This is a genomic window from uncultured Castellaniella sp., from assembly GCF_937988725.1.
GTDB lineage: Bacteria > Pseudomonadota > Gammaproteobacteria > Burkholderiales > Burkholderiaceae_B > Castellaniella.
Genome location: NZ_CALKHS010000001.1, coordinates 171,927 through 284,015 on the forward strand (window position 1 = coordinate 171,927; position 112,089 = coordinate 284,015).

Consider the following 112,089-nt stretch of genomic DNA (forward strand, 5'->3'; position numbering starts at 1 on the left):
AGTCCTGGCTGCCCACGGTGCCGCCGGCGCCCAGCACGATCTTGGTGGGGTCCTGCTTGAAGGCGCCCATCAGGTCCTTCAGGCTTTTGTAGGGGGAGTCGTCGCGCACCACGGCCACGCCGTAGTCCGAACCGACGGCGGCCAGCCAGCGCACGTCGTTGACGCTGTAGCGGCCGAATTTCTTCTGCGCCAGGTTCAGCAGCGAACCGCCGGAGAACGCCACGATGGAATTGGGATCGTCGGGCTTCTGCGCGATCACGTGGTTGTAGGCCACGGCGCCGATTCCGCCGGGCATGTAGACGATGCGCATCGGGTCGCTCAGGGCGCCGGAGGCCTTCAGGCCTTCCTGGGCCAGACGACAGGTCAGGTCAAAGCCGCCGCCGGGGTTGGCCGGGGCGATGCATTCGGGTTTCGTCGGGGCGGCCGAAGCGGCCAGACCCAGCGACAGCAGCGTGCCGCCCAGCAGCAGCGATAGGGATCGGGGAGTCATGAAGGGAGTCTCCTGGTGATGGAAAAAGCCTGGTGCGAATGTCAGCGGTGACCAGGTACCCTCGCACCTTAAGCAGCGCAGGCTTTCCAAAAGCTTTCAAAATGCTGCGATCTCGGGATAACCCTAGTGGGAACGCCTCGATTCGACCGGCAGGGATTCAGTGTTAACACTCGCTGTTCAGATGCCACCGTTGGTGACACACTTTCACACAAAGCGGCCTCGGGTGAGGAATCGATTGAACAGGATCCTGTCCGTCGTGGTGGTGTTGTTGCTCGCAGGGCTGGGGGCCACGCTGGGGCTGGAGTCCTGGGATCGCTCGCGCCATGACGCCGCCGTCATGACCCAGGTCGGGCAGGAACTCGACCTGCATGCCCGCCGCCTGTCGGACGACCTGTATGCCCTGCTGGCCCTGAACCAGCGGCTGGCCGACACCCTGGCCGCCGTGCCGCCGGGACGGGAAGAACGGCCCTTTGCCGCGCTGGCGATGCAGATGGTGCGCCAGCGGGCCGACATCCGCAGCGTCGTCTATGTCGACCGGCTGAAGATCACCCAGGTCCATCCCGTCGCCGGCAATGAGAACGTGATCGGCATGGATTACAGCCTGCACCCGGAATTCATGGCCAAGATCCGGCAGATGATCCAGCAGCGGCTGCCGGTCATCGACGGCAGCGCCCGGCTGGTGCAGACCGGCAGGCCGGGCCTGATCGTGCGCACGCCGCTCTTTCTGGACGGCCCCCCGGGCAGTCCGCCCGCCTACCGGGGCATGGCGGCCCTGACGGTCGATCTGGACAGAACCTTGGCGCAGGTGGGCCTGCAGGGTCCGGACGCCATGTTCGATCTGGCGATCCGCACGCGGCCGGTGGCGGATCAGCCTCCCCAGTTCCTGTACGGCGATGCGGGCCTGTTCGATCAGGCGCATGCCCAGGCGCGGATTTCCCTGCCCGACGGCGCCTGGACGCTGGCCGCCGTCCCTCGGCCGGACCTGGCTTACGACGGGGCGCGGCTCTGGCTCGTCCGGGGCGTGGGCGGCGGCCTGACCCTGGGGGCGGTGCTGCTCTTCCTGTACCGCTGCCACGTGCGGGCCGTGCGGCGGCAGGGCCAGAAGCCGGAAGCGGGACTGATGTCGCTGCGCATGCTTCTGCTGCTGGCGACCCTGATCCCCCTGCCGCTGATCGTCGGGCTGGCGGGCTGGCTGGTCTTCACCGCCTCCATCCAGACCGTGCAGCGCATGGAGCAGCAGCGGGTGGAGGAACTGGCCGGCCAGTTGCGGGGCAAGGTCGCGGCTTTCTTCGAAGTCCCCCGCGCCGCCGCCACCTTCAATGTCCGGCAGCTGCAGGATGGCCTGCTGTCGCTGGACGAGCGGACCCCCTTGCTGCACAGCTTCCTGCTGCAGCTGCGCCAGCAGCCCTTGCTGACGTATCTGTCCGTGGGCACCGTCGACGGCGGCTATCTGGCCGCCAGCCGCCCGCCCCATGAACCCGGGCAGAGCCTGCGGATCCTGGAAGCCGACCAGGCGGATGGCGGCGTGCTGCATCTCTTCCGGGTGGACGATGCCAATCGCCGCAGCACCCGGCTGCCGGCGGGCAATGCCCATTTCGATCCCCGCGCGCGCCCCTGGTTCAAGGCCGCCGTCGAGGCCGGCGCCCTGCACTGGTACATGGCGTATCAATACGACGTCCAGGCGCGTGACGGCGGCTACGACGACATGGGCATGGGGATGTCCGTGCCCCTGTACGACGACCGGCATCAATTGCTGGGCGTGCTGGCCGCCGACGTGGCCCTGACGCAGATCAGCCGGTTCCTGGCGGCGGAAATGGGCGGCCTGGGCGGCATCTCCTTCCTGATGGAGCCCGATGGCCGCCTGCTGGCCAGTTCGGGGGGCGAGCCGATCTACGCCCAGCGCGACGGTCGGGCGCTGCGGGTGCGGGCCGTCGAGAGTCCGCAGCCCATGATCCAGCAGCTGGGCGCGGCCGTCCAGGAATCGGAGCGGCCGTTCGGACACCGGCGGATCACCGCGCAGGACCAGCGCTACCAGACCTACTGGCAGTCCATCCAGCTGCCCAACGGGCCTGTGCTGACCCTGGCGCTGGCCCTGCCGGAAAGCCGCTACGCGGTGCCGGTGGAACAATCCATCCAGCGCGTCGGGCTGCTCATCCTGGGATTCTGGGTGCTGGGGCTGATGGCGGCGTCGCTGGCGGCCTGGTGGCTGTCGCGGCCGCTGCGCTCTCTGATGCACTGGGCCCGGTGCCTGGCCGACGGTCAGTGGCAGCCCCCGCCGCGCGTGCACAGTCCCGTCAGGGAAGTCGTGCTGCTGGTGCGGACCCTGGGCAGCATGGCCGACCGGCTGCGCAGCCACCATCAGGCGCTGGAACAGCAGGTGGCCGAGCGCACCCGGGCCCTGGTGCTGGTCAACCAGCAGCTGACGGAACTCTCCGTCACGGACGGCCTGACCGGGGTGGCCAACCGCCGCCACTTCGACGAGGTGCTGGCGCAGGAATGGCAGCGGGCCCGTCGCGGCGGCTTCCCCGTCAGCCTTCTGATGATCGACGTGGACTGGTTCAAACGCTACAACGACGCCTACGGGCATCAGGCGGGGGATGCCATCCTGCGGCAGGTGGCGCAGGTGCTGCGCCAGACCTTCCGCCGTCCCGGCGACCTGGTGGCGCGGTACGGCGGCGAGGAATTCGCCGTCATCCTGTCGGAAACGGAACGGGACGCGGCGTGCCGGATGGCCCGTCAGGTCTGCGATCGCATCGCCGGGCTGGGCCTGCCCCATGCGCATGGCCTGGGCGGCTGCGTGACGGTCAGCATCGGGGTGGCCAGCCTGGATGGCGGCGGCCAGTACACGGCCGCCTGGCTGATCGGCCAGGCCGACGGCGCCCTGTACCGGGCCAAGGCGGCCGGCCGCAACCGGGTGGAATGCGAGGCCTATTCCAGCCTGGCGCCGCAAACGGGGCCGTGATTCCGCATCAGGCGGCCGGGGCGGGGAAGACCAGGGACACCTCGCAGCCCTGCCCGGGGGACCGGATGCTCAGCGAACCCCCGTGGCGCTGCATGATGGTGTGCGCGATGGCCAGCCCCAGGCCTGCGCCATGGCTGTGCTTGCCGGCCTGGCCGCGGCGGAAGCGCCGTCCGGCCTTGCGGATGTCGGCGTCGGACATGCCGGGCCCCGTGTCGTGGACGCTCAGCACGGTCTGCCCGGGCGCGCGCAGGATGCGCAGGGTGATGGCGCCGCCCGCCGGCGTGTATTTGATGGCGTTGTCCATCAGGTTGACCACGGCCTCTCGCAGCAGCCATTCGATGCCCGGCACGACCGCGTTCAGTTCCGCGCCTTCCAGCGCGATGGACTGCTGTTTCTGCCGGGCCAGGCTGTAGAGCTGGCGGATCACGTCCTGGGCCAGCGGCGTCAGGTCTACGGGCCGCAGGGTGTCGCTCCGGTCGTCGGCTTCCCGGGCGCGCGCCAGCGCCAGCAGCTGGGCCGCCGTGCGCTGGGCCTGGACCAGCCCCTGGCGCATGGCCAGCAGGGCGGTGCGGGCTTCGGCGGGGTCGGATTCCCGCAGCGCATAGTCCAGCTGGGTGTTCAGGACGGCCAGCGGCGTGCGCAGCTGGTGCGAGGCATCGTCCAGGAACTGGCGCTGCCGCCGGGCCTGCCGCGCGTGGCGAGCGACGTGCTGGTTCACGGCGCGCACCAGCGGCTGGACTTCGCGGGGCAGCTCCGGAGCCTGGATCGGGCTCAGGTCGTCGGCCTTGCGGCCCTTCAGGTTGCGGTACAGGCGCGTCAGGGGCCGCAATCCGATCAGCACGCCCAGGAAGATCAGGCCGGAGGACGCCAGCACTTCGATCACGTCGCGCGCGATGCTGCGCAGCATGATGTCGCGGATCACGCTGTCGCGGCCGCTGCGGTCCTCGCCCACCATGACGACGACCCGCCCCTGCTTCTGTCCGTACAGCGGCGGCGTCATGGGACGGGCCAGCGCGGCGATGCGGATCGGCGTGCCCAGGTAGTCGCGGTCGTAGAACACCGGGACGCCCGACTGCAGGCGCTGATCGGGCAGGGGCAGTTCCTGGTTGCCGATGTCCGCCAGCCTGTCCTCGGTCAGGATGCGGTAGTACACCGCGTTGTTGGCCGTCAGTTCGAAGAATTCCAGCATCAGGTAGGGCAGCTCCACCGACAGGCCGCCGCTTTCCGTGGAGATGTTGTGGTCGATGGCCCGCAGGGCGCCGACCAGCGAACGGTCGTAGGCCAGGTCGATCTGGTTGTGCAGCTGGTGGCTGGAATACCAGAGCGCGATGCTCAGCACGGCCACCTGGGCCGGGATCAGGATCCACAGCAGCAGCGCCCGCAGGCTGTGCGACCGGGGCTCAGCCGAGGCCATGGTCGACGGGTTCCAGGCAATAGCCCATGCCGCGCAGCGTGACGATCTGCGCCCCGGTGTCGCTCAGCTTCTTGCGCAGCCGGTGCACCAGGACCTCTATGGCTTCCAGATTGATGCTGGTGTCGTCCGGGCTGATGCGGTCCAGGATCTGCTGTTTGGTCACGGGCTCGCCGGCTTTCTGCATCAGCACTTTCAGGGCGGCGTATTCGCGCGGCGACAGGGCCAGGGGGACGTCGCGGTGCAGGAAGCGCTGGCTGCCGATGTCCAGCACCAGGTCGCCCAGCATCCAGCGGGGATGCTCGCGGCCGCGGCTGCGGCGGATCAGGGCGTTCAGCCGGGCTTCGAGTTCCTCGATGGCGAAGGGCTTCTGCATGAAGTCGTCGGCGCCTTCGTGCAGGGATCCGATGCGTTCGGCCATGGCGTCGCGCGCCGTCAGCACCAGCACGGGGCAGCGGTCGTCGCGGCTGCGCAGGCGGCGCAGGAATTCATGGCCGTTCATGCCCGGCAGGCCCAGGTCCAGCACGATGGCGTCGAATTCCTCGACCGCCAGGCGGCGTTCGGCCAGTTCGGCGTCGTCGGCCCAGTCGACCATGAAGCCGCCGTGCCGCGCCAGGCTGCGGGACAGCCAGTCGGCTAGTTCCGATTCGTCTTCGATGAGCAGGATGCGCATGGTGTCGATGATAGGTCGCGGCGGCGGCTTTGCCCAGTGTCCTGTCCGGCCGCTTCGCGCAGGGCGTCAGCGGGGCTCCAGCGCGTGTTTCAGCCAGGCGCCGGTGTGGCTGTCGGGGGCGGCGGCGACGGCTTCGGGCGTGCCCTGGGCCACGATCCTTCCGCCGCCCGCGCCGCCTTCCGGGCCCAGGTCCACCACCCAGTCGGCGGTCTTGATCACGTCCAGGTTGTGTTCGATCACCAGCACCGTGCTGCCGGCCTGCACCAGTTGCTGCAGCACGTCCAGCAGCACCGCGATGTCGTGGAAATGCAGGCCGGTGGTGGGCTCGTCCAGCACGTACAGCGTGCGATCCGAGCCGCGCCGCGACAGTTCCTGGGACAGCTTGATGCGTTGGGCCTCGCCGCCCGACAGGGTGGTGGCGCTTTGCCCCAGGCGGATGTAGGACAGGCCCACGTCCATTAGGGTCTGCAGCTTGCGGGCCACCACGGGCACGGCGGCGAACAGGTCCAGCGCCTGGGCCACGGTCAGGTCCAGGATGTCGCTGATGGTGTGGCCCCGGTAGCGGATGTCCAGGGTTTCCCGGTTGTAGCGCAGCCCCTGGCAGACCTCGCAGGGCACGTACATGTCGGGCAGGAAGTGCATTTCCACCCGCACCATGCCGTCGCCCTGGCAAGCCTCGCAGCGCCCGCCCTTCACGTTGAAGGAAAAGCGCCCGGCGTCGTAGCCGCGCAGGCGGGCCTCGGGCACGCCGGCGAACAGTTCGCGGATCGGCGTGAACAGGCCCGTGTAGGTGGCCGGGTTGCTGCGCGGCGTGCGGCCGATGGGGTTCTGGTCGATGCTGATGATCTTGTCGAAGTGCTCCAGGCCCTCCAGGCGGTCGAAGGGCGCGGGCGAGGTCTGGGCGCGGTGCAGGCGCTGGCTCATGGCCGCCACCAGCGTGTCGTTGATCAGGGTCGACTTGCCCGATCCCGACACCCCCGTCACGCAGGTGAAGCGCCCGGCCGGAATGGCCAGGTCCACGCCCTGCAGGTTGTGGCCGCGGCAGCCCAGGGCGCGCAGCCAGTGCTGGTCCGGATGGTCGGGCGTGACCGGGCGGCGCGCGGGGATGGCGATGCGCTGGGCGCCCGACAGGTACTGGCCGGTCAGCGACTGCGGCTGGGCGGCGATGTCCTGCGGCGAACCCTGGGCGACCACGTGGCCGCCCTGTTCGCCGGCGCCCGGCCCCATGTCCAGCACATGGTCGGCGGCGCGGATCATGTCCTCGTCGTGTTCCACCACGATCACGCTGTTGCCCAGGTCGCGCAGCTGCTGCAGGGTGTCGATCAGGCGCCGGTTGTCGCGCTGGTGCAGCCCGATCGACGGTTCATCCAGCACGTACATCACCCCCGTCAGGCCCGATCCGATCTGGCTGGCCAGGCGGATGCGCTGGGCCTCGCCGCCCGACAGCGTGTCGGCGCTGCGGTCCAGCGACAGGTAGCCCAGGCCGACGTTGTCCAGGAAGTCCAGGCGGGCGCGGATTTCGTGGACGATGCGTTCGGCGACCTCGCGCCGCGCGCCGCCCAGGTCCGAATCCTGGAACCAGCGCCGGCAGTCGGCCAGCGACAGGGCCTCGATCTCGTAGATGGCCCGCCCGCGCCGTTGGCCGGGGCCGGGGTCGTCGCCGATCAGCACGTGGCGGGCTTCCGTGCACAGTCGCGCCCCGTGGCAGTCCGGGCAGTCCGTGGTGTGGCGCAGCCGGCCCAGTTCCTCGCGCACGGCGTTGGAATGGGTTTCGCGCCAGCGCCGCTCCAGATTCGGGATCACGCCTTCGAAGGCATGGCGGCGGATGGCCGGGATGCCGCGTTCGCCCAGATACTGGAAGGCGATTTCCTCGGCGCCCGAGCCGTGCAGGATGTGTTCGCGGGTGGATGCGTCCAGATCCTGGAACGGCGTGTCCAGGCTGAAATGGTAGTGCTGCGCCAGGCTGGCCATCATGGCGTAGCTGAAGGCGTTGCGCCGGTCCCAGCCGTGGATGGCGCCCGCCGCCAGGCTCAGTTCGGGGAACGCCACCACGCGGGCCGGATCGAAGGAATCCACCTGGCCCAGGCCGTTGCAGGCGGGACAGGCGCCCACCGGGTTGTTGAAGCTGAACAGGCGCGGCTCCAGGTTGCCCATGCCCCGGGCGCAGACCGGACAGGCATAGGCGGCCGAAAACGCCCATTCCTCCTGGGAATCCAGGTCCAGCACCCCCGCGCGGCCCTGGGCCAGGTCCAGGGCGGTCTCGAAACTTTCGGCCAGGCGCTGGCGGCTGTCGGGGCGGGCCCGCAGGCGGTCGACCACCACGTCCAGGTTCCAGGCGCCGTCGGGCTGGGGCAGGGGGGCGCTGCCGTCGATGGGGTGGATGACGCCGTCGATGCGGGCGCGCACGAAGCCCAGGGCCTGCAGCCGCCGGCATTCGGCGGCCAGGTCGTCCTGGCGGTCGCGGGCCAGCGGGGCCAGGATGGCCAGGCGGCTGCCTTCCGGGCGGGTCAGCACCTGATCCACCATCTGGCTGACGCTTTGCGCCTGCAGCGGCAGGTCATGGTCGGGGCAGTAGGGCGTGCCGACGCGGGCGTACAGCAGGCGCAGGTAGTCGTGGATCTCGGTGATCGTGCCCACGGTCGAGCGCGGGTTGTGGCCGGCGGTCTTCTGTTCGATGGCGATGGCCGGCGACAGGCCGGTGATCACGTCCACATCGGGCTTGTCCATCATCTGCAGGAACTGCCGCGCGTAGGCCGACAGGCTTTCGACGTAGCGGCGCTGGCCTTCGGCGTACAGCGTGTCGAAGGCCAGAGACGATTTGCCCGATCCCGACAGGCCGGTGATGACGACCAGCTGGCGGCGCGGCAGATCGACCGAGATGTTTTTCAGATTGTGCGTGCGAGCACCGCGTATGCAGATGGCGTCCATGCCGGTAGGGGAGTTCAGGTTCTTCAAAGGCCAACTTGCTACTATAACGCGCAGCCTCCCTTCATTCTCATTGCGGTATGCCCTGATCATGTCGTCTCGTTCCTCCTCCCCGGGCTTGAAACTGACCGCCCTCGAACGGCGCAGCAGCGTGGCGCTGGCCACGCTGTTCGCGGCCCGCATGTTGGGCCTGTTCCTGCTGACCCCGATCTTCGCCGTGGCGGCCCGCACGCTGGCGGGCGGCGACGACCCGGTCCGCGTGGGGCTGGCCCTGGGGGCCTATGGCCTGACCCAGGCCGTGATGCAGATTCCGCTGGGCATGGCATCCGACCGCTATGGCCGGCGGCCCGTCATCGTGTTCGGCATGCTGCTGTTCGTCGTGGGCGGGATCATCTGCGCCCTGACCAACGACGTGGACTGGGTCACGGTCGGACGCGTGGTGCAGGGCCTGGGGGCCGTATCGGCCGCCATCACCGCCTGGATCGCCGACGCCACCCGGCCGGAAGTCCGCACCCGCGCCATGGCCATGGTGGGCGGCTCCATCGGCATTTCCTTCGCCCTGTCGCTGGTGCTGTCGCCCCTGCTGGTGGGCGAATTCGGCCTGTCGGGCCTGTTCTGGGCCATCAGCCTGCTGGGTTTCGCCTGCCTGCTGATCGCCATGTTCTTCGTGCCCGACGTGCCCAAGTCCGAAGCCGACATCATCCAGGCCACCCCGCGCGACGTGCTGGCCCACCGCGACCTGCTGCGCCTGAATTTCGGCGTGTTCTGCCTGCATTTCATCCTGATGGCGCTGTTCATGGTGGCGCCCGGCCTGCTGGGCCGCCTGGGCGGCTTCGATTCCGCCAGCCTGTGGCAGGTATACCTGCCGGTGATCCTGGCGTCTTTCGTGCTGATGGTGCCGGCGGTGTTCTACACCGAAACCCGCAAGGCCCATAAGCCGGCCCTGGAATGGGCCGTGCTGGGGCTGGCCATCGTGCTGGGGGCGCTTCCCTGGCTGATGGATTCCTTCGCCCTGGTGGTGGCCGCCCTGATCGGCTTCTTCGTCTGCTTCAACATCCTGGAGGCCCTGCAGCCGTCCCTGGTGTCGCGGGTGGCGCCGCCCGCCTACAAGGGCCTGGCGCTGGGCTTCTACAACACCGCGCAGTCCCTGGGGGTGTTCGCCGGCGGCGTGCTGGGCGGCATCCTGGTGCGCGCGGGCGGCCCGTCCAGGGTGTTCTGGGTCGGCGCCATGCTGGCCGCGGTCTGGCTGTATACGGCGCGCGGGTTCAAGGAAATCCGGCCGGGGCGCTGATCAGGGGCGGCCAGGCGGCGTCCGCTACCGGTACAGATGCGTCAGCGCGTGCTGTGACGGGTGGCTCCCCAGACTGGTCATGATGTCCTGGGCGGCATGCTTGAGCAGATCGGCGCATGTCTCGATGTGTTCGGGGGTGAAGCGGTCTTTGGGGCCGGATAATCCGATCGCCGCAATGACCTGCCCGGTGCCGTCGAAGATCGGGACGCCGATGCCGTGGACCTCCTCGCGCCATTCCCCCGCATTCAGCGCATAGCCCTGGCGGCGTATCCGTTCGATTTCCTCCAGCATGGCCTCGGGGCTTGTGATCGTGGATGCCGTATACGACTGCAGGTGCCGCGTGCTCCAGAGAATCGATTCGCGGCTTTTGAACGCCAGCATGGCCTTGCCGGTCGCCACGCAGTGGATGGGCGCCCTGCCGCCGATCTGGGAATAGGCGCGAATGGGGTTCGGGCTGTCGACCTTGTGCACGTAGACCACTTCATCCCTGTCCTGAATGGACAGATGGACGCTTTCGTCCGTCTGCTCGGCCAGGGATTCCATCAGATGGGCGGCGTGCAGGCGTAAATCGAGCTTGGACAGGACCGCCGACCCCAGTTCCCACAGCCGTATGGATGCGGTGTAGAAGCCGCTCTCGGGGTTCCTGATCACGTAATTGCCGTCGCTCAGCGCGCTCAGCAGCCGATGGACGTTGCTTTTGGTCAGGCTCAGCGCCCGCGCGATTTCCGTCAGCGACAAGGGCGTGGAACTGTGCGCCAGGAGCTCGATGACCTGCAGCCCCTTGATCAAAGTATTGTTCATGTTGTTTCACAATATAGAACAGTTGTGTCTTATTTTAGAACGACTTTAAGCTGCGGGCGTGGATTTCTTACGGGTCAAGGACATCTGATGGATGAGTTGAACGAACGGGGACTGCCCCTGGCCGGTGTCAAGGTCGTTGAATTCTGTTCCGTGGCCGCGGGGCCGTTTTGCGGCATGCTGCTGGCCGATATGGGGGCGGACGTCGTCAAGGTCGAAGCGCCGGGCGGAGATTCGCTGCGGACATGGCCGCCGTTGACCGGGGGCTACAGCGAGAATTTCGCCTCCCTGAACCGGAACAAGCGTTCGGCCGTGCTGAATCTGAAGGACTCCGCCGATCTGTCTCTGGCCCGCCGGCTTGTGCTGGATGCCGACGTGGTGATCGAAAACAACCGGCCCGGCGTCATGAAGCGTCTGGGGCTCGATTTCTCCAGCTTCCGGCGGCAGAGGCCCGACCTGGTCTACTGCTCGATTTCCGCTTACGGGCAGACGGGACCCAGGGCCGACGAAGGCGGGTTCGATCTGACGATCCAGGCGGCGGCGGGCGTCATGAGCGTGACGGGCGAGCCGCAGGGCTTGCCCGCCAAGTGCGGCGTGCCGGTGTCCGATTTCGCTTCCGGACTGTATGCGGCGTTCGCCATTGCCGCCAAGCTGGCGCATGTGCGCGCCGGCGGCGACGGCGCGCACATCGACGTGTCGATGTTTGGCTGCACACTGGGAATCGCCGCCTTGCAGACCAGCGAGTATTTCGGCGCGGGCCGGGACCCCGGACGGCTGGGGTCCGCGCATCCGCGCAACGCGCCGTATCAGGCTTACCAGGCGGCGGACGGGTATTTCGCGATCGCGGCGGGCAATCACAAACTCTGGGTGGCTGTCTGCGATGCGGTCGGCCTGGCCCATCTGCCCGAGGATCCGCGCTTCCTGACGACGACGGATCGCGCCCGCCACCAGGCGGATCTCAAGGAAATCCTCGAGTCCCGCTTTCAGGAACAACCGGTCGATCACTGGATCGATGTATTCAACCGGGCCGGGGTGCCGCATGCGCGGATCAATACCTATTCCGCGGCGCTGGCCGACCCGCAGGTGGCGCACATGCAGTGGGTGCAGGCCCTGGATCTGCCCGGCGGAGCGCGAACGAAGACCTTCGTATCCCCCCTGAGGCTGGATGGCCGGGGACTGCCGGTGCGCCTGGGCCCGCCCGGCCTGGGCGAGCATACCGACAGCCTCCGCGCGGCTTTTTCCGCGAATCTGAGGGAAGCGAGATCGTGAGCGCGCTGGCGCCGTAGGCGGTGCGCCCCGGATCGAGCGAACTGCCCGGGGCTGTCCGGAAGGCCGTGATCGGGATTTGAGTGATAGGAGTGCAACAGCATGAGCAGTGCCGTTTCCGCAGAAGTTCTGTCTCGCTTGATCAACCCCGGCTCGGTGGCCGTGATCGGCGCGTCCGAGGACCAGACCAAGTTTGGCGGGCGTTTGTATCGCATGCTGCTCAAGCATGGGTATGGCGGCAGAATCTACCCGGTCAATCCCTTCCGCGAGCGCCTGTTCGACATCCCGGCCTTCCCGTCGGTGGATGCCCTGCCGCAGGCGCCGGACATGGTGGTCATGGCGGTGCCCCAGGCGAAGGTCAAGGAGCAGGTGGCGGCATGCGCCGAGCGGGGCGCGCGCTGCGGGATCGTCATCACGTCGAAGTTTTCCGACGACGGTCCCCAGGGCGCGGCCCTCGAGCGGGAGATCGTGGATATCGCCCGCTCGAAGGGCATGCGCCTGATCGGACCCAACTGCCTGGGCCTGGTCAGCCCCGCCAACCGGCTGGTCATGTGCTCGTCGCCCGCCATGGACGTCGATCGTCTCATCGAAAGCCCGATCGGTTTCATCAGTCAGAGCGGGGCATTGATGGCCACGCTCTTTGACCGGATGCATGCCCAGGGGGTTGGCTTCAGCCACTGCATTTCGGTGGGCAACCAGGCGGATCTGGAACTGTGCGATTTCGTGGAAATGCTGATCCACGACCCCAGGACGCGCGTCATCTGCACCTACATCGAGGGCATCAAGTCTCCGGACAGGTTCGTGGATCTCGCGCGCCGGGCTCGCGAGGCCGGAAAGCCCTGGCTGGCGGTCAAGGCCGGCCGCACCGCGGCGGGCGGCAAGGCGACGTTTTCCCATACGGCCAGCATGGCGGGGGATTATGCCGCGCTGCAGGCGGTCTGCGCGCGCGACAACATCATCCTCATGGAAGACCCTGCCGCCATGCTTCTCCTGGCGCATGCCATGGAGAGCCGCCCCGGCCGCACCGTGGACCGGGTGGCCATCGTGACGCCGTCGGGCGGCGGCGGCGCGCTGGCGGCGGACCGGCTGTGCGAATCGGGGATTCCGCTGGCGGATTTCACGCCGCGCACTCAGGCCGCCTTCGCGGAATTCTATTCGGCGGGACAGGCCCAGAACCCCGTCGACATGGGGGGACGCAAATACGAGGCGGGTGAAAATTCCGTGGACGTCGCCGAGCGGACCGTTCAGGTCGTCCTGGCGGACGAGGGCGTGGACGCGGGGCTGGTGGCGCTGACCACGGCGCCGATGCTCGGATCCGTCACCGAAGCCCTGGTCAAGGGGGCCGAGTCGAGCGCGAAGCCGCTGCTGTTCGTGGTCCACCCGGGACGGGCCGCGCAGCCGTCGCGCGAATTCCTGCGCAGTCGGCGAGTGCCGTACACCGACGCCCTGTCCGAGGCCGTCGAGGCCCTGGCCGCGTGGCGCCGCTGGTCCGCGTTCCAGCCGGGGCAGGCGGCGCTGCGGCCGGGCGGTTGCGGCCCGTTCGAATCCGCATCGGGCGTGCGCAATGAACACGAGAGCAAGCGTGTCCTGGCCGAGGCCGGCATTCCGGTGAACCGCGAAGTGATCGCGGCGGACGAGGACGAGGCGGTGCTCCGCGCATCCGAGGTGGGTTTCCCGTTGGCGGCCAAGGTCATTTCACCCATGATCGTGCACAAGTCCGACGTCGGAGGCGTGCTGCTGGGCGTGCGCGACGCGGCGGCGCTGGGCGCCGGCCTGCGGGACATGCGCGAACGCATCGCGCGGTCCATGCCGCAGGCGGAGATACAGGGTTTTTCGCTGCAGTCCATGGAAACCGGGGAACTGGAACTGATCCTCGGCGCGCGGCGGGATCCGCAGTTCGGCGCGCAGGTGCTGATCGGCGGCGGCGGGGTGCTGGTGGAGCTGCTGAAGGACTTCGCGGTTCTGCCCGCGCCGGTCGATCCGGCAACCGTCTTGCGCGCCTTGCGCGCCTTGAAGATCGCCCCTTTGCTGGAAGCCTACAGGGGCCGCGCGGCGCTGGACGTGGACGCCGTGGCGGATGCCGTGGTGCGCCTGAGCTGGCTTGCCCATGACTGGCGCGCGACGGATTTCGAGATCGAGATCAACCCGCTCAAGGTGCGCCTGGCGGGCCAGGGGTGCGTGGCGGTCGATGCCCGCGCCCGGAAGAGCTGACGATGAACGGAACCACGAGGTGAATCCATGAGTGTCGTACTGACGGAGCAGCATGGCCTGGTCACTGTGTTGACCATCAACCGGCCGGACCGGCGCAATGCCATCTGCAAGGACACGGCATTGGCGCTGCAGCAGGCATTGGCCGATTTCGACGACTCCGGGCAGCGGGTGGCCGTCATCACCGGATCCGGCGACGAAGCGTTCTCCGCGGGGGCCGACGTCAACAATCTGCCGGAACTCTGGCGGTGCATCCCCGGCGTGGGGGTGGTGACGGACAAGCCCATCATCGCCGCGACGGCGGGCTGGGTCGTGGGCGGCGCCATGGTGATGCACATGATGTGCGATCTGGCGGTGGCCGCGGAGAACACGCGCTTCTCGTATCCGGAAGGAAAGATGGGGTTCACCGGCGGCATGATCGCCGGGCTGGCCGCCCGCGTCCCCCACAAGATCGCCATGGAATTCATCCTGCGCGGCAAGCCCATGAACGCCCGGCGGGCCTATGAAGTCGGGCTGGTGAACGAGGTCGTGCCGGTCGGGCGGCAGGTCGACGCCGCGCTTGCCATGGCGCAGGAGCTGGCGGCGATGGCCCCCCTGGTGCTGCGCACCATCAAGCGGTTCGTCCGGGATGACGTGCTGCCGCGGGGCCCGTCGGAGCGGATGGCGCTCACCCTGTCGCAGCTGGGGGCGATCCAGAGCAGCCGGGACATCGAGGAAGGCCGCCGCGCCTTCCGTGAAAAACGAGCGCCCGGCTTCGAAGGGCGATGAATGCCATCCGTGAATGCGGGTGGCTGGCGGGAATTGTTAACGGATCCGCCTCCTGCAAGGGCGGGCAGGCGCGACCCTCGGTCGAGGAAAGGAGATGTGTCATGAGCAGTGAACAGGGACGGGTGTCCCGGGATATCGAAAGTCTGGTGCATCCATACACCAATCTGGAGGCGCACCTGCACAAAGGGCCCTTGATCATGGAGCGGGGCGAAGGCGTCTACGTGTTCGACGACCAGGGCCGCCGTTACCTGGAAGGGATGTCCGGCCTGTGGTGCGCTTCCCTGGGGTTCTCGGAGCCGCGCCTGGTGGAGGCGGCGACGAAACAGCTGTCGAAGCTGCCCTATTACCAGCTGTTCAATTCGCGATCCCACGGGCCGGCGATCGATTTGTCGGAGAAACTGCTGTCGATCGCCCCCAGGTCCTTGGGAAAGGTTCTCTATGCCAATTCCGGCTCCGAGGCCAACGACGCCGCCGTCAAGCTCGTCTGGTTCTACAACAATGCCATGGGGCGGCCTGAAAAGAAGAAGATCATCTCCCGCTGGCGCGCCTACCACGGCGTGACGGTCGCCGCCGCGAGCCTGACCGGGCTGCCCGCGAATCACCAGGATTTCGACCTGCCGATCGACCGGATCCTGCATACGGACTGCCCCAGCTACTATCACGAGGCGCTGCCGGGTGAAACGGAGGCGCAGTTCACCCGCCGCATCGTGGGCAATCTGGAATCCCTGATTCTGCGCGAAGGGCCGGACACGATCGCCGCCTTCATCGCCGAGCCGGTCAATGGCTCGGGCGGCGTGATCGTCCCGCCGCAGGGCTATTTCGAACAGGTGCAGGCCTTGCTGAAAAAGCACGACATCCTGTTCATCGTCGATGAGGTGATCTGCGGCTTCGGGCGGACGGGCGAGATGTTCGGCTGCGATACCTTCAATCTCGAGCCCGACATCATGACCGTGGCCAAGGCCCTGTCGGCCTCTTACCTGCCGATTTCGGCCACCCTGGTCAGCCAGAAGCTCTATGACAAGGTCGTCGAGCGGACCAAGGAGCTGGGGGTGTTCGCTCATGGCGTGACGTATTCGGGCCACCCGGTGTGCGCCGCCGTCGCCCTGGAAACGCTGAAGATCTACGAAGAGCGGGATATCGTCGGCCACGTCCGCGCGGTGGCGCCCCACTTCCAGCATCGCCTGCGATCCCTCGCGAGCCATCCGCTGGTGGGCGAGGCGCGAGGCGTCGGATTGATCGGAGCCCTGGAGATCACGCAGGACAAGGCGTCCAAAACCCCCTTCGATGCCCGGAACAACATCGCGGCGCTCGTTCAGAACAAGGCCGTCGAGCGCGGCGTGCTGGTGCGCGGCATCCGCAATGCCGTGGCGATCAGCCCGCCGCTGATCATCACGAAGGAGCAGATCGACGAACTGTTCGACGGGATCGCCCATGGGCTCGACGAGGCCCTCGTCGTGGCGCGCCAGGCGGAGCTGGTCCAATGAGCGGGGGCGATCGGGGGAAGGCGCCGGCCGTGATCGAGCTGTTCATCGACGGCCATTGGAGGCCCGCGGGCGATGGATCCGTTCGCGATGTCGTGGACCCCGCCAGCGGGCGGGTCGCGGGGCGCGTGGCCCGGGCGACCCTGCGGGACCTGGACGATGCGCTGGCAAGCGCGCAGCGCGGCTTCGAGCAATGGAAACAGGTGGCGGCCAGGGATCGCGCGGATGTGCTGCGCCGCGCCGCCGTCCTGGTCCGGGAACGCGCGCCGGAGATCGCCGCCACGATCTCCCGTGAAATCGGCAAGCCTGTCGCCGAGGCGGAACAGGAAGTGCGCAACTGCGCCGACGCGTTCGACTGGTGCGCCGAGGAAGGGCGCCGCGCCTACGGCCGCATGATCCCCGCCCGGCAGCGGGATGTCACCCAGATCGTGCTGCGCGAGCCCATCGGTCCGGTGGCGGCGTTCAGTCCCTGGAATTTTCCGGCGTCGCAGGCCGCCAAGAAACTCGGCGCGGCGATCGCCGTGGGCTGCTCGATCATCCTCAAGGGGCCCGAAGAAGCGCCGGGCGGCAGCGCCGCGCTGGTTCAGGCCCTGAAGGACGCGGGTCTGCCCGCGGGGGTGGCGAATCTCGTGTTCGGCGATCCGCCGATGATCTCCGATCATCTGATTCCGTCTCCCGTGGTCCGCAAGGTCTCGTTCACGGGGTCCGTTCCCGTGGGCAAGGCGCTGGCCCAGCTGGCGGGCAGGCACATGAAGCCTTGCACCCTGGAACTTGGGGGCCATGCGCCGGTGCTGGTGTTCGACGATGCGGACCCGGGCGAGGTGGCGCGCTCGGTGGCCGCCGCCAAGTTTCGCAATGCGGGGCAGGTCTGCATTTCACCGACCCGGCTGTTCGTGCAGCGGGGCGTCTACGACCGTTTCGCCGCCGAGTTCGCGCGGGCCGCCGATGCGATCGTCGTGGGGCGGGGCGATCGGCCGGACGTGCGGATGGGGCCCCTGTCGAGCGGCCGCCGCGTCGACGCTGTGCAATCCCTGGTTGACGACGCCATCCAGAGGGGCGCGACGGTGCTGGCGGGCGGCGCCCGCATCGACGGGCCGGGGGTTTTCTTCCGGCCCACCGTGCTGGCCGATGTGCCCGCCGATGCGCGGATCTGGCATGAAGAGCCGTTCGGGCCGGTAGCGATCCTGGACGCGTTCGAGACGGTCGAAGAGGCGTTGGCAAAGGCGAACGACACGGCCTACGGCCTGGCTTCCTATGCCTTCACCCGGTCCGCGGACCGGATCGCCAGCGTGACGGCGGGCATGCAGGCCGGCATGCTGGCGATCAATCATTTTGCGCTGGGCGTGGCGGAAGCGCCTTTCGGCGGAATCAAGGATAGCGGGTATGGCCGCGAGGGAGGGGTCGAGGGACTGGAGGCTTATACGGTGACGAAGTTTGTGACACAGCGCGCGGTCGCCTAGATGCCGGCGCTCATTAAACACAGGAGAGAGACATGAATGTAATGCGTTGGAAGCAAGCGCTTGGCGCCGCCGTCGCGGCGGCCGTGCTCGGCGGCGCCGGTCCGGCACTGGCCGCCACCCCGGCCGACACCCTGGTCATGGCGCGCAAGATCGACGACATCAAGTCGCTGGATCCCGCCGAGGTGTTCGAATGGGGCAGCGGCGAGATCATCAACAACCTGTATGTGCGTCTCATGACCTATGATCCGCACGATTTCAGCAAGCTCGTGGGCGGCGCCGTGGCGTCCTGGCAGGTCTCCGACGACGGCCTCACCTATGAACTGAAGATCCGCAAAGGCCTGAAGTTCCAGTCCGGCCGCCCCCTGACGGCGCGGGATGCCGAATACTCCCTGCGGCGCGTCATCCACCTGGCCAAGACCCCGGTGTTCATCTTTCAGCAACTGGGCTGGAACAAGGACAACGTGGCCGAGATGGTGCGGGCGCTCGACGACGAAACGCTGGTGCTGAAAGTCGCGAAGCCGTATTCCCCGTCCCTGGTCATGAGCTGCCTGTCGGCGGGGGTGGCCTCGGTGGTGGACAGCGAGGAGGTCAGGAAGCACGAGCAGGACGGAGACTACGGCTACAACTGGCTCAAGACCCGTTCGGCCGGCGCGGGCGCCTATCGGCTGACGACCTGGAAACCCAAGGATGCCGTCGTGATGGAGTCCAATCCCGACTTCTACCTGGGTCCTCCGGCGCTCAAGCGCTTCATCGTGCGCCACATCCCCGAGCCCTCCGCCCAGCGGCTGTTGCTGCAGGCCGGCGACGTGGACATCGCCCGCGACCTGGGACCGGACCAGATCAAGGCGTCGCGCTCGAACCCGGATCTGCGCGTCGACGTGTTCAAGAAGGTGAACACCTATTACGTCGGTCTGAACACGAAAAACGAGATCCTGGCCAACCCCAAGGTCTGGGAAGCCTTTCGCTGGCTGATCGATTACGAGGGCATGGCCAACTCGTTCCTGGACGGCTATTTCGCCGTCCACCAGTCCTTCCTGACCGGCGACATGGGCCTGGAGGAGAAACCCTACCGTCTGGATGTGGAGAAGGCCAAGAAACTGCTGGCCGAGGCGGGCTATCCGAATGGCTTCTCGCTCGACTTCCTGGTGGCCAATCCGTCGCCGTTCCCGGATATCGCCCAGTCGATGCAGGCCACCTTCGCGCAGGCGGGCATCAAGCTCAATCTCGTGCTGCGCGATCAGGCCCAGGTGCTGGCGACCTACCGGTCGCGCGGCCACGAGATGGCCTTCGCCCGCTGGTCTCCGGACTACCTGGATCCGCATTCCACCGCCGAATTCTTCGTGCGCAATCCCGACAATTCGGACGCTTCGACCAACAAGTCGGCGGCCTGGCGCAATGCCTGGGACATTCCGGAGCTGTCGGCCATGACGGAAAAGGCCATGCTGGAACGGGATCCCGAGGTCCGCAAGCAGATCTACCGGGAAGAGCAGAAGGTCGTGCAGAAGGACTCGCCGATGATCATGATGTTCCAGCTGATCGAGAGCACGGTGTCCCGCAAGGACACCAGCGGCTTCACGCCCGGGCCCGGCTTCGATACGGCCGTGTTCTGGAACACGCGCAAGGTGAAGTAGCGTGATCGGGGAGCAGGTTGTGGAGTCTCCAGGAGAAAGGTGGATGCGCGTGACGAATTGGCTCAAATCGCAGTCTTTGCGAGCGGGAATCAGGACGCTGTGCGTGCAGACGTCCATGTTCGTCCTCACCATTTTCGGCCTGCTCCTCGTCACCTTCATGATCGGCCGGGTGGTCCCGGTCGATCCCGTGCTGGTGATCGTGGGCGACCGGGCGCCCGCCGAAGTCTATGCGCGCGTCTACGCCGAGCTCGGCCTGGACAAGCCCCTGTATCAGCAGTTTCTGATGTACCTGTACCAAGTGGCCCAGGGCGATTTCGGCACGTCGGTCCTGACTTCCCAGAACGTCGCCAAGGACATCGCGGCCTTTTTCCCCGCCACGATCGAACTGGCGGTCACGGGGACGCTCGTCGGCGTGCTGCTGGGCGTGCCCCTGGGCGTGTGGTCCGCGGTCAGGAAGAATTCCTTCCTGGACCAGTGCGTGCGGGTCGTCGCCCTGATCGGCTATTCGATCCCGATCTTCTGGCTGGGGCTGGTCGGGCTGCTCGTCTTCTACGCGAAACTGGACTGGGTGGCCGGCGTGGGCCGCATCGATGCGGCGTACGAATACATCATCGAGCGGGAAACCGGCTTTGTCCTCCTGGATGCGATGCTGCACGGCCAGTGGGACATCTTCCGGAATTTCCTGTCCCACCTGATACTGCCCGGCGCCTTGCTGGGCTACATGTCCATGGCATACATCATCCGCATGACGCGCTCCTTCATGCTGGAGCAGCTGGGACAGGAATATGTCGTGACGGCCCGGGTCAAGGGCCTGAGCGAGCGGCGCGTCGTCATGCATGCGTTTCGCAACGTGCTGGCGCAACTGATCACCGTCATCGCCTTGTCCTTCGCCTACCTGCTGGAAGGCGCCGTGCTGACCGAGACCGTGTTCGCCTGGCCGGGCCTGGGCCTGTACATCACCAACTCGCTGTTCGCGGCGGATATGAACGCCGTCCTGGCGGGAACGACCGTCATCGGCGCCAGCTTTGTCCTGCTCAATGCATTTTCCGATGCCCTGGGCACGGTCTTCGATCCAAGAACCCGGAGCGCGCGCACATGAAATCGTGGCTACTTGCGGATTCCCCTTCGTCTCGCCTCCAGGCCAACCTGGGGCAGCTCTATCTCCTGCTGCGCAGTTTCTTCCGCAGCCCTCTGGCGGTGATCGGGCTGTGCATCGTGTGCCTGCTGCTGCTGTGCGCCGCATTCGCGCCCTGGCTGGCGACCCAGGACCCTTACCAGCAGGCGCTGACGCAGCGGCTGCTGCCGCCCAGCGCGGATCACTGGTTCGGCACCGATCATCTGGGGCGCGACATCTGGAGCCGCGTGATCCACGGGTCGCGCACGACGCTGCTGATCATCGTGATGGTGGCCGCCATCGTGGGGCCGCTGGGGCTGGCCATCGGCATTGTGGCCGGCTATGCGGGCGGCTGGGTGGATCGCGTGCTGATGCGCATCACCGACATCTTCCTGGCGTTTCCCCGGCTGGTGCTGGCGCTGGCCTTCACCGCGGTCCTGCGGCCCAGCGTCGAGAGCGCCATCATCGCCATCGCCGTCACGTCCTGGCCGGCCTATGCGCGTCTGGCACGGGCGGAAACGCTGATGTACCGCAGCTCGGATTTCATCCAGGCCATCGAACTGCAGGGGGCCTCGCCTTTGCGGGTCCTGGTGGGGCATATCACCCCGTTGTGCCTGTCTTCGGTGATCGTGCGCCTGACGCTGGACATGGCGGGGGTGATCCTGATCGCGGCGGGACTCGGTTTTCTCGGGCTGGGGGCGCCTCCTCCGCAGGCGGAGTGGGGGGCCATGATCGCCGATGGACGCAATTATCTGCTCGACAGCTGGTGGGTGGCGACGATTCCCGGCCTGGCCATTTGCATCGTCAGTCTCGGGTTCAACATTCTGGGCGACGGCATGCGCGACGTGCTCGATCCCAAGTCGAGGTGACTCGCATGCACAAACCTTTGTTGTCTTTGCGCAATCTGAACGTCACGTTCGAAGGGCCCAGGGGGCCGGTGCATGCCATCCGGGACGTCAGCTGGTCGATGGGCGCGGAGAAAGTCGGCATCGTCGGCGAATCCGGCTCCGGCAAGACGATTTCCTCACGGGCCATTCTGGGGCTGCTGCCCGCATCGGCGCAGGTCGCCGCGGACCAGATGGAGTTCGACGGCGTCGATCTGCGGACGCTGACCGGCTCGCAGTGGCGCGAAGTGCGCGGGCGCCGCATTTCGATGGTCATGCAGGACCCGCGCTATTCGCTCAATCCCGTGATGACGGTGGGCGCGCAGATCATGGAAGCCTATCAGACGCATCATCGGGCCAGTCGGCAGGAAGCGCGGGCGCGCAGCTTCGAGATGCTGGAGGCCGTGCGCATCAAGGATCCGGAACGGGTGTTCGGCGCGTATCCGCACGAGATCAGCGGCGGCATGGGGCAGCGGGTCATGATTGCCATGATGCTCATCCCCGAACCCAGGCTGCTGATCGCGGACGAGCCGACCTCGGCCCTGGACGTGACTGTCCAGAACAAGATCCTGGAAGTCATCGACGACATGGTGTCGCGGCATCGCATGGGACTGATTTTCATCAGCCACGATCTCGATCTCGTGTCGACGTTCTGCGACCGCATTCTGATCATGTACCGCGGGCGCATCGTGGAAGAGTGCCGGGCCGATCGGCTGCACGCGGCGGAGCATCCGTATACCCGGGGGCTGCTTGCCTGCGCCCCCAGGCTGGGAGAGCGGCGGGAGCGCCTGGCGGTGCTCGACAGGCAGGAGGCATGGGAACGATGAACAATACCGATACGATGGTCGATGTGGCCAATCTGGATGTGCGCTACGGGGCGTTTCATGCCGTGCAGGACGTCTCGTTCCGGGTGGGGCGCGGCGAGAGCTTCGGCCTGGTCGGGGAATCGGGCTCCGGGAAATCGACGGTGCTCAGGGCGATGATGGGGCTGGCCCCCGGCGATGCGGCGCGGATGGAAATCGGCGGCGTCTCGATTGCGCATTCCCGGGACAAGGCCTTTTGCCGGCGGGTGCAGATGGTGTTCCAGGACCCTTATGGATCCATCCATCCCCGGCATCCCGTGGACCGCATTCTTGCCGAGCCCCTGGGCATACACAAGATCCCCGATGCGGAGAACCGCATCCTGCGGACGTTGAAGGATGTCGGGCTCGGGCCCGCCTTCCGCTTCCGCTTTCCCCATCAGCTGTCGGGCGGGCAGCGCCAGCGGGTGGCGATTGCGCGGGCCTTGATCACGGAACCCGAGGTGCTGCTGCTCGATGAGCCGACCTCGGCGCTGGACGTGTCGGTGCAGTCGGAGATCCTCAATCTGCTCGACGGTCTGCGCCGGGAGCGGGGCCTCAGCTATGTCATGGTGAGCCATAACCTGGCGGTCGTGGCGCACATGTGTTCACGGCTCGCCGTCATGAACCGGGGGCGGATCGTCGAGGAGATGACGCGGGAGGACCTGAACGCGGGGAAGGCGGGCGAACCGTACACGCGGGAACTGATCGCCGCCAGCAAGGGGTATCGGCCGGTGAAGGCGGCGGCCTGATGTCTGCGCCGCCGCGCGGCGCGGGATCGGCTCAGCCGCCCCTCAGGTCCTGTTCCACCGCGTGGCAGGCCGTCAGCCGGCCGCCCTGCATCTTCAGCTCCGGCATGACTTCGCGGCAGACCGGCATCACGCGAGGACAGCGGCTGCTGAACGGGCAGCCGGGCGGCGGATTCAGGGGGCTGGGCAGTTCGCCGGACACGCGGATGCGTTCGCCGTGGCCTTCGTGGTTCAGCCGGGGCGTGGCCGACAGCAGCGCCTGGGTGTAGGGGTGCAGCGGCCGGCCGAAGATCTGCGCCTTGTCGCCCTGTTCGACCACCCGGCCCAGGTACATCACCATGACCTCGTCGGCCAGGTGTTCCACCACGGACAGATCGTGGGAAATGAAGACGTAGGACAGGCCCAGGTCGCGCTGCAGATCCTTCATCAGGTTCAGCACCTGCGCCCGCACCGACACGTCCAGCGCCGACACGGCTTCGTCGGCCACCAGGACTTCCGGATCCAGCATCAGGCCGCGCGCGATGGCGATGCGCTGGCGCTGGCCGCCGGAAAACATGTGCGGGTAGCGGCTGTAGTGTTCCGGGCGCAGGCCCACGCGCTCCATCATGGATTGCCCGCGCGCCCGGCGCTGGGCGGCATCCAGCCCGGTATTGATCAGCAGCGGTTCTTCCAGGATGGCGCTGATGCGCTTGCGCGGATTCAGCGAGGCGTACGGGTTCTGGAAGATGATCTGGATCTTGCGGCGGCGCAGGCGGGTCAGGTCCGCGCTGGTGTGCGAGACGTCCTGGCCGCGATACAGCAACTGTCCGGCGGTGGGTGGCTCGATCATGGTCAGCACCCGGGCCAGCGTCGATTTGCCGCAGCCCGATTCGCCCACCACGGCCAGCGTCTTGCCCGCATGCAGTGAAAAGGACACGCCGTCCAGCGCCTTGACGGACCGTTTCGGCTTCAGGAAGCCGGAGTCGACGGGATAGTGGCGTTTCAGGTCGATGGCCTGCAGGACGACGTCGCCGTCGGGGGCGCTGCCGGCCGTGTCTGCGGTCGACGAAGGTTTGGTGTTCATGCGGAAATCTCGGCGGGCTGGCCGGTCGGCAAGCCCTGGTCGTCCAGTGGAGTGTGGCATTTCACCTGACGGCCTTCCGGCCCCGTCAGCGTGGGTTCCACGGCGCGGCAATGCTCGGTGGCGTAAGGGCAGCGCGGGCTGAGCAGGCAGCCCCGCGGGCGATCGTAGCGCCCCGGCACCACGCCGGGCAGCGACACCAGCCGGTCCGCGTCCTTGGAAAATTCCGGCAGGGCCCGCAGCAGCGCCTGGGTGTAGGGGTGGCGCGGCCGCTTGAAGATGTCGGCGGCCGGGCCGGATTCCACGATCTGCCCGGCGTACATCACCAGGATGCGGTCGGCCGCCTGGGCGACCAGCGCCAGGTCGTGGGTGATCAGCACCAGGCCCAGGCCCTGCTGGCGCTGCAGCGACAGCAGCAGGTCCATGATCTGCGCCTGGATGGTGACGTCCAGCGCCGTGGTGGGCTCGTCGGCGATCAGCAGGCGGGGATTGCAGGCGATGGCCATAGCGATCATCACCCGCTGGCTCATGCCGCCCGACAACTGGTGCGGATAGGCTTTCAGGCGCGAAGCCGGGTCGGGGATGCCGACCTGTTCCAGCAGTTCCAGCACGCGGGCCCGCAGCGCGCGACGCGACCCGCCCTGGTGCACGCGCAGAGCCTCGGAGATCTGGTATTCCACCGTATAACAGGGGTTCAGGCTGGTCATGGGATCCTGAAAGATCATGGATACCTTGGACCCGACGATGGCGCGGCGTTTCTTGTCCGGCAGGGACAGCAGATCCTGGCCCTCGAAGCGCAGGGCGTCGGCCTGCACGCGGCCGGGGAAATCGATCAGGCCCATCAGCGCCAGGGAACTGACCGATTTGCCCGATCCCGATTCGCCCACCAGGCCGACGACTTCGCCGGCGTCGACGTGATAGCTGATGCGGTCGACGGCCTTGAAAGGCGCTGATTCATCGCCGAAATGCACGGACAGATTGCGAACTTCCAGCATGATCCGCCCCCTCAGACTTTCAGGCGCGGGTCCAGCGCGTCGCGCAGCCCGTCACCCATCAGATTGAACGCCAGCACCGCCAGCAGAATGGCCAGGCCGGGGAAGGTCACGACCCACCAGGCGCTCTGGGCGAACTGCAGCACGTTGGCCAGCATGGTGCCCCATTCCGGGGTCGGCGGCTGGGCGCCCATGCCCAGGAAACCCAGGGCGGCCATGTCCAGGATGGCGTTGGAAAAACCCAGCGAGGCCTGCACGATCAGCGGCGCCACGCAGTTGGGCAGGATGTTGATGAACATCTGCCGCCAGGCGCCCGCGCCCACCACGCGCGAGGCGATCACGTAGTCGCGGGTCATCTCGCGCAGCACGGCCGCGCGGCTCAGGCGCACGTAGTGCGGCAGGGCCACGAAGCTGAGCGCCAGGGACGCGTTGACGATGGACGGCCCGAAGATCGCCACCAGCACCAGGGCCAGCAGCAGGCTGGGCAGCGCCAGCATGATGTCCACCAGGCGCATGATGGTGATGTCCACCACGCCGCCCGTGTAGCCCGCCAGCACGCCGAAGAAGATCCCCAGCACCAGCGACACGCTGACGACCAGGAAGCCCACCAGCAGCGACAGCCGCGCGCCGTAGATCAGGCGCGACAGGATGTCGCGGCCCACGTCGTCGGTGCCCAGGATGAACCGCCAGCTGCCGTCCGCGTGCCAGACGGGGGGCTGCAGCAGGTGTTCGCGGAACTGCGCCGCCGGATCGTGCGGCGAGATCAGGTTGGCCGCGATGGCGATGAACAGCATCAGCAGGATGTAGCACAGCCCGATCAGCGCGCCGCGATTGCGGGAAAAGTCCTGCCAGAAGGCTTTGAGCGGCCCCGGAGGCGCCGGCATGGCGGTCGTCGTCAGTTCAGTCATTTGCGCCCCCGCTGCTGGCGGATGCGCGGGTCGGCCAGGCCGTACAGGATGTCCACGCACATGTTCACCAGGATGATCAGGGTGGCCACGATCAGCACGCCGCCCTGCACGACCGGATAGTCGCGCTGTTCGAGCCCGTGGATCAGCCAGCGGCCGACCCCCGGCCAGGAAAAGATGGTTTCGGTCAGGATGGCCCCGACCATCAGCACGCCGACCTGCAGGCCGATGACGGTGATGACCGGCAGCAGGGCATTGCGCAGGGCATGCACGATCACCACGCGCAGCCGCGACAGCCCTTTGGCCCGCGCGGTGCGGATGTAGTCTTCGTTCAGCACTTCCAGCATGGACGAGCGCGTCATGCGCACGATCACCGCCAGGGGGATGGTGCCCAGCACGAAGGCCGGCAGCAGGATATGGTGCAGGGCGTCCCAGAAGTCGCCGGCCTCGCCGAACAGCAGGGTGTCGATCAGCATGAATCCGGTCAGCGGGTCGCTGGGATCCAGGAACAGCGAAGCGCTGACGCGCCCCGACACCGGCATCAGGTCCCACTGGACCGACACCAGCATGATCAGCATCAGGCCCCACCAGAACACCGGCATGGAATAGCCGGTCAAGGCGGCCGTGATCGATACGTGATCGAACCAGGACCCGCGCTTGACGGCGGCCAGCACGCCCACCGGGATGCCGATCACCAGGGCGATGAACATGGCGATGACGCTCAGTTCCAGGGTCGCCTGGAAGCGCGGCACGAATTCCGACCAGATGGCTTCGCGGGTCGTCAGGGAAGTGCCCAGGTCGCCGTGCAGCACGTTCCAGATGTAGTGGAAATACTGCGTCGCCAGGGGCTGGTCCAGGCCCAGCTGCGTCATCATGGCGGCGTGCTGTTCGGGGGACAGGCCCCGTTCGCCCGCCATGATCAGCACGGGGTCGCCGGGGATCAGGTGGATGAAGGCGAACGTCAGCAGGGTGATGCCGATGAACGTCGGAATCGCCAGCCCGACGCGTTTGAGTATGAAAGAAAGCATGGTGCAGAAAAGCCCGCTAGTGTCCCGCCGGTCGCCACGGCCTTGTCGGGCCGGTCCGGGCGCCGGAATACGGCGGCGTCCGCGCGAGGGGCGGGGAGTTGGTTCGCCCGTCCCCGGCGCGGAATGCCGGAGACGGGCCGGGGCTTACTTGCCGAGGCTGACGTGGTCGAAGATGTGCCGGCCCACGGGGGACACGGTATAACCCTTCACGTTCTTGCGCAACGGTTCGAACACGGTGGAGTGGGCGATCATGACGGCGGGCGCCTGTTCGTGCATGACGACCTGGGCCTGCTTGTACAGTTCGACCCGCTTGGCGTGGTCGGACGTGGTGCGCGCCGGCTGGATCAGTTCTTCGAAGGGCTTGTAGCACCAGCGGGAATAGTTCGAGCCTTTCTGCACGGCGGCGCAGCTGAACAGCGTGGCCAGGAAGTTGTCCGGGTCGCCGTTGTCGCCGGTCCAGCCGATCAGCATGGTCTGGTGTTCGCCGTTCTTGGTGCGCTTCAGGTATTCGCCCCATTCGTAGGACACGATCTTCGCCTTGACGCCGATCTTCGCCCAGTCGGACTGGATCATTTCGGCCATGCGCCGGGCGTTCGGATTGTAGGGGCGCTGCACGGGCATGGCCCACAGGTCGGTTTCAAAGCCGTCGGGGTAGCCGGCTTCGGCCAGCAGGGCCTTGGCCTTGGCCACGTCGTGCGGCCAGTCCTGCACGCTGTCGTTGTAGCTCCACATGGTGGGCGGCAGCAGGTTCTTCGCCGGCTGGCCGGCGCCCTGGAAGACCGCCTTGATGATGGCGGGCTTGTCGATGGCCATGGACAGGGCCTGGCGCACCTTCACGTCGGTGAAGGGTTTCTTTTCGGTGTTGAACGACAGGTAGCCCACGTTCAGGCCGGCCTGTTCCAGCAGCTGGATGTCCTTGTTCTTGCGCATGGATTCCAGGTCCGCCGGGTTGGGGTAGGGCATGGACTGGCATTCATCTTTTTGCAGCTTGGCGTAGCGCACGGAGGCGTCCGGCGTGATGGAGTACACCAGGCGGTCGACCTTGGGCTTGTCGCCCCAGTACGCGGTGTTGGCCTTGTACAGGATGCGGGCGTCTTTCTGGTAGGTGACGAATTCGAACGGCCCCGTGCCGATGGGATCGGTGTCGACCTTGGTCGGGGTCTTGGCCTTCATCATGGCGTCGGCGTATTCAGCCGACTGGATGGATGCGAAATCCATGCCCAGGTTGGCGATGAAGGGGGCTTCGGGGCGCGTCAGCACGAAGCGCACCGTGTTGTCGTCCACCTTTTCGATCTTGTCGATCAGGGTGTCCATGCCCATGCCGGCGAAGTATTGGTACGAGCCGTTGGAGACCTTGTGGTACGGATGGTTGGCGTCCTTCTGGCGCAGGAAGGAAAACAGCACGTCGTCCGCGTTGAAGTCGCGGGTGGGCTTGAACAGCTTGTTGGAGTGGAACTTCACGCCCTTGCGCAGGTGAAAGGTGTAGGTCTTGCCGTCTTCGCTGACGTCCCAGGACTGCGCCAGGCCCGGAATGACTTCGGTGGTGCCGGCCTTGAACTCGACCAGGCGGTCGAAGATCGGGTGCGTGGCGTCGTTGGTCGTGCCCGACGTGAAGAAGGCCGCGTTGAGGCCTTCGGGAGAGCCTTCGGAACAGTAGACGTAGGTGGAGGCGGCCTGTGCGGAGCCGACCGCCAGGGCCATGGAAATCAGGGACAGACCCAGTGTGCGTTTGGAGATCATCTTTTCACCTCGCATGAATGCGTGAATCTGCGAGAACATAGCATGAAACGCTGTTTGAACCGTAGTGTCCGGGCATCAAGGATTACCCGTATCCGCAACTGCGCAACTTTCTTGAAAGCGGCGCGGCTGCTGGCCGCCGGCCGTTCCGCAGGCCCTGGCGCGCGCATCGGCAACGCGGCGCGCAAGGCCGCCGCCGCGGCCGCAGGGGACGTCTTGTCGGGGTATTCCCGGCTGGGCGATAATGTCCATTTGACCCGATCCGATGGCGCGCCGGGGCGGCAAATCCCCGATAATGGCAGCCACTTCGTACTATCACAGGATTCCCACCATGGCCTCAGTCAACAAAGTCATTCTCGTCGGCAACCTGGGGCGCGACCCGGAGGTCCGCTACAGTCCCGACGGCGCCGCCATCTGCAACGTGTCCATCGCCACCACCAGCCAGTGGAAGGACAAAGCCAGCGGCGAACGCCGCGAGGAAACCGAATGGCACCGCGTGGTGTTCTACAACCGCCTGGCCGAGATCGCCGGCGAATACCTGCGCAAGGGCCGGTCCGTCTACGTGGAAGGCCGCCTGAAGACCCGCAAATGGCAGGACAAGGAAACCGGCGCCGACCGCTACAGCACTGAAATCGTCGCCGACCAGATGCAGATGCTGGGCGGCCGCGAAGGCGGCGAATCGTCCGGCGGCGATGCCGGCGGCTTTTCGCAGGCCCCCGCCCCCCGCCGCGCTCCGCAGCAACAGCGTCCCGCGGCCCCCGCCGCGGCTCCGGCCAGCAATCTGGGGGATATGGACGACGATATCCCGTTCTAAAGAACGGCCTTATCCCGCATCGCCAACCCCCTGCCATCGTTCGGGCTCGACCTTCCGCTTTTCCCCGAAACGCATGACTGCCGAGAGCAGCGCATCGATATCCTGTTCCTGGCTGCGGTGGTTGACGATCGCCACCCGGATGGCGAGATGCCCGTGGATCGTCGTTGAAGACGGCGCCGCCAGGCCGGATTCCTGTATGTCCGCGACGATTTCCTGGTTGATGCGGTCGGCGTCCGGGGTCCGGTAGCGGAAGCACACGATGTTCAATGACACCGGGGCCATCAGTTCCAGTTCCGGACGCTCCCGGATTCTGTCCGCCAGGTAAGACGCAAGGCGGCATGTCTTGGAGATGACCTGCCCGAGTTTCTCGGTGCCGTATACCTTCAGGGTGAACCAGGCCTTGAGCGCCCTGAAGCCGCGCGATAGATCCGGACCCAGATCGCAGGGCCAGGGCGACCCCGCCGCCAGGCCGCGCGTCTCGCGCCTCAGATAGGTCGCCGGGGATGCGAAGCTGCGCTGGTGCTGTTCACCGTCGCGTACGAGCACGAAACCCGCATCGTAGGGCACTTGGCCCCATTTGTGAAAGTCGAAGGCGATGGAATCCGCCTGCTCGATGCCCTTGAGCCGCGGGGCCAGATCCGGCGCCAGCATCGCCAGCGCGCCGTATGCGCCGTCCACGTGGAACCACAATCGGTTTTCCTGGGCGATGGCTGCGATAGCGGCCAGATCGTCCACTGCGCCCACGTTGACCGAGCCTGCCGTGCCGGCAACGAAAAAGGGCGTCAGGCCGTCGTCGCGGTCCTTCCGGATGGCGGCCTGCAAGGCTTGGGTATCCATTTCGAAGCGCGCATTCATGGGAATGACCCGCAGCGCATCCGATCCCAGACCTGACATTTCCATGGCTTGCGCGATGCAGCCGTGGGCGCCGGCGGACGTGTACGCGGTCAGGCGCGTGCGCGCGCCCGTCAGTCCGGCCTTGCGGCTTTCCACCCCGAGCGTCTTGGTGCGGGCGATCAGGACGCTGATGAAATTGGCCATGGAGGTCCCGGTGACGAAAATCCCGCTGGCCGTTGCCGGGAATCCGAAAAACTGCCGTACCCAGTCGACAACCTGGCGCTCGACTTGGACGGGTATCTGATTGCGGCCGCCGACATTGGCATTGAGTCCCGCGGCCAGCATTTCGGCCAGCATCCCCACCGCCGTGCCGCCCCCGTGAACCCAGCCGAAGAACCCCGGATGGGCATTGCCGACCGCGTACGGCAGGATTTCATTCATGAACGTATCGTGGGCTTGTGCGATGCTGCCAGCCCCGCTGGGCAGCGGTTCGCGGAATGCCTGATTCGCGTGGTCAGGCGCCGGCTGCCAGACGGGGCGCTCCCGGATGCCGGCTAAATAATCCACCATGTCGTCCAGCATGTGATGCCCTTGGGTTCTGAGCGCATCCCAGTCTTCAGGGTCCAGAGTATCCGAGTGTGTGTGCATCGTGACCATCCTGAGCAGGATCAGTGAAAGAAGTCGTGAGCATTGGAGGCCTCTGGAAATCCGAGGCCGGAACTTTCCATGCCTTATTGCACCGCTTCCGCGATGGATGGGTCAACGAACTGGCTGTAATCTTTCAATACCGCATTGATGCGACGGTTCGCCTTCAGGAATTCGGCCGTCTTTTTGAGTGCGTCGGCGGAGTTCTTGCGGATCCATGGCGTCTGTTCGGAAGCGGTAAGGAATTCAAAACCGCTCAGGCTTTCGGTCACCTGGGAAGGCGAGGCGCCGACCCGCTTCGCGATCGCCTTGATGGGTGCGGAATCCGCGGTCCATTTCGCCTTGTTGTCCAAATACTCCTGATTGGCGGCATTCATGGCTTTTGCGAAGGCCGCCAGTTCTTTCTTGTGGGACGCGAGGAATTTCTCGTTCGCAACCCAGGCGTTGAAGGTGGGGAACCCCCATTTCGCCACCTCGCCCGCAGAGACCAGGCGTTTGCCCGTTTTCAGGATTTCGCTTTGGACGGGGTTCCACACGAAGGCCGCATCGATATTCTTTTGCGTCCAGGCCGCGTTGATCTGCTGTGGCGGCATGCCTAGAATGTGGACGTCTTTCTCACTGATGCCCCAGTGCTTCAGCGCCCCCGTCAGCGAAAGCTGCGCGGTGGAGCCAATCGGCACGCCGATGGTTTTTCCTTTCAGATCGGCGGGTTGGGCGATGCCGGAACCATTGCGCACGATCAGTGATTCTGAACTGCCGATCAGAAAGGATATCAAGAACATCTTTATGTCCAGGCCCTGGCTGACCGCGATCGTCAGCGGGGCGGATCCCAGCTCCGAGATCTGCACGTCTCCCGACGCCATGGCGGAAATCACATCTGCGCCGGATTCGAATTTGCGCCATTCTATATCCCACCCGGTTGCCTTGGAAAACTTGCCCTGGTCGATGGCGGCCTGATAGGGCGTGGGGTCGCCGAATGTCCCTATGATGAGTTTCTCGGCATTCGCGTTGGTGAAGATGATCATTGAAAATGCGATGGCGGCGGCCTTGATCATGATGTTTTTCATGGTCTGTCTCCTGAGATATGCAGTGCGATGCCGTGTCTCACTGCGTTATTGATCCGTGATGGCTTCAATGGCCTGACGAATGATTCGTCCGATCAGTCGGCAATCCTCCAGGGTGAACGTCAGGGGGATGCGCAAATCAAACAGCTCGTGCAGCACCTGATCGGTTTGTGGCAGGGTCTGGGCATCCAGATATTTCCAGCTGAAATGGGTGCTGGTGTAGCCTTGTGGTTCCGGGGCGCCAAACCACTTCAATTCGACGCCTTGGTTCTTGCATCTGGCGACGAATGCGCTGGCTTGCTGATCGCGGATGCCCCGGATCAGAAACTGCAGTGAACTGCCTACGAAACGTTCCTTGGCGGGCCGGGCGGGCAAGTACAGGCCGGAAGCGCTTTCCAACTCCGCGGCCAGCGCTTGATAACGGGCATTCCAGCGTTGCACGCGTTCATCCAGTTCCGCCAGTTGCGGGATCAGGATGGCTGCCCGCAGGTCGTCCATGCGGCCTGAGCAATTGGGGGTTGTGAAGCGGAGATCGGCGTATGTCTGCGCCGCGGGCCCCTTGGTGTGGCGCTCGTAAAGCATGTACGAGCCCGAGAGCAGGATCGCTTTGGCCATCAGGGCCGGTTCGTTGCTGACCAGGAGGCCGCCTTCGCCCGAATTGATGTGCTTGTAGGTCTGCGTGCTGAAGCATGCCGCAATGCCGAAGGTGCCGCTGGGCTTGCCGTCCCACGATGCCCCCATCGTGTGGGCGCAATCTTCGATGAGCGATGCGCCATGGCGGGCCAGTACTGCGCACAGCGCATCCATGTCGATCAAGTGGCCCCGCATGTGCGAGATCAATACCAGCCGCGCGGATGTCGCCAGCAGCTTCCGTTCCAGGTCCGCCAAGTCCATCACGAGGTTCTCCGTGGTCTCGACGAGAATGGCTTGACCTCCCGAGGTCGCGATGGCGCCGGGGACCGGGGACAGGGTAAATGCATTGGTCAGTACCGGCTCGCCCTGTCGCACGCCGAACGCCCGCAATGCGGTCGATAATGCGTATCCGCCGGATGCGCATGCCAGGCAATACTTCGTTCCCAGGTAATTGGCGAATGCCTCTTCCAGCATCGCCGTTTCCGAGGGTTCTTCCGCGATCGTGTTGTAGCGATGCAGTCGGCCGCTGAGCATGACTTCCACCGCGCGACTGATTCCGCTTGCGGGAATCGGTTCCTGCTGAGTGAACGATTTCTGGAAAATGTCCATGATGTCCGCGTGCCTTTTCTGGTTCGGGATTCAGGAATAACGCTTTTGTTCGTACACCTCGAAATCCCATTGCGTATCCGGATAATATTTGCGCAGTCGCCAGTCGCAAGCGCGCGCATGGCCTTCCATGCCTTCCGCGCGGGAAATGCGCGATGCCACGGCGCCGAAGGTCTTGTTTGCTTCGGGCAATATCTCTTGATAGGTCTGGGTCTTCAGGAATTTTTGTACGTTCAGGCCGCCGCTGTAGCGGCTGGCGCGCCGGGTCGGCAGAATGTGATTCGTTCCCGCGCATTTGTCGCCATAGCTGACGGTGCTGCCTTCTCCGATGAACAGGGACCCGTAGTTGCGCAGGTTCTTCAACCACCAGGAAGAGTCGCTTGCAATGATCTGCAGGTGTTCGGGGGCATATTCATCGCTGATCGTCACGACCTCTTCCGGCGAGTCGCACAACACGATGACGCCGTAATCGCGCCAGGCCGCATTGACGACGTCCGCATTGGGCATGTCCGCGGCCACCTGGGGCAAGAGGCGATCCACTGCGTTTGCCAGCGATTCGTCGGTGGTAAATAGCCAGACCGGGGAGTTCATGCCGTGCTCCGCCTGCGACACCAGGTCGATCACCACAGTCATGGGGTCTGCCGTTTGGTCCGCGATGATCGCCGATTCGGTCGGGCCGGCAAATACGTCGATGCCCACTGTGCCGAACAGAATGCGTTTGGCTTCCGCGACGTACGCATTGCCGGGGCCGACGATGATGTCCGCCTCCGGGCACCCGAATAAACCGTATGCCATGGTCGCGATGGCTTGCACGCCTCCCATTTCCAGGATGACATCGGCGCCCGAAAGATCCATGGCGTATGCGGTCGCGGCATTCATGCTGGTTCCTCGCGGGGGGGAACACGCAATGATGTTCTCCACGCCTGCCGTCTTCGCCGTGGCGACGCTCATGACGGCCGATGCCATATGCGCATAGCGCCCTCCGGGCACGTAACATCCCGCCGTGGCCATGGGAATGACTCGTTGGCCCAGCCGCACGCCGGCTTCGGTTTCGATCTCGAATTCCGTCAGGCTGTCGCGCTGCGCGACTGCGAATCGGGTGACTTGCCGGTGTGCGAACTGGATGTCCTGGCGCAGGGATTCAGGCACCTGTTGAATCAGGGATGCGCGTTTTTCTTTTGAAAGCAGGAATTCCCCATCCCACCCGTCCAAGGTTCTGGCATATTCAATGACGGCTTTTTCCTTGCGCCTTTCTATATCCAGAAGCATTATTTCGACGCGATCCCGGATGGATTTTTCTTGAGATTCCGTAGTCTGGCTGGCGGCGGCCGACTTGATGTAGCGCATGATAAGTTTCCCAATGCCTGTTTTTTGAATATCTGAATGTCGGGAATCGCGGGCTGAAGAAATTCACCGGCAAGAAAATGGTACGTGTCTGTGGTTTGTCTTGGTCATACCAGATATGATCTATTCATAAGACCAGATACGATCGCTGATGTTTTCTGTGGCAGGAGCGTTATGGGAACGACGGTTCGTCGCGGGTATGCCATGTGGGCGCGTCTGTTTCGCAGTGTCCAGGCGCAATCCCCCACCTTGCAGGGACAATTGCGCGACATGTTCATGCATGCTGTGCTCGAAGGGTTCATCCTGCCGGGCGAGGCCTTGCCGTCCAGTCGCGTGCTGGCCCGTTCGCTGGGGCTTTCTCGTACGACAGTCATGCTGACCTTGCAGTCTTTGGTGGATAAGGGCGTGATCGTGGGCAAGCCCCGCAGCGGCTACTACGTCGTGAAGGATCTGTTGTCCGCGCGCCTGGAGGCAGCTTGTCGAACCGGTCAGCAGTCAGCGACAACTGGCGGGATGTGGGATGGCCGGCTGACGATGACGCCATCGCGGCAGCGCAACATAGAGAAGCCGCTTGACTGGCAGCAGTTGCCCTATCCCTTCGTCTATGGCCAATTCGATGGCAGCCTGTTTCCGGTGGCCGATTGGCGGGAATGCGCCCTGGAGGTTCTGCAACCGCGCGTGCTGCGACGGTGGGCGCCTGACCACATCGATCACGACGAAAGCTCTTTGGTCGAGCAGATCCAGCGGCGCCTGCTGCCCTCGCGCGGCATCTGGGTGGACAGGGACCAGATCCTCGTGACCAGCGGCACCCAGCAGGCGATCTTCATGCTGGGGACCTTGTTGATGGGGCCGGACACGCGGATTGGAGTGGAAAATCCGGGTTACCCGGATGCGCGCAACTGTTTCTTGTTGCGGTCCAGGCATATCAGGCCGCTCAGTGTCGATGAAGAAGGCTTGATTCCCGGTCCGGACCTGGCGCAGTGCGATTACGTCTTCGTCACGCCCAGCCACCAGTGTCCGACCACAGTCACGCTGTCGCTGAACCGACGGCAGGCGCTTTTGCAATCCGCGCAGCGACATGATTTCATCATTCTGGAAGATGATCATGAAAGCGAGCTGAACTTTTCAGGCAAGCCGACTCCCGCCCTGAAAAGCCTGGATGCGGCGCAGCGCGTCATTTACATGGGCAGCTTGTCCAAGACGCTGGCTCACGGCCTGCGGCTGGGTTTTGTGGTGGCATCGGCGGACTTGATTCGGGAATTGCGGGCGCTGCGCAGGTTGATCATGCGGCATGTTCCCACCAATAACCAGTGTGCCGCCGCCAGCTTCATTGCGCATGGCCACCACGAGGCTTACATCCATCGCTTGAATTCTGTCTATCGGTCCCGGGCTGCGGCGCTGCGAACGGCCTTGGCCGCGCATGCTCCCCAGCTGGCCCAGAGGCCGAGCCACGGGGGGTCGGCGCTCTGGGTGGAAGGCCCCGAAGGGCTGGATACTCGCGCACTCTCCCGCCGTCTCTATGCCAGAGGGGTGGTCGTCGAGCCCGGCGATGTGTTTTTTTGGGGCGCTGATCCGCCGGTCCGGTATTTGCGGCTGGGGTATTCCTCGATTCCTGAAACCAGGATTGAAAGCGGGGTGCGTATCCTGGCCGAGGAGCTATCCCAGGAACAGCCCAAGACCGGGCTGACGCATGCTCTTCCGCCGCAGGAGCTTTCTGCCGGCCCCTGACGGCGGCGGCGTTCGCGCGTGCTCGTTTTACTGTATATTTGTACAGTATCAAGATCGCTTGCCCGCCATGTCCGCCCGCCCTGTACGCCCCGAAATCATCCACCCGTCCTTGTGGCGGGCTTCGCAGCTGGCGCGGGGCGGGGCGGCGTGCGTCGATACCGGGCATGCGGCGCTGTCGGCGGAATTGCCGGGCGGGGGATGGCCTGTGGGCAGCCTGACCGAACTGTTGCTGCCTCAGCCGGGTATCGGCGAATTGCGGCTGCTGTTGCCGGTGCTGCGGCGCTTGGTTCCCTCGCCGTCCTCCGGTCAGCCGGCGGTCGCTCGCCGATCCGTGCTGTTGATCCAGCCGCCGCATGTGCTGCAGCCTTTGGCGCTGAACGGGTGGGGGGTGGATCCGGGCGGGGTCGTCCTGTTGCGGGCGGCGCGCCAGGCCGACGCCTTCTGGGCCGCCGAACAGGCGCTGCAGGCGGGCACCTGCCGGCTGGTGCTGCTCTGGGCGGGCGTCGGTTTGCCTGGGGCCGCCCAGGGGCGGGAGCGTTTGCCGGGCGAAGGCGCCGGCGCCCGGCAGGGGGGCGTCCGGCCGGGCGCCGGGGCCGCCATTCGCCCCGGGGCCTTGCGGCGCCTGAACCTGGCCGCCCAGGCCGGCTCCGCCCTGTTTTTCATGTTCCGGCCGTCCTGTGACGCGGACCAGCCTTCGCTCGCGCCGTTGCGCCTGGCCCTGGCGCCCGCGTGCGGCGGCGTGCGGGTGGCTTTCATCAAACGTCGGGGGCCACGGCGCGATGAGCTCCTGTTCGTGCCCCTGGCGCCTTCTCCTGTTTTGCTCGACCATCATGTCCGTCTGGATCGGCGTGTCTCCGCCTTCGACCCTGTTGCAGCCCGTCGCCTGCGCACTGCTGCGATTCACGCCTGACCTGGCGCTGGCGCCGGAATCCATCGTTCTGATGGATGTCACGGCCAGCCTGCGCCTGTTCGGGGGGATTCGCCGGTTGCGGGCGCAGGTGCGCCAGGTCCTGGCGGCGTTCGATGCCGCGCCGGCGAGATGCGGTGCGCCGGCCGTGGCGGCGGATGGCCGCCCGGCCGCACCCCTTGCCGCGCCGGCGTCCGCAGGGGCGGGGGCCGCCGAATCCGCCATCGTGTCGGTGGCGGCGTCCGGGCCGGCGGCCTGGATGCTGGCGCGCAGCGGGCGAGGGGGCAGCGCCCTGACGCGGCGGTCCTGGCGGCGGGCCCTGGCCCAGGTTCCCCTGGCCGTGGCGCCGCCGGCGAGGCCCTTTGCCGACTGGTTTCGCGATCTGGGCTGCGAGACCCTGGCCGACCTGCGGCGGCTGCCGCGCGTCGGCCTGAAGAAGCGCTGCGGGCCGGCCGTGCTGGACTGGCTGGACCAGCTGGCGCTCGGACATGGCGATTCGGCGACCGGCTTCATGCCTTATCGCCGGCTGGAACTGCCGCCGGAATTCGATGCCGCGTTCGAGCTGCCCGATCACATCGAACACGCGCCCGCCCTGCAATGGGCGGCGCAGCGCCTGATCCTGCAGCTGTGCGGTTGGCTGGCGGGCCGCCGGCAGGATGTCACGGCGTTCACGGTGATGCTGGCGCACGAGCGCCGCCAGCATCGGACGCCGTCCGCCGGCCGCCTGCTCGCGGACGGGCCGACAGCCTTGCCGATCACCCTGGGCGCGCCTTCGCACGACCCCGTGATCCTGATCCGCCTGGTGCAGGAACATCTTGCCCGCCTGATCCTGCCGGCTTCCGTGATTTCCGTGCGCCTGAAGGCCACCCGGTTCCAGGCCGCGCGGGGCCCCAGCCTGGATCTGTTCCCGGAACCCGGCGGGACGCCGCAGGACCATGCCCAGCTGCTGGCCTTGCTGAGCGCCCGCCTGGGGGCGGAGAACCTGCTGGCGCCGGCGCCCGTGGCCGATCATCGGCCCGAGCGGGCGGCGCGCTGGGCGCCTTTGGATCAGGCCGCATCGGGCCGTCCGGCGGCGGCGCGGGGCGGCTTCCCCGACGCCCCGCTGCCGCGCCCGGCCTGGCTGCTGGACGCCCCCATTCCCCTGGCCATGCAGGGGCCTCGCCCGTTCTACGGCACGCCGCTGCGCCTGGTCTCGCCCGCCGAGCGGCTGGATTGCGGCTGGCAGGATGGCGGCCCCGTGACGCGCGACTATTTCGTTGCCGAAGACGAGTCGGGCGTCTGCTACTGGATCTTCCGGACGCAGGACGCCGATGCCCCGGGCTGGTTCCTGCACGGGCTGTTTGGCTGATCGGTCATGGCGATCCTGCCCGACTACGCGGAGCTGCAATGCGCCAGCAATTTCTCCTTTCTGGAGGGCGCGTCCACGGCGGAGGACCTGGTCGGCCGCGCCGCGCGGCTGGGCTATTCGGCCCTGGCGATCACCGACGAGTGTTCGCTGGCCGGCGTCGTGCGGGCGCACGTGGCGGCCAAGCAGTCCGGCCTGCCGCTGATCGTCGGCGCCACGTTCCGGCTGGCGGACCCGGATGCGCTGACGATCACCGCGCTGGCCCGGGACCGGGACGGCTACGGCAACCTGTGCGAACTGATTTCCCTGGCCCGCATGCGCAGCCCCAAGGGCGAATACTGCCTGACGCGCCGGGATCTGGCTTTGCCGGACCCCCTGTCGCCCGGCCATCTGAGCGGTCTGCCCGGCTGCTGGATCATCCTGTCGCCCGAATATCCCGCCGACGAGACCGTTCTGGACGAGCAGATCCGCTGGGCCAAGGCCGCGTTCGGCGCACGGCTGCGGGTCGCGCTGACCCTGCATGCCCAGGCGCTGGACGACATCCATCGCGGGCGGGTCATGCGCGCGGCGGCCAGCCACGGCGTGCCGCTGGCGGCCACCGGATGGCCGGTGATGCATGCGCGCTCCTGCAAGCCCCTGCAGGACGTGATGACCGCCATCCGCCTGGGCAAGACCGTGCATGAATGCGGCTACGCCCTGCAGCCCAATGCCGAGCGCCATTTGCGCAGCCGCCTGCGTCTGGCCCGCCTGTATCCGGCCGAGGCGATGGCCGAAACGGTGCGCATGGCGCGGGACTGCCATTTTTCCCTGGACCAGCTGCGCTACGAATATCCCGAGGAACTTGTGCCCGCCGGCGTCAGCCCCGCCACTTGGCTGCGCCAGGAAACCCTGAAGGGCGCCCGGCGCCGGTTTCCCCAGGGCGTCCCGCCGTCAGTGCGGGAGCAGATCGAACGCGAGCTGCAGTTGATCGCGGACCTGCGCTACGAGGCCTATTTCCTGACGGTCTACGACGTCGTCCAGTATGCGCGATCCCGCGACATCCTGTGCCAGGGGCGGGGGTCGGCCGCCAACTCGACCGTCTGCTACTGCCTGGGCATCACCGAGGTCGATCCGGCTCGCTCCAGCCTGCTGTTCGAACGCTTCATCAGCCGGGAGCGCAACGAGCCGCCCGACATCGACGTGGATTTCGAGCACCAGCGCCGTGAAGAAGTCATGCAGTATCTCTACCGGAAGTACGGGCGGCACCGCGCCGCCCTGACGGCGGCGGTCGCCACGTATCGCGCGCGCGGCGCCTTGCGCGACGTGGGCAAGGCCTTGGGGGCGCCGGCGGATGTGATCGACCGCGTGGCCCGCCATTACCGGCGTTTCGACGGCCGCGTCGACCTGTGGCAGCGCCTGGCCGATGTCGGCCTGGACGTGGGGGAGGACGGCGGGACCGACGCCGGCGCGGGGTCGGGAAGCGGCGCGGGCCTGTCCGCCGAGGCGCGCCGAAACCGCCAATGGGCGGCGCTGGCCGACAGCCTGCAGGGGTATCCGCGCCACCTGTCCCAGCATTCCGGCGGCTTCGTCATCAGCCGGGGGCCGTTGACCCGCCTGGTCCCCGTGGAGAACGCCGCCATGGACGGGCGCACCGTCGTCCAATGGGATAAGGACGACATCGAGGCCCTAGGCATCCTGAAGATCGACATCCTGGCCCTGGGCATGCTGTCCATGCTGCACCGCGCCTTGAACCTGATGTCCGAACGGCACGGGCGGCCGTTCGCCCTGCCGGACATTCCGCCCGAAGATCCGCAAACCTATGCCATGCTGTCGCGGGGCGACACCATCGGCGTGTTCCAGGTCGAATCCCGAGCCCAGATGGCCATGCTGCCGCGCCTGCGTCCGCGGAATTTCTACGATCTGGTGGTCCAGATCGCCATCGTGCGCCCCGGTCCCATGCAAGGCGGCATGGTGCATCCCTATCTGCGCCGCAGGGAAAAGAAAGAGCCCGTGACCTTTCCGTCGGATGCGCTGAAGCAGGCGCTGGCGCGCACCCTGGGGGTGCCGATCTTCCAGGAACAGGTCATGCAGGTCGCCATGCTGGCCGCCGGATATTCCGCGGGCGAGGCCGATGCGCTGCGCCGCGCCATGGCGGCCTGGAAGCGCCACGGCAATATGGAGATCCACCACGACCGCCTGGTCAGCGGCATGCTGGCGCGCGGCTACGACCGGGATTTCGCCGAGGACATCTTCGCCCAGATCCGGGGCTTCGGCGAATACGGCTTCCCCGAAAGCCATGCCGCCAGTTTCGCGCTGCTGGCCTATGCCAGCGCCTGGCTGCGCTGCCATGAGCCGGCCGTATTCCTGGCGGCCCTGCTCAACAGCCAGCCCATGGGTTTCTACACTCCGGCGCAGCTGGTGCAGGACGCGCGCCGGCGCGGCGTACGGGTCCTGCCCGTGGACGTGACCGTCAGCCAGTGGGACAGCACGCTGGAAGACGCGGAGCCGCAGAGTGTGCCGGAGGATGGCGGAGGGCCGCAAGGCATGGCGCAGCTCGTCGATCCGACGCGATCCGCCGCCCCCGCCGTCCGCCTGGGCTTTTCCCGCATCGCCGGCATGCGGCCGGAGGCCGGGGACCGCATCGCGCGGGCGCGATCCCGGAAAGCCTTCGCGGACGTGGCCGATCTGGCGCATCGGGCGCAACTGGATCGCCACGACCTGCAGGCGCTGGCGCGGGCCGGCGCCTTGCGCCCGCTGGCCGGCGGCAACCGCCGCGCCGCCCTGTGGCAGGCGGCGGCCGCCGTGCCGGATCGCGATCTGCTGCGCGGCACCGCCCGGGATGACGCCGATCCCGCGCTGCCACTGCCCACGGAAGGGCAAGCCATCTCCGCCGATTACCGCGCCCTGGGCCTGACCCTGGGCCGCCATCCGGTCGCCCTGCTGCGCGATCGCTTGCAGGCCGATCACCTGCAGTCCGCCGCCCAGTTGGCGGGCCTGCGCAACCGCCAGCTGGCCCGCGCCTGCGGCCTGGTCACCGTGCGCCAGCGCCCGCAGACCGCCAAAGGCGTGGTCTTCATGACCCTGGAAGACGAGACCGGCCCCGTCAATGTCATCCTGTGGCCGGACATCTTCAAGAAATACCGGCGCGAGGCCCTGGACGCGCCCCTGCTGGCCGTCTACGGCATCTGGCAGACCGACGGCCGGGTCCACCACCTGGTCGCCAGGCGCCTGGCGGACCGCAGCGCGCTGCTGGCCCAGGCGCTGTCCGGGCTGCAGACCCCGTCCCGGGATTTTTGCTGACCCGGCGCGATTGAAAATCTTGACAGGCTCCCCTCTGCCAGCATTACTATACAGACTAGTCTATATAAATAGCCGCGCGCGATCTGCGCCAGACCGCCCCGGTATTTTCAAAGGCCATCGCCATGTCCCGTCCCTCCGCATCCCAGCCCTCGGCCCGCGACCGCATTCTCGCGTGCGCGTCCGATCTGTTCTACCGGAAGGGCATCAATCACGTGGGTATCAATGAAATCATCAGCGCCAGCGGCATCGCCCGCATGACGCTCTATCACCATTTCGCGTCCAAGAACGACGTGATCGTCGCCGTTCTGGAACGGCGCATGGCGGATCGCCGCCAGGCCATGCAGGCCGCCATGGATTCCACCCGCTCGCCGCGCGACAAGGTGATGGCCGCGTTCGGCTATCTGCGCGATCTTGTCGGCGCGGAAGCATTCCGGGGCTGCGTGTTCATCAATGCCACGGTGGAACTGGCGGACCTGAGTCATCCCGGCTCGGTACTGTCGGCGAAGCACAAGCGCCGAATGGCGGATTGCTTCGCGCATGTTGCCGAGGAGGCGGGGTGGCCGGATCCTGCGGATTTCGGCATCCAGTGCCAATTGCTGTGGGATGGGGCGATCGCGGCCGCCCAGTTGAACTACACCGATGCCGCCATCGACGCAGCCCGCCGAGCGGTCGACGTGCTGATCGCCGCGCGGGAAGCCGCGGCGCGGCACGAGCGGGACAAGATCACGGGGGCGCATCATGACTCATGACGTTCTGATGACCGCGATGCCGCCGGCCGACAGCCCCCTTGCCCCGCAGCCCGTCGACGATCCGGTCCGGGCGTGGGCGCTGTGCTGCGCGGCCGCGATCTCCGTCGGTTTCGCGCGCTTCGATTACGCCCTCATCCTGCCCGCCATGAAGACGGACCTGGCGCTGAACTACGCCCAGGCGGGGTGGCTGAACACCGTCAATGGCCTAGGCTACCTGGCCGGCGCGCTGCTGGCCATCTTCAGCGTGGGCCGTCTGGGCAACCGGCGCCTGTTCGCCTGGGGAACGCTGCTGACCGCGGCGGCGGTGCTGGGCACCGGCCTGACCCATGACCCGGCATGGCTGGCCGCATGGCGCTTCCTGGCCGGCCTGGGCGGCGCGGGCGCCTTCATCTGCGGAGGCGTGCTGGCGGGCGTGCTGGGCGCGCGGGCCATCGTGGTTTTCTTCGGCGGCGGCATCGGGCTGGGCCTGATTGCGGGGGGCGCCGTCCTTCCCTGGCTGTTCCAGGCCTACGGTCCGGAGGCCTGGCCCCAGGCCTGGCTGCTGGTCGGGGCGGTCTGCGCGCTGCTCTGCATTCCCGCGATCCGCGCCATCGGCGGCATTGCCGAACCGTCGTCCCGGCGCCCAGACGCGGGCGCGGGCGCGTCGTGGCGCGAATGCGCAGCGGTCTATGCGGCTTATTTCGTCTTCGGGCTGGGCTACATCGCCTACATGACCTTCATGATCGCCTGGGTGCGGCAGCATGGCGGCGACCCTGGCCGGCTGACGCTCCTGGTGTCGGCGATGTGGGTGGTCCTCGGGCTGTCCTGCCTGTCGGCGGCGTTCCTGGGGCGCGGCCTGCTCGCCGGCGGCAAGGACGGCCGCGTGATGTCGGCCGCCTTGCTGGTGCTGGCGCTGGGTGCGGCACTGCCTCTGGCCCTGGATGGCGTCGCGGGCATCATGGCGTCGGCCTTGCTGGTGGGCGCCAGCGTGGTGGTCGTCCCCTCGTCGGTCACGCATTTCGTCAAGGCGAACCTGCCGCAGCCCGCCTGGGGCGGCGCCATGGCCATTGCGACCAGCCTGTTTGCCGCCGGCCAGGTGGTCGGCCCCGTCGCCTGCGGGTGGCTGAGCGACCGCTATGGCTCGCTGTCCGCGGGTCTGGCAGCGTCGGCGGCGGCGCTGATGCTGGCGGCCGTGCTGGCTGCGTGGCAGCGGGCGCCGGGCGGCGCGCGGGACGGCGATGGGGCGGGGCGCGCCTTCTCTTGTCCCAGCCGTCCTCCGCAGGCATAATCTTCGTATTGTCTATACAAATACGAAGACTGAGGATCCCGCATGCCGCACACCCAGGAATCCGGCGCCCGTCCGACCGAGCGCGTCTTGTGGCAGAATCTGCGCATCGTGCCGCCGGGCTGGCAGTCCGGGCCTGTGGCGCCGTGCGATCTGGCGGTCGAGGGTTCGCGCATCTCCTGGCTGGGCGCCGCCGGCCAGGCGCCCGCCGATTTCCAAGCCGCGCAGCGACATGACCTGGGCGGCGCCCTGGTCACGCCCGGCCTGGTCGACTGCCACACCCACCTGATCCATGGCGGCCAGCGGGCCGATGAATTCGCGCTGCGCCTGGCGGGCGCCAGCTACGAGGAAATCGCCCGCCGGGGCGGGGGCATCGTGTCCAGCGTGCGCGCCACGCGGGCGGCCGACGAAGACACGCTGTTCGAGCAGGCTCTGGTGCGGTTGGACGCCCTGCGGGCCGAAGGCGTGACCGCCATCGAGATCAAGTCCGGCTATGGTCTGGATCTGGATACCGAACGCAAGATGCTGCGCGTCGCCCGTCGCCTGGGCGAGGCCCGCCCCGTCACGGTGCGCACCACTTTCCTGGGGGCGCACGCCCTGCCGCCGGAATACGCAGGCCGAGCCGACGATTACGTCGATCTGGTGTGCGACGTCATGCTGCCGATCCTGCACGAGGAAGGCCTGGTCGATGCGGTGGACGTTTTCTGCGAGGGCATCGGTTTCAGTCTGGCGCAGTCCGAGCGCGTGCTGCAGGCCGCCACGCAGCGCGGCCTGGCGGTGAAGATGCACGCCGAACAGCTGTCCTTGCTGGGTGGCGCGGCCCTGGCCGCCCGCTACGGGGCGCTGTCGGCCGACCATCTGGAATGGCTGGATGAGGCCGGCGCGCAGGCCATGCGCCGGGCCGGCATGGTGGCCGTGCTGCTGCCGGGCGCCTACTACTTCCTGCGGGACACGCGCCAGCCGCCCGTGGACCTGCTGCGCCGCCTGGGGGTGCCCATGGCCCTGGCCACCGACTGCAACCCCGGCACTTCGCCGGCCACGTCCCTGCTGCTGATGATGAACATGGCCTGCACCCTGTTCCGGCTGACGGTGGCCGAGGCCCTGGATGGCGTCACCCGCCACGCCGCCGACGCCCTGGGATGCGCGGACGTCAGCGGGCGCCTGGCCGTCGGCCATCCTGCGGACTTCGCGGTCTGGGACGTCGACAGCCCGGCGGAACTGGCCTACTGGATGGGCCTGCCGCGCTGCCGGATGTCCGTGCGTCAGGGCAGGATCGCCTTCCAGTCCGCCCGGTAGCTGCCTTCCAGCACCCGGCGGCTCACAATTCGCAGGGTTGCACAAGGCTTGATATAGCAGGTTCCCCAATCGATTGGACGGGTTCAAGATACGTCGGCGCTTTCCGAAACTTGAACCGGCTTCTCCTTGCGTGGCGCTTAAGCGGCTCTTGGGGAATTGGTATAAAATTTTATACGCGCGGTGCGTGATGGACAAAGAGATCCGCTGGGTCGGGTCGGCCTATGACGACCTCTTGGATTTTCCCATCGAAGCTCGCCGGCAAGCGGGTTTCCAACTGAGCAAGGTTCAGGCTGGCTTGGAACCGGAGGACTGGAAGCCCTTTGACGAAGCGGGTTCGGGCACGCGTGAGATCCGCATCCGGGAGGCTGGCGGTGCGTTCCGGGTGATGTACGTCGCCAAGTTCGAGGAAGCCTTGTATGTCCTGCATTGCTTCCAGAAGAAGACGCAGACGACCAGCCAGCGGGACAAGCGCATAGCCGAGGCGCGCTATCGAGCCATCGCCAACGCGAGGAAAGGCAAGCCATGAAGATCGACACTGAAATCCGCCATGTGACCAAACCGGGCGCGAATCTGTTTCTGGAACTGGGATTCCCGCCGGAGGAAGCCCGGCGGCTGTACATGGCATCGCGGCAGCAGATCAATGACAGCAGGCAGCTCAAGGAGCAGCTCATGGCGGAATTGGCGACGTGGATCGAGCAGCATCACCTGAAGCAGGCCGAAGCGGCGGAAATCCTGATGGTGTCCCGTCCGCGCGTGTCGGACGTGGTGAACAAGAAGACCGCCAAGTTCACCATTGACACGCTGGTCGAGATGTTGAGCCGCATCGGCAAACCTGTCCGATTGGCGGTTGGTCAGTAGGCAAAATGTCCGTGCGTCAGGGCAGCATCGCCTTCCAGTCCGCCCGGTAGCTGCCTTCCAGCACCCGGCGTCCGACGATATCCAGGTCGGGGGCCAGCAGGCGGTCGCGGTCGTAGAACGGCACGTCACGCCGGATCTGCCGGTGCAGGGCCTGCAGCGGGGCCGACGTCGTCAGCGGGGCGTGAAAATCGATGCCCTGGGCCGCGCACAGCAGCTCGATGCCGACGATGTGCGCCGTGTTGCGGGCCATGTCGGCCAGCCTGCGGGCGGCGAACGTCGCCATGCTGACGTGGTCTTCCTGATTCGCCGACGTGGGCAGGCTGTCCACGCTGCCCGGGTGGGCCAGCGACTTGTTTTCCGAGGCCAGGGCGGCGGCCGTCACGTGCGCGATCATGAAACCGGAATTCAGTCCCGGTTCCGGCACCAGGAACGGCGGCAGCCCCGAAATGCTGGCGTCGATCAGCAGCGCCACGCGGCGTTCGGCCAGGCCGCCGATCTCCGCGATCGCCAGCGCCAGGATGTCGGCGGCGAAGGCCACGGGTTCGGCATGGAAATTGCCGCCCGAGATCACCTGGTCCGGCTGCCCGTCGCGCCCCGGAAAGACCAGCGGGTTGTCCGTCACCGCATTGGCCTCGGTCAGCAGCGTGCGCGATGCCTGCTCCATCAGATCGTGGATGGCGCCCATCACCTGGGGCTGGCAGCGCAGGCTGTAGGGATCCTGGACCTTGTTGTCCGACACCAGGTGCGAGGCCCGGATCGCGCTGCCCGCCAGCAGGGCGCGATAGCGGCGGGCGACCTCGATCTGCCCCGGCTGGCCGCGGATTTCATGCACGCGCGGATCGAAGGGCGCATCGCTGCCCTTGGCGGCGTCCACGCTGAGCGCGCCCGCCAGCACCGCGCTGTCGAACAGGTGTTCCGCCAGGAACAGCCCGTGCAGCGCCAGGGCGGTCGACACCTGCGTGCCGTTGATCAGGGCCAGGCCTTCCTTGGCGGCCAGGTGGATCGGGGCGATGCCCGCGCGGGCCAGGGCTTCTCCGGCCGGCAGCCATTGGCCTTCGCACAGGATGCGGCCCTCGCCGAACAGCGCCAGGGTCATGTGGGACAGGGGAGCCAGGTCGCCGGAGGCGCCCACCGAGCCCTTTTCGGGGATGTGGGGGATCAGGCCGGCGTTGAAGACCTCCATCAGCGTGCGCACCACGCTGGATCGGATGCCCGAATAGCCGCGCGCCAGGCTGGCGACCTTCATCGCCATCAGCAGGCGCGCCACGCGCGGGTCCAGGGGATGGCCCACGCCCACGGAATGCGACAGGATCAGATTGCGCTGCAGGGCTTGCAACTGGTCGTCGGGGATGCGCGTCTGCGCCAGCTTGCCGAAACCCGTGTTGATGCCGTAGGCCGGATCGCCCCGGTCGATGATGGCCTGCACGACGGCGGCCGAGGCGTCCATGTCGCGCACGGCCTGTTCGGGCAGGGCCAGCCGCACCTGTCCCAGCCAGATCTGGCGCAGCGCGTCCATGTCCAGCTTCCCGGGCTGCAAGGTCAAAGTCGTCGTCATGGATATTCGCTCGAAGAAATTGGATCATCAGCACGGAGGCTGTCGGAGAAAGAACCGCGGCCGGCGCGTGCGTCTACGAAATCATCGGCAGCTTCAGGCCGAAATCCTTCGCGGTCTTGATGGCCAGATCGTAGCCCGCGTCGGCATGGCGCATCACGCCGCTGCCGCAGTCGTTGACCAGCACACGTTCCAGCCGGCGGGCGGCGGCGTCCGTGCCGTCGGCCACGATCACCATGCCGGCGTGCTGGCTGTAGCCCATGCCGACCCCGCCGCCGTGGTGCAGCGACACCCAGCTGGCGCCGCCCGCCGTGTTCAGCAGGGCGTTGAGCAGCGGCCAGTCGGACACGGCGTCCGTGCCGTCGCGCATGGCCTCGGTTTCGCGGTTGGGGCTGGCCACCGAGCCCGTGTCCAGATGGTCGCGGCCGATCACGATGGGGGCCTTCAGTTCGCCCGAGCGCACCATTTCGTTGAAGGCCAGCCCCGCGCGGTGGCGTTCGCCCAGGCCCAGCCAGCAGATGCGCGCCGGCAGGCCCTGGAAGGCGATGCGTTCGCGCGCCATGTCCAGCCACTGGATCATGTGGTGGTTGTCGGGGAACAGTTCCTTCAGCTTGCGGTCCGTTGCGTAGATGTCTTCCGGATCGCCCGATAGCGCCACCCAGCGGAAAGGCCCTTTGCCCTCGCAGAACAGCGGCCGGATGTAGGCCGGCACGAAACCGGGGAAATCGAAGGCGTCGGTGATGCCCTCGTCATGGGCCACCTGGCGGATGTTGTTGCCGTAGTCCACGGTGGGGATGCCCATGGCGTGCAGGTCCAGCATGGCCTGCACGTGGCGGGCGCAGGAACGCGCCGCCTCGGCCCGCAGGCGGGTGTGCTGGGCCGGGTCGCGCTGGGCGGCTTGCCATTGTTCCACCGTCCAGCCCGAAGGCAGGTAGCCGTGGATCAGGTCATGGGCGGAGGTCTGGTCCGTGACCAGATCGGGGCGCGGGCCGCCCGTCTGGGCGCGGCGGGCCAGTTCCGGCAGCACGTCGGCCGCATTGCCCAGCAGGCCGATGGACACGGCTTCCTTGCGGCTCGTGTGTTTGGCGATCATGGCCAGGGCCTCGTCCAGGTCGCGGGCCTGCTTGTCCAGATAGCGCGTGCGCAAGCGGAAGTCGATGTGCGACTGCTGGCATTCGATGGTCAGCGAGCAGGCTCCGGCGAAGGTCGCCGCCAGCGGCTGCGCCCCGCCCATGCCGCCCAGGCCCGCGGTCACGATCCAGCGCCCCGCGAACGAGCCGCCGAAGTGCTGGCGGCCGGCTTCCGCGAAGGTCTCGTACGTGCCCTGCACGATGCCCTGGCTGCCGATGTAGATCCAGCTGCCGGCCGTCATCTGGCCGTACATGAAGAGGCCCGCCTGGTCCAGTTCGTTGAATTTCTCCCAGGTTGCCCATTTGGGGACCAGGTTGGAATTGGCCAGCAGCACGCGCGGCGCATCCGCATGGGTCTTGAAGACCCCCACCGGCTTGCCGGACTGCACCAGCAGGGTCTCGTCTTCGCCCAGATTGCGCAGGCTTTCCAGGATGGCGTCGTAGCAGGCCCAGTTGCGCGCCGCGCGGCCGATGCCGCCATACACCACCAGATGCTTGGGGTTTTCCGCCACGGCCGGGTCCAGATTGTTCTGGATCATGCGGTAGGCCGCCTCGATCGTCCAGTTGCGGCAGTGCAATTGCGATCCCGTGGGGGCGTGGATTTCACGGCTGGCGTCGTAACGCGGATCGTCGGCTTGGGAATGGGACACGGTCTGCTCCTGTACGGGAAATATCAAGTTCGAATGTATATCTGTTTAGTGTAAATGTCTATACAAATTAAACGAGCATGCCGGCGGCCATGCCTGGGTCGTCGGGCCTCAGACGTCCACGATCCGGCCCGGGTTCAGCCGCGCCTGCGGGTCCAGCAGCCGTCGGATATTCGCCATCAGCTCGCGTTCCGGCGCGCTGCGGCTGTGATGCAGAAAGGGCTTCTTGATGCGCCCGATGCCGTGTTCGGCGGAAATGCTGCCGCCCACCCGCTCGACTTCCCGGTAGACCAGGGATTCGACCGCCTCCAGATCGCCGGGCGCATAGGGGCCGGTGGACAAGTGCAGGTTGCCGTCGCCCAGATGGCCGAACAGCAGCCGCTGCGCCGTCGGCCAGCGGGACGCCAGGGCCTGCCGCGTGCGGGCGATGAAGTCCGGCAGGAGCGCCAGCGGGATGCCGATGTCGAAGGCCACGTAGGGAGCCATCGTGTGCAGGATCTCGCCGATGGTATCGCGCAGCCGCCAGAGCTGGGCGGCGTGTTCCTGGCTCTGAGGCAGGATCGCATCCAGCACCGTGCCGTCGTCCAGGCAGGATTCCAGGAACGCGTGCAGATCGGCCTGGGCGCGATCGACGGCGGCCTCGTCGCCGTTCGCGGCGTCGCCCGGTTGCGGATGCGCGGAGGCTTCCCGGTCCGCGAACGATTCCACTTCCAGCAGCACGCAGATCGGATAGGCTCCGTCGAAAGGCTCCGCCCGCCGCGTCACCGTGGCGGCCGCCTGCAGGTATTCGCGCCACATCACTTCGAATGAGGACAAGGTCGCCAGGCGCCCTCGGGCGGCCTTCAGCAGCGCCGTCAACTGATCGAAATCGGCCAGTCCCACCAGGGCGCTGTGACGCCGCTCGGGCTTGGGAAACAGCCGCAGCACCGCCCGCGTGACGATGCCCAGCGTGCCTTCCGTGCCGATGAACAGATGCTTCAGATCCAGGCCGGTGTTGTTCTTCAGGCCCTGGTTCATCATGGTCAGCACCGTCCCGTCGGCCAGCACGACTTCCAGCCCCAGCACCAGTTCCCGCATGGTGCCGTAGCGCAGCACCCGGTTGCCGCCGACGTTGGTGGCGACGTTTCCGCCAATCTGGCAGGACGCCCGCGCCCCGCAATCCATGGGGAAATACCAGCCCTGGGCTTCGACGGCGGCGCACAGGTTCTCCAGCACCATGCCGGCCTGCACCGTCGCCGTGCCGCTGACGGCGTCCAGATGTTCGATCAGGTCCATCAGTTCCAGCGACAGCACGACGTCGCCCGCGTCCGGCACGGCGCCGCCCGCCAGGCCGGTGCGCCCGCCCTGGATCGTCAGCTTGCGGCCCTCGCGCCGGCAGGCCCGCACGATGGCGGCGACCTCGTCCGTGCCGCGCGGGCGCAGGATGCAGTACGGCGGGGCGTCGGCCTTCAGGCCGCTGTCGTCCTGCAGGTAGCGGGCGACGTCGTCGGCGCCCGGCCGCAGGCACGACAGCGTCCGCATCAGCGCTTCGATCGTGTCGGGCATGGCGGCCGCTTCCGGCGCCTTGGCCATGGCGGGGCGGGACGAAGGCTCGAGGGGCGTGACGGCGTCGTTCATGCGTGCGTCTCCGGCGCGGTTCGCATCAGCACGTCGGCCAGGGCGTCGGTGAACAGCCCCACGTTCCGGGTGTTCAGTCCCGGCAGGCAGATGCGTCCCGAGTCCAGCAGATAGACGGCGTGGCGTTCGCGCAGCATCAGGATCTGCTCGGGCCGCAGGCCCGTCAGGCTGAACATGCCCTGGTGCGCCAGCAGATAGCGGGCGGGGTAGTCGGGCGCCTTGTCGGCCAGCTGTTCCACCGCCTGGCCGCGCATGGAGCGGATGCGGGCGCGCATCGCGGCGACCTCGTCGCGCCACAGCCGGTTCAGCTCGGGATCGCCCAGGACCCGGGCGATGACCTGGGCGCCGTGCACGGGCGGGTTGGAATAGATGCGCCGCACGATGGCGATCAACTGGCCCAGCACGGCCGGCACGTGGGCCGCCTGTTCGCACACCACCGACAGCCCGCCGCAGCGTTCGCCGTAAAAGGAGAAGTTCTTGGAAAAGGAATTCGCCACCAGGTACGCCATGCCGGATTCGGCCAGCAGGCGCACGGCCAGCGCGTCTTCGTCCAGGCCCTGGCCGAATCCCTGGTAGGCCAGGTCCAGGAAGGGGATCAGGCCCCCGCGCCGCATCAGGGCGATCAGCGCGCCCCATTGCTCGGCCGTCAGGTCAGCGCCGCTGGGATTGTGGCAGCAGGGGTGCAGCAGCACGATGCTGCGGGCCGGCAGCGTCGCCAGCGCGTCCATCATCGCGTCGAAGCGCACTCCGTGGGTGGCGGGGTCGTAGTAGGGATAGCGGTGCGTGGCGATGCCCGCGCCGGAAAAGATCGCGAAATGATTGTCCCAGGCCGGGTCGCTGATCCAGACGGCGCTGTCGGGATAGGCGGCGTGCAGGAAGTCCGCGCCGACCTTCAGCGCCCCCGTGCCGCCCACGCTCTGGATCGTCGCCACCCGCTGCTCGTTCAGCGCGGGGCTGTCGGCGCCCAGCACCAGCCGCTGCACGGCCAGGCGGTAGGATTCCAGGCCCTCGATGGGCAGGTAGGTGCGCGGCCGTTCCTGTTGCGCCAGCAGGGCTTCGGCCTGCTTGACGCATTGCAGCACCGGGATGCGGCCGTCCTCGTCGTAGTACAGGCCGACCGTCAGGTCGACCTTGTCGGCGCGGGGGTCGCGGCGGCAGGCGTTGCCCAGTTCGAAGATCGGGTCGCCGGCGAAGGAAGGAATATGGGAAAACATGAGATCAGCGTCCTGTGTGATCGTCTGGCCGCGCGGGCGGCCTATTGTTCCCAGAACGCATTGCGGTCCAGGTAGTTCTGCAGGAACTGCTTCAGCCGTTCGTGCTGCACGTGGCGGAACAGTTCCGCCGGCGGCCCGCTGGCGGCGATTTTTCCCTGATCGATGAACAACACCCGGTCGGCCACCTGCGCGGCGAAGCCCATCTCGTGGGTCACGACCACCATGGTCATGCCGTCGCGCGCCAGGTCCTTCATCACCTGCAGCACCTCGCCCACCAGTTCGGGGTCCAGGGCGGACGTGGGCTCGTCGAACAGCATGATGTGGGGTTCCATCGCCAGGGCGCGGGCGATGGCCACGCGCTGCTGCTGGCCTCCCGACAGGCGGATCGGATAGCTGTCGGCCTTGTCCGCCAGGCCGACCTTGGCCAGCATGGCGCGGGCCTTCTCGTGCGCCTGGCTGCGCGGCAGTTTCTTCACCCGGATCAGGGCCTCGGCCACATTGCCCAGGGCCGTCATGTGCGGCCACAGATTGAAATGCTGGAACACCATGCCCACGTGGCGGCGCACGTCCTTGATCTCGGCGGACGTCGCCTTGCGCCGTCCCGAGTCCTGGTCAACGTAGCCCAGCAGCCGGCCCTCGATCAGCACGTCGCCGGAATCGTACTGCTCCAGGAAGGCCAGGGAACGCAGCAGCGTGCTCTTGCCGGATCCCGACGGCCCGATGATGCAGATGACCTCGGATTTGCGCACCCCCAGGGAAATGCCGTTGAGCACCTGGTTCTCGCCATAGCGTTTGGTGATGTCCCGGGTTTCGATCAGCAGGTCGCCGCCGGCGGGGGGATTCGTGGGGAGTGTCGTCATGCGGGATTCCGTCAATCAGCGCTGCAGATAGCGGCTGGCCTTCAGTTCGGCCCAGCCGCCCAGTTTCTGCGTGATGGCGACCAGGATCAGGTAGCACACGCACAGCACCAGGGTGGTTTCGACGTAGATGAATTGTTCGGAGCCGATCTGCGTCAGCACGGCCGTCAGTTCGGGCACCGTGATGATGGACAGCACGGACGTTTCCTTGCTGAGGATGATGATCATGTTGATCAGGGCCGGCGTGATGATCACCAGCATCTGCGGCAGCTGCACGCGCCAGATGGTGCTGATGCGCGACAGGCCCAGGCAGTCCGCGGCCTCGACCTGGCCGGCCGGCACCGACAGAAAGCCCGAACGGAAGATCTCGGCGAAATAGGCGCTACCGTACAGCGCCAGCGACACGATGCCCGCGTCCATCGCCGACAGCGACACGCCGAAATTCGGCCCGCCGTAGTACAGGATGAACAGCTGCACCAGGAAGGGCGTGGTGCGCAGGACCTCGATGTAGACCCGCAGCACCGCCCGCACCCAGCGGCCCGTGAACAACTGCAGCACGGCGATCACGAAACCCACCGCCATGCCCAGGGCCACGGCGCCGATCCAACTGATGATCGTGACGCCGAAACCATCCAGGATCTGGCCGCTGTATTGCGAAATCAGGGAAAAGTCCACCGACATCAGGCTCTCCCGAAGCGCTGTTCGGCGTAGTGGCCCACGATCGACAGCACGCCGTTGATCAGCATGTAGGCCAGGCCCGCGATCAGGTAGGCTTCCAGCGGCCGGAATGTGCTGGCCGCGACGTTCTGCGCCGTGCGGGTGATTTCCGCCACTCCCACGACGGAAATCAGGGCAGACGCCTTGATCAGCAGGATCATTTCATTGATCAGCGACGGCGTGGTCAGTTTCAGCGCCTGGGGGATCTCGATGCGGACCAGCGTGTGCGCGGACGACAGGCCCACCATGTGGGCGGCTTCGATCTGGCCGCGCGGGATGCCCATGAAGCCGCCGCGCAGGATCTCGCCCAGGTAGGCGCCCTCGCACAGCGAAATGGCGGCGATGGCCGCCGTCAGCGGCGACACGTTGATCCCCAGGGTGGGCAGGAAATAGTAGGCCAGCATCAGCTGCACCAGCAGCGGCACCCCGCGAAACAGGAAAGTATAGAAATTGCCGCAGCGCCGGACCCAGGCCGACGGCGACAGGCAGGCGGTCACGACCAGGATGGCGATCACGAACCCCAGCATCAGCCCGATCACGGAGACGAAGATCGTCATCTGCGAGGCCTTCATGATCAGGGGCAGGGCTTGCGTGAAAGTGCTGGCGTCAAACATGGTCGCGCTGGAGGAAGACGCGGGGCTCGGGCCCCGCCGTAGTGGGCGGCCGGCCGGCGGGCTCGCGCGCGAACCCGCCGGGCAGGGGGATCAGACGTTCGGGACGAAGTCTTCGGTGGGCACCGGCATTTCCATGCCGAACCATTTTTCCTGCAGCGCCTTCAGGCGGCCGTCCTTGTGCATGTCCAGGATGACCTTGTCGATGGCGGCGATCAGCGAATCGCTGTCGGCGCCCTTATGCCCCATGAAGGCGAAGTACACCTTCTTCCCGATGCTGGGCTGGACCACCGCGAACGTGTCGGGGCGTTCCTTCGCCGCCACGGCGATATTGGTGATCGAATGGCCCACGGCCATGATGCGCCCGTTGGCCAGATCGGCGTAGGCCTGGTTGAAGTCCACGTATTCGCGGATCTCGGGCGCCGGCTTCAGGGTTTCGGCGTAGGCCTTGGTCTGCGCCAGCTGCGACGAGCCGCGCTGGCTGCCGATGATCTTGCCCGCCACCTGTTCGGGCTTGGTGAAGTCCTTGTTCTTGGCGCTCTTCAGGAAAGCCACCGTGCCGTCGGCGATGGGCAGGGTGAAGTGGTAGCGTTCCTTGCGCGCCTTGGTGACATTCAACGGGCCACCCACCATGTCGAATTTCTTCGCATCCAGGCCCGGCAGCACGCTGGCCCAGGGCAGGTCGATGAAGCGGATCTTCACGCCCAGGGATTTGCCGACTTCGGCGAAGAATTCCTTGTTGAAGCCTTCCTGCTTGCCGTCCTTCAGGAAGTCGAAGGGCGCGAACTGCATTTCGGTGCCGATGACCAGTTCGCCGGCCTTCTGCACATCGGCCAGCTGGTCCGCCTGGGCGGGCAGGGTGAACGACGCGGCGGCCAGGCAACTGCTGGCCAGCAGCCATTTGAGTGTCGGGGTGATGCGCATGGTGTTGTCTCCTGGGTTTGCGGGACAGCGTGGACGTGCCCCCGATGCGGGAAATCATAGTGGATCTGCGCTGCATCCGGGCTTCTCGATGCCCTTTGGAAAAGTATATACATTGGCAATAGGCTGTCAATTCCAGAGTGGGGCGCTGCCCCGCGCCAGCACTGGATTAAGGGTAAATCCCAGGCGGATGGCCGCCGCTTCAGGCCGTCCGCGGAGCGCCGCCCGGCAGTCTCCGGAATGCGTGCGCCGTCCGGATTTCCTCTTGACAGGACCTAAATACGAATCGTAGACTTGCCGGAAAGTTGCATTATAAGAAACTAAGTTGCGTATTACGCAACCATAGAACCGGGAACAACACCGGTCTGCGGAGACTTCCCCATGAGCGGCACACGCAGGTTGATCGTCGGTATAAGCGGTGCGTCGGGCATCGTGCTCGGGGTGCGCATGCTGCGCGCGCTGCGCGAGTGCGCGGTCGAGACTCATCTGGTCATGACGCGCTCGGCCAAGGTGACCCTGGCGCATGAACTGACGCTCAAAGTCGCCGACATAGAAAGCCTTGCCGACCATGTCCATTCGATCGACGACATCGGCGCCGCCATATCCAGCGGGTCGTTCAAGACCGCCGGGATGGTCGTGGCGCCGTGCTCGATCCGCAGCCTGTCGGAAATCGCGACCGGGGTGACGTCCAATCTCCTGACGCGCGCGGCCGACGTGGTCCTGAAAGAGCGTCGCCGCCTGGTGTTGCTGGTGCGCGAGACTCCGCTGCATCTGGGGCACCTGCGCAGCCTGACGCAGGTCACCGAGGCCGGGGCCATCGTGATGCCGCCCGTGCCGGCCTTCTACGCGCGGCCCGGGTCGATCGAGGAAATGGTCGACCACACCGTGGGGCGGGCGCTGGATCTGTTCGATATCGACGCCGGGCTCGTCAAGCGCTGGGGCGGCGGCCGCCAGGCCTGAAAAATGGGGCGGGCGCCGCGCCGCCCGCATGTCTGTCCAGTCTGCAAACAACAGGATCGTTATGCGCAACTACATGAATCGTCTCCGCGACAAGAATGAATTGATGGAAGTGCACCGCGAGGTCGACCCGCGGCATGAATTGGCGGCGGTCACCGCGGCCGCCCACAAGGCCTGGGGCAAGCCGATCCTGTTCCACAAGGTCAAAGGCACGGCGCTGCCGGTGCTGACGAACATCTACGGATCGCGCCAGCGCCTGGCCGACATCCTCGGCATCAGTCCCGAGAATTTCTGCAAGGAGTGGAACGAACTCGCGGACATCGCCAGCACGAGAGGCAGCGAACTCGTCGCATCGAAGCCGGAGGACACGCCTTCCCTGGTCGATTGCAAACTCAGCGACCTGCCGCTGATCACCTATTCCGAAAAAGACGTGGGGCCGTATTTCACGTCCGCCATGTTCCTGGCCAAGGATCCCGAGACCGGGGTCAGGAATCTCTCGTTTCACCGCTCGATGTACGTCAGCGACCAGGAACTGCGCTGCCGCCTCGCGCCGAAACACCACCTGACGATCTATCACGAGAAGGCCGAACAGGCCGGCCAGCCGCTGGAGGCCGCCATGCTGATCGGGCCGCCTCCCGCCAGCTTCCTGACGGCCGCCGCGCCCCTGCCTTACGATGCGGATGAACTGCTGGTGGCGGCGCAGCTGTCGGGCGAGTCGATCGAAATGCGACCCTGCAAGCATATCGATCTGATGGTCCCCGCAAGCACCGAGATCGTCATCGAAGGCCGCTTCCTGCCCAACATCCGCCGGCCCGAGGGCCCCTTCGGGGAATTCATGGGCTACTACACGCCCGAAGGCAACAATGCGGTGTTCGAGGTCCTGGGCGTCACGCGTCGCAGCGACGCGATCTTCCACAGCATCCTCTGCGGATCTTCCGAGGAAGTCCTGACGCTCGAACTGTCCGTGGCCGCGAACATCTACCAGCGGATCAGCGCGGTGCTGCCTGGCATCGTCGATGTGACGTGCCATCCCTTCGTGCTTCACACCGTGGTCAAGATCCGGCAGCAGTACGAGGGTCATGCGCGGCAGGTCCTGCTGGCGGTGTTCGGCGCCGAGCCCACCTGGGCCAAGATGTGCACCGTGGTCGACGAGGACGTCGACATCTACGACATGGATGACGTCACCTGGGCGACCCTGACGCGCTCGCGCCCGGACAAGGATGTCATGATCATCCCCGAGACGCCATCCTTCTACCGGGACGAACAAAAAGATCACTGGGGGCGGCTGGGCATCGACGCGACCGTGCCGTTCCATCGCAGGGCCGAGTTCGAGCGCAAGAAGGTGCCCGGGGTCGATCGCGTCAATCTTGGCGAGTACTTTTCACAATCCTGAACAAGCAGCGGCAATACATTCCTTCAACGAGCATCAATCAATTGGGCCGAGGACGACATGAAAAAGTTGCGCTTTCTATCCGCTTTGCTGATTTCCGCCACCCTGGGGTTTGGCGCCCTGGCAGCGCCCGCCGCCGCACAGGACGCCAAGCTCAAGGAAATCACGGTTCTGACCAACTACACCTTCCATGGGCGGCATACTCCCTTTTTCGTGGGGCTGGAAAAGGGCTTTTATCGCGACGCCGGCTTCGATGCGAAGATCATGCCGGCGGCGGGCAGCGGCTTCGTCATCTCCGCCATCGAAAGCGGAAAGGCGGACTATGGCATGGCCGATGCCGGGCCGGTGGTCCAGGCCGTGGCCAAGGGCGCCAAGGTCAAGGGCTTTCTGGTCTTCATGGACAAGACGACCATGGGCTTCGCGTCGCTCGAGCCCTATCCCGATCCCGCCTCGATCAAGGGCAAGAAAGTCGCGGCGTCGCAGGCCGACAGCGCCCGGGTGATCTTTCCCATCATCCTCGGCCGGAACAATCTGGCCGACATGCCCGTCGACTGGCAGACCGCCGATTCGGGCGTGTATTCGTCCCTGCTCCTGAGCGGGCGCGTCGATCTGTTCACCGCCTCGATCGACGGCGATGTGCCGGCCCTGCAGAAACTGGCCGCGCCGCGCGGCAAGAAAGTCTATTTCTCCTCGTTCGCGGACTGGGGGTATGACGTCTACGGATACTGGATGATCGCCAGCCAGGCCAAACTGAAGGACGACCCCGCCGAAGTGCGCCGGTTCGCCGATGCGACCAGCAAGGCCGTGCAGTATTCGATCGAGCACCCCGAAGAGGCGGCGCGCATCATGGTCAAGCACAACACCACGCTGAATTACGACACCGTGCTCAGCCAGTGGGGCCAGTCGGTCAAGGCCATCGACACCGACTATACGAAAAAGAACGGTTATGGCGTCGCGACCGACGATCGCATCGAGAACACCATCGGCATCATCGGCGAAGCGCTCAAGCTCAAGACCGACGGCATCAAGCCGGGCGACGTGTTCCAGCACGTCGTGAGCAAACCATAGGGCGCGCCGATGTCTACGACAGTCAATATCAGGGACGTCAGCAAGAAATTCGGCGCGGACGTCACCGCGGTCGACAGGGTTTCGTGCGAGATCAAGGCGAACTCCTTCGTCTCCATCGTGGGGCCCAGCGGCTGCGGCAAATCGACGCTGCTGCGCATCATCGCGGGTCTGGTGTCGGCGACCGGCGGAGAGATCTCCGTGGGCGGCAAGAAAGTCGACGGGCCGATATCGGACGCGAGCATGGTGTTCCAGGGGCCGGTGCTGCTTCAGTGGCGCACCGTGCTGGAGAACATCCTGTTCGTCGCCGAAATCGGCGGCAGGAACCCCCGGGAATACCAGGCGCGCGCGCTGGAACTCATCGAACTGGCCGGCCTCAAGGGCTTCGAGAACAGCTACCCGCACCAGCTGTCGGGCGGGATGCAGCAGCGCACGTCGATCTGCCGGGCGCTGCTGCTGAACCCTTCGCTGATCCTGATGGACGAACCGTTCGGGGCCCTGGACGTCATGACCCGCGAGCGCCTGGGCTTCGAGCTGCAGGGCATCTGGAGCGCCAGCAAGAACACGGTCATCTTCGTCACGCACAGCATCACCGAAGCGGTGCTGCTGTCGGACACGATCATCGTCATGACCGCGCGGCCCGGGCGCATCCAGGACGTCATCGAGGTGGACCTGCCCCGCCCCCGGACGCTGGAAACGCTCAGGACGTCGCGGTTTCTCGAACTGTCCGCCCGCGTCCGCGAGGGCATCGGCACGCAGTGGGAAGGCTAGGAGAATCCAGACATGTTGAATGCATCCAAGACCGCGCTGGCGGTGGCGATCCTCATCCTCCTTTGGCAGTTCGGCGTGCCGCTCACGGCCGTGCCCGACTACATACTGCCTCTGCCGACGACGATATGGCAGCGCTTCACGGGGACCTTCGATCTGCAGGTCTATCACCTGGCCGTCACCGCGGGGACGACCGTGGCCGGACTGGCGATGGGCACGGCGGTGGGCATCGCGCTCGCCCTGCTGGTCGTCTACGTCGAAAGCCTCAAGTCTATCGTCCTGCCCTTTCTGGCCGCCTTCAACAGCATTCCCAAGATCGCGATCGCGCCGCTGCTGGTCGTCTGGTTCGGGCTCGGCGCGGAATCGAAGATATTGCTGGCGTTCATGCTGGCCCTGTTCCCGATCTTCGTGAATTCGCTCACCGGCCTGGGCGAAATAGAAAGCGACATCCTCGACCTCTCGAAGCTTGCCGGGGGCAACGCGCTGCGGATTTTCGTGAAAGTGCGGCTGATGCACGCCTTGCCCTATATCGCCGATGCCCTGAAAGTGGCCTTCCCGCTGGCGCTGGTCGGATCTATCGTCGGGGAGTTCATCGGAGGTAACATGGGCATCGGATACTTGGTGCTGACGGGACAGTTCAACATGGACATCCCCCTGGTATTCGCGGCGCTCCTGTCCATCACCCTGTTCACGACGCTGGGAATCTCTGCCATCGGCATCTTTGAAAACATCTTCCTCAAATGGCAGCCTTCGCGACGTGTCCGATAAAGCAGAAAAACCGGTAGAACGCGCCGACGCATCCGGCGGGGTCGGCGCCGTCAAGAAGGCGCTCATGGTGCTGGGCTGTTTTTCCGGCGCCGAGCCCCTGTTGAGCATCACCGAACTGGCGCGCCGGGTCGGCCTGCACAAGAGTTCCGTCTCGCGGATCGTGGCCACGCTCGAGGAAGCGCAATTCGTCGAACGCGATCCCGCCAGCGGCCTGGTCAGGCTGGGCGGCGGCCTGGTGGCGCTGGCCGCGCCCATCATGGAAAATTTCGGCTTGTCGGAACTGGTGCGCAACGGCCTGCAGGAACTGGCCGCGACGACCCAGGAGACCTGCAGCTTCAACATCTGGGATGGCGAGGCCGCGGTGTCGATCGAACACGTGCGCGGCCCCCATGCGGTCTCGCATTACGCGCCGCTGGGCCTGACCAAGCCGGCCTGGTGCACCGCCACCGGCAAGGTGCTGCTGGCGTTCCTGCCGGACAAGGTCATGGTGCGGATCATGGCGACGCCCTTGATCAAGTACACCGACGTGACGCTGACCGACGTCGCCGCCATCCAGGCCGAGCTCGAGACCGTGCGGGCGCAGAATTTCGCGGTCAACCGGGGCGAGTTCTATCCCGACGTCGGGGCTGTGGCCTCGGTGGTCCGGGGCAAGGGCGGCCGGATCATCGGCGCGGTCGGCATCACCGTGCCGATGTATCGCTTCACCGAAGAAAAGATCCTGTCTCTGCGGGAACCGGTCACGGCGATGGCCGAGCTGCTGAGCAAGCAGCTCAGCGCGATGTAGCCGTCGCGGACGAGGAACGAGACGCGTGAAATCCGTACTGGACGATGAACTGTACTGGCGCTTTTCCCTGGCGGTCTATCAGGGCGATGGCGTCGCCCGGAGCTGCCTGGCGCTGCAGGCGGGCATCGGCCTGGACGTCAACGTGCTGCTGATGTCGCTTCTGGCGGCGCGGTGGCATCGGCGCCCGATAGGGCGCGACGAGGTCGAGCAGGCCGAAGCGCTGGCGCAGCCGTGGCGCCAGGACGTGGTGGCGACGCTGCGCCGGGTCCGCAGTCGTCTCAAATCCGGGCCGCCGCCGGCGCCCGATCGGCGCACCGATGCGCTTCGAAACGCGGTCAAGGCCGCCGAACTGCGGGCCGAACAGATCGAGCAGCAGGCGCTGGCCGTCTGGATCGACGCCCTGGCGCCGGCCGCGGAGCAGCGCGCCGCGCGTCCGGAGGATTGCTTCGAGACGGCCGAACGGGTGGTCGATCTGTATCTTGCCCGCGCGCCGGAGCGCGGCGACACCGCCGATCTGCGGGACTGGGCGCGCGCCGTGGCCCGCGCGAGCGCCGATTACCGCGATGCGCGCCTGCCCGCGTCGTGCGGCGGATGAGCGAATCCGTCCGGGCACGCTCATCCCGGCCGGCCTATCCCAGCATTGCGCGCGCGATGATGGTGCGCTGGATCTCGGACGAACCCTCGTAGATGCGCAGGATCCTGGCATCGCGCGCGTAGCGTTCCAGCGGCATGTCGCGCGTGTAGCCGTAGCCGCCGTGGATCTGCAGGGCGCGGTCGGTGATGAAGCCGACCGCTTCAGACGCGTACAGCTTCGCCATGGCGGACTCCGTGGAGAACCGCTCGCCCAGCCCGCGCTTGTGGGTGGCTTGCAATGTCAGCGCCCAGGCGGCTTCCAGGCGCAGCTTCATGTCGGCCAGCATCCACTGGATGCCCTGTTTGTCGGCCAGCGGCTGGCCGCCGATCAGGCGCTCCCGCGACCAGGACACGGCCGCTTCCAGGGCCGCTTCCGCGATGCCCAGGCTGGTGGCGGCGACGTCCAGGCGGCTGTTGTCCAGCACCTTCATGGCGGTGCGAAATCCGCTGCCTTCCTCGCCCAGCCGCCGGCTCGCCGGCACACTGCAGTCCAGCGCGACTTCGAAGGCATGGCCGCCCCGGATGCCCATCAGCTTTTCGGGCCTGGAGACCTGCAGGCCGGGGGTGTCCTTGTCCACGACGAAGGCGCTGATGCCCCGGCTGCCGGCTTGCGGGTCGGTCTTGGCGTAGACCACGATGAAATCGGCCTCGCCGGCGTTCGAGATGAAGTGCTTGACCCCGTTCAGGCGGTACTGGTCGCCCTCGCGGCGGGCCCGCGTGCTCATGTCCGCCGGGTTGGATCCCGCCCGGGGCTCGGTCAGGGCGAAGGCGCCCAGGATGTCGCCCCGGGCCGCCCGGGGCAGGTAGTGCGCGCGCAGATCGTCGTCCGCCCCGATCAGGATCGAATCGGTGGCCAGGTAGTGGGCGCCGATCATGGACGAGGTCGCGGCGCAGCGGCGGGCGATCTCGACGATGGACAGGACCAGCGCCGTGGGGCTGACGCCCGCGCCGCCCCAGCGCTCGGGCAGGTTCATGCCCATGACGCCCAGGGCCGACAGGCCGGGCACGTGGCAGGTGGCCGATCGGGACTGTTCGTCCAGCTCGGCGGCCAGAGGAGCGATTTCGGCGGCCGCGTAGCGGCCGATGGCGGCGGCGATTTCCAGATCGTCCTCGCGGACGCCCAAACGCGGATTCATGAGGTATCTCCTGTGTCTTCGAGAGGAATTCAGCGTCCGAAGACGCCCAGGTCGCGCAATGCGGCGATCTTGTCCAGGCTCAGGCCCAGCAAGCTGTGCAGGGCTGCGTCGGTGTCGGCCCCCAGATCCGGGGCCGGGCGCGTCGGCTGGCTTTCCCAGGCGGAAAACTGGATCGGCTGGCGGGGCAGCCGCAGACCGGGCAGGCGCGGGTCGTCCGTGTCCCGCAGCAACCGGCGATGCCGCGCCTGATCGCTGTCCAGCGCCTGCCGCACCGTCCAGATCGGCGCGGCGGGGATCGCGCCCGCCTCGAAACGCTCGACCGCCTCGGAGACGGTCCGGTCGGCCGCCCAGGACTCGATGGCGGCCCGCAGCAGCGGTTCGTGCCGCGAGCGCTGTTCGTCGCTGGCGTAGCGGGGATCCTGCGCCAGGTCGTCGCGGCCGATGATCCGGGCGAACTGCGCGAACAGCTTGTTGTTCAGGATGGCCAGGACGAAATGGCCGTCCTTGGCCCGATACGCGCCGAAGGGGGCGGACAGCGGATGCCGGTTGCCCACGCGACGGGCGTCCTTGCCGGTGAACAGGTAGCGCGCCACGGCGGTGACGGTGAACGACAAGGTGGCGTCGAACATCGCGGCATCCACGTGGGTGCCCCGGCCGTCGCGGTCGCGGCCGATCAGCGCCGCCAGCGTGCCCCAGGACGCGAACAGGCCGCTGAGCACGTCGGTGATGGCTTCCCCGACCAGCGTCGGCGGTCCGTCCGGAAACCCGGTGGATTCCATGATGCCGCTCATGGCCTGGATGACGATGTCGTAGGCGGGCCGGCTTGCGGCGGGTCCGTTCTGCCCGAAGCCGGAAATGCTGGTGTAGATCAGGCGGGGGTTCAATGCGCCGAGCTGGCCGTAGCCGATGCCCAGCTTGTCCGCCACGCCGGGCCGGAAATTTTCGACGACGATGTCGACTTCCGCCGCCATCCGGTGAACTAGCGCCACCGCCTCGGGCTGCTTCAGGTCCAGCACCAGGCTTTGCTTGTTCCGGTTGACGACGCTGAAGAGCGCGCTGTGCCCGTCGCGCATCGGGCCGATCGCGCGGTAGTCGTCGCCCTGGGGAGGCTCCACCTTGATGATGTGCGCGCCCAGGTCGCCCAGCAGCGCGGTGCAAAACGGGCCGGACAGCACCCGCGTGAAATCCAGCACGCGCAGGCCGCTCAGGGGGCCAACGCCGGAATCGGTGTTTCGCAGCATCTCTGGTCTCCGTCGTGTTGGCGAGCCGCGCGCCCGTGTCGCGGGGCGGTGGCATCGGCCATCGGGCGGCGAGGTCCCTCGCCTTGCTTTGGGGACATGGTAAGAGCGCCTTTGTATAATTTAAAACATTAAAAATTAATTGATTGAATAGAATTTAATGATTCAATTTTCAATCCGGCAGCTGGAATACTTCGTCGCGGTCGCCCGGCACGGCGGCACGCTGCAGGCCGCGCGCGTCCTGAACGTGTCGCAGCCTTCGATTTCCCATGCCATCCGCGAACTCGAAGCGAGCTGGGGGGTGTCCCTGTTCGTGCGGCGGCATGCGCGCGGCCTGCAGCTGACGGCGGAAGGCGAACAGCGTTTCCGCCAGGCCATGCTCCTGCTGCGCGAAGCGCATTCCCTGGAACAGCGGACGGAACGGAGCATCCGCGGAGACCTGGCCGTGGGCTGTTTCGAAACGCTGGGGCCTTTGGTGTTTCCGGCCCTGATGAAAGCATTCCAGCGGCATCACCCGGACGTGCGGCTGCGGCCGCATGAAGGGCATATCGCCGATCTGCTGGACCGGGTGGCCGATGGTGCCCTGGAACTGGCGCTGGTCTACGACACCAGCCTGGCGGGCGGGCGGATCCGCTTGCACGACGTCGGCGCCAGCCAGCCCTATGCCGTGCTGCCGGCCGGGCATCCCCTGGCCTTGCAGCCCGACGTGTCGGTGGCGGATCTGGCGCGGCATCCCTTCATCCTGATCAATCCGCCGCATAGCCGGGAATACTTCCTGTCCCTGTTCAGCCACGCGGGAGTGCGGCCGCAGGTGGTGGCGGAAGTCGGGTCGTTCGAAATGGTCCGGGCCCTGGTGGCCAACGGGCACGGCGTTTCGATCCTGGTGACGCGCCCCGCGGGCGACCTGGCCTACGATGGCAGCCCCCTGGCGTGCCGCCCTTTGCGGGATGCGCCGCCGCCCCAGAAGATCGTGCTGGCCAGCGCGGCCGACCTGCCCCTGGGCATCGTGGCGCAGGCCTTTCTGGATCTGGCGCGCGATTATCTGTCGGGCCGGGGCATGGGCGGCGGCTAGCATCCGATATCCGGCAAAAGTCTATACTTTTCCCGGAATATTTCATCCATCCCGCTCGTCATGCCGGAGGCAGCCATGAACCCACAGCACACCGACCCGCAATCCGTCTGGCGGGGCCGCGACGATTCCGCTGAACAGGGCGATACCCGGCGCCTGTTCCAGGTCGTGCGCCACGACGACGCCTGGCGGCCCGGCGACGGTGTGCTGCTGGGTTTCGCCAGCGATGCCGGGGTGCGGCGCAATCACGGCCGGCCCGGGGCGGCGGGCGGCCCCCTGCAGGTGCGCCGCCTGCTGGCCGGGCTGCCGGCCCATGGCCTGGAGGCGCTGTGGGATGCGGGCGACGTCGTCTGCCAGGGCGACGCCCTGGAAGCCGCGCAGGCGGCCCTGGGGGCGCGGGTCGCCGCGATCCTGGACGGAGGGGCGCGCCTGGTGGTCGCCGGCGGCGGCCATGAAATCGCCTGGGGCGATTTCCAGGGCCTGCGCGATCACCTGCACGGCCCCCGGGGCCCCGGCGGATCGCTGCTGATCGTGAACCTGGACGCCCATTTCGACTTGCGCACCAGCCGTCCGGGCAGTTCGGGCACGCCGTTCGACCAGATCCTGGAAGACAGCCGCCAACGCGGCCTTCCTGTGCGCTACGCAGTGCTGGGCATCTCGCCGCTGGGTAACACGGCCGGGCTGTACGAACATGCCCGGGCGCTGGGCGTGCGCTACGTGGAAGACGATCAGATGCAGGAACGCCATCTGGACCGGCGCCTGGCCGAACTGGACGAGTTGCTGGCCGGCGCCGATCACGTCTACCTGACCATCGACCTGGACGTGTTGCCGGCATCCGTCGCCCCCGGCGTGTCCGCGCCCGCGCCGCTGGGCGTGCCGCTGGCCGTGGTCGAGGCCTGCGCCCGGCGCATCAAGGCGTCCGGCAAGCTGCGCCTGGCCGACATGGCCGAATTCAATCCCGAATTCGACATTGACAGCCATACCGCCCGCGTGGCGGCCCGGCTGGCCTGGGTGCTGCTGCAGCCGTAGCGGCCCCTACGCCTGTCCCGCCAGCTTGTAGCGGTTGCCGGGGTACCACATCACGGCCTGGGATGCGAAGGCCCCGCCGGAAAACGTCGTGCGGTCCAGCACCAGGCAGGGCTGTTCCGGCGGGATGTCCAGCGGTTCCGCCACACTGTGCGGGGGCAGCTTGACCTCGATCGTGTAGCGCCCGGTGGGCGCGGGGGCGGCGTGCATCAGGTATTCGTTGGGGGTCGTCCGCGACCAGTCCTGTTCCAGATAGTCGGGCAGGCGCCGGGCGTCAACCACGCGGTCTTCCAGCTGGATCGGTTCCGCGTTCTCGTAATGCACGATGATCGAATGGAACAGCGGCGCCCCCACCGGCAGGTGAAAGCGCTGCGCCTGCGTCGTGGATACCTTGCTTTTTTCCAGCAGCAGGACGTGGCAGGAATGCTGGTGCCCCCGGTCGCGGATATCCTGGGCGATGCTGCGGATCTCGATCAGGGTGGACGGGATCTTCGCGGGCGCCACGTACGTGCCCGACCCCTGATAGCGCAGCAGCACCTGGTCCGCCGTCAGTTCGCGCAAGGCGCGATGCACCGTCATGCGCGACACGCCGAACTGCTTGCACAGCGCCAGTTCGGTGGGAATCAGTTCGCCTTCCGTCCAGGCGCCGCCGCGGATCTGCTGCAGGACGTGGTCCTTGATGCGCTGGTAGGCGGGCGTCGCCCGCGCGGCGGTCTCGGTCGATGCCTGACGGCGCATGTCGTGCTTCCTGTTCGTCGGATAGGGCTATTCTATGCGAGACGGCTGCGCGGCTCCACGCCTAGGTGTTTTCCCGCCCCGGCGGGCGCCGGCCCGCTTTTGAAACCCAAATCCCCAGGGTTATCCCTGAGTTATGCGTCAAGCTTAAAGCACCTTATGGCGCTTTCCTTATAGCCGCCTGAAAGGGCCTCCGGTACATTGCTTCAAACCGCGCGAGGACCCAGGGAGGGCCTCGCGCGCAGACACATCAGAATGACGTTCTGGAGACAACCATGAGCAATTCCGTCGCCCCGGTCGATGAAGTTCTGCCGATGGGCAAACTGACCGCGCTGGGCCTGCAGCACGTGCTGGTCATGTACGCCGGCGCCGTCGCCGTGCCGCTGATCATCGGCCGCGCCCTGAACCTGGAAGCCCACGAAGTATCCCTGCTGATCGCCGCCGACCTGTTCGCCTGCGGCCTGGCCACCATCATCCAGTCGCTGGGCGCCACGCAGTGGTTCGGCATCAAGCTGCCCGTCATCATGGGCGTCAGCTTCGCCCCGGTCGGCCCCATGATCCACATCGCCACCAGCAATCCCGGACACGTCGGGGCCCAGCTGCTGTTCGGCACCATCATCGCGGCGGGGATCATCACCATCATCATCGCGCCCTGGATCAGCCGGCTGCTGCGCTTCTTCCCGCCCGTGGTCACCGGCACCATCATCGCCATCATCGGCATCACCCTGATGCGCGTGGGCATCAACTGGATCTTCGGCAACCCCTTCGGCCCCACCGCGCCGTCCGTGGTCGATCCCAGCTACGCCGCATGGCTGAAAAGCGCCCAGGTGGCGGCATCCGCGCCCGGCTCGCCGCTGGCGGCGGTCCCGCAGGGCCTGTCGATCATGCCCACCGTCCCCAACCCCAAATACGCCGATCTGACCGGCGTGGGCATCGCCGCCATCGTGCTGCTGTCCATTCTGCTGATCGCCAAGTTCTGCAAGGGCTTCCTGGGCAACATCGCCGTGCTGCTGGGCATCGTGGTGGGCGCCGTCGTCGCCACGGCCATGGGCATCATGAACTTCGACAAGGTCGCCAAGGCCGCCTGGGTGGACATCGTCCTGCCCTTCCACTTCGGCATGCCGAAATTCGATTTCTGGATGATCCTGACCATGACGCTGGTCATGATCGTGATCCTGATCGAGTCCACCGGCATGTTCCTGGCCCTGTCGGACATGACGGGCAAGAAGATCGGGCAGAAGGACCTGGCGCGCGGTCTGCGCACCGACGGCCTGGGCACCCTGATCGGCGGCATCTTCAACACCTTCCCGTATTCCAGCTTCTCGCAGAACGTCGGCCTGGTGGCCGTCACCGGCGTGCGCAGCCGCTACGTCTGCGTGGCCAGCGGCGTGATTCTGCTGGTGCTGGGCCTGCTGCCGAAACTGGCCGCCCTGGTCGAATCCCTGCCCACCGTCGTGCTGGGAGGCGCCGGGATCGTGATGTTCGGCATGGTCACGGCCACCGGCATCCGCATCCTGAGCGGCGTGGATTTCATCAAGAACCGCAACAACGCCATGATCGTGGCCATTTCCATCGGCATGGGCATGATCCCCGTGGTGGCGCCGAACTTCCGCCAGTGGATGCCGCACGCCATCCATCCGCTGATCGAATCCGGCATCCTGCTGACGTCCCTGTCGGCCGTGCTGCTGAACCTGTTCTTCAACGGCGCTCCACGCGACACCAAGGCCGCCGTCGAGGCCGCCAAGCACGCGGAGGCCTGAATCAGGCCCGGGCCGCCCTTGGGGGCGGCCGGCCTCGCCTGAAGCAGCGTTTCGGAGCCGGCCCGGGCATCGCCCGGGCCGGCTTTCTTTCATCCGCAAGTCCCTGAGACCGTCCGATCGGCGCCCCGGCCGTCGCGGCGCCTGCCTACAATATCGATGTCTCCAGTAACCGGCGGTTTCCTCATGTCAGCAGACTCCATTGCCTCCGCCTGGTACGTCGTCCACACCAAACCGCGCCAGGAATCGGTGGCGCGGGAACAGTTGCTGCGCCAGGATTTCGAGGTCTATCTGCCGCTGTTCAAGGTCTTCAGGAAACCGCGCGCGGCGCCCGGCGGCCTGACCGCGCATGAACCGATGTTCCCTCGCTACCTGTTCCTGCGTCCCACGCGGCCCACGCAGTCGCTGTCGGTCGTGCGCTCCACCGTCGGGGTCAGCCGCCTGGTGATGTTCGGCCCGCAGCCCGCCGCCCTGGCCGACGCTGCCGTGCAGGCGATCCGCCAGGCCGAAACCCTGCGCGAAGCCGCGCAAATGGACCAGATCAGCCCCTTCCAGCCCGGCATGCCGGTGCAGATCCAGGACGCCCCCCTGGCCGGCATCCAGGCCCTGGTGCAGGCCGTCTCCAAAGACCGCGTCACCCTGCTGCTGGACATCCTGGGCCGCCCGCAGACCGTCCAGGTCGAGTTCGGGCAGATTGCGCCGCTGTGAGTCCCACAGAGTCTTTACCAATTGCTACAAACGCTGTCTCCTGGCAAAAGAGCGCAGTCACGTCGTGTGACTGTCAACTCTTACAGGAGACTCTATGTCCATGTCGATCCGGCATACCGCCGTCCTTTGCGCTTGCCTGGGGCTGCCCCCGCCCGCCGTCGCGCAGGACGGCCCGCCGCCCGCCTCCATCGCGCACAGCCTGCCGCTGGCGATGTCGCGGGCCCTGCCGCCGCCGGCGCTGCCTTTGGCCATTCCATCACTGGCGCTGTGGGATCCGTCCCCGGCGCCTTTTTCTTTGCGCGGCGACCTGATCCGGCCAGGCGAAGGCCAGGCCCAGATCACCCGCCCGCTGCTGCTGGAACAGAACAGCGGCTTTCTGGTGTCCGACGGGCGCACCCTGGACATCCGGGGCGCGATCTGCGCGCCCGGCGGTTCTGCGCAGGATCCCTGCCTGAAAACCGACGCCGTGGCCGTCCTGCCTCCCGCCCTGCTGCTGAAACTGGGCGGCGGCCACCTGAACCTGTCCGGCGCCAACAGCTATCGCGGCAATACCGTGCTGCTGCAGGGCAGCCTGGGCTTGCAGAAGAGCCAGGCCCTGGGCCATGCCGCCAACACCCTGGACATGGCCGGCGGCGCCCGTCTGGAGCTGGCCGATGGCGTCACCATCGACCAGAACCTGCAGGCGCTGCCCCTGACCGACATCGCGCCGTTGGTGCCGGGCGCCTGGGGCGTCACGCCGCCGGCATCCGGCGACCCAGCCGTCACCGTGCGGGTGGACCGGGGCGTCGCCGCCTGGCAAGGCCGTATCACCGCCTACACGCCGCTGGTCAAGGACGGCGCGGGCACCTTGCGCCTGCTGGGAACCGGTTTTGCCCCGGCCCACGTCCTGGACCTGCGCCAGGGCGGCCTGCAAATGGGGCAGGGCGGCATCGCCATGAACCAGTTCTGGTTCGGCTCCATCCATACCCGCCCGGATACCGTCCTGTCCGGCACGGGCCTGATCCTGGACGCCCTGGTCGCCGGCCATCTGCGGCCGGGCTCGCCCGGCGCGGCGGGCGCCCTGTGGTTCGGCAATCGCCTGCAGCTGACCGACAGCGCACACACTCACATCCCCGTCGGCCTAGAGGAGCCCGCTCTGCATTCCCTGGGCGCCATCCGACTGGCCGGCGATCTATGGCTGGAGCCCATTGCCGACCAGTGGGCGCCCAATACCCGCTACGACATCGTGCAGGCGGACGGCGGCCTGGACTACGCTCTTGTCAGGGCGTCCGACCCCGCCGCCATGATGCCGGTGGGAATCAGCAGCGGCAATGGCCGTTTCGCCCGGGTGCATAGCCCCGTGCGCTACCTGGACCCCGTCCTGGACTATGGCCCGCAGTCGGTCGGGCTCACCCTGCGCTACAACGACCGGGGATTGAACACCGCCGATTCCAGCTGGCGCAGCGCCTTGCTGGACGACGGCCGGTTCCTGCGCGAATCGGCGTTGGCCCACACCGGCGGCGGCCGGGCCTGGGCGCAGACCTGGGCCGCCAACACCGAACGGAGCGGCCACGGCGGCCTGCCGGGGGACGACCGCGACACCAGCGGCCTGCAACTGGGCGTCAGCCGGCCGCTGGGGCGGAACTGGCACGCGGCCGCTTTCGCCGGCTGGCAGGACAGCCGCCAGCGGTCGCTGCCTGGCCATGCGGCGGAGTCCGCGAACGGCGGCGCCTACCGCCTGCGTGACCGGGCCGCGCATTTGGGCCTGGGCGCCCGATATCGCGGGCCGTCCGCCACGCTGACCCTGGGCGCCGCCCAGTCCCGCCACAGCGCGCGCATCGATCGCCGGGCCGACCCCGCCGAGGCGGCCTTGGGCAGCCGCGCCCGCGCCGTCCTGACCCAGGTGTGGCTGGACGCCCGTCCCACGCAGCCCCTGCCCGTGGGAAGCTGGGGCGCTACCCCCTGGGTACGCGCCGCCTGGCTGCATCTGCGGCGGCCCGGCGTCCAGGAAAACGGCGGCCTGGCCGCCGTCGCCCTGGAGGCGCAGACCGATGGACGCTGGCTTACCCACCTAGGAGTCCGTGTGGAACGCCGCTGGTCCGCCCCGCAGGGCGATGCCCGGCTGTTCGCCCAGGCCGGCGTGCGCAGCCTGTGGGGCGGACGCGCCCTGCGCAGTCCCCAGGCGTATCGGGCTGATCCGGATCTGTCGTTCGATGCCGCAGGGCTGCCCATCGCCCGCCACGCCTTGCTGCTGGACGTCGGTGTGCATGCGCCCGTCAGCCGTCGGGCATCCGCCACCCTGGCCTATACCGGCCAGCATGGCGGCGGCCAGATGCAGCATGGGGCGTGGCTGGGGATGACCGTGGTCCTGGATGGGAAACCGGCCGCGCCGCGCTGACGCAGTCGCATGACCCACGCCGCACCGGATGGCAATGGTGCGGCGTGGCTGGTCACCGGCATGTGCCGGGCGGCTTATTCCGTCTGGGTGGGTGAGGCGGCTTCTTCCTGCCGCATCATCGCCCACCAGATCGTCAGCGATGCCAGGAAGAAGATCACCCCGTTGTTGCGGCCCAGAATCACCTGGGTCAGGCTGAAGGCCGCGAAGGCCGCCGGCAGGCTGGCGCCGCAACAGGCCAGGATCCGCACCGCGGTATCGGCGTGTCGCAGGCGCTGGGCGAAATACCAGAAGCTGGCGATCAGCAGGGCCAGCAGGGCCGCCAGTCCCAGCGACCCCTGGTGGAGCCAGACTTCAAGAAACTGGTTGTGGGTATTGGCCAGCGTGGAAATGAATGGGTCCACGCGGCCGGCCTGGATCAGCTCTTCCAGGTGGGCGTCGTATTCCGGATGCCCCCAGCCCAGCAGCGGGCGTTCGGGAATGCTGATCAGGGCGGCTTTCCAGGCCTCCAGACGGGGGCCCACCGTGTTGTTGGCGACTTCGCCCTGTTGTGTGTATTCATGCCATGCCGTGATGGCGTCGCTGTAGCGGTCTTCGGCGATCTTGCCGCCGGGCAGGGCGGCCAGCATCACGACGACCCCCACCGCCAGCACCGCCACTCCCGCCAGCACGGGCTTCAAGGTCTCGCGGCGCAACAGGGCGGTCGCCGCCAGCCCCAGCAGCAGCGGGATGGCGATCAGGCCGCCGCGCGTGGCGGATGCAATGAAGGTATAGCTGCCGCCCAGGGCGCCCAGCAGCATGAACGCCGCCCAGCCGAACCGCCGCTGCCGCGCCATCCAGACGGTTCCCATCAGGCTCCAGAATCCCATGGCCAGGGCGATGTCCCCGAAGGGAATCGCGCTGGTCACGAAGCCTTCCGCCCGGGGCAGGCGCAATACGGACATCTGCCACCAGGTCAGGCCCGCCGCGCCGAGGCAGCCAGCCGCCAGTCCGCCCCACAAGCAGTCGGGGCGCAGCCGCACGTAGCGCAAGCCCCACAGGATCGGGATGGCCATCAGGTAGCGCGAACCCTGGTCCAGATACTTGCTGGAATCCCCGTGCCAGAACACGGCCAACGCGTTCACCGCAAACACCGCCAGCAGCAGCGCGATCAGCGTCCGATCTTGAACGTCGGCCTCTGCCGGCGCGGCGCAGCGGTAGCGCCACGTCGCCGCCAGGCCGCCCAGCAGCAGCAGGGTGGCGCCCAGGGAATAGCCGCTGGGCGCCGACAGCGTCAGCAGGAAAAATGCGGCGACGCTGGCGGACATCCAGATGGACAGGCGGAAGGAGGCCGAGGGCATGAGAGGCGCGACTCAGAAAAGGAGTAGATGTGGCGCAATTTTACCTGGGAGCGCCCTGGTATCGAAGATACTGCGTTCTCTTTTTTAGTTTAGAAGGGTGTCTGTCCGAGCGATGCATTTTGAGTTGTCCTTGTTGCCAATAGAGCTTATGTGGCTGGAGATATTCTGGGGATGCGTATGCGAAGGTCCGAGCGATAGGTACGCCTACCGCCCGGCGTGCAGCCAGGGGATGAACTCTTTGGCGAACAGCAGGCTACCGTGGGAACTCAGGTGATTGGAGTCTCGATATAGAAGCATTTTTTCACCATCGAATTTGCATGTTGCTTCGTCGCACATAAACTGTAGTGGATCAAAGACGCGCAACTTTGGATGTGAAATCCTAAGCTGTTGTATTACCTCGCGTAGCTGCTGTTGCCGCAGCATGACATCTGTTTTTTTCAAAGTGCAAGATCGTTGAAAATAAGTGAATGTGCCGCGCGGGATGCATGTTCTTGGGAAGAATGGCAGTTCTGGCACGTCGATGACCAGAACGACTGATTTTCCGTTTTGCTCAAGGGTGTCGATTGTCTGGCGCAATCCGTCGACAAAAAGCTCTTTCCTTGTTTTGTCATGGAATGTGTCGCTCCGGATCTGTGTGTACGCTGGCCCCACCTTTTTTGCGATATGGTCAGCTGCATATGAGGTGTCCAAGAAGTAATTTCCGTAGAAGGACAATACGACGGTTCGTATATCCGGCAGGCCGTTCAAAAATGCAAGGGCGCGCTCGGATCGTTGGCGGCAGTTCTTTGTGGTGCCGATGACATCGATGCCGGTGACAGGCGGGCAACTATTGGCCTCTATTAGTAGCCATGATCGTGACGAATCAATCGCGGATATCCCGCTGTACAGATGCTCGGCATGACTATCTCCAAAGATGGCGTATGACGCGAGCTCTGGGCGTGAGCGTATGCAGACGCTCATTGCAGGCTGATGGGTAGTCAGTTCTCGAGGGCATGGCTCGCCAATGGGTTTTGTCCGGGCGATCAGGTCGTTGGTCTTGCCTTGAGCATTCTGTGCCACGGATCTGGAACTAATGCCATCGAGAGCGTAGATGGCATATCCTAGGGCTCCGGTGAAAAGCACCGTAAGTGCCAAGAGTGTCGTCCTTTGTGTGGTGGCGCGCGCATGGCGGAAGCAAGGCTCGACATATCGGAAAGTTGCCCAGGCAAGCAACACGCTCGCGGCTATGGCGGCAAAGCGCGCGGGTTCGCTGGGCGAACCTCCACTCAGGATGAAGAGGAACGAGAGTAGCGGCCAGTGCCATAAGTACAAAGGGTAGCTAATCAGGCCGATCCACACGGCAACTCGATGAGAAAACACCCGTCTGTTCAGCCATGACTCCGTACCGGAGAAAATGATAAGCGCCGCGCCAGTTGCCGGGAGCAGCCCCCACCAACCTGGGAATGCCGATGCCGTGGGTATCCAGAAAGCGGCGACCAGTATCAGCGCGAGGCCCGTGCCTGTCAGAATGTTGGCGGCGTAAGCGTGCTTTTTGCGGTTGCTTGATGGTGTGGCGATCCAGTGCCTGTGGATGCGGTTGTGAGCGAGGAGGCCGCCAAACATCAGCTCCCAAAAGCGGGTAACTGGCGAGTAAAACGTTTGTATGGGGGCTATGTTAATTAACCAGATGTTGTAGAAAAATGAGGCGGCACCCAGCACACAGATAAGAACGGCCATCTTTTGCCGTGCTTTCTGTGCGATTATGATCAATATCGGCCATAATAAGTAGAATTGCTCTTCAACACCGAGAGACCAGAAGTGCAAAAGAGGTTTCGCGGCGCCGGCATTGTCAAAGTAGCCCGCCTCTGTCATGAAAATAAGGTTGGCCACGAATCCCGCGCCACCGGCAGCGTGCTTTCCCAACTGAGCATATTCGTCGGGGAACAAGACCAGCCAACCAAAAGCGAGGGTGCTTAGCAGTACCAGTGCAAGTGCGGGAAATATGCGGTTGATCCTGCGCTTGTAGAAGTCGAGGAAGCTGAAGCGCCCCTTGTGGACCGCTTGTAGAATGAGCGTCGATATCAGGTAGCCTGAGATGACGAAGAAGACGTCGACGCCTATGTAGCCGCTAGGGATGATGCCGGGGAATGCATGGTAAGCCAGCACGCAAATGACTGCGATTGCCCTCAGGCCATCGATGTCTGGACGGTACTTAAGGTTATGTTGCGACATGAGAGGGTGAGTTCCTAGAAGGGGCCCACCCTTAGAAGATCCACTTGACGGTGAGGTTTTGCATTGTAAGTTACTTGATGAAATATTTGAACAGATGTCCAGCCGGATGTGGGCTTTTTTCACCCGGAGGTACCGTGTGTGAACAGGGGGTGGCGCAGGAAGGGGCAGGCCATCTGCCGACCGCACAATCTGCAGGCCAAGCAGGAGGGATTTCTGGATGCCGTGTGTCCGGGGGCATCCTGTTCCGCGGTATGAACTCCTCAGCGAGCCAATGTGCTCGCTCTGCGGCTCATGGCAAAGGGATGGATAGTTTTATCCCGCTGATCTTCTGTGTGTGGAAAGCGGTTGCCTTGCCTTTGGTTATGGGAAAAGGCCCTTAGAATGGGGCGATAGGCGGGGCTTGCGGCTCGTGAAAGACGCCGATCCGACGCAGCGTCGTGCCAATAGTCCGACCTTTGGCTGTCGTTGTTGCCGCCATTCGGCCTGCCGGCTGGCATCGCACTGGATAATGCGGCGGGGTCACGAATGTGGCGGGAAGGTCATGCGCCGGGAACCCCAGTTCGAAGCAGGTGACGCGGTCTCTCTACCTTCTAATTGATGAGACAGAACGGCATGTGGATGTGCCGGTGTTGCCAATAAATTTGGGTTGAATGGACAATGTATCCTCAGAAATTTATCGTATCATTCTTCTCGTTCGGATAAATATTATTGCCATTTTCGAATTTCGCATCTATCTGGGTGATGTATCATTCCGTCCTTGTCCTGGGCTTGCTGGCTATGCTATAGCCTTGATGCAATTGGACGGTGGCATTTCAAGCGCGATGCGTCAATTTGGAAAGATATACAAAGGTTTCTCCATGCCGGTATCTGGCTGGGATCAGCCTAATGTCCCTTGGACATGGTTGTGGGTGTTTGATTCCTTCAATGTGTTGGTGTGGTGGATTCTAAACTGAGAATTTTCCGTGATCGTATTTTTTTGCGCTAGGGTCTATTTTATTGCCATGTAATTATGCTATCGAACGGCGTTATTTTGCTGTGAAGGCGTGGTCGCTTTGGGTGATGGTTGCGCTTTCAGAAGTTCGATGGCGAATGGAGAAAAGTAAATGAGATTGCGCAATTGGATTTTGGCTATATTGGTGGGAGGGGTCGTTGGTGCTGCGGCCGGTTTTGCTCAAATGTCAATTTTTCAGAAACAGACATATGTTGCAAAATCGGAGATATCGGAACTCATTATGTTCGATGATTTCTGGGATATTGCTCCAACGGCGCTTCGGCGTGCTGAACTGCTGAGGCCTGCGCTATCCTGGCGGTGTCAACAGTGTGATGAGAGAAAAATCACTGAAAAAGATATCGCTTTAACAATAATAAATTCCTGGAATAGATATCTCGACGATATTATTTTCGAATTCACCATAGATGAGGCGTTTCTAACGTCCAATCCTGGTGGAAAGATAAAAAGATATGCCGAGCTGAAATCCGGCTTTCACGATGGATTGGATCAAAGAAGAATCAGCCTTCATGTGGCGGCAGATTCGGCGGAAGGTGCCACAAACGCAATGCGTGCGTGGCAGACGCAGATAATGTTGAAGAGCCGGGAAAAGATGAGGACGTCCCTATCTGCATGGTTTGATAGGAAGGCTGAAGAACTGTTATCGGTCAGGGATGTGGACATCCCGCCGATCGCTGCCGGATTTGAAATGGATACTCCGGAAGTGGTGCGGGAGTTCAGGCAGTCTGCAAAGACCATGGAGAATTTTAATGGATGGACAGCCAAAATAAGCTCGGATATTACGGTGAATCCTGTGGTTCAGCACACAAATTATAGGGTACTGGTATGGGCCATCATCGGAGCGCTCTTGTCCCTTATGATAAGCATTGTATATAAGAGAGCAAGTAAATAGTGGGCATCCGCAGGCGTATAGCATATCTGCTGCTTGGGCCGGCGATCACTCTGATAGCAGGAGTGATCGCCGGTCCTTTGCTGTCCAGGCTGTTTTTGCCTGCAGATTTTGGGCATTATTCGATGCTTATGGCTGTGGTGGGGATCGTGTCAGTCGCTGTAACCCTGCGATTGGATAACTTAATTCCCACCAGCATGGACTATAGCGCCAGCTTTTGGCTGGTGGCCATTTGTACGAGCGCGGGCGCCGTGTTGTGCCTTCCCATATCGGTTCTTCTAGGGCTTCCCTGGCTGCAAGCTGTTTTTGTTTCTTATGCTGTATTGGCCACAGTCATATTCAATAGTTTTTATTATATAAAAATAAGTGAAGATAGAGTTTTGAGGGCTGCGTTGGCGCGTTCCATTCAGTCCTCTGGTGCCATAGGCGGCCAAGTAATGCTCGGGATGATGAGTTTCGGGCTTGGTGGGTTGCTGGTGGGGGAGCTAATAGGGCGGACTTTGGCGGTATCGTTTATATCGCAAAAAGTTGAATCCCGCTCCAAAGGCCAGTTGACGGCTTGCTGGCATGAGCAATGGGACAAGGCTCGGTGGCTGTTACCGTCGGCCGTATTGGGGGCGTTTTCTTTGCAGCTTCTGCCATTGGGCATGGTGCCTGCCGTAGGGGCGACTTCCGCCGGCATCTTTATGTTGGCTTACCGAATGGTTGTGATTCCCAACTCACTGCTGGCGAAGGTCACAAGCGATAGCATGCTTGTTGAGCTTACTAGGGCGAGGAAGCAAGAGGTGTCTTGTGAGCGGTTGGTGGAGCAGTGTTGTGGCCGGCTGTTCATTGCCGCCGTTGGAATCTACGGAGTCCTCGCGGTGCATGGAGACTGGCTGTTTCGTCTGATCCTCGGCGAGAAATGGCACAGTGCAGGCGAGCTTGCCGTATGGCTATCTGTCCTCGTCGCCGGTTGGTCTATTGCATCGCCCATGGCTGCTGTGTTCATAGCCTTTAATAAGACCAGATGGTCTTTAATGTTGAGCTTGCTTGATATCGCGAATCGGCTAACCGCACTTGTCATCGGGTGGGTAACCTCGGACATATTATTTGCCAGTAAGGCGCTTGCCATCGGAGGGGTGATCGTTTACGGGCTCTCGGTCATCAGCGCCCTTTCCTTGTCAGGAGCGAGCATGCTTTCCATCTGGACTTCGTTCTGCCGTCCTGTCGCTGCTTTATTGGCGCTTTTGGCTATGTCGGCTTTCTTGTTAGGAGTAGGATTTTTCTGGACGGCATTGTTATGTGGTGGCCTTGTTTCTGTGCTGGCGCTTTGGTTGATTACATATGGCAAATAGGATCTCAGTAATAGGGACGGACTTGTGGACGCAGAGACTTGCCCAGCTACTGCGAAAATATAGCGATTTCAAGCTTGGTCCCGTCTCAGGGGTCGGCGTCAAGGACTGTTGGCGTTTGTTGGGGTTGCCAGTCGCTTCCAGCGTGATCAGGGTCGGATTCAGGCCGGGACAATTGCGCCCGAGGGGGTTGCTGATAGATGTGTTTTCTATCGTATATATGGTCCTTTTTGGGAGATTGATATTTTATTGGATCGGTTCGGACGTTCAACGCACGTTAGACGTATTCAACACCGGTAGAGGAATAAGGGCGGCGTGGGGAAGAAAAGTAGGAAGATTCCTGATGGGAAGATCCGGACACCTGGTTGCGGCGCCTTGGCTGGTAAATGAGCTTGAAACGATTGGCGTGAAGGCTATTTGCGTCCCCTTCCCCTCGCCAACAGCGAAGTTCTCAGATCTCATCTATGAGAGAACAGATCCTATACGAAAACTTGATGTATTAACATACATACCCGACCATAATTTCAAAAACTATTGTGGTGCAGAAGTGGTCGAGGCGGCTCGTCATATGCCGAAGATAAGATTTGCCGTTATGGGCGGACGCGGAGCTTGGTGTGAGAATCCTCCGGATAACATAGAATTTCTAGGCTGGACTGATGCTGGGGAGCAATACCTTAGGGCCGCTGTCGTCGTGCGTGCCGTGCATCATGACGCGCTTGGGGGGACTGTTCGTGAGGCTTTAATGTGCGGGTGTCACGTGATTTATTCGTTCCCCCATCCATGTACTATAAGGATTGATTTGGGAGAGAGTTCTGAAGATACGGTAAGGAATCTGATAAAAGAGCTGTCTGACCTGGATGAGCGCTGTAGATCCGGAAGGTTGATGCTTAATCATCAGGCCAGGGAATGGGTGTTGGGTAATCTGAGCGAAGAAGTATTGATGAACAACCTCATCGAGTGTCTACGCAAGGGTCTGTGACCTAAGAACATGCAAAAATTAACTTCCCTCATATTGCTCTGCCTTGGCGGCGTGACGTGGCTGCTGGCTGATAGAAGCTTATTCTATGATTTGATACTTCCTTCGTATCTTATACTGATAATAATCTGCATGCCTTTTCTGTTTAGGCGCCTGCAATGGTTTGAGCCGATAGTGGCTTTTAATTGCATGATGCTTATTTTTGTCCTGGACGTGCTTTATTTTGCTTTGACAGGTTTCCCCCGAGCTGAACACCTGCTTCATGGCTACTTTCAAGTCAATGAGCTATCTTGGCCGCTGATGCTCTATGTTGCAGGTTGGCTGTTTTCGTTCAACATCGGCTATGCGCTATGGAGGAAATCTGATTTTTCAATTGATGCGGATAAGCCTCTGGTGCGTATTGAGGGCGATGCATATGGAAAGTTTCTGCGCCTGGCTGTTATAGCTTGCATATTGATATCTGTATCCAACTTTATATATAACATCTGGCTCTTCAGTCCTGGCGATCCGTTGTCGTACTTTATAGATTTCGGTGTTGCGCGATATCGACAGCAGGTGAATGATGGTTGGTTTACTACCCTTGGATATAACTTTTTTATTGTTGGAATAATCTTATATAGATTGACAATAAGAAAATGGGGATGGGGTAATTTCATTTCCTATATCTCGTTCATACTGTGCAGCTTGCTGGCCTTTGTTTCGAAAGGGCAGATTTTTTTTACATTCTCCGTAGTTATATTTCTTTATGTGCTAGAGTGTTTTGTTTCATCTCGTCGCCGCCAGGTCATCCTTTTTGGAGGAGTATTGGTGCCGGTGCTTGTCGCGGTTGTGCTGCTGTCTTACTTGCTGCGCGTCGTGAGTGTGGATTATTACCTTGCGATGGAGCAAGGTCTCGATATCAATGTCTGGTCTTTATTATGGGACAAGCTCGATGTATTGTCCTATCTGATCTTCGGAAAGGGGAATGTTCCCAATCTGCCCGCAATGTTCGTGTATTGGGATAGCTACGGGTCTGTCGATGATTACTTGAACGGTCAATCCATGTTCAGCTGGCTTTATGGTTTTCTGCCTGACCTGGGATTCACTTTCCTGGGATATCATATTCGCGATCTGTGGTATCCGAATCATGTGGGCGGGATTCCTCCTGGTGTGATACTGGAGTTTTATGCAAATTTCGGTGTTCTCCTCAGTGTTGGCTCTGCCATGGTTTTCGGTGCGATTGCCTCGTGGGTCTTTAACGCATTCATGGAGCGGCGCACCGTGGTGTTTTGTGTCCTCTATTCGGCGCTATTGGTCAGGTTCTGGTTCATCCTTCCAAAATTGGAGATGGCCGCCTTGAGCAGCGCATTGTGGCTTTCCCTCCCCACTGTGTGCGCATTGAAGCTAATTTCCGTTGCTAACGAGTTCTACCGCAAGAAGCTCGGTTCGGCTTGACGGGATCTGTATGATTCATATCGCCAATAATTTCGTTAGTAGCAAGGTTCACGCCGAACTGATTCGCCATCTTGCAGAGGAGTTTGGGCGGCAGGATGTCATAGTGCCTGTTCGACGGGCTTCAGATGTCGGTAAAAATGATGTCGATCATGGATCCGTAAATGTAGAGTATAAGTTGTTTTCCAATCGGGTCGTCAGATTCTTTCCGGCCATAAAGATATTTTTCATTCTCTGCAAGATCTTTTCTTTGTTCAAGAAGGCTTGTGCGGCTCAAGGTGAAAATAAGGAAATTTTTGTTGTGGCGCATAATTTCTGGTCCGATGGGATGGTGGCCTTCTTCCTTTCATTCTTTTTCAGATTTCGGTATTTGATGGTCATAAGAAATACCGATATGAATATATTCATACCATCGCTTTTTTATTATCGATGGATGATGCGTATCGCCATCCGAAGGTCGCGTGGGCTGGTCTTCGTGAGTGAAGCTCATAGGCGCCGTTTTGTGGAAAGGTGGCCTGCATTGTTCAAGGCCGCCGGAGATGTATGGGTTATCCCGAATGGGGTTAATGAGTATTGGCATCGCGAGCTTTCTGAGTCGGAAGACCCGAGAGGTATGGTATGCGGTTTTGTGGGGAGGTTTGATAAAAATAAGAATATTGAAAGAATAGTTTTGTCCTGCAAGGCTGCGTATGAGGAGTTTGAGGATTTCAGGCTGTTGATGGCAGGAGGCTCTGAAAGAGAACTTTGCGATCTGTTGCGCGTACAGAAGTTGCCAAAATATGTGGTCGTAAGAGGCGTGATTGGAACCACTGCTGAGCTAAGGGATTTCTATAGGGAATGCCGAGTTTATGTAATGCCGTCCTTGACGGAAACATTCGGTCTGGCATTCATCGAGGCCCTTTCCCAAGGGTGTGCATTGATTTGCAGCAGGTCTGAGGGCATAGATGGGCTATTTGATTATCCGTATGTTCGTTCAGTTGACCCAAGATCGGTTGAGGCTATTCAGGGCGCTGTGATGGATCTGTTGGTGAGAAATCCTAACGGACTGGATCCTGTCTGGGTAAGTCGGGCGATTGAGCCATTTTCATGGCATAGGATCGCCAGAAGGTATCAGGGCTGTTTCGCATGAAAATCATTTATCTTCATCAGTACTTCAATACGCCTGAAATGTCTGGGAGTACGCGCTCCTATGAGATGGCGAAACGTATGGTGCGTCGAGGGCACACGGTGGAGATGATCACCGCGCGTACGGATGGGCTGTCTGGAAGAAATGGCTGGTTCGTGGAAGATGTAGACGGCATTAAGGTCCATTGGTTGAATGTGCGCTACGATAATTCCATGGGAATTGTCCGCCGCCTCATCGCATTCTTGCTATTTTCTTTTCGTGCTTCCATTTATGCATCCAGACTGCAAGGAGATGTGGTACTCGCCTCCAGTACTCCGCTGACAATCTCGATTCCTGGGGTCAGAGTAAGCCGTAAACTGAAAGCACCGCTGGTTCTGGAGGTGCGGGATCTGTGGCCTGAAGTGCCCATTGCTATGGGTGCGTTACGGCTCCCCGGCAGTATTTTCTGCGCACGACGGCTGGAAGCCTGGGCATATCGTTGTGCGAAACGGATCATTGCTCTTTCTCCTGATATGCGAAAAGGGGTGATTGCGACGGGAGTGCCTCAGGATAAGGTGGTTTGCATTCCAAATAGTGCGGACGTGGAACTTTTTCAAGGCGATGGCGCTGCCGGTGGCAGGTTCCGGGCAGAGCAGTCCTGGCTTGGGGACAAGCCATTGGTTTTGTATGCAGGAACCTTTGGCAGGGTCAATGGAGTCGACTTCATGGTTCACATGGCAGCGGCAATGAGGCAACTCAACCCGGATGTGCGTTTTCTCGCTGTGGGGGGCGGTGCGAAGTTTGGTGAAGTAAGAGAGCTTGCATCTGATTTAGGCGTCCTTAACGAGAACTTCTTCATGGAACGCGCAGTGTCCAAGGCGAGGGTGGTGGAGTTGTTCGCTGCGGCTACAGTTTGCTGTTCCTGGGTGGTGGGTCTGGAACCGTTGTGGAAAAATAGTGCAAATAAACTTTTTGATGCGATGGCCGCCGGCAAGCCTGTGGTGATTAATTATCGTGGTTGGCAGAAGGATCTGATCGATCAAGAAGGCATCGGGTTGGTCGTTCCTGTCGACGATGCGGATCTGGCTGCTCGTATGCTTGACAGCTTTCTTTCAGATGAGATCGGCCTGAAAAAAGCAGGTGAGGCGGCGTTTTCCCTGGGGAAGGCTCGATTTTCGCGCGATATGCTGGCTGCTGAAATGATCGAGGTTCTCGAGCGGGCGGCGCAAAGTTCGTGAGTCCTGTGATCTATCTGGTGTTATCGGGGATTACGGAGCGTCGAAAGTCAGGTCTTCTTTTGCTATGAGTATTTTCTTGTTGTGCTCGGAGGGGTGTTTTGAGGAAACGAATTTTTGATTTGTGTTTGTTCGTTCTGATTTTTCCTTTCGTGACCCTTGTTTCCATTGTGCTCAGTGTTTTTGTCCTGATATTCATAGGGCGTCCCGTGATTTTTTCTCAGATCAGGGCTGGATTTAATGGTCGACCATTTGTCATGTACAAGTTCCGTACTATGACGGATGCCAGAGGGGCTGATGGCGGTCTATTGCCTGATAGCGTGCGTTTGACGAAATTCGGATCTTTCATTCGGTCGACCAGTTTGGACGAGTTGCCTGAGTTATGGAATGTCTTGCGAGGCGACATGAGCTTGGTCGGGCCGCGCCCGTTGCTCATGGAGTATCTCCCTCTGTACTCGCCGGAGCAGCGGCGACGCCATCGAGTAAGGCCAGGCATCACTGGATGGGCGCAGGTCAATGGCCGCAATGCTATTAGCTGGGAAGAAAAATTCGCGCTCGATGTCTGGTATGTTGATCATCAGTCTTTCTGGTTGGATTTGAAGATATTGTGGCTGACGGTATGGCGTGTGCTGGCTCGCAGTGGCGTTAGCGAGGCGGGGGAAGCGACCATGTCCAAATTTACGGGGAATAAGCATTGAAGCGATTGGGAATCCTCGGCGCGAGCGGTCATGGAAAAGTGGTGGCTGAAGTAGCCTTGGCCGCTGGCTGGGAGGCCGTGACTTTTTTTGACGATGCGTGGCCTCAGAAATCGACGATTGGCAAGTGGACAGTTGCCGGCGATGGAAACGTTCTGTTCACATCCCTCGGTGATTTGGATGGGGTGATTGTGGCGATTGGACGCAATGAGATACGACTTGCTCTCTTAGATCGGCTACGATCGGCGGGCGCTATCGTGGTTACTGTCGTCCATCCTGCCGCCGTGATATCCGATTCGGCGCACTTGGGAGCTGGCTCTGTTGTCATGCCGGGGGCTATCATTAACGCGGATACGTCGATCGGTGATGGCGCTATTCTAAATACCGGGTGCAGCGTTGATCATGATTGTGTTTTGGGCAATGCGGTCCATGTCAGTCCAGGCGCCCGCTTAGCGGGAGGGGTGATCGTTGGCGACAGGGCATGGATCGGCATCGGCGCTGTCGTCCGTCAGGGCCAGCGTATCGGTCAGGATGTCGTGGTGGGTGCCGGCGCCGCAGTTGTCTCCGATTTGCCCGCGGGTGTCGTTGCTGTGGGCGTGCCTGCCCGGCCTTTATCTACTTGTTCTTCGAAATAATCAGGTTTGACTGTGCTTAATACTCCTTTTCCCTCTTGGCCCGCTTTCACGGCTGAAGAAGCCGATGCTGCGCGCGATGTCGTTTTGTCCAATAAAGTCAACTACTGGACTGGGCAGGAGTGCAGGCGCTTCGAAGAAGAATTCGCCGCGTGGGCGGGAACCAATCATGCCATCGCTCTGGCGAATGGCACGGTGGCGCTGGACCTCGCACTGAAGGGGCTGGGGATCGGCCCAGGGGACGAAGTGGTCGTGACCCCGCGCACGTTCCTTGCGTCGGCGTCCTGTATCGTCAATGCGGGGGCATCTCCCGTATTCGCCGACGTCGATCCGGATTCCCAGAACATCACCGTCGATACGATCCGCGCCGTGATGACCCCGCGTACCCGGGCGGTGATTTGCGTGCACCTGGCAGGCTGGCCTTGCGATATGGACCCCATCATGGATCTGGCGCGCGACCATGGCCTGTATGTGATTGAAGACTGTGCCCAGGCCCACGGCGCCCGGTATAAGGGACGCCCGGTGGGCTCCATCGGCCATGTTGGCGCTTGGTCGTTTTGCCAGGACAAGATCATGACCACCGGGGGCGAAGGCGGCATGGTCACGGTGAACGATACGGCGCTGTGGAAACGGATGTGGGCGTACAAGGACCATGGCAAATCCTGGGACGCCGTGTACGAGCGCGAACACCCCCCTGGCTACCGTTGGCTGCATGAGTCTTTCGGCACCAATTGGCGCATGCTGGAAATTCAGGCCGCCATCGGGCGGATCCAGTTGCGGCGTATGCCGGACTGGCATGCGGCGCGCGTGCGCAACGCCAGTCGCATCTGGGACTGCGCCCGCGTATTACCGGGTCTCCGGGTGCCCGCGGTGCCGGACGGGATCGATCATGCCGCTTATAAATGTTATGTGTTCGTCCGCCCGGAGGCGCTGGCATCCGGATGGTCTCGGGACAGGATTCAGCAGGCCGTCCTGGATCAGGGCGTCCCGGTGTACTCCGGGTCCTGTTCCGAGGTCTACCTGGAGAAGGCGTTCGATGGCACGGATTTCCGACCAGCCCAGCGTCTTCCGGTGGCTCGGGAATTGGGCGACGACAGTCTGATGTTTCTGGTGCATCCGACCCTGCAGGACGAGCATATCGATAAGACCTGCCAAGCATTGGGCGCCGTTATGACGCAGGCCGCGCGTTAAGGGGCTGCTGTGATCAATGTACGTTCGTGTCTGGTTTTTGCCTTCGACCTGCTGGCCGTGCTGGTGGCGTGGGTAGGGGCATATCTGATCCGCTTCAATCTGAATTGGCCCCGGACCGTGCATCAGGACATGGTGTACGGTGTGTTGATATTGCTGGTCGTCCAATTGATCGCCTGCCGTTGGGCGGGGTTGTATCGCGGCATGTGGAGCTTCGCCAGTCTGCCTGATCTGCGCCGCTTGGTTCGCGCTGTGGCCGTGTCCCTCGTGGCGGTCTTGGCGCTGGCTCTGTTCGGCAAGTCCTGGTTGCTGATCCCTCGCTCCGTCGTGGTGTTGTATCCCCTGCTGCTGCTGGTGGTGATGGGGGGCGGGCGTATCGCCTGGCGGTTGTGGCGGGAATCCCGGCTGTCTCCGGTTTCGGATGCGGAGCGCAGGCCGGTGGTGGTCGTGGGAGCGGGCACGGCGGGAGCGATGCTCGTGCGCGAACTGGCCCGAAGCCCGCAATGGCAAGTGGTGGCATTGGTCGATGACGATCGGCACAAACGGGGTCTGGAACTGAGCGGCTGCCGGGTCGAGGGCGCCACGGTAGATTTGCCCGGCGTGTTACGTCGCCATCAGGCCCGCCATGTGGTCCTCGCCATGCCTTCGGCTCCGGCCGAGGCGCTGCAGGCCGTGACCCGCTTGGCGACCAAGGCGGGTGCCACCCTGTTCACCATCCCGGGTCTGGCGGAACTGATGAGCGGTCGGGTGGCCATCAATGTGATGCGTCCAGTCAAGATCGAGGATCTGCTGGGGCGCAAATCCGTACGGATTGATAATGACAACGTGAAGGCCATGTTGCATGGCAAGCGCATTCTGGTGACCGGCGCTGGCGGATCCATCGGCAGCGAGTTGTGCCGACAGTTGTCGCGCTTCCAGCCAGAGAGCATCGTCTTGCTGGAGGCCAGCGAGTTCGCCCTGTACATGATCGAACAGTGGTTCGGCGAACACCAGCCGGACCTGCCCATTGTGCGCCTGGCGGGCGACGTCAAGGACCCCGCGCGCATGGCGCAGGTTTTTGCTCTGCACCGACCCCAGGTGGTATTTCATGCCGCTGCATACAAGCATGTGCCGTTGATGGAAATTGGCAATGCCTGGCAGGCAGTGCGCAACAATATCGCCGGTACGCTGACCGTGGCTCAGGCTGCCCGGGATGCGAACGCGGAACGGTTCGTATTGATTTCCACCGACAAGGCGGTCAACCCCACCAACGTCATGGGGGCGACCAAGCGTGTGGCGGAGATGGTCTGTGAAGTCATGCAGAACGGGCCGGGCACCACGCGGTTCCACATTGTGCGTTTTGGCAATGTTCTGGGTAGCACGGGCAGTGTGATCCCGAAGTTCCAATCGCAGATTGCTCAAGGCGGGCCGGTGACTGTGACGCACCCGGAAATCAACCGCTATTTCATGTCCATTCCCGAGGCGGCCCAACTGGTGCTGCAAGCTGCCGCCATGGGGCAGGGGGGCGAGATCTTCGTCCTGGACATGGGGCAACCGGTTAGAATCGCCGATCTGGCACGTAATATGATTCGCCTGTCAGGCTTTACAGAGTCCGAGATCCAGATCGAGTACACAGGTCTGCGTCCGGGCGAGAAGCTGTATGAGGAATTGCTGGCCGATGCGGAGGAAACTCTGCCGACACCACACGAGAAACTGCGCATCGCCCGGCCGCGCCCCGTACCTGAGGGATTGTACGAGGCGCTGACTGTCTGGTTGGCTCAGCCTCCTCAGGAGGACGCCGTGGTGCGTGCGGGTCTGAAGCGCTGGGTACCGGAATATCAACCTCGGAATCCGGGATGAATGAATCCGTAGCAAATGAATGGCATGACGTCCCTTGTGGAGTAAGAGGACGAGTTTGGTGAGTGATGAGATTGGCCTGAGGGGGCTGCTGGTTTTTGCCGGGTTGCCGTACTTACGAGAAAATTCAGACCTGCATGTATTGTGATGCCGATTCCTGCGTGCGTCGTGTTGCTGAGCATGTTTGCGGTCATTGTGCGCTGGGCGCTATGAAGAACAGCAAGGTCGGGATGGTGCATGGACATGGTGCATTACGTTGGTTGCCAGCGGCGCGTAGCGGCTGATCGTGGGTTAGGGCCCAGCAGGGCGGTTTCCCTGATCCTGCTGCTGTCGGCGCTGCTGATGGCGGCCGGCAGTCTGCGGAACCTGATCAGTCCGGCGGGCTACTGGGGCGCCTGGGGTGTGTGGCTGCTGCTGGCGCTGGCTGTGGCGTGGCCCCGGGGGCCGCTCGACCCGGCATGGCGGCGGCCGCGCTGGGTGATGGGATCGTATGGCGTGCTGTGCCTGGCGATGCTGCTGGCGGCTGCGGTGAATCGGGATGCGGCGACGGCCTATCAGGCGCTGAAGATCGCCGTGATCGCGCTCATGTTTTTGGCCATGTGGGGCCTGGCGCGGCATGCGGACTGGCGGCAGTTGGTCCGGGCGGCGGCAGGGGCCGTGATCGTGATGCTGCTGAGCCTGGCGATCTCCAAATACTGGACCGTTTCGGGCGGGCTGCGGCTCTACATCGGCAATCGGGAAGGTTCGGTGCTGGCTTCCTACGGCGTGCTATGGAAGGCCGGGGCGCTTTTCCTGCCGCTGTTCCTGGCGGACCTAGCGGTCCGGTCGGGCGCCTGGCGGACCAGCGGGCCGCTGGCGGCCGCGTGCCTGTTCATCACGCTGGCGGATGGCAGCCGTACCGGGCAGCTGGTGCTGGTGATGATCGGCGTGGGGTTCCTGGCCTATCTGCTGAGGCGGGGCGGCTGGAGTCTGTTGAACCGCAGCCTACGCTGGCTGTGGCTGATCCCGGTCTTGTTGTTCGTCTTCCTGTTGTTCAACAGCTGGCTGCATGGCGGGCCCGGCGATCCGGCGCGCATCCTGGATGCCGCCTGGACGCGGATGTTCGAGACCCGGCTGGGGGCCGGGGACCCTGCGCGCATGAAGCTGCTGCAGGCCGCGTTCGCGCAGATACCGCAGTGCCAGCCCTTTGGCTGCGGCTTCATGACTACCGGCGCCGACATTCATAACCGGGGGACGCTGATGCCCGTGCACAATGCCTATCTGGCCGCCCTGGGGGATTTCGGGGTGCTGGGGCTGGCCGGCATGCTGGGCTTCCTGGTGGCGGCGATCCTGCCGATCTGGCGGGCCTGGCGCGGGGATGTGGACCTGGAACAGGGGTTCTTCGTCGTGGCGACGGCAGGGTCCGCGCTGGCGTATGGCGTGGCCCTGATGCTGAATACCTTCACCACTGAAATGTCGGAATGGGGCTATCTGATCCTGATGCTGGCATTTGCCTGGGCGCCGCCTAAGACCTCCGCATGACAGGCCGTTCGACCCTGACCCGCGTGGCGCGGAACGCCGGGGCGCTCTACCTGGTGCATATCGTCTCTTTCCTGGTGCCGGTGTTCGAGATCCCCGTGCTGGCGCGCGCCCTGGGGGCCGCGCAGTATGGCCAGATCCTGTTCTGCCAGGCCTTGGCGCTGACGGCGTCGCTCTGGGTCGAATATGGTTTCAACATCAATGCGGCGCAGCAGGCCGCCCTGGCGCACGAACGGCCGTCCGATCTGAACCGCCTCTTTTCCCAGGTGCTGCTGGCCAAGTGCCTGCTGGCGGCGCCCGTCGTGCTGCTGCTGTTGGCCGCCTGGGGGATGGGGCTGCTGGACGCCTATCTGGGCGCGGTGGCGCTGCTGGCGTTCGTGCTGGCCTATTTTCTGGCGTTCGGCTTCAGCCCGATCTGGTATTTCCAGGGGCGCGAGCGCATGGCGGCGCCGGTCCTGCTGGATGTCGTCCTGCGCCTGTGCGGCCTGGCGATCCTGGCCGCGCTGGTGCGGACCCCGGACGATTTCTGGCTGGCGCTGCCGCTGCTAGCGATTCCGCCCATGCTGAACACGATCCTGACCAACATCTGGTGCCGGTATGAAATCGGCGCGCTGCGCTGGGATGCGGCCGGGGCTTGGGGCCAGATCCGCCAGGGCTTTCATTTCTTCGTTTACCGCAGCGCCAGCAGCCTGGCGATGTCGGCCGTTCCGGTTTTCCTGGGGGTGACGTCCGGCAAGCAAGCGGTGGGCGAATTCGCGCCCCCCGAGAAACTGATCAAGGGCATGACCAGCCTGGCCCTGCCGTTTCTGACGGCGGTGTTCCCGGTGTTTGCCCGCCGCCTGCGCGACCGGACGGACGCCGCCACGATGCGGATCCCCATCATCGTGCTGGCGGGCGTGGGCGTGACGGTGCTGGTCGGCGTCGCATTGGCGGCCTGGCTGGGGCCGTGGGTGCTGGATCTGATGCTGGGCCAGGGCTTTCCGGAAGCGCGCCTGGTTTATGATGCGCTGCTGGCGGTGGCCCCTCTGCGCATCATGAGCCAGAGCATCGCCATGATTCTGCTGATTCCCGCGGGTCGGGCGAAGCAGGCCAGCTATGTCATTTCGGCCGGATCGATCCTGGGGGTGCTGCTGGGCTCGTGCCTGTCGGTTTTTTACGGCGGCCTGGGGATGGCGGCCGGCCTGGTGGCGGCCGAGGCGGGCTTGCTGGCCGTGCTGCTGGGGGTGGCTGTGCGGGTGGTCCGGCGGGCCGGCGGATCGGCCCCGGATGCCGGGGTTGAGAGTGCGGAAGATCGGACATGAGAATTTTGCTGGTGGCGACGGGCTTGACCTTGGGCGGGGCGGAGCGCCAGGTGGTGGACCTGGCGAACCGGCTGGCGGGCCGGGGGCATGATGTGGCCATTGCCTATCTGGTGGGCGAAGCGACGCTGCGGCCGGTTGACGGGGTGGCCCTGTACCCCATGGGGTTCCGCAAATCGCCGGTCGGCCTGGTGCGGGGCTGCCTGCGCCTGGGGCGCCTGGTGCGCCGCTGGAAGCCGGACGTGGTGCACAGCCATATGGTCCATGCCAATCTGCTGACGCGCCTGGTGCGCCTGATCAGCCCCATGCCGCGCCTGGTCTGCACGGCCCACAGCACGCGCGAAGGCGGGCGCTGGATATGCCGCGCCTACCGTCTGACGGATGGCCTGGCGGACGTGTCGACCAATGTCAGCCGGGAAGCCGTCGCCGCATTCGAGCGCCAGGGCGCGGCCCCCACGGGGCGCATGCGGGCGGTCCATAATGGCATCGACTTGCGGCGATTTTCGGATGCGCCGGAATTGCGCGCCCGGTCCCGGCAGGAGCTATTCCCCCGGGACGACCGGCGCCTGCTGCTGACGGCGGGGCGGCTGGTCCAGGAGAAGAATCATGCCGGCTTGCTGCGGGTCTTCACCCTGCTGGCCGGGCGGCGCCCGGACGTCGATCTGTGGATCGCCGGCGACGGGCCGCTGCGGGACCGTTTGCAGCGGCAGTGCGCGGAGCTGGGGCTTGGGGACCGGGTGCGGTTTCTGGGGGCTCGCGAAGACGTGCCGGATCTGATGCGGGCTGCCGATGTGTTCGTGCTGCCGTCGCATTATGAGGGCTTCGGCCTGGTGGTGGCCGAGGCCATGGCGTCCGGCGCCCCGGTGGTGGCGACGGACGCGGGCGGGGTGGCCGAGGTCATGGACGGAACCGGATTTCTGGTGCCGGCGGGCGACGAAGATGCTTTGCTGCGGGCGCTGGACAGTGCTTTTTCGCTGGATGAGTCGTCGCGCGCCGCGATGGCGGCGGCTGCCCGGCGGCGTGCGGAGGACCTGGACATCGAACGTACGGTGGACGTATGGCTGCGGATCTACCAGGAGGCGCCGGCATGCTGACGATATTGACTCCGACCTACAACCGCCTGCACACCTTGCCGGCCTTGTATGACAGTCTGCGCGCGCAGGCGTCCCGGGAATTCGAATGGCTGGTGGTGGACGACGGCAGCACGGATGGCACGGCCCAATGGCTGCGGGCCCGCCAGGATGAGGAGGCCGCATTCCCGATCCGCGTGGTGGCGCAGCCCAATGGCGGCAAGCATGCGGCCCTGAATGCCGGGGCGGCGGCCGCGCAGGGGGACTGGATTTTCATCGTCGACAGCGACGACCGCCTGACCGCCGATGCGGTCGAATGCGTGCGGGCAGCGCTGGCCGATGCGGAAGTGTCGGCCGGAGTGGCCGGCGTGTGCTTTCGAAAAGCGCGCCTGGATGGCGGCTTGCTGGGGCGCCCGTGGTCCGGCCCGGTGCCACTGACGGCGCGTCCCAGCTGGGTCGGGCGGCAGGTCCAGGGGGATCTGGCCTACGTGTTCCGCGCCCCGGTCATGAGATCGCTGCCGTTTCCCCTCGTCCCCGGGGAAAAATTCGTGCCGGAACTCTATATCTGGAACCGGATCGCCGACGCGGGGGACATCCGCTACTATCTGGATCGCGCGATCTACCTGTGCGAGTATCTGCCGGATGGGTATACCCGGAACTTCCGGTCGCAGCTGAAATCCAATCCGGGAGGCTTTCTGTTGTTCTATGCCGATCAGGTCTACAGGGAACCGCGCTGGCGGGACCGGTTGAAGGCTCTGGTCCGCAGTCTTCAGTGTCTCGCGTATTGCGCCGCCAAAGCCAGATCCTCGCAGGAAAAGAACGTTTGACGATGACCAGCATTGCGATTGTGGCCCACCATGCCGTGGACATGTTGAATTTCCGCGGCGATCTGATCAAGGCATTGTGCGCCGCCGGCGTGCGGGTGGTGTGCCTGGCGCCGGACTATACGGACAAGGAATCGTCCCAGGTCCGGGACCTGGGCGCGGAACCCGTTTCGTACAGCTTGCAGCGCACCGGCATGAATCCGCTGCGGGATCTGGCGGATGCCCTGGCCCTGGCCCGGCTGCTGCGCCGGCTGCGGCCCGACATCGTCTTTGTGTTTTCGATCAAGCCGGTGATCTATGGATCGATGGCGGCCTGGCTGGCGCGCGTGCCGCGCCGGGTAGCGATGATCGAGGGCGCGGGCTATGCGTTCACGGATACGGGCCAGCCCATCGGCTGGAAGCGGCGCGTGCTGCGCGCGCTGGTCTGCGGCCTGTACCGGGTCGCTTTGTCCCGGGTGCATCGCGTGGTTTTCCTGAACGAGGATGACCGCCGGGATTTCGAATCTCACCGGCTGGCGGACCCGGGTCGCTCCGTGGTGCTGGGCGGCATCGGCGTGGACCTGGACGCCTGGCCCGTCGCGCCGGCCGTCACGGAACCGGTGACGTTCATCCTGGTGGCCCGGCTGCTGCGGGAAAAGGGCATCGTCCAGTTCGCGGACGCCGCTCGGCAGGTGCTGCGACAGCATCCCGGCGCGCGCTTCATCCTGCTGGGCCGGCTGGATACGAATCCGGGCGGCCTGGGACAGGCCGAGGTCGAATCCTGGGTCCGGGAAGGGATTCTGGAATGGCCCGGCCACGTGGCGGTCAGGCCCTGGCTGTCGCAGGCCAGCGTGTTCGTTCTGCCGTCGTTCTATCGGGAAGGCGTGCCCCGGAGCACCCAGGAAGCCATGGCGATGGGGCGGCCCGTCATCACGACGGACTCGACCGGCTGCCGCGACACGGTGGACGAGGGCGTGAACGGCTACCTGGTGCCGGTGCGCGACGTGGACGCCTTGACGCGGGCGATGCTGCGTTTCGTCGATGAACCGGCTAGCATTGCGGAAATGGGCGCCGCCAGCCGCAGAATGGCTGAAGAACGCTTCGACGTGCGCAAAGTGAATCAACGACTGATCAACTGGCTGCTGGGCTGAGATGGAGCGTTCGGACGTGACTGATTATCAGCGTCGGCATTCCCGGTGGTACGAGGTCCTGATCCTGGGGGCCCCGTTCCAGATCGTGGCCGGGCTTTGCTTCGTGCTGCTGGCGCCGGCGCTGGTGTTCTGGGGCGTCGATTTCTGGCAATACCCGGATCTGGTGCAGCGAACGACGCTGATGGCGGCGGGGGCCGCCTTCGTGGTGCTGGTCGTCGTGCTCCGGCGCCTGGCGCGGGTGTCGGGCGGCGCCATCATGGCCCATATCGTGCCGATCGTCACCGGGGTGTTCCTGCTGGCGTTCGCCGTCCTGTTCTTCAGCCGCAGCAGCTATTCCCGCCCGGTTCTGCTGTCGGCGTACTGCCTGAGCATGGCATGGTGCTATGCCGGCTATGCGGTGGGCCGGCGCTATCGCAAGCTGAAATTCGCCGTGCTGCCCATGGATCCGCCCAGCACCCTGGAATCCTCGCAGAATCTGGAGATCCGCCACCTGACCGAGCCGGATCTGCAGGGCGTGCGCTATGACGCGCTGGTGGCGGATCTGCGGGGCGGGCGGATGACGCCGGAATGGGAACGCTTCGTGGCGCAGTGCATCCTGGCGCACATCCCCGTCTTCCATGTCCGCCAGGTCACGGAGGCCCTGACGGGGCGCGTGCGCATCGACCATCTGTCGGAAAACGAGGTGGGCGCCCTGCTGCCGTCGCCGCTGTACACGGTGTGCAAGCGCCTGATCGACATCGCGGGGGTGCTGCTGACGATTCCCCTGACCGTGCCCCTGATGGCGCTCACCGCGCTGGCGATCCGCCTGGACAGCAGCGGCCCGGCCCTGTTCGTGCAGAATCGGGTCGGCCTGGGCAATCGGGATTTCCGGATCTACAAGTTCCGCAGCATGCGGCTGGACGCGGAGGCCGACGGCGCGCGCCTGGCCTGTACGGATGACGAGCGCATCACGCGCGTCGGCCGCGTCATCCGCAAGACCCGCCTGGACGAATTGCCGCAGCTCTGGAACGTGCTGAAGGGCGACATGAGCCTGATCGGCCCCCGTCCCGAGCAGCGCGTCTTCGTCGATCAGTTCGAAGCCGAGATCCCTTTCTACATCTATCGCCACGTCGTGCGCCCGGGCATCACGGGCTGGGCGCAGGTGATGCAGGGCTACACCAGCGATGCGGACGCCACCCGGATCAAGATCCAGCACGATTTCTACTACATCAAGCACTTCTCGCTGTGGCTGGACATCCTGATCGTCTTCAAGACCGTGCGGATCCTGCTGACGGGGTGGGGCGCGCGCTGATTTTCAGAACGCGGGCCTGCAATAACTCAACGGACCTGCGCAGGTTAGGAAGCTTATGCGCTTCCTGATGATGGGCGATGATGATCATATTTACTACATGTAAAGGCCATATGGGACCTGGGAACGGGTAACATGAACATTGTTCTGATGAGCGCCAGCCATGTACAAGCTCCAACTTTCTCCTCCGGTTCTCGACTGGGCCGCAGCCGATGCGGGCCTGAGCCTTGTTGCTATTGCTGAGAAGTTGAGCCGGCATAGCGTAGACGACATCTTGCAGGGCCGCCTGACCGAACCTCAGGCCGAAAAATTTGCTCAGATTGCCAAGATTCCGTTGGGCTATTTGTTCATGCAGGAACCTCCGCGCCCTCGGCAGGCCGGTGTGGCCGACTTCAGAACGGTGGTGGGTCCCGCGCCCTTGAGCAAAGATTTTTTCGACGTGTTCGATGATGTTCAGTACAAGCAGGATTGGTACCGGGACTACTTGGAAAGTGTTGGAGCCACGCCTCTGGAATTTGTCGGAAAATTTTCTGGCAGCGATGCCAGCGTCCAGCAAATAGCGGTTGATGTTCGGCAGGCACTGCACTTGAACGAGGCGGATCGACGGCATTTGCAGTCGCCCAATGATCTGTATGCCTTGCTCGTGGAACGTTGTGAGAACATTGGCATCCTGGTTTTCAAGAATGGCGTGGTGGGCAATAACACGCATCGCCCGCTTTCCGTCGAAGAGTTCCGTGGGTTTGTCTTGTGCGACTCCTTGGCTCCCGTTATTTTCATCAATGGTGCCGATGCTCCGGCGGCATGGGTCTTTACTCTGGTGCATGAATTGGGGCATATCTGGCTGGGTGATTCGGGAATTTCGGATGCCAAGCCAAACACCCATAATGCGCGCGAGGCGCAATGCAATGCCATCGCTGCCGAAGTGCTGGTACCCCAGATCTTATTCAGAGAATTTTGGGCTGCTCAGGATTCCAGGCAGCCTCTGCTCCAGATAATCGCTGCAGGGCGGCTTCATTTTCGTGTCAGCGAATTGGTCATTGCCAGACGTGCCTTGGATTTGAGCTTGGTGTCGCGTCAGCTGTACGACCAGGTCTACGAACAGAGCAAAAGGCATGCACAAGCTAACGGCGGAGGTGACTTTTACCGCACTGTAAATGTCAGGAATAGTAGGAAATTCACGGCACGTGTTTCCTCGCTTGCCATGTCCGGCATGGTTTCCTTTAGAGAGGCCGGCAGACTGTTGAATGTGGCCCCCGCAAGAATAGCAACCCTCTATCAGAAAAATCATGCGCTACCTGCTTGATTCCGATGTCTTGATCGCAGCCAAGAGCGTTCACTACAAGCCAGGATTTTGTGAGGCGTTTTGGCAATGGCTGGATGACAGCCATGCTGCGGATGTGATTTGCAGCATCGACAGGGTCCGTGATGAATTGCTCCAGGGGGATGGCGACGACCATTTGGTCCAGTGGGCGAGGAACAAGGAACCCACCGGCTTCTTCCAGGAAACAAAAGGACTGATGGGGAAGTTCGGAGACGTGTCGAACTGGGCGATGAGCAGGCTGCCACCATATCGGCCTGCCGGGCTGCAGAAATTTCTCAGGGCGAATGCTGCGGACGCTTGGCTGGTAGCCTATGCTGCGAGTTTCAGTAATGAATACACCATCGTGACTAACGAGGTAGGCGCGCCGGAAGGGCGAAGAGACGTCAAACTGCCGGATGCGGCGGCGGCCTTTGGAGTGCCGACCATACGGCTGTTTGATCTGCTGGATCTCGCGGCATATGGCACGTTCAATCTTAGGCATCCGTAAAGATGCATGACCCCTTGAGCGTGGTAACGATTCCAGCGACACAGAGACGTTACCTTGCTAGCAGCTTTTCAGAACGCGCCTTCCAGCACCCGGGCGCTGGCCCGAATGGCGCGGACGATCTCCGGGGCCGCTGCCGCAAGATTCCGGTGGGCGCATAGCACGGATTCTATGGCGCCCAGGATATGCCGGATCTGCTCCGACGGCTGATCGATATCCAGCTTTGACGCAAAATGGAGCAGGCCCAGGCGAGCGGAAAAGAAGCTCTTCTGGCCGGCCAGCCGCAGCGCCAGGGAATCATTGGGCAGATAGGCGGTGGTGTTGACGATGTCGTAGGCGGGCGCCAACCTGGCGTCACGAGCCGTGGGGTCCGAGCTCCGTCAGAGCGCCGCTATGCCCTTGAGGGGCGCCTACTGTGACTGTGATGAGTGATTCCGCACAATGTCTCCAGGTGTAAAGAGCCCCCGAAATTCCGGCTTGGATCGTCTACCCTAAAAGGAAGCTTACGATTTCGCCTGAGTGGCGCCGATTTGATGTCCCAAACACTCAAATACCGCCCGGAGGTCGATGGACTGCGCGCGGTCGCGGTCCTGGCTGTCATGCTGTTCCATGCGAAGATTCCCGGGTTCCCGGGAGGATTCGTCGGGGTGGATGTCTTTTTCGTGATCAGCGGCTATCTGATCACGGGAATCCTGCTGCGGGAGCTGGATTCGGACTCGTTCTCCATCGTCGCTTTCTACGAGCGGCGCGTCCGCCGGATTCTGCCGGCGCTGTTCCTGGTCCTGCTGGCGTGCATCCCCCTGGGCTGGTTCCTCATGTCCCCCTACGACTTCCAGCGCCTGGGCCAGGGCATGATGGCGGTGATCGCCTTCGTGTCGAACATCCTGTTCTGGAGAACGACGGACTACTTCGCGGATACGGCGGACAACCCCTTGCTCCATACCTGGAGCCTGGGGGTGGAGGAGCAGTTCTACATCTTTTTCCCGCTGTTCCTCTGGTGCGTCTGGCGCTACGCGCGCGGCTGGCTGGCGTGGGCCATGGTGCTGGCGGCGGCGGTGTCCCTGGCGATCAGCGCGTGGTGGGTGCAGTCCGGGTGGGTGGTCCCGGCCTTCTACCTGATTCCCACGCGGGCATTCGAGCTGCTGCTGGGGGCCTTGCTGGCGGGCGCCGCGCTCCGGGGGCGGCTGCCGGATCCGGGGGAGAAAATCTCCGGCGCCCTGGCCTGGGCGGGCCTGGGAGCCATCGTGTGGGCCGTGGCGATGTTCAGCAAGGACACGCCGTTTCCCGGCTGGCATGCCCTGGCGCCCGCCGCGGGGGCGGCGCTGGTCCTGGCCTTCGTGCGGGCGGACAGCGTGCTGGGGCGGCTGCTGTCGTGGCGCGCGATGGTGGGGGTCGGCCTGATCTCCTATAGCGCCTACCTGTGGCATCAGCCGGTCTTCGCTTTCTCTCACCTCGCCGGCTGGAAGCCCGGCCTGGCGGCCAGCCTGGGTCTGATCGCGGCGAGCCTCCTGCTGGCGTGGCTGAGCTGGCGCTATGTGGAGCATCCGTTCCGCAATCGGGCGCGCATGTCCCGCCGGGCCGTGTTCGGATGGGCGGGGGTGGTGTCGGCGGGCCTGCTGGGCTGCGGGGCCTGGCTGGTGGCGACCGGCGGGGTTGCCAGCCGGTATACGGCCGAGGAGCTGCAGTGGTGGCGGTACGCGGACGTCGATCTGCAATCGGACTATGTCACCCGGCGCTTCCAGGCGCATGCGGGCGCGTTCACCCCGGATGCGAAGCGGAAGGTGCTGCTCATGGGGGACAGCTACGCCCAGGATTTCGCCAATATGGCGCACGAGGCCGGCGCCTGGCATGACGCGCAGGTCCGGACGGTCTATGTGCCGGCGATCTGCCAGATGGTGGATGTGGAGGAAGACGTCAGCGAGCATATCGCGCCGATCGACAGGCCGGTCTGCGCCGACGCGCCCAGCGTCCGCTCGTCGATGTCCCTGATCGGGCAGGCGGACATCGTGGTGCTGGCGGCGAGCTGGAAAGAGTGGTCCGCCCGGCTGCTGCCGCGGACGATCTCCCATATGGGCCTGCGCGCGGATCAGCGCCTGTTCGTGATCGGCCCGAAGCATTACCCCCCTGTGGACATCCGCAAGCTGCTGGCCCGGGGGGATATCGGCCGCGCGGCCCGGCGGGTCCGGGTCCCCGAGGGGGTGTCCAAGGTCAATCGCCTGCTCGCGATGAGCCTGCCGCCGGATGTGTTCGTCGATCAGATCCATATCGTGTGCGGTCCGGACGAGCAGTGCCCGGCGGTGACGGGCCGGGACAAGCTGATTTCCTATGACGGCGGGCATTTGACCCGGGCGGGGGCCGCGTACATCGGGAAGAAGCTCTTTGCGGAATCGGCGCTGGCCGATGTGCGCTAGGATGCCGGATGCATCCGGAGCCCGGCCGTCGCTTTTGCCATGCGCGCCGCTCGTGCGCTTCGTGGCGGCTGCGGGGCGAATCCGTGGCGGCCGAATGGTAAAATCCTGTTGCAGTTGTTGAATCTGCGGGGTTTGCCGGAACGCGTGTCCCCGATAGAAAAATATCCGGCCCGGATCGCCCGGGCCCAGGAGGGGAAGTGAAGGTCGGTCTGTTCTGCTATTCGAATTCGACGAACGTGGGGGATTTCATCCAGACCCTGGCCGTCGCCCAGCATCTGGACCAGGAATACCATCTGGTGGATCGGGACTTCATGAACCGGTACGACGGCGAGCCGATGGCGGTCGTCATGAACGGATGGTTCACGGACGAGCCTGGCAACTGGCCGCCTTCGCCGGCTATCATCCCGATCTTCCTCGGTTTCCATATCTCCAGGGAATCCGTCTCGGTCGTCCGCGACCACAAGGACTATTTCGCGCGCCATGCCCCCATCGGCTGCCGGGATCACATGACGGCGGCCGTCATGAAAGAATGCGGCATCGACGCCTACGTCAGCGGATGCGCCACCATGACCTTCCCCAGGCGGCCGGCCGATGCGGCAGCCGACCGGGTCGTGCTGGTGGACGAGCCCCTGCAGCATTTCCTGCGTTCGGAGCGCAAGGACTTCGCCTTCGTCTCGCACGAACTGGAGCCCTATATGTCGCAGACGCTGCGATTCCAGGCGGCCAGGGAGCTTCTGGATTTCTATCGGGAAAACGCGGGCCTGATCATCACCCGCCGCATCCATTGCGCCATGCCCTGCGCGGCGATGGGCATCCCGGTCGTGTTTTCCGGCCTCAAGGACGGTAGAACCCGGATCGTCGACATCCTGGGCCTGCACTGCCAGCAGGCAAAGCGCTACCCCCGCAGCCGCCTCGCGGATTTCCCCAGGAAAACGATCGAGTTCGAGGACAAGAAGCGCCAGATCACCGAAGACCTGCACGCCCGCCTGAAGGCCGTGGGCGTCAAGGTGAAGGTCCCGGCGTAGCGGACCGCGGGGGGCGCCATGGCAAGGCCTGGGAGTGGTTTCGGCGGGCGTGCCGCGTACCTGTGCATGCTGCTGACTGTGGCCGTGGCTGCGATCATGGCGGCTTTCAGCGGGCCAGCCTGGGCTGCCAACCAGCCCTGCAGCGGCCGCAAGGGCGGGATCTCGCATTGCCAGGGTGAAACCTTTGTCTGCAACGACGGTTCCGTCAGCGCCAGCAAGCGCTCGTGCAGCGCTTCGTCCGCGGGCCGGGGTTTCGCCCCCGCTCCCGCCAGGCGGTCAGCCACGCCATCGGCGGGGGAGTCGCCCTGCTCGTGCCGCGCCGGCACGTATTGCACAGGTCCCCGGGGCGGCCGTTACTGCTATTCGGACAGCGGCAGGAAAAGCTACCTGAGGAAGTGACGACCATGTCCATCAATCGCCAATCTTTCCAGTCCCTGATCACCGCGCTGGACCTGCGACCGCACCCGGAAGGCGGCCATTACCGCGAAGTCTTCCGCTCTGGGCTGCGGGTGTCGTTCCAAGGGACGCAGCGCAGTGCCGGGACGTCAATCTATTACCTGCTGGCGCAGGGCGCGCATTCGGCCTGGCATCGCATCGATGCCGATGAGATCTGGTGTTTCCACGCGGGCGGCCTGCTTGATCTGCACGTGCTGCTGACCGATGGCGGCTTGCGGACGCATCGCCTGGGCGATGCCCTGGCCCACCCCGGCGCTGTGTACCAGGCGGCGGTTCCCGCAGGCAGCTGGTTCGCGGCGGAGCTGGCGGATCCGGACGATTTCGTGTTGGCGGGCTGCCTGGTGGCGCCCGGCTTCGAGTTTTCCGGTTTCCGATTGGCCGACGAGGCGGATATGGCGGATGCCGTCGGGCGTCACGGCGCCTGGATCCGCCGGCTGCTGGCGAAGCCTGACGGTAGCCGCGAAGCGGCGGAGGACCGGCCGGGCGGTCTGTATCCCGGGTGACTGACGGAATGGCTGGCACCCGCTATTCCGGCTGCCGAATCCGCCGCGAGAAATCCTCCACCGGCCCGGCCCGCGCCGCGCGCTGCGTGACATCCGCCTGCGCGCGCAAGACGCTCAGCGGCTGGCTGGTGTCCAGGCCGTGATGCCGGTACAGGTATTCCGGCAGGTACCCCGATAGGATCAGGCGGATGTCCATGGGCAGGCCGGGCACGATGGGCCGGACCATGTCGTAGACCAGGGTTGTGCAGTTGGCCGTCAGGGTGTTGTAGAACTGCGGGGCGTCGGCCAGGCGGTTGGCGCTGTCCACGTAGGCCAGGAACAGCCGGCGCATCGCGGCCTGGGGCATGCGCACGGGATACAGGAAGAGTCGTTCTTCGCGCGGGCCGGCGCGCACGTAGAGAATGTCGCGCTCTTCCGCGGCGACGATGCTGCGTTCGAACTGCTTGAAGAATCCGCCGACGGCGGAAAAGGATTCCTTGCGTTCCTTGCGGATTTCCACGGAAAACGCCAGGTGTCGCCCGTCGCTGAAGCCGAAGGACACCAGGGTGTGCGCGATGGCCGGCCCCATCCAGTAGGACAGGGCCATGTCCACGGACTGCAGGGTATCCAGATCGTAGGATGCATCCTGCCAGCGGACGGTGTAGTCGGTTTCGCCGCGCCAGTCGAAGTTGCGGACGTTGCGCAGCGTGACCACGGAACCCTGGACGCGGCCCGTCAGGCTGCGGGCCACGTCGTCGGCCCAGTCCCGGTGATTCGAGGGCGCCAGGCTGATCCACCAGGCGGCCAGGATCATGGCCGCCGCGCCCAGCGCCCATCGGGCCGGCACGGCGTAGCGGTGCTGGATCCACAGGGAAGCCAGCCCCGCGCACACGCTGGCCGCCCACAATCCCATCCAGACCAGCCGCAGCCAGTGCCCGCCGGGCGCCTGGATCCAGAGCGCGGTCAGCCCCCAGGCCAGGGCCAGCAGCAGGACGAGGGACAAGAGGCTGTGAGTCAGAATGTGCATGAAGATGGCGCGGATCCCGGGCGGACCTTGTGGATGAGCTTGCCGCCCTAGTGTATCTGTATCGGGGTTTGCCGGGCTTGGCCCGCTTTCGCGGTATAGTTTCCAGGCCGTACCCCCTGGCGGGCGTATTCCGCGTCCGCACGACTTGGAGTCAAAGCCATGAGCGGTGAATACATTCTGAAGTCCAGCGGTGACAAGTTCCTGTTCAATCTCAGGTCCGGAAACCACCAGGTCATTCTGGCCAGCCAGCGATATGCCAGCAAGGCGTCGGCGCAGGGGGGAATCGAGTCCGTCCGGAAGAACTCCCCCAGCGATGCGCGCTACGGGCGGTTGACGGCGAAGGACGGTTCGCATTATTTCACCCTGACCGCGACCAACGGCGAAGTCATCGGCACCAGCGAGATGTATCCCACTACGGCTGCCCGGGACAAAGGCATCGAATCGGTCAAGGCGAACGGCCCGGCGGCGCCCGTGCAGGACCAGACCTGAGCCTGGCTTTCCGCCGGGCGGCGACCGGCTCACGGGCCAGGGACCATCGCGAATCCGATTCCCCCGGCCCGGGAACCAGCGTTGCATCCGGCGCTGGCGCCGCGCCGCGTGAATTAAACTGACCCTTTCAATCACCGTCGGATGACGCCCCATGCGCCTGCTCATCGCCCTGCTTCTGCCCTGGCTGGCTTTCTTCACCATCGGCCGCCCCCTGGCGGGGATCGTCTGCCTGATCCTGCAGATCACCCTGATCGGCTGGATCCCGGCGGCCATCTGGGCCGTGTATGCGCTCAGCCAGTACAACACCGACAAGAAGATCGAAAAGGCGCTGGGCCGCTGAGACTCCGCTGCGAAATCAGGCGCCTCTGTCTCTTCCAGCCAACAGCCGCGCGCGCTTTCCGGCAGTAGAATCATCCACTGGATTTTTCCCTCTCAGGTGGGATCATGCCGATGTCTGCTTCAACCGCCCCGGTCGCGTCAGCGGCGGCGGCTGTTCCCGCCACTGCGCCGGATTCCGGCGCCCTGATCGCCGGCGTTCGCGTCGGCGGGGCCTGGTCCGAAGACCTGCAGGCGCGCTGCCGGCGCTGGCTGTCGGATCATGGCCTGGGCGATCTGATCGAGCAGGACGCCGGCGTCGATGCGTGGGGACCTTGGCAGCGGTTCCGCTTGTCGTGGCCGCAGGCCGCGGATCTGGACACCGCTGGGTTGGCGCAGTCGCTGCGCCTGTCCCCCGACGACAGCGACCGCGACCTGGACGCCGAGATCCTGGCGGCGCTGCTGCTGTCCCCCGTCCCTTTCGATTTTCCCAGCCTGGACGAATGGCAGTCCGCCGTGCGGCTGCGGCGCTTCATCGTGCAGGCCGGACGGCGCACTGTGCTGGCCTTCGATACCGAACAGGCCGAACGCCCGGACTGCTGGCGCTGGTCCGAGGAGACCGGCTTCATCCTGCTGCCGGGACATGAACTGATCCCGTCGCTGGAACAGACGCTGTGGCCGGACGTGTCCGGTCGCTTGTATTCCTTTTCCTGCTACCGGGCGACCGAATACGTGCTGCTCCTGGCGATGGCGCGGGAACTGCAGGTCAGCAATCCGGCGGCGCTGGCCGCGCTGCAGGCCCAGTGGCAGCGCAAGGCCATCCAGTCAGGCCCGTTTCACGACGCCTTCCTGCATGAATACGGGTCGCTGCAGGCGCCGCTGCCGCCCCGGTATTACGTGCCGGGCGACCGCCTGTGGTTTCGTAACCCGCACGAGCCTTCCGCCAATGTCGAGGGCTACGAAGGATCCTGGGTGTTCTACCTGGGGCAGGGGCATTTCACCAATTTCTGGAAGCCCGACCAGCCCTATACCCTGACGTATAAGTGCGTGGAAATCCATCACTGGCGGCATGGATTGCGCCAGGATGCGGCCGCCAAGGCCTGGATGGACGAGTCCATCGTCGAAGCCCGCGTGGCCGAGACGCTGGCCGACCCCTTGGCGACGAACCGGATACTCGATCGCATGATGCGTCTGCGTGACCCGGCCGGCGTCTACGACCAGGGCGGCTGCATCGACGCGTCCCGCGAGGCTGTGCGCTGCGTGCGGCCCGGGACGTTCGATCTGGGCTTCTGAGCCCTACAGGAAGCGATCCAGGATCTTCCGGCTGGCCCGATCCAGCGCGGCCAGGTCGCGAACCAGGAAGTGCACGCCGCAGGCGTCGGCGATCAGCAGCGTGTTGGCCGAGAGGCGGCGGATGTCGTCCTCGCTTTTCAGGGTCAGCACGGCGGGGCCGCGATCCGTGACGACGTCCCAGCGGCTGGGCGTGGCCCAGCCCGATGCCCGGTGGATGCGCAGGATCTCGGGCTTGAAATCCCGCTGGGCCAGGTCTTCGGCGATCAGGCGCTGCGGGGTTTCGGGCAGGTCCTGCAGGCGGTCCACCCAGGCCTGTTCCTGGGCCTGGGCGTCCACCAGCGAAATGCTTTCGTCCGGGGCGCTGATCGGGAAGCTGCGCACGGGGGTCACGATCACGTCGGGCCGGCCCGTTCGCGACAGCAGCAGGCGGCCGAAGTTGTCCCGGGACAGGGTGAAGTCCGCCGGGCGCGGCATCCCCGCGGCGGAAGACGAGGACGTCGCGCCCGGACCCGGCGGTGCGGGGTCGGCGGCCGGCGGCGTGTCGTGCTCAGGAATCGGAATCATCATCGGCCTCGTGGGCGGAGTGCCCGGTTGCGCGCGACGGCGGCAGCGCGCCCTGCAGCTGGGCCTGGTACAGGCGCGCATAGGCGCCTTCGCGGGCCAGCAGTTCGTCGTGGCGGCCGATCTCGACGATGCGGCCGCTGTCCATCACCACCAGGCGGTCGGCCTCGCGCAGCGTGCTCAGGCGGTGGGCGATGGAAATCGTGGTGCGGCCCTTGACCAGGTTGTCCAGGGCCTTCTGGATTTCATTTTCGGTCGCCGTGTCCACCGACGAGGTCGCCTCGTCCAGGATCAGGATCGGCGGATCGATCAGGATGGCCCGGGCGATGGAGATGCGCTGGCGCTCGCCCCCCGACAGGGCCTGGCCCCGCTCGCCCACCAGCGAATCGTAGCCGTGCGGCAGGCGCAGGATGAATTCGTGCGCGTGCGCGGCGCGGGCGGCCGCGATGATGTCCGCGCGGCTGGCGTCGGGGCGGCCGTAGGCGATGTTCTCGGCCACGCTGCCGTAGAACAGGAAGGGTTCCTGCAGCACCAGGCCGATGTGGCGCCGGTAGTCGCTGATCGCGTACTGGCGGATGTCGATGCCGTCCAGGCGGATGGCGCCCTGGGACACGTCGTAGAAGCGGCAGATCAGGTTGACCAGCGTGCTCTTGCCCGAGCCGCTGTGGCCCACCAGGCCGACCATTTCGCCGGGGGCGATGTCCAGGCTCAGGTCCTGGATCACGCTGCGGTTGCCATAGCGGAAACCGATCCGGCTCAGTTCGATGCGCCCCCGGATCTGGTTCATGGGGCGGGGCTCGGCGGGTTCCGGCACGCTGGACACGTGGTCCAGGATGTCGAAGATGCGCTTCGCGCCGGCTGCGGCCCGCTGGGTCACGGACACGATGCGGCTCATGGAATCCAGGCGCACGTAGAACCGGCTGATGTAGGCCAGGAACGCCGTCAGGACCCCGACCGTGATGGCCTGGCGCGACACCAGCCAGATGCCGAACACCCAGACCACCAGCAGGCCCAGCTCCGTCAGCAGGGTGACGGTGGGCGTGAACAGCGACCACAGCGCATTGACCCGGTCGTTGATCGCCAGGTTGCGGTCGTTGGCCTCGCGGAAACGCGCGACTTCGCGCTTTTCCTGGGCGAAGGCCTTGACCACGCGGATGCCGGGGATGGTGTCGGCCAGCACGTTGGTGATTTCCGACCAGACGCGGTCGGCCTTTTCGAAGCCGTGGCGCAGCCGGTCGCGCACCCAGTGGATCATCCACAGGATGATGGGCAGGGGCGCCAGGGTCGCCAGCGCGAGCCAGGGATCGATGGACAGCAGGATGGCCGCCGTCATGACGATCATCAGGATGTCGGTGAAGAAATCCAGCAGGTGCAGCGACAGGAACAGGCAGATGCGGTCGGATTCCGAGCCGATGCGGGCCATCAGGTCGCCCGTGCGCTTGCCGCCGAAATACTGCAGCGACAGCTGCTGCAGGTGCTGGTAGGTGCTGGTGCGCAGATCGGCGCCGATGCGCTCGCTGACCCAGGCCAGGATGGCGCTGCGCCCCCAGCCCAGGGCCCAGGCGACCAGGGATGAGGCCAGCAGCCCGCCCAGATACAGCGTCACCAGGTTCCAGTGGATCGGCTCGCCGTTCTGGAAGGGGATCAGCACGTCGTCCATCAGCGGCATGGTCAGGTACGGCGGCACCAGCGATGCGCCGGTGGAAATCAGCGTCAGGACCAGGCCGATGCCCAGTTGCCGGCGGTAGGGGCGGGCGAAGCGCCACAGGCGAAACAGCGAACTGGCGCGGGGCGGCTGCGTGTCCTTGGCGGCGATGTCCGCGGCGGGCGCGGGCGGCGCGTCGTCCGATGGCTGGCGCAGGGATTCGTGGCGGGCCAGCAGCCGCAGCGCCTGGGGATGGCTGTCCATCGTGTAGCGCCAGCGCGCCAGGCGGGCGTGTTCGTCCACCAGCTCCAGGCTGCCCACGCCGGCGTGATCCTGCAGTTTCAGGTGCAGGTCGGGGCGCAGCGGCCAGGACCGGCAGGACTGCGCGTCGGCGCCGCAGAACAGCCAGCGGCGGTCGGTTAGGACCAGCAGGCTGTCGGCGTACTGCAGTTGGCCATCCAGGTTCAGCGGCAGCCATTCCAGCGGATGCTCGTCCGCCGCCAGTTGGGCCGAGAGCGTGTCGTGCCATGCGGCGGGCAGGCCGGGCGGGCAGGCGGCCGCCGCCGAGGATTCGAGAATGGGATCCTGCATGGATGATGGGCTGGGGAGAGATAGGAAGATCTGTCAGACAGCAGGAATATAGATCGGAATCGCTGCGAACATGCGAATACCGTTGCGCCGGCGTCACAATCGTCAACGGTTTTTCTGTGCGGCGCAACGGCGCAAGATTATGATGTGTGCCGTTGTTCGACAGGCGTGACTACGAAGGCGCCTGATCTCGGCGGCACTCGGCCCCCCGGCCAGACCCTTTTGACATGGTTCGCTCATGGAAAACAAGAATATTGAGATTCTCAATATGGTGTATCTGCGGGGGCCGAACATTTGGGCCTATCGCCCCGTCATCGAAGCGATCGTGGACATCCACGATCTGGAAAACTATCCCTCCAACGTCATCCCCGGGTTTTACGAGCGCCTGAGCGCCTGGCTGCCTTCGCTGATCGAGCACCGCTGCAGCATCGGCGAGCGCGGTGGCTTCCTGCAGCGCGTGCGCGAAGGCACTTGGCCGGCGCACATCCTGGAACACGTCACCCTGGAACTGCAAAGCCTGGCGGGCATGCCCGGCGGCCTGGGGCGAGCGCGGGAAACGTCGCTGCGCGGCGTCTACAAGGTCATTCTGCGGGCCTGGTACGAAACCCTGACGCGCGAAACCCTGTATGTCGCCCGCGACCTGGTGATGGCGGCCATCGAGGACCGGCCCTTCGACGTGGCCGGCGCCGTGGAACATCTGAAGGATCTGGCGGAATCGCTGGGCCTGGGGCCCAGCACGGCCTGCATCGTGGATGCCGCCGATGACCGCGACATTCCCGCCATCCGCCTGAGCGACGCGAATCTGCTGCAGCTGGGCTACGGTGCCCGCCAGCGCCGCATCTGGACGGCGGAAACCAGCCGCACCAGCGCCATCGCGGAAGGCATTTCCCGCGACAAGGACTTGACCCGCCAGCTGCTGCAGGCCTGCGGCGTGCCGGTGCCCGAAGGCCAACTGGTGGCCGATGCCGCCGATGCCTGGGAAACCGCGCAGGACATCGGCCTGCCCGTGGTGGTCAAGCCGTCCGACGGCAACCACGGCCGGGGCGTCTTCACCTGCCTCACCTCGCAGGCCCAGATCGAGGCCGCCTACGCGGTGGCGGTGGACGAGGGCAGCGGCGTGATGGTGGAACGCTTCATCGAGGGCGACGAACACCGCCTGCTGGTGGTTGGCGGCAAATTGGTGGCCGCCGCCCGCGGCGAGGCCGCCATGGTGGTGGGCGACGGCGTGTCGACCGTGCTGCAGCTGATCGAATCCCAGTTGAATTCCGATCCCCGGCGCGGACGGGACGAGGACCACCCCCTGAACGTTGTGCGCCTGGATTCCGCCGCGCGGCTGGAACTCGACCGCCAGGGCCTGAGCGGCGAGGCGGTGCCCGAACGGGGCCGCGCCGTCATGATCCAGCGCAGCGGCAACGTGTCGATCGACGTCACGGACGAAGTGCATCCCGACGTGGCGGAACTCGTGTCCCTGGCGGCGCGGGTGGTGGGCCTGGACATCGCTGGCATCGACCTGGTCACGCGCGATATTTCCCGGCCCCTGGCCGAGCAGCAGGGCGCCATCGTGGAAGTCAATGCCGGTCCCGGCCTGCTCATGCATCTGAAGCCCGCCCGGGGGCAGCCGCGCCCGGTGGGGCAGGCCGTCGTCGAATATCTGTTCCCCGCTCCGGAAGACGGGCGGATTCCGGTGGTGGGGGTCAGCGGCAGCCGGGGGCTGACGCCGGTGGTGCGCCTGATCGCCCATTTGCTGCAGCTGACGGGCAAGGTGGTGGGCCAGGCTTCGGCCGATGGCCTGTTCCTGGGCCAGGAGCAGGTCGGCGCCCAGGATGCCGCGCACTGGGATGCCGGCCGCCGCGTGCTGCTGAACCGGGCGGTGGACTATGCCGTGCTGGAAAACGGCGGCCGCGTGATCCTGGGCGAAGGCCTGGCCTACGACCGCTGCCAGGTCGGCGTGGTGACGGGCATCGATCCCAGCCTGACGTGGCCGGAGTTCCACATGGTGGAACCGGAACATCTGCAACGCATCTTCCGCACCCAGGTGGACGTGGTCCTGCCGGGCGGGACGGCCGTGCTCAACGCCGACGATGCGGCGGCGGTCAGCCTCGCGCCGCTGTGCGACGGCGACGTCACCCTGTATGGCCTGCAGCCCCAGAGCGACGCCCTGAAGGCCCACCTGGCCGCGGGCGGGCGGGCCGTCTTCGCGCATGACGGCAGCCTGGTGCTGGTGGAAAAAGGCGTGGAGATCCCGGTGGCGGATCTGTCGGATCCGGCGATGGAGCCCTTGCAGGACGATCTGGCCAGCGTGCTGGCCGCCCTTGGAGCCGTCTGGGCGCTGGGCCTGGACATTGAACACATCCGGGTTGGGCTGCGCACCTGGGTAGCGAGGTAATTCAAGATGGAAGTCTCTCGAATCCGCGCCCTGCGTGGGCCGAACGTGTGGTGCCGGCAGACGGCGATCGAGGCGATCGTGTCCTGCACGGACAGTGAATGCGCCATCGACGATCTGGATGCGTTCGAGACGCGCCTGCGCGTCCGCTTTCCCGACATCGATATCCAGCGCCCGACCGGGGCGGCGGCCGACCATTCCCTGGCTCACGTGCTGGCGGGGGCGGCGCTGAGCCTGCAGGCGGTGGCCGGCTGCCCGGTGGCTTTCCGCCGCACGGCGGCCACCCAGACGCCGGGCGAATACCAGGTCGTGGTCGAGTACGCCGAGGAATCCGTCGGCCGGCTGGCTTTCGACCTGGCGTGTTCGCTGTGCCACGCGGCCCTGCTGGACCAGCCTTTCGATCTGGCGGATGCCGTCGCGCAGCTGAAGGCCCTGTATGAAGACGTGCGGCTGGGCCCCAGCACGGGTTCCATCGTGCAGGCGGCCGTGCGGCGCGGCATTCCCTATCGCCGCCTGACCGACGGCAGCCTGGTGCAGTTCGGCTGGGGGCGCCGCCAGCGCCGCATCCAGGCGGCGGAAACCGATGCCAGCAGCGCCATCGGCGAAGCCATCGCCCAGGACAAGGCGCTGACCAAATCGCTGCTGGCCGCAGCGGGCGTGTCCGTGCCGCAGGGCCGCGTGGTGGCCGATGCCGACGACGCCTGGCGGGCCGCCCAGGAGATCGGCGGACCCGTGGTGGTCAAGCCTCAGGACGGCAACCAGGGCAAGGGCGTGGCCTGCAACGTGCAGGGCCGCGAACAGGTGCTGGCGGCCTATGCGGTGGCCTGCGAACACGGGTCCAGCGTGATCGTGGAGCGCTATTTCCCGGGGCACGATTTCCGCCTGCTGGTGGTCGGCGACCGCCTGGTGGCGGCCGCGCGGCGGGATCCTCCCCAGGTGGTGGGCGACGGCGTCCTCAACATCAGCCAGCTGGTGGACCTGATCAACCAGGATCCTTTGCGCGGCGAAGGCCACGGCACTTCGCTGACCCGCATCCAGCTGGACGAGACGGCGCTCAATACGCTGGCTGGCCAGGGCTACCGGGCGGATTCCGTGCCGGCCCAGGGCGTGTGCGTGGTGCTGCGCAACAACGCCAATCTCAGCACCGGCGGGACCGCGACGGACGTGACGGAACAGGTGCACCCCAAACTGGCGGCCAGCGCCGTCATGGCAGCCAGCATGGTGGGGCTGGACGTCTGCGGCATCGATCTGGTGGCGCGGGACGTCTACCAGCCGCTGACGCCGGAAACCGGCTGCATCGTGGAAGTCAACGCCGCGCCGGGCCTGCGCATGCACCTGACGCCGTCCTATGGCACCGGGCGCGATGTGGGCGCCGCCATGGTGGATACGCTGTACGGGCCCGGCGATGACGGCCGCATTCCGGTCGTGGCGGTCACGGGCACGAACGGCAAGACCACGACCGTGCGGCTGCTGGCGCATCTGTGCGCCCGGCCGGGGGTGTGCGTGGGCATGACGAATTCCGACGGGGTCTACGTGGGCGCCCGGCGCATCGACACCGGCGATTGCAGCGGGCCGCGCAGCGCCCGCAATGTGCTGCTGCACCCCGACGTGGACATGGCGGTGTTCGAGACGGCCCGGGGCGGCATCCTGCGCGAGGGCCTGGGCTTCGACCGCTGCGACGTGGCCGTGGTGACCAACATCGGCATCGGCGACCACCTGGGTCTGAACTATATCCGCACGGTGGAAGACCTGGCGGTGGTCAAGCGCGTGATCGTCGAGAATGTGTCGCCTTCGGGCATGGCGGTCCTCAATGCCCAGGATCCCGTCGTCGCCGGCATGGCGGCTTCGTGTCCGGGGCAGGTCACGTATTTCGCCCGCGATGCCCGCCATCCCCTGATCGAGACGCATCGCGCTCAGGGGGGCAGGGTGGTGTTCGTGGACCAGGGGGATCTGGTGTTCTTCCAGGGCGGCACCGAAACCCGCATCCAGTTGTCCGCCGTGCCGCTGACGCGCGGGGGCACCTTGCCGTTCCAGGTGGAAAACGCCATGGCGGCGGCCGCCGCGGCCTGGGCGCTGGGCGTGGACTGGGTGCAGATCCAGGCGGGCCTGGCATCCTTCGTCAATGACGCGGCCACCGTGCCGGGTCGCTTCAATGTGTTCGACTATCGGGGAGCCATGGTGATCGCCGACTACGGCCACAACCCCGATGCCATGCTGGCCCTGGTCGATGCGGTGGAAGCGCTGCCGGCCAAGCGGCGCACTGTGGTGATCAGCGGGGCGGGAGACCGCCGCGACCAGGACATCCGCCGCCAGACGGAAATCCTGGGGGACGTGTTCGATACGGTGATCCTGTACCAGGATCAATGCCAGCGCGGCCGCGAGGACGGCGAGGTCCTGGCCCTGTTGCGCCAGGGGCTGTCGGGCGCCCGGCGCGTCAGCCGCCTGGAGGAAATCCATGGCGAATTCCTGGCCATCGATACGGCGCTGGGCGTTCTGGAGCCCGGCGACCTGTGCCTGGTGCTGATCGATCAGGTCGAAGAGGCCCTGGCCCACATCGGCCTGCGCACGCAGGCGCAGGCGGCGGCGTGATGACGTAGGAAGGGGCTTGGCCGCCGTCCCGGCGGCCAAGCCCCTTGCCGCGTCCGGACGGCCCGGCGAGCCCGGGCCGGATCTTTACGCCGGCGCGGCCAGCAGGCGTGGCGCGGCCGGCGGGACGCCGCCGTGATGCGGAATCCCGACCGGCGCATCGGCCGGGTCGCCCAGATTGAAGGTACCCACCAGCCGGGCCAGCGTCTCGGCCTGTTCCCTGAGGCTGGCGGCGGCCGTGGCGGACTCTTCGACCAGGCTGGCGTTCTGCCGGGTGACGTCGTCCATCTGGGTGATGGCGG

91 protein-coding genes and 2 pseudogenes (1 of these 93 cut by a window edge) are annotated in these 112,089 nt (G+C 65.0%); 61 read left to right on the top strand and 32 right to left on the bottom strand.

All coding sequences use genetic code 11. The features are described 5' to 3' along the window. Window positions 1-490: the beginning of a tripartite tricarboxylate transporter substrate binding protein gene (locus tag Q0263_RS00745; protein WP_298012335.1), read on the bottom strand. Its footprint begins 491 nt before the window's first position; the window shows 490 of its 981 coding nt (coding positions 1-490); its start codon is at window positions 488-490; its stop codon lies off the left edge, out of view. Between the two features lie 235 nt (window positions 491-725). Here Q0263_RS00745 and Q0263_RS00750 point away from each other — a divergent pair, with 235 nt between their 5' ends. Then, the gene (locus Q0263_RS00750) at window positions 726-3,452 is read left to right on the top strand and encodes a diguanylate cyclase (protein ID WP_298012337.1); all 2,727 of its coding nucleotides are present in this window, start codon (window positions 726-728) and stop codon (window positions 3,450-3,452) included. 7 nt (window positions 3,453-3,459) lie between these two features. On the opposite strand, the gene Q0263_RS00755 is transcribed toward Q0263_RS00750, so the two are convergent. The 3 genes from Q0263_RS00755 to uvrA form a co-directional block, all read right to left on the bottom strand. After that, entirely contained in the window at window positions 3,460-4,866 is a 1,407-nt protein-coding gene (locus Q0263_RS00755; protein ID WP_298012340.1) for a sensor histidine kinase, read from the bottom strand. Beyond that, the gene (locus Q0263_RS00760; RefSeq protein ID WP_298012342.1) at window positions 4,853-5,536 is read right to left on the bottom strand and encodes a response regulator; all 684 of its coding nucleotides are present in this window, start codon (window positions 5,534-5,536) and stop codon (window positions 4,853-4,855) included. Before Q0263_RS00760 ends, Q0263_RS00755 begins: the two co-directional genes overlap by 14 nt. 66 nt (window positions 5,537-5,602) lie before the next feature. Further along, window positions 5,603-8,464 carry an excinuclease ABC subunit UvrA gene (gene uvrA / locus Q0263_RS00765; protein WP_298012541.1) on the bottom strand — a complete coding sequence of 954 codons (2,862 nt, stop codon included), beginning with the start codon at window positions 8,462-8,464 and terminating at the stop codon, window positions 5,603-5,605. Window positions 8,465-8,552: 88 nt separating this feature from the next. Between uvrA and Q0263_RS00770 the strand changes: the two genes are divergently transcribed. Continuing rightward, window positions 8,553-9,752 (top strand): MFS transporter, encoded by a 1,200-nt coding sequence (locus tag Q0263_RS00770; protein ID WP_298012344.1) that lies wholly within the window; start codon window positions 8,553-8,555, stop codon window positions 9,750-9,752. 24 nt (window positions 9,753-9,776) lie between these two features. Here the strand turns inward: Q0263_RS00770 and Q0263_RS00775 are convergent, their stop codons facing one another. Next, window positions 9,777-10,553 carry an IclR family transcriptional regulator gene (locus Q0263_RS00775; RefSeq protein WP_298012346.1) on the bottom strand — a complete coding sequence of 259 codons (777 nt, stop codon included), beginning with the start codon at window positions 10,551-10,553 and terminating at the stop codon, window positions 9,777-9,779. A gap of 87 nt (window positions 10,554-10,640) precedes the next feature. On the opposite strand from Q0263_RS00775, the gene Q0263_RS00780 reads away from it, so the two are divergent. The 10 genes from Q0263_RS00780 (at window position 10,641) to Q0263_RS00825 (ending at window position 22,953) form a co-directional block, all read left to right on the top strand. Further along, a complete protein-coding gene (locus Q0263_RS00780; RefSeq protein ID WP_298012349.1) occupies window positions 10,641-11,819 on the top strand; it encodes a CoA transferase in 1,179 nt (392 codons plus the stop codon). 99 nt (window positions 11,820-11,918) lie between these two features. Further along, window positions 11,919-14,027, top strand: a complete 2,109-nt coding sequence (locus Q0263_RS00785) for an acetate--CoA ligase family protein (protein WP_298012351.1) — start codon at window positions 11,919-11,921, stop codon at window positions 14,025-14,027. A 27-nt stretch (window positions 14,028-14,054) separates the two neighbouring features. Further along, on the top strand, window positions 14,055-14,792 hold the full coding sequence (locus Q0263_RS00790) for an enoyl-CoA hydratase-related protein (protein WP_298012353.1): 738 nt from the start codon (window positions 14,055-14,057) through the stop codon (window positions 14,790-14,792). A 101-nt stretch (window positions 14,793-14,893) separates the two neighbouring features. Continuing rightward, window positions 14,894-16,276, top strand: coding sequence for an aspartate aminotransferase family protein (locus Q0263_RS00795; protein WP_298012355.1), 1,383 nt, complete (start codon window positions 14,894-14,896; stop codon window positions 16,274-16,276). Further along, window positions 16,273-17,733, top strand: coding sequence for an NAD-dependent succinate-semialdehyde dehydrogenase (locus tag Q0263_RS00800; RefSeq protein ID WP_298012357.1), 1,461 nt, complete (start codon window positions 16,273-16,275; stop codon window positions 17,731-17,733). The genes Q0263_RS00795 and Q0263_RS00800 overlap by 4 nt, the downstream gene beginning before the upstream one ends. Window positions 17,734-17,765: 32 nt before the next feature. Next, window positions 17,766-19,364, top strand: coding sequence for an ABC transporter substrate-binding protein (locus Q0263_RS00805; RefSeq protein ID WP_298012359.1), 1,599 nt, complete (start codon window positions 17,766-17,768; stop codon window positions 19,362-19,364). Window positions 19,365-19,479: 115 nt separating this feature from the next. Continuing rightward, window positions 19,480-20,463, top strand: coding sequence for an ABC transporter permease (locus Q0263_RS00810; RefSeq protein WP_298012542.1), 984 nt, complete (start codon window positions 19,480-19,482; stop codon window positions 20,461-20,463). After that, the gene (locus tag Q0263_RS00815) at window positions 20,460-21,347 is read left to right on the top strand and encodes an ABC transporter permease (RefSeq protein ID WP_298012362.1); all 888 of its coding nucleotides are present in this window, start codon (window positions 20,460-20,462) and stop codon (window positions 21,345-21,347) included. The genes Q0263_RS00810 and Q0263_RS00815 overlap by 4 nt, the downstream gene beginning before the upstream one ends. 5 nt (window positions 21,348-21,352) lie before the next feature. After that, window positions 21,353-22,189 carry an ABC transporter ATP-binding protein gene (locus tag Q0263_RS00820; RefSeq protein ID WP_298012363.1) on the top strand — a complete coding sequence of 279 codons (837 nt, stop codon included), beginning with the start codon at window positions 21,353-21,355 and terminating at the stop codon, window positions 22,187-22,189. A 14-nt stretch (window positions 22,190-22,203) separates the two neighbouring features. Then, entirely contained in the window at window positions 22,204-22,953 is a 750-nt protein-coding gene (locus tag Q0263_RS00825; protein WP_298012544.1) for an ABC transporter ATP-binding protein, read from the top strand. Between the two features lie 31 nt (window positions 22,954-22,984). Here the strand turns inward: Q0263_RS00825 and Q0263_RS00830 are convergent, their stop codons facing one another. The 5 genes from Q0263_RS00830 to Q0263_RS00850 form a co-directional block, all read right to left on the bottom strand. After that, a complete protein-coding gene (locus tag Q0263_RS00830; protein ID WP_298012366.1) occupies window positions 22,985-24,013 on the bottom strand; it encodes a peptide ABC transporter ATP-binding protein in 1,029 nt (342 codons plus the stop codon). Further along, a complete protein-coding gene (gene dppD, locus Q0263_RS00835) occupies window positions 24,010-25,005 on the bottom strand; it encodes a dipeptide ABC transporter ATP-binding protein (protein ID WP_298012369.1) in 996 nt (331 codons plus the stop codon). Before dppD ends, Q0263_RS00830 begins: the two co-directional genes overlap by 4 nt. Window positions 25,006-25,016: 11 nt before the next feature. Continuing rightward, a complete protein-coding gene (gene dppC / locus Q0263_RS00840; protein WP_298012371.1) occupies window positions 25,017-25,910 on the bottom strand; it encodes a dipeptide ABC transporter permease DppC in 894 nt (297 codons plus the stop codon). After that, window positions 25,907-26,935, bottom strand: a complete 1,029-nt coding sequence (gene dppB, locus Q0263_RS00845; protein WP_298012374.1) for a dipeptide ABC transporter permease DppB — start codon at window positions 26,933-26,935, stop codon at window positions 25,907-25,909. The genes dppC and dppB overlap by 4 nt, the downstream gene beginning before the upstream one ends. Before the next feature lie 144 nt (window positions 26,936-27,079). Next, the gene (locus tag Q0263_RS00850; protein ID WP_298012377.1) at window positions 27,080-28,690 is read right to left on the bottom strand and encodes an ABC transporter substrate-binding protein; all 1,611 of its coding nucleotides are present in this window, start codon (window positions 28,688-28,690) and stop codon (window positions 27,080-27,082) included. 313 nt (window positions 28,691-29,003) lie between these two features. Here Q0263_RS00850 and ssb point away from each other — a divergent pair, with 313 nt between their 5' ends. After that, window positions 29,004-29,486, top strand: coding sequence for a single-stranded DNA-binding protein (gene ssb / locus Q0263_RS00855; RefSeq protein ID WP_298012380.1), 483 nt, complete (start codon window positions 29,004-29,006; stop codon window positions 29,484-29,486). Window positions 29,487-29,495: 9 nt separating this feature from the next. Here ssb and Q0263_RS00860 read toward each other — a convergent pair whose 3' ends face one another. From Q0263_RS00860 to hisD, 4 genes are all read right to left on the bottom strand, one after another. Further along, window positions 29,496-30,968 carry a pyridoxal-dependent decarboxylase gene (locus Q0263_RS00860; protein WP_298012382.1) on the bottom strand — a complete coding sequence of 491 codons (1,473 nt, stop codon included), beginning with the start codon at window positions 30,966-30,968 and terminating at the stop codon, window positions 29,496-29,498. Window positions 30,969-31,051: 83 nt separating this feature from the next. Next, window positions 31,052-32,032 carry an ABC transporter substrate-binding protein gene (locus Q0263_RS00865; RefSeq protein WP_298012384.1) on the bottom strand — a complete coding sequence of 327 codons (981 nt, stop codon included), beginning with the start codon at window positions 32,030-32,032 and terminating at the stop codon, window positions 31,052-31,054. A gap of 45 nt (window positions 32,033-32,077) precedes the next feature. Further along, the gene (locus Q0263_RS00870) at window positions 32,078-33,271 is read right to left on the bottom strand and encodes an aminotransferase class I/II-fold pyridoxal phosphate-dependent enzyme (RefSeq protein ID WP_298012387.1); all 1,194 of its coding nucleotides are present in this window, start codon (window positions 33,269-33,271) and stop codon (window positions 32,078-32,080) included. A 30-nt stretch (window positions 33,272-33,301) separates the two neighbouring features. Then, entirely contained in the window at window positions 33,302-34,615 is a 1,314-nt protein-coding gene (gene hisD, locus Q0263_RS00875; RefSeq protein ID WP_298012389.1) for a histidinol dehydrogenase, read from the bottom strand. 171 nt (window positions 34,616-34,786) lie between these two features. Between hisD and Q0263_RS00880 the strand changes: the two genes are divergently transcribed. The 9 genes from Q0263_RS00880 (at window position 34,787) to Q0263_RS00920 (ending at window position 46,038) form a co-directional block, all read left to right on the top strand. Beyond that, window positions 34,787-36,340: a PLP-dependent aminotransferase family protein gene (locus Q0263_RS00880; RefSeq protein WP_298012392.1), complete on the top strand. Its 1,554-nt coding sequence runs from the start codon at window positions 34,787-34,789 to the stop codon at window positions 36,338-36,340. Between the two features lie 67 nt (window positions 36,341-36,407). Then, window positions 36,408-37,250, top strand: coding sequence for a cell division protein (locus Q0263_RS00885; protein WP_298012395.1), 843 nt, complete (start codon window positions 36,408-36,410; stop codon window positions 37,248-37,250). After that, complete coding sequence (locus Q0263_RS00890; RefSeq protein ID WP_298012398.1) at window positions 37,189-38,595, top strand: DNA polymerase Y family protein; 1,407 nt, start codon at window positions 37,189-37,191, stop codon at window positions 38,593-38,595. The genes Q0263_RS00885 and Q0263_RS00890 overlap by 62 nt, the downstream gene beginning before the upstream one ends. A gap of 6 nt (window positions 38,596-38,601) precedes the next feature. Then, the gene (locus tag Q0263_RS00895) at window positions 38,602-41,871 is read left to right on the top strand and encodes an error-prone DNA polymerase (protein WP_298012401.1); all 3,270 of its coding nucleotides are present in this window, start codon (window positions 38,602-38,604) and stop codon (window positions 41,869-41,871) included. A 122-nt stretch (window positions 41,872-41,993) separates the two neighbouring features. Then, a complete protein-coding gene (locus Q0263_RS00900) occupies window positions 41,994-42,620 on the top strand; it encodes a TetR/AcrR family transcriptional regulator (protein ID WP_298012404.1) in 627 nt (208 codons plus the stop codon). Continuing rightward, window positions 42,610-43,887, top strand: coding sequence for a YbfB/YjiJ family MFS transporter (locus Q0263_RS00905; protein WP_298012407.1), 1,278 nt, complete (start codon window positions 42,610-42,612; stop codon window positions 43,885-43,887). The genes Q0263_RS00900 and Q0263_RS00905 overlap by 11 nt, the downstream gene beginning before the upstream one ends. A 42-nt stretch (window positions 43,888-43,929) precedes the next feature. Then, window positions 43,930-45,180, top strand: coding sequence for an imidazolonepropionase (gene hutI / locus Q0263_RS00910; RefSeq protein ID WP_298012410.1), 1,251 nt, complete (start codon window positions 43,930-43,932; stop codon window positions 45,178-45,180). Window positions 45,181-45,367: 187 nt separating this feature from the next. Next, complete coding sequence (locus tag Q0263_RS00915) at window positions 45,368-45,706, top strand: type II toxin-antitoxin system RelE/ParE family toxin (RefSeq protein ID WP_298012411.1); 339 nt, start codon at window positions 45,368-45,370, stop codon at window positions 45,704-45,706. Beyond that, window positions 45,703-46,038: an XRE family transcriptional regulator gene (locus Q0263_RS00920; protein WP_298012412.1), complete on the top strand. Its 336-nt coding sequence runs from the start codon at window positions 45,703-45,705 to the stop codon at window positions 46,036-46,038. The genes Q0263_RS00915 and Q0263_RS00920 overlap by 4 nt, the downstream gene beginning before the upstream one ends. Before the next feature lie 16 nt (window positions 46,039-46,054). Here Q0263_RS00920 and hutH read toward each other — a convergent pair whose 3' ends face one another. The 8 genes from hutH to Q0263_RS00960 form a co-directional block, all read right to left on the bottom strand. Next, a complete protein-coding gene (hutH, locus tag Q0263_RS00925; protein WP_298012415.1) occupies window positions 46,055-47,593 on the bottom strand; it encodes a histidine ammonia-lyase in 1,539 nt (512 codons plus the stop codon). 73 nt (window positions 47,594-47,666) lie between these two features. Continuing rightward, the gene (hutU, locus tag Q0263_RS00930; protein WP_298012417.1) at window positions 47,667-49,370 is read right to left on the bottom strand and encodes a urocanate hydratase; all 1,704 of its coding nucleotides are present in this window, start codon (window positions 49,368-49,370) and stop codon (window positions 47,667-47,669) included. 108 nt (window positions 49,371-49,478) lie between these two features. Then, window positions 49,479-50,984, bottom strand: coding sequence for an FAD-binding oxidoreductase (locus Q0263_RS00935; RefSeq protein WP_298012420.1), 1,506 nt, complete (start codon window positions 50,982-50,984; stop codon window positions 49,479-49,481). Continuing rightward, window positions 50,981-52,198 (bottom strand): amino acid aminotransferase, encoded by a 1,218-nt coding sequence (locus Q0263_RS00940; protein WP_298012423.1) that lies wholly within the window; start codon window positions 52,196-52,198, stop codon window positions 50,981-50,983. Before Q0263_RS00940 ends, Q0263_RS00935 begins: the two co-directional genes overlap by 4 nt. A 41-nt stretch (window positions 52,199-52,239) precedes the next feature. Next, a complete protein-coding gene (locus tag Q0263_RS00945; protein ID WP_298012424.1) occupies window positions 52,240-53,058 on the bottom strand; it encodes an amino acid ABC transporter ATP-binding protein in 819 nt (272 codons plus the stop codon). A gap of 15 nt (window positions 53,059-53,073) precedes the next feature. Beyond that, window positions 53,074-53,736, bottom strand: coding sequence for an amino acid ABC transporter permease (locus Q0263_RS00950; RefSeq protein WP_298012426.1), 663 nt, complete (start codon window positions 53,734-53,736; stop codon window positions 53,074-53,076). After that, on the bottom strand, window positions 53,736-54,386 hold the full coding sequence (locus Q0263_RS00955; protein ID WP_298012429.1) for an amino acid ABC transporter permease: 651 nt from the start codon (window positions 54,384-54,386) through the stop codon (window positions 53,736-53,738). Before Q0263_RS00955 ends, Q0263_RS00950 begins: the two co-directional genes overlap by 1 nt. 90 nt (window positions 54,387-54,476) lie before the next feature. Beyond that, window positions 54,477-55,307 (bottom strand): transporter substrate-binding domain-containing protein, encoded by an 831-nt coding sequence (locus tag Q0263_RS00960; protein ID WP_298012431.1) that lies wholly within the window; start codon window positions 55,305-55,307, stop codon window positions 54,477-54,479. Between the two features lie 378 nt (window positions 55,308-55,685). On the opposite strand from Q0263_RS00960, the gene Q0263_RS00965 reads away from it, so the two are divergent. The 7 genes from Q0263_RS00965 to Q0263_RS00995 all read left to right on the top strand — a co-directional run bounded on the left by Q0263_RS00965 (window position 55,686) and on the right by Q0263_RS00995 (window position 61,631). Further along, entirely contained in the window at window positions 55,686-56,264 is a 579-nt protein-coding gene (locus tag Q0263_RS00965) for a UbiX family flavin prenyltransferase (protein ID WP_298012433.1), read from the top strand. 73 nt (window positions 56,265-56,337) lie between these two features. Then, a complete protein-coding gene (locus Q0263_RS00970) occupies window positions 56,338-57,654 on the top strand; it encodes a UbiD family decarboxylase (protein WP_298012435.1) in 1,317 nt (438 codons plus the stop codon). Window positions 57,655-57,711: 57 nt separating this feature from the next. Next, the gene (locus Q0263_RS00975; protein WP_298012437.1) at window positions 57,712-58,719 is read left to right on the top strand and encodes an ABC transporter substrate-binding protein; all 1,008 of its coding nucleotides are present in this window, start codon (window positions 57,712-57,714) and stop codon (window positions 58,717-58,719) included. A 9-nt stretch (window positions 58,720-58,728) separates the two neighbouring features. Next, a complete protein-coding gene (locus Q0263_RS00980) occupies window positions 58,729-59,487 on the top strand; it encodes an ABC transporter ATP-binding protein (protein WP_298012439.1) in 759 nt (252 codons plus the stop codon). 12 nt (window positions 59,488-59,499) lie between these two features. After that, complete coding sequence (locus tag Q0263_RS00985) at window positions 59,500-60,252, top strand: ABC transporter permease (protein ID WP_298012440.1); 753 nt, start codon at window positions 59,500-59,502, stop codon at window positions 60,250-60,252. Then, window positions 60,242-61,036: an IclR family transcriptional regulator gene (locus tag Q0263_RS00990; protein WP_298012441.1), complete on the top strand. Its 795-nt coding sequence runs from the start codon at window positions 60,242-60,244 to the stop codon at window positions 61,034-61,036. The genes Q0263_RS00985 and Q0263_RS00990 overlap by 11 nt, the downstream gene beginning before the upstream one ends. A gap of 25 nt (window positions 61,037-61,061) precedes the next feature. Continuing rightward, window positions 61,062-61,631, top strand: a complete 570-nt coding sequence (locus tag Q0263_RS00995) for a TIGR02444 family protein (protein ID WP_298012443.1) — start codon at window positions 61,062-61,064, stop codon at window positions 61,629-61,631. 34 nt (window positions 61,632-61,665) lie between these two features. Here Q0263_RS00995 and Q0263_RS01000 read toward each other — a convergent pair whose 3' ends face one another. Next, window positions 61,666-62,805 (bottom strand): acyl-CoA dehydrogenase family protein, encoded by a 1,140-nt coding sequence (locus Q0263_RS01000; RefSeq protein ID WP_298012445.1) that lies wholly within the window; start codon window positions 62,803-62,805, stop codon window positions 61,666-61,668. Window positions 62,806-62,834: 29 nt separating this feature from the next. Then, window positions 62,835-64,046, bottom strand: coding sequence for a CoA transferase (locus tag Q0263_RS01005; protein WP_298012447.1), 1,212 nt, complete (start codon window positions 64,044-64,046; stop codon window positions 62,835-62,837). A 157-nt stretch (window positions 64,047-64,203) separates the two neighbouring features. Between Q0263_RS01005 and Q0263_RS01010 the strand changes: the two genes are divergently transcribed. Then, the gene (locus Q0263_RS01010; protein ID WP_298012450.1) at window positions 64,204-65,115 is read left to right on the top strand and encodes a LysR family transcriptional regulator; all 912 of its coding nucleotides are present in this window, start codon (window positions 64,204-64,206) and stop codon (window positions 65,113-65,115) included. Between the two features lie 75 nt (window positions 65,116-65,190). Further along, on the top strand, window positions 65,191-66,141 hold the full coding sequence (gene hutG, locus Q0263_RS01015) for a formimidoylglutamase (RefSeq protein ID WP_298012453.1): 951 nt from the start codon (window positions 65,191-65,193) through the stop codon (window positions 66,139-66,141). Window positions 66,142-66,147: 6 nt separating this feature from the next. Here the strand turns inward: hutG and hutC are convergent, their stop codons facing one another. After that, window positions 66,148-66,876: a histidine utilization repressor gene (gene hutC, locus Q0263_RS01020; RefSeq protein ID WP_298012454.1), complete on the bottom strand. Its 729-nt coding sequence runs from the start codon at window positions 66,874-66,876 to the stop codon at window positions 66,148-66,150. Window positions 66,877-67,148: 272 nt separating this feature from the next. Between hutC and Q0263_RS01025 the strand changes: the two genes are divergently transcribed. The 3 genes from Q0263_RS01025 (at window position 67,149) to Q0263_RS01035 (ending at window position 71,715) form a co-directional block, all read left to right on the top strand. Further along, entirely contained in the window at window positions 67,149-68,633 is a 1,485-nt protein-coding gene (locus tag Q0263_RS01025; RefSeq protein WP_298012456.1) for a nucleobase:cation symporter-2 family protein, read from the top strand. A 183-nt stretch (window positions 68,634-68,816) separates the two neighbouring features. Continuing rightward, window positions 68,817-69,338: a transcription termination/antitermination NusG family protein gene (locus Q0263_RS01030; protein WP_298012458.1), complete on the top strand. Its 522-nt coding sequence runs from the start codon at window positions 68,817-68,819 to the stop codon at window positions 69,336-69,338. A 94-nt stretch (window positions 69,339-69,432) separates the two neighbouring features. Next, window positions 69,433-71,715, top strand: a complete 2,283-nt coding sequence (locus tag Q0263_RS01035; RefSeq protein ID WP_298012460.1) for an autotransporter outer membrane beta-barrel domain-containing protein — start codon at window positions 69,433-69,435, stop codon at window positions 71,713-71,715. 74 nt (window positions 71,716-71,789) lie between these two features. Here Q0263_RS01035 and Q0263_RS01040 read toward each other — a convergent pair whose 3' ends face one another. Both Q0263_RS01040 and Q0263_RS01045 read right to left on the bottom strand, forming a co-directional pair. Continuing rightward, complete coding sequence (locus tag Q0263_RS01040; protein WP_298012462.1) at window positions 71,790-73,052, bottom strand: O-antigen ligase family protein; 1,263 nt, start codon at window positions 73,050-73,052, stop codon at window positions 71,790-71,792. Window positions 73,053-73,256: 204 nt separating this feature from the next. Further along, window positions 73,257-75,263, bottom strand: a complete 2,007-nt coding sequence (locus Q0263_RS01045) for an acyltransferase family protein (protein ID WP_298012464.1) — start codon at window positions 75,261-75,263, stop codon at window positions 73,257-73,259. 650 nt (window positions 75,264-75,913) lie between these two features. On the opposite strand from Q0263_RS01045, the gene Q0263_RS01050 reads away from it, so the two are divergent. The 19 genes from Q0263_RS01050 to Q0263_RS01140 all read left to right on the top strand — a co-directional run bounded on the left by Q0263_RS01050 (window position 75,914) and on the right by Q0263_RS01140 (window position 96,529). Continuing rightward, the gene (locus Q0263_RS01050; protein ID WP_298012467.1) at window positions 75,914-76,216 is read left to right on the top strand and encodes a hypothetical protein; all 303 of its coding nucleotides are present in this window, start codon (window positions 75,914-75,916) and stop codon (window positions 76,214-76,216) included. 150 nt (window positions 76,217-76,366) lie between these two features. Beyond that, entirely contained in the window at window positions 76,367-77,164 is a 798-nt protein-coding gene (locus Q0263_RS01055) for a hypothetical protein (protein WP_298012470.1), read from the top strand. Window positions 77,165-77,226: 62 nt separating this feature from the next. Continuing rightward, window positions 77,227-78,498 (top strand): oligosaccharide flippase family protein, encoded by a 1,272-nt coding sequence (locus tag Q0263_RS01060; protein WP_298012472.1) that lies wholly within the window; start codon window positions 77,227-77,229, stop codon window positions 78,496-78,498. Beyond that, window positions 78,488-79,474, top strand: coding sequence for a hypothetical protein (locus tag Q0263_RS01065; protein WP_298012474.1), 987 nt, complete (start codon window positions 78,488-78,490; stop codon window positions 79,472-79,474). Before Q0263_RS01060 ends, Q0263_RS01065 begins: the two co-directional genes overlap by 11 nt. Window positions 79,475-79,603: 129 nt before the next feature. After that, a complete protein-coding gene (locus Q0263_RS01070) occupies window positions 79,604-80,905 on the top strand; it encodes a hypothetical protein (protein ID WP_298012475.1) in 1,302 nt (433 codons plus the stop codon). Window positions 80,906-80,915: 10 nt separating this feature from the next. After that, window positions 80,916-82,031, top strand: a complete 1,116-nt coding sequence (locus tag Q0263_RS01075) for a glycosyltransferase (RefSeq protein ID WP_298012477.1) — start codon at window positions 80,916-80,918, stop codon at window positions 82,029-82,031. Next, entirely contained in the window at window positions 82,028-83,245 is a 1,218-nt protein-coding gene (locus tag Q0263_RS01080; RefSeq protein ID WP_298012479.1) for a glycosyltransferase family 4 protein, read from the top strand. The genes Q0263_RS01075 and Q0263_RS01080 overlap by 4 nt, the downstream gene beginning before the upstream one ends. Window positions 83,246-83,343: 98 nt before the next feature. Further along, a complete protein-coding gene (locus Q0263_RS01085; protein ID WP_298012481.1) occupies window positions 83,344-83,940 on the top strand; it encodes a sugar transferase in 597 nt (198 codons plus the stop codon). Window positions 83,941-83,945: 5 nt separating this feature from the next. Beyond that, window positions 83,946-84,572 (top strand): acetyltransferase, encoded by a 627-nt coding sequence (locus Q0263_RS01090; protein ID WP_298012547.1) that lies wholly within the window; start codon window positions 83,946-83,948, stop codon window positions 84,570-84,572. 12 nt (window positions 84,573-84,584) lie between these two features. Further along, on the top strand, window positions 84,585-85,760 hold the full coding sequence (locus tag Q0263_RS01095) for a DegT/DnrJ/EryC1/StrS aminotransferase family protein (protein WP_298012483.1): 1,176 nt from the start codon (window positions 84,585-84,587) through the stop codon (window positions 85,758-85,760). 9 nt (window positions 85,761-85,769) lie between these two features. Beyond that, window positions 85,770-87,596, top strand: a complete 1,827-nt coding sequence (locus Q0263_RS01100; RefSeq protein ID WP_298012485.1) for a nucleoside-diphosphate sugar epimerase/dehydratase — start codon at window positions 85,770-85,772, stop codon at window positions 87,594-87,596. Window positions 87,597-87,830: 234 nt separating this feature from the next. Continuing rightward, a complete protein-coding gene (locus Q0263_RS01105; protein ID WP_298012487.1) occupies window positions 87,831-89,114 on the top strand; it encodes a hypothetical protein in 1,284 nt (427 codons plus the stop codon). Beyond that, window positions 89,111-90,412, top strand: coding sequence for an oligosaccharide flippase family protein (locus tag Q0263_RS01110; RefSeq protein WP_298012489.1), 1,302 nt, complete (start codon window positions 89,111-89,113; stop codon window positions 90,410-90,412). Before Q0263_RS01105 ends, Q0263_RS01110 begins: the two co-directional genes overlap by 4 nt. After that, window positions 90,409-91,503 carry a glycosyltransferase gene (locus Q0263_RS01115; RefSeq protein ID WP_298012491.1) on the top strand — a complete coding sequence of 365 codons (1,095 nt, stop codon included), beginning with the start codon at window positions 90,409-90,411 and terminating at the stop codon, window positions 91,501-91,503. Before Q0263_RS01110 ends, Q0263_RS01115 begins: the two co-directional genes overlap by 4 nt. Beyond that, on the top strand, window positions 91,497-92,306 hold the full coding sequence (locus Q0263_RS01120; protein WP_298012493.1) for a glycosyltransferase family 2 protein: 810 nt from the start codon (window positions 91,497-91,499) through the stop codon (window positions 92,304-92,306). Before Q0263_RS01115 ends, Q0263_RS01120 begins: the two co-directional genes overlap by 7 nt. A gap of 2 nt (window positions 92,307-92,308) precedes the next feature. Continuing rightward, entirely contained in the window at window positions 92,309-93,433 is a 1,125-nt protein-coding gene (locus tag Q0263_RS01125; protein WP_298012550.1) for a glycosyltransferase family 4 protein, read from the top strand. Between the two features lie 16 nt (window positions 93,434-93,449). Then, window positions 93,450-94,724, top strand: coding sequence for a sugar transferase (locus Q0263_RS01130; RefSeq protein ID WP_298012496.1), 1,275 nt, complete (start codon window positions 93,450-93,452; stop codon window positions 94,722-94,724). 160 nt (window positions 94,725-94,884) lie between these two features. Continuing rightward, window positions 94,885-96,024: an ImmA/IrrE family metallo-endopeptidase gene (locus Q0263_RS01135; RefSeq protein ID WP_298012498.1), complete on the top strand. Its 1,140-nt coding sequence runs from the start codon at window positions 94,885-94,887 to the stop codon at window positions 96,022-96,024. Beyond that, complete coding sequence (locus Q0263_RS01140) at window positions 96,008-96,529, top strand: DUF4411 family protein (RefSeq protein ID WP_298012500.1); 522 nt, start codon at window positions 96,008-96,010, stop codon at window positions 96,527-96,529. The genes Q0263_RS01135 and Q0263_RS01140 overlap by 17 nt, the downstream gene beginning before the upstream one ends. Window positions 96,530-96,597: 68 nt before the next feature. Here Q0263_RS01140 and Q0263_RS01145 read toward each other — a convergent pair whose 3' ends face one another. Next, complete coding sequence (locus Q0263_RS01145; RefSeq protein ID WP_298012502.1) at window positions 96,598-96,873, bottom strand: hypothetical protein; 276 nt, start codon at window positions 96,871-96,873, stop codon at window positions 96,598-96,600. A 186-nt stretch (window positions 96,874-97,059) separates the two neighbouring features. Here Q0263_RS01145 and Q0263_RS01150 point away from each other — a divergent pair, with 186 nt between their 5' ends. From Q0263_RS01150 to Q0263_RS01160, 3 genes are all read left to right on the top strand, one after another. Beyond that, the gene (locus Q0263_RS01150) at window positions 97,060-98,937 is read left to right on the top strand and encodes an acyltransferase family protein (RefSeq protein WP_298012503.1); all 1,878 of its coding nucleotides are present in this window, start codon (window positions 97,060-97,062) and stop codon (window positions 98,935-98,937) included. Window positions 98,938-99,134: 197 nt separating this feature from the next. Next, window positions 99,135-99,962 (top strand): polysaccharide pyruvyl transferase family protein, encoded by an 828-nt coding sequence (locus Q0263_RS01155; RefSeq protein ID WP_298012505.1) that lies wholly within the window; start codon window positions 99,135-99,137, stop codon window positions 99,960-99,962. 404 nt (window positions 99,963-100,366) lie between these two features. Beyond that, window positions 100,367-100,921 carry a cupin domain-containing protein gene (locus tag Q0263_RS01160; RefSeq protein WP_298012507.1) on the top strand — a complete coding sequence of 185 codons (555 nt, stop codon included), beginning with the start codon at window positions 100,367-100,369 and terminating at the stop codon, window positions 100,919-100,921. 22 nt (window positions 100,922-100,943) lie between these two features. Here Q0263_RS01160 and Q0263_RS01165 read toward each other — a convergent pair whose 3' ends face one another. Then, a complete protein-coding gene (locus Q0263_RS01165; protein ID WP_298012509.1) occupies window positions 100,944-101,927 on the bottom strand; it encodes a DUF4105 domain-containing protein in 984 nt (327 codons plus the stop codon). A 159-nt stretch (window positions 101,928-102,086) separates the two neighbouring features. Between Q0263_RS01165 and Q0263_RS01170 the strand changes: the two genes are divergently transcribed. The 3 genes from Q0263_RS01170 (at window position 102,087) to Q0263_RS01180 (ending at window position 104,024) form a co-directional block, all read left to right on the top strand. Then, complete coding sequence (locus Q0263_RS01170; RefSeq protein ID WP_298012511.1) at window positions 102,087-102,416, top strand: YegP family protein; 330 nt, start codon at window positions 102,087-102,089, stop codon at window positions 102,414-102,416. A 151-nt stretch (window positions 102,417-102,567) separates the two neighbouring features. Continuing rightward, window positions 102,568-102,756 (top strand): YqaE/Pmp3 family membrane protein, encoded by a 189-nt coding sequence (locus Q0263_RS01175; protein ID WP_298012513.1) that lies wholly within the window; start codon window positions 102,568-102,570, stop codon window positions 102,754-102,756. 110 nt (window positions 102,757-102,866) lie between these two features. Beyond that, window positions 102,867-104,024 (top strand): hypothetical protein, encoded by a 1,158-nt coding sequence (locus tag Q0263_RS01180; RefSeq protein WP_298012515.1) that lies wholly within the window; start codon window positions 102,867-102,869, stop codon window positions 104,022-104,024. Between the two features lie 3 nt (window positions 104,025-104,027). Here Q0263_RS01180 and Q0263_RS01185 read toward each other — a convergent pair whose 3' ends face one another. Together Q0263_RS01185 and Q0263_RS01190 are read right to left on the bottom strand one after the other, a co-directional pair. Beyond that, window positions 104,028-104,588, bottom strand: a complete 561-nt coding sequence (locus Q0263_RS01185) for a DUF1854 domain-containing protein (protein ID WP_366140657.1) — start codon at window positions 104,586-104,588, stop codon at window positions 104,028-104,030. Next, window positions 104,572-106,821, bottom strand: a complete 2,250-nt coding sequence (locus tag Q0263_RS01190; RefSeq protein ID WP_298012518.1) for an ABC transporter ATP-binding protein — start codon at window positions 106,819-106,821, stop codon at window positions 104,572-104,574. Before Q0263_RS01190 ends, Q0263_RS01185 begins: the two co-directional genes overlap by 17 nt. 235 nt (window positions 106,822-107,056) lie before the next feature. Here Q0263_RS01190 and cphA (Q0263_RS01195) point away from each other — a divergent pair. Together cphA (Q0263_RS01195) and cphA (Q0263_RS01200) are read left to right on the top strand one after the other, a co-directional pair. Further along, window positions 107,057-109,192, top strand: a pseudogene (gene cphA / locus Q0263_RS01195) (cyanophycin synthetase); the annotation flags it as partial. A gap of 18 nt (window positions 109,193-109,210) precedes the next feature. Then, window positions 109,211-111,790, top strand: a complete 2,580-nt coding sequence (cphA, locus tag Q0263_RS01200; RefSeq protein ID WP_298012520.1) for a cyanophycin synthetase — start codon at window positions 109,211-109,213, stop codon at window positions 111,788-111,790. Window positions 111,791-111,874: 84 nt separating this feature from the next. On the opposite strand, the pseudogene Q0263_RS01205 reads toward cphA (Q0263_RS01200), so the two are convergent. Continuing rightward, a pseudogene (locus tag Q0263_RS01205) lies at window positions 111,875-112,089 on the bottom strand (hypothetical protein); the annotation flags it as partial.

What these genes read in the sequence shown, in the direction of transcription:
- uvrA (WP_298012541.1), bottom strand. Translation starts at nt 8,464, where the DNA reads ATGGACGCCATCTGCATACGCGGTGCTCGCACGCACAATCTGAAAAAC.
- Q0263_RS01055 (WP_298012470.1), top strand. Translation starts at nt 76,367, where the DNA reads ATGAGATTGCGCAATTGGATTTTGGCTATATTGGTGGGAGGGGTCGTT.
- cphA (WP_298012520.1), top strand. Translation starts at nt 109,211, where the DNA reads ATGGAAGTCTCTCGAATCCGCGCCCTGCGTGGGCCGAACGTGTGGTGC.
- Q0263_RS01040 (WP_298012462.1), bottom strand. Translation starts at nt 73,052, where the DNA reads ATGCCCTCGGCCTCCTTCCGCCTGTCCATCTGGATGTCCGCCAGCGTC.
- Q0263_RS01170 (WP_298012511.1), top strand. Translation starts at nt 102,087, where the DNA reads ATGAGCGGTGAATACATTCTGAAGTCCAGCGGTGACAAGTTCCTGTTC.
- Q0263_RS01050 (WP_298012467.1), top strand. Translation starts at nt 75,914, where the DNA reads ATGGACAATGTATCCTCAGAAATTTATCGTATCATTCTTCTCGTTCGG.
- Q0263_RS01075 (WP_298012477.1), top strand. Translation starts at nt 80,916, where the DNA reads ATGATTCATATCGCCAATAATTTCGTTAGTAGCAAGGTTCACGCCGAA.
- Q0263_RS00920 (WP_298012412.1), top strand. Translation starts at nt 45,703, where the DNA reads ATGAAGATCGACACTGAAATCCGCCATGTGACCAAACCGGGCGCGAAT.
- Q0263_RS01115 (WP_298012491.1), top strand. Translation starts at nt 90,409, where the DNA reads ATGAGAATTTTGCTGGTGGCGACGGGCTTGACCTTGGGCGGGGCGGAG.
- Q0263_RS01150 (WP_298012503.1), top strand. Translation starts at nt 97,060, where the DNA reads ATGTCCCAAACACTCAAATACCGCCCGGAGGTCGATGGACTGCGCGCG.
- Q0263_RS00830 (WP_298012366.1), bottom strand. Translation starts at nt 24,013, where the DNA reads ATGAACACCAAACCTTCGTCGACCGCAGACACGGCCGGCAGCGCCCCC.
- Q0263_RS01175 (WP_298012513.1), top strand. Translation starts at nt 102,568, where the DNA reads ATGCGCCTGCTCATCGCCCTGCTTCTGCCCTGGCTGGCTTTCTTCACC.
- Q0263_RS01180 (WP_298012515.1), top strand. Translation starts at nt 102,867, where the DNA reads ATGTCTGCTTCAACCGCCCCGGTCGCGTCAGCGGCGGCGGCTGTTCCC.
- Q0263_RS01120 (WP_298012493.1), top strand. Translation starts at nt 91,497, where the DNA reads ATGCTGACGATATTGACTCCGACCTACAACCGCCTGCACACCTTGCCG.
- Q0263_RS00850 (WP_298012377.1), bottom strand. Translation starts at nt 28,690, where the DNA reads ATGCGAGGTGAAAAGATGATCTCCAAACGCACACTGGGTCTGTCCCTG.
- Q0263_RS00935 (WP_298012420.1), bottom strand. Translation starts at nt 50,984, where the DNA reads ATGAACGACGCCGTCACGCCCCTCGAGCCTTCGTCCCGCCCCGCCATG.
- Q0263_RS00950 (WP_298012426.1), bottom strand. Translation starts at nt 53,736, where the DNA reads ATGTCGGTGGACTTTTCCCTGATTTCGCAATACAGCGGCCAGATCCTG.
- Q0263_RS01010 (WP_298012450.1), top strand. Translation starts at nt 64,204, where the DNA reads ATGATTCAATTTTCAATCCGGCAGCTGGAATACTTCGTCGCGGTCGCC.
- Q0263_RS00795 (WP_298012355.1), top strand. Translation starts at nt 14,894, where the DNA reads ATGAGCAGTGAACAGGGACGGGTGTCCCGGGATATCGAAAGTCTGGTG.
- Q0263_RS00940 (WP_298012423.1), bottom strand. Translation starts at nt 52,198, where the DNA reads ATGTTTTCCCATATTCCTTCCTTCGCCGGCGACCCGATCTTCGAACTG.
- hutC (WP_298012454.1), bottom strand. Translation starts at nt 66,876, where the DNA reads ATGCGCCGTCAGGCATCGACCGAGACCGCCGCGCGGGCGACGCCCGCC.
- Q0263_RS00985 (WP_298012440.1), top strand. Translation starts at nt 59,500, where the DNA reads ATGTTGAATGCATCCAAGACCGCGCTGGCGGTGGCGATCCTCATCCTC.
- Q0263_RS00865 (WP_298012384.1), bottom strand. Translation starts at nt 32,032, where the DNA reads ATGAAAAACATCATGATCAAGGCCGCCGCCATCGCATTTTCAATGATC.
- Q0263_RS01110 (WP_298012489.1), top strand. Translation starts at nt 89,111, where the DNA reads ATGACAGGCCGTTCGACCCTGACCCGCGTGGCGCGGAACGCCGGGGCG.
- Q0263_RS00780 (WP_298012349.1), top strand. Translation starts at nt 10,641, where the DNA reads ATGGATGAGTTGAACGAACGGGGACTGCCCCTGGCCGGTGTCAAGGTC.
- Q0263_RS00945 (WP_298012424.1), bottom strand. Translation starts at nt 53,058, where the DNA reads ATGACGACACTCCCCACGAATCCCCCCGCCGGCGGCGACCTGCTGATC.
- Q0263_RS01045 (WP_298012464.1), bottom strand. Translation starts at nt 75,263, where the DNA reads ATGTCGCAACATAACCTTAAGTACCGTCCAGACATCGATGGCCTGAGG.
- dppC (WP_298012371.1), bottom strand. Translation starts at nt 25,910, where the DNA reads ATGACTGAACTGACGACGACCGCCATGCCGGCGCCTCCGGGGCCGCTC.
- hutG (WP_298012453.1), top strand. Translation starts at nt 65,191, where the DNA reads ATGAACCCACAGCACACCGACCCGCAATCCGTCTGGCGGGGCCGCGAC.
- Q0263_RS00880 (WP_298012392.1), top strand. Translation starts at nt 34,787, where the DNA reads ATGGGAACGACGGTTCGTCGCGGGTATGCCATGTGGGCGCGTCTGTTT.
- Q0263_RS00760 (WP_298012342.1), bottom strand. Translation starts at nt 5,536, where the DNA reads ATGCGCATCCTGCTCATCGAAGACGAATCGGAACTAGCCGACTGGCTG.
- dppD (WP_298012369.1), bottom strand. Translation starts at nt 25,005, where the DNA reads ATGCTGGAAGTTCGCAATCTGTCCGTGCATTTCGGCGATGAATCAGCG.
- Q0263_RS01030 (WP_298012458.1), top strand. Translation starts at nt 68,817, where the DNA reads ATGTCAGCAGACTCCATTGCCTCCGCCTGGTACGTCGTCCACACCAAA.
- Q0263_RS01035 (WP_298012460.1), top strand. Translation starts at nt 69,433, where the DNA reads ATGTCCATGTCGATCCGGCATACCGCCGTCCTTTGCGCTTGCCTGGGG.
- Q0263_RS00905 (WP_298012407.1), top strand. Translation starts at nt 42,610, where the DNA reads ATGACTCATGACGTTCTGATGACCGCGATGCCGCCGGCCGACAGCCCC.
- hutI (WP_298012410.1), top strand. Translation starts at nt 43,930, where the DNA reads ATGCCGCACACCCAGGAATCCGGCGCCCGTCCGACCGAGCGCGTCTTG.
- Q0263_RS00915 (WP_298012411.1), top strand. Translation starts at nt 45,368, where the DNA reads ATGGACAAAGAGATCCGCTGGGTCGGGTCGGCCTATGACGACCTCTTG.
- Q0263_RS00965 (WP_298012433.1), top strand. Translation starts at nt 55,686, where the DNA reads ATGAGCGGCACACGCAGGTTGATCGTCGGTATAAGCGGTGCGTCGGGC.
- Q0263_RS00770 (WP_298012344.1), top strand. Translation starts at nt 8,553, where the DNA reads ATGTCGTCTCGTTCCTCCTCCCCGGGCTTGAAACTGACCGCCCTCGAA.
- Q0263_RS00980 (WP_298012439.1), top strand. Translation starts at nt 58,729, where the DNA reads ATGTCTACGACAGTCAATATCAGGGACGTCAGCAAGAAATTCGGCGCG.
- Q0263_RS00810 (WP_298012542.1), top strand. Translation starts at nt 19,480, where the DNA reads ATGTTCGTCCTCACCATTTTCGGCCTGCTCCTCGTCACCTTCATGATC.
- Q0263_RS01005 (WP_298012447.1), bottom strand. Translation starts at nt 64,046, where the DNA reads ATGCTGCGAAACACCGATTCCGGCGTTGGCCCCCTGAGCGGCCTGCGC.
- Q0263_RS01165 (WP_298012509.1), bottom strand. Translation starts at nt 101,927, where the DNA reads ATGCACATTCTGACTCACAGCCTCTTGTCCCTCGTCCTGCTGCTGGCC.
- Q0263_RS00805 (WP_298012359.1), top strand. Translation starts at nt 17,766, where the DNA reads ATGAATGTAATGCGTTGGAAGCAAGCGCTTGGCGCCGCCGTCGCGGCG.
- Q0263_RS01080 (WP_298012479.1), top strand. Translation starts at nt 82,028, where the DNA reads ATGAAAATCATTTATCTTCATCAGTACTTCAATACGCCTGAAATGTCT.
- Q0263_RS00785 (WP_298012351.1), top strand. Translation starts at nt 11,919, where the DNA reads ATGAGCAGTGCCGTTTCCGCAGAAGTTCTGTCTCGCTTGATCAACCCC.
- Q0263_RS01190 (WP_298012518.1), bottom strand. Translation starts at nt 106,821, where the DNA reads ATGCAGGATCCCATTCTCGAATCCTCGGCGGCGGCCGCCTGCCCGCCC.
- Q0263_RS00975 (WP_298012437.1), top strand. Translation starts at nt 57,712, where the DNA reads ATGAAAAAGTTGCGCTTTCTATCCGCTTTGCTGATTTCCGCCACCCTG.
- Q0263_RS01160 (WP_298012507.1), top strand. Translation starts at nt 100,367, where the DNA reads ATGTCCATCAATCGCCAATCTTTCCAGTCCCTGATCACCGCGCTGGAC.
- Q0263_RS00870 (WP_298012387.1), bottom strand. Translation starts at nt 33,271, where the DNA reads ATGGACATTTTCCAGAAATCGTTCACTCAGCAGGAACCGATTCCCGCA.
- Q0263_RS01135 (WP_298012498.1), top strand. Translation starts at nt 94,885, where the DNA reads ATGTACAAGCTCCAACTTTCTCCTCCGGTTCTCGACTGGGCCGCAGCC.
- dppB (WP_298012374.1), bottom strand. Translation starts at nt 26,935, where the DNA reads ATGCTTTCTTTCATACTCAAACGCGTCGGGCTGGCGATTCCGACGTTC.
- Q0263_RS00885 (WP_298012395.1), top strand. Translation starts at nt 36,408, where the DNA reads ATGTCCGCCCGCCCTGTACGCCCCGAAATCATCCACCCGTCCTTGTGG.
- Q0263_RS01000 (WP_298012445.1), bottom strand. Translation starts at nt 62,805, where the DNA reads ATGAATCCGCGTTTGGGCGTCCGCGAGGACGATCTGGAAATCGCCGCC.
- Q0263_RS00800 (WP_298012357.1), top strand. Translation starts at nt 16,273, where the DNA reads ATGAGCGGGGGCGATCGGGGGAAGGCGCCGGCCGTGATCGAGCTGTTC.
- Q0263_RS01185 (WP_366140657.1), bottom strand. Translation starts at nt 104,588, where the DNA reads ATGATTCCGATTCCTGAGCACGACACGCCGCCGGCCGCCGACCCCGCA.
- Q0263_RS00900 (WP_298012404.1), top strand. Translation starts at nt 41,994, where the DNA reads ATGTCCCGTCCCTCCGCATCCCAGCCCTCGGCCCGCGACCGCATTCTC.
- Q0263_RS00820 (WP_298012363.1), top strand. Translation starts at nt 21,353, where the DNA reads ATGCACAAACCTTTGTTGTCTTTGCGCAATCTGAACGTCACGTTCGAA.
- Q0263_RS00825 (WP_298012544.1), top strand. Translation starts at nt 22,204, where the DNA reads ATGGTCGATGTGGCCAATCTGGATGTGCGCTACGGGGCGTTTCATGCC.
- Q0263_RS01140 (WP_298012500.1), top strand. Translation starts at nt 96,008, where the DNA reads ATGCGCTACCTGCTTGATTCCGATGTCTTGATCGCAGCCAAGAGCGTT.
- Q0263_RS00790 (WP_298012353.1), top strand. Translation starts at nt 14,055, where the DNA reads ATGAGTGTCGTACTGACGGAGCAGCATGGCCTGGTCACTGTGTTGACC.
- Q0263_RS01105 (WP_298012487.1), top strand. Translation starts at nt 87,831, where the DNA reads ATGGACATGGTGCATTACGTTGGTTGCCAGCGGCGCGTAGCGGCTGAT.
- Q0263_RS00815 (WP_298012362.1), top strand. Translation starts at nt 20,460, where the DNA reads ATGAAATCGTGGCTACTTGCGGATTCCCCTTCGTCTCGCCTCCAGGCC.
- Q0263_RS00955 (WP_298012429.1), bottom strand. Translation starts at nt 54,386, where the DNA reads ATGTTTGACGCCAGCACTTTCACGCAAGCCCTGCCCCTGATCATGAAG.
- Q0263_RS00960 (WP_298012431.1), bottom strand. Translation starts at nt 55,307, where the DNA reads ATGCGCATCACCCCGACACTCAAATGGCTGCTGGCCAGCAGTTGCCTG.
- ssb (WP_298012380.1), top strand. Translation starts at nt 29,004, where the DNA reads ATGGCCTCAGTCAACAAAGTCATTCTCGTCGGCAACCTGGGGCGCGAC.
- Q0263_RS01070 (WP_298012475.1), top strand. Translation starts at nt 79,604, where the DNA reads ATGCCTTTTCTGTTTAGGCGCCTGCAATGGTTTGAGCCGATAGTGGCT.
- hutH (WP_298012415.1), bottom strand. Translation starts at nt 47,593, where the DNA reads ATGACGACGACTTTGACCTTGCAGCCCGGGAAGCTGGACATGGACGCG.
- Q0263_RS00755 (WP_298012340.1), bottom strand. Translation starts at nt 4,866, where the DNA reads ATGGCCTCGGCTGAGCCCCGGTCGCACAGCCTGCGGGCGCTGCTGCTG.
- Q0263_RS00895 (WP_298012401.1), top strand. Translation starts at nt 38,602, where the DNA reads ATGGCGATCCTGCCCGACTACGCGGAGCTGCAATGCGCCAGCAATTTC.
- Q0263_RS00860 (WP_298012382.1), bottom strand. Translation starts at nt 30,968, where the DNA reads ATGCACACACACTCGGATACTCTGGACCCTGAAGACTGGGATGCGCTC.
- Q0263_RS01065 (WP_298012474.1), top strand. Translation starts at nt 78,488, where the DNA reads ATGGCAAATAGGATCTCAGTAATAGGGACGGACTTGTGGACGCAGAGA.
- Q0263_RS00775 (WP_298012346.1), bottom strand. Translation starts at nt 10,553, where the DNA reads ATGAACAATACTTTGATCAAGGGGCTGCAGGTCATCGAGCTCCTGGCG.
- Q0263_RS00970 (WP_298012435.1), top strand. Translation starts at nt 56,338, where the DNA reads ATGAATCGTCTCCGCGACAAGAATGAATTGATGGAAGTGCACCGCGAG.
- Q0263_RS01125 (WP_298012550.1), top strand. Translation starts at nt 92,309, where the DNA reads ATGACCAGCATTGCGATTGTGGCCCACCATGCCGTGGACATGTTGAAT.
- Q0263_RS01025 (WP_298012456.1), top strand. Translation starts at nt 67,149, where the DNA reads ATGAGCAATTCCGTCGCCCCGGTCGATGAAGTTCTGCCGATGGGCAAA.
- hisD (WP_298012389.1), bottom strand. Translation starts at nt 34,615, where the DNA reads ATGCGCTACATCAAGTCGGCCGCCGCCAGCCAGACTACGGAATCTCAA.